This is a genomic window from Microbacterium binotii, assembly GCF_021398715.1.
GTDB lineage: Bacteria > Actinomycetota > Actinomycetes > Actinomycetales > Microbacteriaceae > Microbacterium > Microbacterium binotii_A.
Genome location: NZ_CP090347.1, coordinates 336520 through 447612 on the forward strand (window position 1 = coordinate 336520; position 111093 = coordinate 447612).

Annotated in this window: 107 protein-coding genes and 1 tRNA gene (2 of these 108 cut by a window edge); 58 read left to right on the forward strand and 50 right to left on the reverse strand. The window is 69.9% G+C overall.

The genetic code is table 11. The annotated features are described in order from the left end of the window. The 3 genes in view from LXM64_RS01745 to LXM64_RS01755 are tightly spaced (each overlapping or abutting the next) and all read left to right on the forward strand, a layout consistent with a single transcriptional unit that may run on beyond the window. Positions 1 to 307 carry the 3' end of an ABC transporter permease gene (locus LXM64_RS01745; protein WP_234074376.1) on the forward strand. 710 nt of this gene lie to the left of the window's left edge, so only the last 307 of its 1017 coding nucleotides appear in the window; the start codon falls outside the window, past its left edge; it ends in the stop codon at positions 305 to 307. Beyond that, the gene (locus LXM64_RS01750) at positions 304 to 1101 is read left to right on the forward strand and encodes an ABC transporter permease (protein ID WP_137418210.1); all 798 of its coding nucleotides are present in this window, start codon (positions 304 to 306) and stop codon (positions 1099 to 1101) included. The genes LXM64_RS01745 and LXM64_RS01750 overlap by 4 nt, the downstream gene beginning before the upstream one ends. Further along, positions 1098 to 2711, forward strand: a complete 1614-nt coding sequence (locus LXM64_RS01755) for a dipeptide ABC transporter ATP-binding protein (protein WP_234074377.1) — start codon at positions 1098 to 1100, stop codon at positions 2709 to 2711. The genes LXM64_RS01750 and LXM64_RS01755 overlap by 4 nt, the downstream gene beginning before the upstream one ends. Positions 2712 to 3044: 333 nt before the next feature. On the opposite strand, the gene LXM64_RS01760 is transcribed toward LXM64_RS01755, so the two are convergent. Beyond that, positions 3045 to 3788 (reverse strand): creatininase family protein, encoded by a 744-nt coding sequence (locus tag LXM64_RS01760; RefSeq protein WP_234074378.1) that lies wholly within the window; start codon positions 3786 to 3788, stop codon positions 3045 to 3047. A 4-nt stretch (positions 3789 to 3792) separates the two neighbouring features. Then, positions 3793 to 4743 (reverse strand): L-lactate dehydrogenase, encoded by a 951-nt coding sequence (locus tag LXM64_RS01765; protein ID WP_137418207.1) that lies wholly within the window; start codon positions 4741 to 4743, stop codon positions 3793 to 3795. 199 nt (positions 4744 to 4942) lie between these two features. Between LXM64_RS01765 and LXM64_RS01770 the strand changes: the two genes are divergently transcribed. From LXM64_RS01770 to LXM64_RS01780, 3 genes are all read left to right on the forward strand, one after another. Next, positions 4943 to 5797 carry an LLM class F420-dependent oxidoreductase gene (locus LXM64_RS01770; RefSeq protein ID WP_234074379.1) on the forward strand — a complete coding sequence of 285 codons (855 nt, stop codon included), beginning with the start codon at positions 4943 to 4945 and terminating at the stop codon, positions 5795 to 5797. A 300-nt stretch (positions 5798 to 6097) separates the two neighbouring features. Next, positions 6098 to 6188: transfer RNA gene (locus LXM64_RS01775), tRNA-Ser, on the forward strand. A 128-nt stretch (positions 6189 to 6316) separates the two neighbouring features. Then, entirely contained in the window at positions 6317 to 7048 is a 732-nt protein-coding gene (locus LXM64_RS01780) for a DUF1361 domain-containing protein (protein WP_234074380.1), read from the forward strand. Positions 7049 to 7092: 44 nt separating this feature from the next. On the opposite strand, the gene LXM64_RS01785 is transcribed toward LXM64_RS01780, so the two are convergent. Next, positions 7093 to 7707, reverse strand: a complete 615-nt coding sequence (locus LXM64_RS01785) for a hypothetical protein (RefSeq protein WP_234074381.1) — start codon at positions 7705 to 7707, stop codon at positions 7093 to 7095. Between the two features lie 150 nt (positions 7708 to 7857). On the opposite strand from LXM64_RS01785, the gene LXM64_RS01790 reads away from it, so the two are divergent. The 5 genes from LXM64_RS01790 to LXM64_RS01810 all read left to right on the forward strand — a co-directional run bounded on the left by LXM64_RS01790 (position 7858) and on the right by LXM64_RS01810 (position 11049). After that, positions 7858 to 8805: an aldo/keto reductase gene (locus LXM64_RS01790; RefSeq protein ID WP_234074382.1), complete on the forward strand. Its 948-nt coding sequence runs from the start codon at positions 7858 to 7860 to the stop codon at positions 8803 to 8805. Then, positions 8802 to 9191 (forward strand): MerR family transcriptional regulator, encoded by a 390-nt coding sequence (locus LXM64_RS01795; RefSeq protein ID WP_234074383.1) that lies wholly within the window; start codon positions 8802 to 8804, stop codon positions 9189 to 9191. The genes LXM64_RS01790 and LXM64_RS01795 overlap by 4 nt, the downstream gene beginning before the upstream one ends. A gap of 177 nt (positions 9192 to 9368) precedes the next feature. Then, positions 9369 to 9881 carry a hypothetical protein gene (locus tag LXM64_RS01800; protein ID WP_234074384.1) on the forward strand — a complete coding sequence of 171 codons (513 nt, stop codon included), beginning with the start codon at positions 9369 to 9371 and terminating at the stop codon, positions 9879 to 9881. A gap of 4 nt (positions 9882 to 9885) precedes the next feature. Further along, a complete protein-coding gene (locus tag LXM64_RS01805; RefSeq protein WP_234074385.1) occupies positions 9886 to 10617 on the forward strand; it encodes a hypothetical protein in 732 nt (243 codons plus the stop codon). Positions 10618 to 10650: 33 nt separating this feature from the next. Further along, a complete protein-coding gene (locus LXM64_RS01810; protein WP_234074386.1) occupies positions 10651 to 11049 on the forward strand; it encodes a VOC family protein in 399 nt (132 codons plus the stop codon). Positions 11050 to 11064: 15 nt separating this feature from the next. On the opposite strand, the gene LXM64_RS01815 is transcribed toward LXM64_RS01810, so the two are convergent. Together LXM64_RS01815 and nhaA are read right to left on the reverse strand one after the other, a co-directional pair. Further along, positions 11065 to 11580 (reverse strand): hypothetical protein, encoded by a 516-nt coding sequence (locus LXM64_RS01815; RefSeq protein ID WP_234074387.1) that lies wholly within the window; start codon positions 11578 to 11580, stop codon positions 11065 to 11067. Between the two features lie 78 nt (positions 11581 to 11658). Next, positions 11659 to 13002, reverse strand: a complete 1344-nt coding sequence (gene nhaA, locus LXM64_RS01820; RefSeq protein WP_234074388.1) for a Na+/H+ antiporter NhaA — start codon at positions 13000 to 13002, stop codon at positions 11659 to 11661. Positions 13003 to 13178: 176 nt separating this feature from the next. Here nhaA and LXM64_RS01825 point away from each other — a divergent pair, with 176 nt between their 5' ends. Continuing rightward, positions 13179 to 13337 (forward strand): hypothetical protein, encoded by a 159-nt coding sequence (locus tag LXM64_RS01825; protein WP_234074389.1) that lies wholly within the window; start codon positions 13179 to 13181, stop codon positions 13335 to 13337. A gap of 155 nt (positions 13338 to 13492) precedes the next feature. Next, on the forward strand, positions 13493 to 13855 hold the full coding sequence (locus tag LXM64_RS01830; protein ID WP_234074390.1) for an ATP-dependent DNA ligase: 363 nt from the start codon (positions 13493 to 13495) through the stop codon (positions 13853 to 13855). A 146-nt stretch (positions 13856 to 14001) separates the two neighbouring features. Here the strand turns inward: LXM64_RS01830 and LXM64_RS01835 are convergent, their stop codons facing one another. Both LXM64_RS01835 and LXM64_RS01840 read right to left on the reverse strand, forming a co-directional pair. Continuing rightward, positions 14002 to 15096 (reverse strand): sensor histidine kinase, encoded by a 1095-nt coding sequence (locus LXM64_RS01835; RefSeq protein WP_234074391.1) that lies wholly within the window; start codon positions 15094 to 15096, stop codon positions 14002 to 14004. Then, the gene (locus tag LXM64_RS01840; RefSeq protein ID WP_234075511.1) at positions 15093 to 15776 is read right to left on the reverse strand and encodes a response regulator transcription factor; all 684 of its coding nucleotides are present in this window, start codon (positions 15774 to 15776) and stop codon (positions 15093 to 15095) included. The genes LXM64_RS01835 and LXM64_RS01840 overlap by 4 nt, the downstream gene beginning before the upstream one ends. A gap of 100 nt (positions 15777 to 15876) precedes the next feature. On the opposite strand from LXM64_RS01840, the gene LXM64_RS01845 reads away from it, so the two are divergent. After that, entirely contained in the window at positions 15877 to 16611 is a 735-nt protein-coding gene (locus LXM64_RS01845; protein ID WP_234074392.1) for an acyltransferase family protein, read from the forward strand. Here the strand turns inward: LXM64_RS01845 and LXM64_RS01850 are convergent. Further along, a complete protein-coding gene (locus LXM64_RS01850) occupies positions 16606 to 17100 on the reverse strand; it encodes a MaoC family dehydratase (protein WP_234074393.1) in 495 nt (164 codons plus the stop codon). The two genes, LXM64_RS01845 and LXM64_RS01850, sit on opposite strands and share 6 nt — an antisense overlap. Before the next feature lie 394 nt (positions 17101 to 17494). Here LXM64_RS01850 and LXM64_RS01855 point away from each other — a divergent pair, with 394 nt between their 5' ends. Both LXM64_RS01855 and treS read left to right on the forward strand, forming a co-directional pair. Then, positions 17495 to 19144: a sensor histidine kinase gene (locus LXM64_RS01855; protein WP_234074394.1), complete on the forward strand. Its 1650-nt coding sequence runs from the start codon at positions 17495 to 17497 to the stop codon at positions 19142 to 19144. A 91-nt stretch (positions 19145 to 19235) separates the two neighbouring features. Then, the gene (treS, locus tag LXM64_RS01860; protein ID WP_234074395.1) at positions 19236 to 21536 is read left to right on the forward strand and encodes a maltose alpha-D-glucosyltransferase; all 2301 of its coding nucleotides are present in this window, start codon (positions 19236 to 19238) and stop codon (positions 21534 to 21536) included. A 4-nt stretch (positions 21537 to 21540) separates the two neighbouring features. Here the strand turns inward: treS and LXM64_RS01865 are convergent, their stop codons facing one another. After that, the gene (locus LXM64_RS01865) at positions 21541 to 22785 is read right to left on the reverse strand and encodes a maltokinase N-terminal cap-like domain-containing protein (protein WP_234074396.1); all 1245 of its coding nucleotides are present in this window, start codon (positions 22783 to 22785) and stop codon (positions 21541 to 21543) included. 193 nt (positions 22786 to 22978) lie between these two features. Between LXM64_RS01865 and LXM64_RS01870 the strand changes: the two genes are divergently transcribed. Continuing rightward, entirely contained in the window at positions 22979 to 24232 is a 1254-nt protein-coding gene (locus LXM64_RS01870) for an MFS transporter (RefSeq protein WP_234074397.1), read from the forward strand. 121 nt (positions 24233 to 24353) lie between these two features. On the opposite strand, the gene LXM64_RS01875 is transcribed toward LXM64_RS01870, so the two are convergent. Further along, positions 24354 to 25292: a LysR family transcriptional regulator gene (locus LXM64_RS01875; protein WP_234075512.1), complete on the reverse strand. Its 939-nt coding sequence runs from the start codon at positions 25290 to 25292 to the stop codon at positions 24354 to 24356. Between the two features lie 242 nt (positions 25293 to 25534). Here LXM64_RS01875 and LXM64_RS01880 point away from each other — a divergent pair, with 242 nt between their 5' ends. Genes LXM64_RS01880 through LXM64_RS01915 form a run of 8 tightly spaced genes read left to right on the forward strand, consistent with a single transcriptional unit; the run spans position 25535 to position 33095 of the window. Next, complete coding sequence (locus LXM64_RS01880; RefSeq protein ID WP_234074398.1) at positions 25535 to 26551, forward strand: VOC family protein; 1017 nt, start codon at positions 25535 to 25537, stop codon at positions 26549 to 26551. Positions 26552 to 26586: 35 nt separating this feature from the next. Further along, positions 26587 to 27531 carry a fumarylacetoacetate hydrolase family protein gene (locus LXM64_RS01885; RefSeq protein WP_234074399.1) on the forward strand — a complete coding sequence of 315 codons (945 nt, stop codon included), beginning with the start codon at positions 26587 to 26589 and terminating at the stop codon, positions 27529 to 27531. Continuing rightward, a complete protein-coding gene (locus LXM64_RS01890; RefSeq protein WP_234074400.1) occupies positions 27528 to 28520 on the forward strand; it encodes a cyclase family protein in 993 nt (330 codons plus the stop codon). Before LXM64_RS01885 ends, LXM64_RS01890 begins: the two co-directional genes overlap by 4 nt. Positions 28521 to 28551: 31 nt before the next feature. After that, the gene (locus LXM64_RS01895) at positions 28552 to 29685 is read left to right on the forward strand and encodes an FAD-dependent monooxygenase (RefSeq protein WP_234074401.1); all 1134 of its coding nucleotides are present in this window, start codon (positions 28552 to 28554) and stop codon (positions 29683 to 29685) included. Beyond that, positions 29682 to 30707, forward strand: coding sequence for an amidohydrolase family protein (locus tag LXM64_RS01900; RefSeq protein ID WP_234074402.1), 1026 nt, complete (start codon positions 29682 to 29684; stop codon positions 30705 to 30707). The genes LXM64_RS01895 and LXM64_RS01900 overlap by 4 nt, the downstream gene beginning before the upstream one ends. Continuing rightward, positions 30704 to 31687: a fumarylacetoacetate hydrolase family protein gene (locus LXM64_RS01905; protein WP_234074403.1), complete on the forward strand. Its 984-nt coding sequence runs from the start codon at positions 30704 to 30706 to the stop codon at positions 31685 to 31687. Before LXM64_RS01900 ends, LXM64_RS01905 begins: the two co-directional genes overlap by 4 nt. Then, positions 31684 to 32460 (forward strand): CoA transferase subunit A, encoded by a 777-nt coding sequence (locus LXM64_RS01910; protein ID WP_234074404.1) that lies wholly within the window; start codon positions 31684 to 31686, stop codon positions 32458 to 32460. The genes LXM64_RS01905 and LXM64_RS01910 overlap by 4 nt, the downstream gene beginning before the upstream one ends. Next, positions 32460 to 33095, forward strand: coding sequence for a CoA transferase subunit B (locus tag LXM64_RS01915; RefSeq protein WP_234074405.1), 636 nt, complete (start codon positions 32460 to 32462; stop codon positions 33093 to 33095). The genes LXM64_RS01910 and LXM64_RS01915 overlap by 1 nt, the downstream gene beginning before the upstream one ends. Positions 33096 to 33148: 53 nt before the next feature. Here the strand turns inward: LXM64_RS01915 and LXM64_RS01920 are convergent, their stop codons facing one another. Then, entirely contained in the window at positions 33149 to 34345 is a 1197-nt protein-coding gene (locus tag LXM64_RS01920; RefSeq protein ID WP_234074406.1) for an ROK family transcriptional regulator, read from the reverse strand. A gap of 106 nt (positions 34346 to 34451) precedes the next feature. Between LXM64_RS01920 and LXM64_RS01925 the strand changes: the two genes are divergently transcribed. The 5 genes from LXM64_RS01925 to LXM64_RS01945 all read left to right on the forward strand — a co-directional run bounded on the left by LXM64_RS01925 (position 34452) and on the right by LXM64_RS01945 (position 40968). Then, positions 34452 to 35459 (forward strand): sugar phosphate isomerase/epimerase family protein, encoded by a 1008-nt coding sequence (locus LXM64_RS01925; protein WP_234074407.1) that lies wholly within the window; start codon positions 34452 to 34454, stop codon positions 35457 to 35459. A 297-nt stretch (positions 35460 to 35756) separates the two neighbouring features. Further along, positions 35757 to 36872, forward strand: a complete 1116-nt coding sequence (gene chvE / locus LXM64_RS01930) for a multiple monosaccharide ABC transporter substrate-binding protein (protein WP_137418166.1) — start codon at positions 35757 to 35759, stop codon at positions 36870 to 36872. A 75-nt stretch (positions 36873 to 36947) separates the two neighbouring features. Then, positions 36948 to 38477, forward strand: coding sequence for a multiple monosaccharide ABC transporter ATP-binding protein (gene mmsA / locus LXM64_RS01935; RefSeq protein ID WP_137418165.1), 1530 nt, complete (start codon positions 36948 to 36950; stop codon positions 38475 to 38477). A gap of 1 nt (position 38478) precedes the next feature. Further along, the gene (mmsB, locus tag LXM64_RS01940) at positions 38479 to 39690 is read left to right on the forward strand and encodes a multiple monosaccharide ABC transporter permease (protein ID WP_137418164.1); all 1212 of its coding nucleotides are present in this window, start codon (positions 38479 to 38481) and stop codon (positions 39688 to 39690) included. A gap of 51 nt (positions 39691 to 39741) precedes the next feature. Next, complete coding sequence (locus LXM64_RS01945) at positions 39742 to 40968, forward strand: ROK family protein (protein ID WP_234074408.1); 1227 nt, start codon at positions 39742 to 39744, stop codon at positions 40966 to 40968. On the opposite strand, the gene LXM64_RS01950 is transcribed toward LXM64_RS01945, so the two are convergent. After that, positions 40901 to 43690: a hypothetical protein gene (locus tag LXM64_RS01950; protein ID WP_234074409.1), complete on the reverse strand. Its 2790-nt coding sequence runs from the start codon at positions 43688 to 43690 to the stop codon at positions 40901 to 40903. The genes LXM64_RS01945 and LXM64_RS01950 overlap by 68 nt on opposite strands. Beyond that, positions 43687 to 44343, reverse strand: a complete 657-nt coding sequence (locus tag LXM64_RS01955) for an ABC transporter ATP-binding protein (RefSeq protein WP_234074410.1) — start codon at positions 44341 to 44343, stop codon at positions 43687 to 43689. Before LXM64_RS01955 ends, LXM64_RS01950 begins: the two co-directional genes overlap by 4 nt. 477 nt (positions 44344 to 44820) lie before the next feature. On the opposite strand from LXM64_RS01955, the gene LXM64_RS01960 reads away from it, so the two are divergent. Both LXM64_RS01960 and LXM64_RS01965 read left to right on the forward strand, forming a co-directional pair. Beyond that, positions 44821 to 47985 carry a carbohydrate binding domain-containing protein gene (locus tag LXM64_RS01960; RefSeq protein ID WP_234074411.1) on the forward strand — a complete coding sequence of 1055 codons (3165 nt, stop codon included), beginning with the start codon at positions 44821 to 44823 and terminating at the stop codon, positions 47983 to 47985. Between the two features lie 79 nt (positions 47986 to 48064). Then, positions 48065 to 48580 carry an ASCH domain-containing protein gene (locus LXM64_RS01965; RefSeq protein WP_234074412.1) on the forward strand — a complete coding sequence of 172 codons (516 nt, stop codon included), beginning with the start codon at positions 48065 to 48067 and terminating at the stop codon, positions 48578 to 48580. Positions 48581 to 48639: 59 nt separating this feature from the next. Here LXM64_RS01965 and LXM64_RS01970 read toward each other — a convergent pair whose 3' ends face one another. The 11 genes from LXM64_RS01970 to LXM64_RS02020 form a co-directional block, all read right to left on the reverse strand. Then, positions 48640 to 48813 (reverse strand): hypothetical protein, encoded by a 174-nt coding sequence (locus tag LXM64_RS01970; protein ID WP_234074413.1) that lies wholly within the window; start codon positions 48811 to 48813, stop codon positions 48640 to 48642. 87 nt (positions 48814 to 48900) lie between these two features. Continuing rightward, a complete protein-coding gene (locus tag LXM64_RS01975; RefSeq protein ID WP_234074414.1) occupies positions 48901 to 50487 on the reverse strand; it encodes a chitinase in 1587 nt (528 codons plus the stop codon). Further along, positions 50484 to 52823, reverse strand: a complete 2340-nt coding sequence (locus LXM64_RS01980) for a glycosyltransferase family 2 protein (RefSeq protein WP_234074415.1) — start codon at positions 52821 to 52823, stop codon at positions 50484 to 50486. The genes LXM64_RS01975 and LXM64_RS01980 overlap by 4 nt, the downstream gene beginning before the upstream one ends. Positions 52824 to 53036: 213 nt before the next feature. Beyond that, the gene (locus LXM64_RS01985; protein WP_234074416.1) at positions 53037 to 53495 is read right to left on the reverse strand and encodes a hypothetical protein; all 459 of its coding nucleotides are present in this window, start codon (positions 53493 to 53495) and stop codon (positions 53037 to 53039) included. Between the two features lie 30 nt (positions 53496 to 53525). Then, entirely contained in the window at positions 53526 to 54662 is a 1137-nt protein-coding gene (locus LXM64_RS01990) for a glycerate kinase (protein ID WP_234074417.1), read from the reverse strand. A gap of 89 nt (positions 54663 to 54751) precedes the next feature. Further along, a complete protein-coding gene (locus LXM64_RS01995) occupies positions 54752 to 54922 on the reverse strand; it encodes a CsbD family protein (RefSeq protein WP_137418157.1) in 171 nt (56 codons plus the stop codon). Between the two features lie 44 nt (positions 54923 to 54966). Continuing rightward, positions 54967 to 55581 (reverse strand): alkaline shock response membrane anchor protein AmaP, encoded by a 615-nt coding sequence (locus LXM64_RS02000; RefSeq protein WP_234074418.1) that lies wholly within the window; start codon positions 55579 to 55581, stop codon positions 54967 to 54969. Further along, on the reverse strand, positions 55578 to 56162 hold the full coding sequence (locus LXM64_RS02005; RefSeq protein WP_234074419.1) for a DNA/RNA endonuclease G: 585 nt from the start codon (positions 56160 to 56162) through the stop codon (positions 55578 to 55580). The genes LXM64_RS02000 and LXM64_RS02005 overlap by 4 nt, the downstream gene beginning before the upstream one ends. After that, on the reverse strand, positions 56159 to 56548 hold the full coding sequence (locus LXM64_RS02010; RefSeq protein WP_234074420.1) for a hypothetical protein: 390 nt from the start codon (positions 56546 to 56548) through the stop codon (positions 56159 to 56161). The genes LXM64_RS02005 and LXM64_RS02010 overlap by 4 nt, the downstream gene beginning before the upstream one ends. Then, the gene (locus tag LXM64_RS02015; RefSeq protein ID WP_137418153.1) at positions 56545 to 56733 is read right to left on the reverse strand and encodes a DUF2273 domain-containing protein; all 189 of its coding nucleotides are present in this window, start codon (positions 56731 to 56733) and stop codon (positions 56545 to 56547) included. Before LXM64_RS02015 ends, LXM64_RS02010 begins: the two co-directional genes overlap by 4 nt. Next, on the reverse strand, positions 56730 to 57200 hold the full coding sequence (locus LXM64_RS02020; RefSeq protein ID WP_234074421.1) for an Asp23/Gls24 family envelope stress response protein: 471 nt from the start codon (positions 57198 to 57200) through the stop codon (positions 56730 to 56732). Before LXM64_RS02020 ends, LXM64_RS02015 begins: the two co-directional genes overlap by 4 nt. Positions 57201 to 57343: 143 nt before the next feature. Between LXM64_RS02020 and LXM64_RS02025 the strand changes: the two genes are divergently transcribed. Genes LXM64_RS02025 through LXM64_RS02040 form a run of 4 tightly spaced genes read left to right on the forward strand, consistent with a single transcriptional unit; the run spans position 57344 to position 58996 of the window. Further along, a complete protein-coding gene (locus tag LXM64_RS02025) occupies positions 57344 to 57913 on the forward strand; it encodes an RNA polymerase sigma factor (protein WP_234074422.1) in 570 nt (189 codons plus the stop codon). Then, the gene (locus tag LXM64_RS02030; protein ID WP_234074423.1) at positions 57910 to 58506 is read left to right on the forward strand and encodes an Asp23/Gls24 family envelope stress response protein; all 597 of its coding nucleotides are present in this window, start codon (positions 57910 to 57912) and stop codon (positions 58504 to 58506) included. Before LXM64_RS02025 ends, LXM64_RS02030 begins: the two co-directional genes overlap by 4 nt. Next, a complete protein-coding gene (locus LXM64_RS02035) occupies positions 58503 to 58787 on the forward strand; it encodes a hypothetical protein (protein WP_234074424.1) in 285 nt (94 codons plus the stop codon). The genes LXM64_RS02030 and LXM64_RS02035 overlap by 4 nt, the downstream gene beginning before the upstream one ends. Before the next feature lie 14 nt (positions 58788 to 58801). After that, positions 58802 to 58996 carry a hypothetical protein gene (locus tag LXM64_RS02040; RefSeq protein ID WP_234074425.1) on the forward strand — a complete coding sequence of 65 codons (195 nt, stop codon included), beginning with the start codon at positions 58802 to 58804 and terminating at the stop codon, positions 58994 to 58996. A 9-nt stretch (positions 58997 to 59005) separates the two neighbouring features. On the opposite strand, the gene LXM64_RS02045 is transcribed toward LXM64_RS02040, so the two are convergent. Genes LXM64_RS02045 through LXM64_RS02055 form a run of 3 tightly spaced genes read right to left on the reverse strand, consistent with a single transcriptional unit; the run spans position 59006 to position 60563 of the window. Continuing rightward, the gene (locus LXM64_RS02045) at positions 59006 to 59497 is read right to left on the reverse strand and encodes a metallophosphoesterase family protein (protein WP_234074426.1); all 492 of its coding nucleotides are present in this window, start codon (positions 59495 to 59497) and stop codon (positions 59006 to 59008) included. Then, positions 59494 to 60165 (reverse strand): NUDIX domain-containing protein, encoded by a 672-nt coding sequence (locus LXM64_RS02050; RefSeq protein WP_234074427.1) that lies wholly within the window; start codon positions 60163 to 60165, stop codon positions 59494 to 59496. The genes LXM64_RS02045 and LXM64_RS02050 overlap by 4 nt, the downstream gene beginning before the upstream one ends. Further along, a complete protein-coding gene (locus tag LXM64_RS02055) occupies positions 60162 to 60563 on the reverse strand; it encodes a nitroreductase family deazaflavin-dependent oxidoreductase (protein WP_234074428.1) in 402 nt (133 codons plus the stop codon). The genes LXM64_RS02050 and LXM64_RS02055 overlap by 4 nt, the downstream gene beginning before the upstream one ends. Before the next feature lie 104 nt (positions 60564 to 60667). Here LXM64_RS02055 and LXM64_RS02060 point away from each other — a divergent pair, with 104 nt between their 5' ends. The 3 genes from LXM64_RS02060 to LXM64_RS02070 are packed head-to-tail and all read left to right on the forward strand — an operon-like array spanning position 60668 to position 63858. Next, complete coding sequence (locus tag LXM64_RS02060) at positions 60668 to 61171, forward strand: MarR family winged helix-turn-helix transcriptional regulator (RefSeq protein WP_234074429.1); 504 nt, start codon at positions 60668 to 60670, stop codon at positions 61169 to 61171. Between the two features lie 49 nt (positions 61172 to 61220). Continuing rightward, positions 61221 to 62858 carry an FAD-dependent oxidoreductase gene (locus tag LXM64_RS02065; protein WP_234074430.1) on the forward strand — a complete coding sequence of 546 codons (1638 nt, stop codon included), beginning with the start codon at positions 61221 to 61223 and terminating at the stop codon, positions 62856 to 62858. A gap of 37 nt (positions 62859 to 62895) precedes the next feature. After that, positions 62896 to 63858 carry a Gfo/Idh/MocA family protein gene (locus tag LXM64_RS02070; protein WP_234074431.1) on the forward strand — a complete coding sequence of 321 codons (963 nt, stop codon included), beginning with the start codon at positions 62896 to 62898 and terminating at the stop codon, positions 63856 to 63858. A gap of 165 nt (positions 63859 to 64023) precedes the next feature. Here LXM64_RS02070 and LXM64_RS02075 read toward each other — a convergent pair whose 3' ends face one another. From LXM64_RS02075 to ald, 6 genes are all read right to left on the reverse strand, one after another. Next, entirely contained in the window at positions 64024 to 65175 is a 1152-nt protein-coding gene (locus LXM64_RS02075; RefSeq protein WP_234074432.1) for an MFS transporter, read from the reverse strand. Continuing rightward, positions 65172 to 66428 carry an aminotransferase class III-fold pyridoxal phosphate-dependent enzyme gene (locus LXM64_RS02080; RefSeq protein ID WP_137418141.1) on the reverse strand — a complete coding sequence of 419 codons (1257 nt, stop codon included), beginning with the start codon at positions 66426 to 66428 and terminating at the stop codon, positions 65172 to 65174. Before LXM64_RS02080 ends, LXM64_RS02075 begins: the two co-directional genes overlap by 4 nt. Positions 66429 to 66430: 2 nt before the next feature. Further along, on the reverse strand, positions 66431 to 67198 hold the full coding sequence (locus tag LXM64_RS02085; protein ID WP_137418140.1) for a hypothetical protein: 768 nt from the start codon (positions 67196 to 67198) through the stop codon (positions 66431 to 66433). Further along, positions 67188 to 67799, reverse strand: coding sequence for a TetR/AcrR family transcriptional regulator (locus LXM64_RS02090; RefSeq protein ID WP_234074433.1), 612 nt, complete (start codon positions 67797 to 67799; stop codon positions 67188 to 67190). Before LXM64_RS02090 ends, LXM64_RS02085 begins: the two co-directional genes overlap by 11 nt. Next, the gene (locus LXM64_RS02095) at positions 67799 to 68596 is read right to left on the reverse strand and encodes an SDR family NAD(P)-dependent oxidoreductase (protein WP_234074434.1); all 798 of its coding nucleotides are present in this window, start codon (positions 68594 to 68596) and stop codon (positions 67799 to 67801) included. Before LXM64_RS02095 ends, LXM64_RS02090 begins: the two co-directional genes overlap by 1 nt. A gap of 275 nt (positions 68597 to 68871) precedes the next feature. Next, positions 68872 to 69963: an alanine dehydrogenase gene (gene ald, locus LXM64_RS02100; RefSeq protein ID WP_234074435.1), complete on the reverse strand. Its 1092-nt coding sequence runs from the start codon at positions 69961 to 69963 to the stop codon at positions 68872 to 68874. A gap of 151 nt (positions 69964 to 70114) precedes the next feature. Between ald and LXM64_RS02105 the strand changes: the two genes are divergently transcribed. Next, positions 70115 to 70615 (forward strand): Lrp/AsnC family transcriptional regulator, encoded by a 501-nt coding sequence (locus tag LXM64_RS02105; RefSeq protein WP_234075513.1) that lies wholly within the window; start codon positions 70115 to 70117, stop codon positions 70613 to 70615. Positions 70616 to 70904: 289 nt separating this feature from the next. On the opposite strand, the gene LXM64_RS02110 is transcribed toward LXM64_RS02105, so the two are convergent. Further along, entirely contained in the window at positions 70905 to 71537 is a 633-nt protein-coding gene (locus LXM64_RS02110; protein WP_234074436.1) for a TetR/AcrR family transcriptional regulator, read from the reverse strand. A gap of 67 nt (positions 71538 to 71604) precedes the next feature. Here LXM64_RS02110 and LXM64_RS02115 point away from each other — a divergent pair, with 67 nt between their 5' ends. From LXM64_RS02115 to LXM64_RS02125, 3 genes are read left to right on the forward strand one after another with little or no spacing between them, the layout of a single operon-like run. Next, a complete protein-coding gene (locus tag LXM64_RS02115; RefSeq protein ID WP_234074437.1) occupies positions 71605 to 72279 on the forward strand; it encodes a class II aldolase/adducin family protein in 675 nt (224 codons plus the stop codon). Further along, the gene (locus LXM64_RS02120; RefSeq protein WP_234074438.1) at positions 72276 to 73094 is read left to right on the forward strand and encodes an aminoglycoside phosphotransferase family protein; all 819 of its coding nucleotides are present in this window, start codon (positions 72276 to 72278) and stop codon (positions 73092 to 73094) included. The genes LXM64_RS02115 and LXM64_RS02120 overlap by 4 nt, the downstream gene beginning before the upstream one ends. Further along, positions 73091 to 74698 (forward strand): glycerol-3-phosphate dehydrogenase/oxidase, encoded by a 1608-nt coding sequence (locus LXM64_RS02125; RefSeq protein WP_234074439.1) that lies wholly within the window; start codon positions 73091 to 73093, stop codon positions 74696 to 74698. Before LXM64_RS02120 ends, LXM64_RS02125 begins: the two co-directional genes overlap by 4 nt. 135 nt (positions 74699 to 74833) lie before the next feature. On the opposite strand, the gene LXM64_RS02130 is transcribed toward LXM64_RS02125, so the two are convergent. Next, complete coding sequence (locus LXM64_RS02130; protein ID WP_234074440.1) at positions 74834 to 75817, reverse strand: LLM class F420-dependent oxidoreductase; 984 nt, start codon at positions 75815 to 75817, stop codon at positions 74834 to 74836. Between the two features lie 139 nt (positions 75818 to 75956). Further along, entirely contained in the window at positions 75957 to 77153 is a 1197-nt protein-coding gene (gene coaBC, locus LXM64_RS02135) for a bifunctional phosphopantothenoylcysteine decarboxylase/phosphopantothenate--cysteine ligase CoaBC (RefSeq protein WP_234074441.1), read from the reverse strand. A gap of 50 nt (positions 77154 to 77203) precedes the next feature. Here coaBC and LXM64_RS02140 point away from each other — a divergent pair, with 50 nt between their 5' ends. Further along, positions 77204 to 77929 carry an NRDE family protein gene (locus LXM64_RS02140; RefSeq protein ID WP_234074442.1) on the forward strand — a complete coding sequence of 242 codons (726 nt, stop codon included), beginning with the start codon at positions 77204 to 77206 and terminating at the stop codon, positions 77927 to 77929. Position 77930: 1 nt separating this feature from the next. Here the strand turns inward: LXM64_RS02140 and LXM64_RS02145 are convergent, their stop codons facing one another. Then, the gene (locus tag LXM64_RS02145; RefSeq protein WP_137418130.1) at positions 77931 to 78257 is read right to left on the reverse strand and encodes a hypothetical protein; all 327 of its coding nucleotides are present in this window, start codon (positions 78255 to 78257) and stop codon (positions 77931 to 77933) included. Positions 78258 to 78330: 73 nt separating this feature from the next. Between LXM64_RS02145 and LXM64_RS02150 the strand changes: the two genes are divergently transcribed. Then, positions 78331 to 78645 (forward strand): ATP-dependent DNA ligase, encoded by a 315-nt coding sequence (locus LXM64_RS02150; RefSeq protein WP_137418129.1) that lies wholly within the window; start codon positions 78331 to 78333, stop codon positions 78643 to 78645. Between the two features lie 91 nt (positions 78646 to 78736). Further along, positions 78737 to 78874 (forward strand): hypothetical protein, encoded by a 138-nt coding sequence (locus LXM64_RS02155; protein ID WP_234074443.1) that lies wholly within the window; start codon positions 78737 to 78739, stop codon positions 78872 to 78874. Here LXM64_RS02155 and LXM64_RS02160 read toward each other — a convergent pair. From LXM64_RS02160 to LXM64_RS02185, 6 genes are all read right to left on the reverse strand, one after another. Next, a complete protein-coding gene (locus LXM64_RS02160) occupies positions 78852 to 80069 on the reverse strand; it encodes an alpha/beta hydrolase family protein (RefSeq protein WP_234074444.1) in 1218 nt (405 codons plus the stop codon). The genes LXM64_RS02155 and LXM64_RS02160 overlap by 23 nt on opposite strands. A gap of 35 nt (positions 80070 to 80104) precedes the next feature. Further along, positions 80105 to 81502, reverse strand: a complete 1398-nt coding sequence (locus LXM64_RS02165) for an aspartate aminotransferase family protein (protein WP_234074445.1) — start codon at positions 81500 to 81502, stop codon at positions 80105 to 80107. A 162-nt stretch (positions 81503 to 81664) separates the two neighbouring features. Continuing rightward, positions 81665 to 83965 (reverse strand): glycoside hydrolase family 3 N-terminal domain-containing protein, encoded by a 2301-nt coding sequence (locus LXM64_RS02170; protein ID WP_234074446.1) that lies wholly within the window; start codon positions 83963 to 83965, stop codon positions 81665 to 81667. Beyond that, positions 83965 to 84858 (reverse strand): carbohydrate ABC transporter permease, encoded by an 894-nt coding sequence (locus LXM64_RS02175; RefSeq protein ID WP_234074447.1) that lies wholly within the window; start codon positions 84856 to 84858, stop codon positions 83965 to 83967. Before LXM64_RS02175 ends, LXM64_RS02170 begins: the two co-directional genes overlap by 1 nt. Next, entirely contained in the window at positions 84855 to 85868 is a 1014-nt protein-coding gene (locus tag LXM64_RS02180) for a carbohydrate ABC transporter permease (protein WP_137418124.1), read from the reverse strand. Before LXM64_RS02180 ends, LXM64_RS02175 begins: the two co-directional genes overlap by 4 nt. A gap of 13 nt (positions 85869 to 85881) precedes the next feature. After that, positions 85882 to 87168 (reverse strand): extracellular solute-binding protein, encoded by a 1287-nt coding sequence (locus LXM64_RS02185; RefSeq protein ID WP_234074448.1) that lies wholly within the window; start codon positions 87166 to 87168, stop codon positions 85882 to 85884. A 192-nt stretch (positions 87169 to 87360) separates the two neighbouring features. Between LXM64_RS02185 and LXM64_RS02190 the strand changes: the two genes are divergently transcribed. Together LXM64_RS02190 and LXM64_RS02195 are read left to right on the forward strand one after the other, a co-directional pair. Next, on the forward strand, positions 87361 to 88365 hold the full coding sequence (locus LXM64_RS02190; RefSeq protein WP_234074449.1) for a LacI family DNA-binding transcriptional regulator: 1005 nt from the start codon (positions 87361 to 87363) through the stop codon (positions 88363 to 88365). Positions 88366 to 88415: 50 nt separating this feature from the next. Beyond that, positions 88416 to 89936 (forward strand): glycoside hydrolase family 43 protein, encoded by a 1521-nt coding sequence (locus LXM64_RS02195; protein WP_234074450.1) that lies wholly within the window; start codon positions 88416 to 88418, stop codon positions 89934 to 89936. Here the strand turns inward: LXM64_RS02195 and LXM64_RS02200 are convergent. Beyond that, positions 89923 to 91080, reverse strand: a complete 1158-nt coding sequence (locus tag LXM64_RS02200; RefSeq protein ID WP_234074451.1) for an ROK family transcriptional regulator — start codon at positions 91078 to 91080, stop codon at positions 89923 to 89925. The two genes, LXM64_RS02195 and LXM64_RS02200, sit on opposite strands and share 14 nt — an antisense overlap. Positions 91081 to 91140: 60 nt before the next feature. Here LXM64_RS02200 and xylA point away from each other — a divergent pair, with 60 nt between their 5' ends. The 7 genes from xylA to treZ all read left to right on the forward strand — a co-directional run bounded on the left by xylA (position 91141) and on the right by treZ (position 101587). Beyond that, positions 91141 to 92331 (forward strand): xylose isomerase, encoded by a 1191-nt coding sequence (gene xylA, locus LXM64_RS02205; protein ID WP_137418119.1) that lies wholly within the window; start codon positions 91141 to 91143, stop codon positions 92329 to 92331. 170 nt (positions 92332 to 92501) lie between these two features. Then, positions 92502 to 93803 carry a xylulokinase gene (xylB, locus tag LXM64_RS02210; RefSeq protein ID WP_234074452.1) on the forward strand — a complete coding sequence of 434 codons (1302 nt, stop codon included), beginning with the start codon at positions 92502 to 92504 and terminating at the stop codon, positions 93801 to 93803. 78 nt (positions 93804 to 93881) lie between these two features. Continuing rightward, the gene (locus LXM64_RS02215) at positions 93882 to 94577 is read left to right on the forward strand and encodes a GTP pyrophosphokinase (RefSeq protein WP_234074453.1); all 696 of its coding nucleotides are present in this window, start codon (positions 93882 to 93884) and stop codon (positions 94575 to 94577) included. Between the two features lie 26 nt (positions 94578 to 94603). Next, on the forward strand, positions 94604 to 95083 hold the full coding sequence (locus LXM64_RS02220; RefSeq protein ID WP_234074454.1) for a glutaminase: 480 nt from the start codon (positions 94604 to 94606) through the stop codon (positions 95081 to 95083). 157 nt (positions 95084 to 95240) lie between these two features. Then, the gene (glgX, locus tag LXM64_RS02225) at positions 95241 to 97454 is read left to right on the forward strand and encodes a glycogen debranching protein GlgX (protein ID WP_234074455.1); all 2214 of its coding nucleotides are present in this window, start codon (positions 95241 to 95243) and stop codon (positions 97452 to 97454) included. A gap of 12 nt (positions 97455 to 97466) precedes the next feature. After that, the gene (treY, locus tag LXM64_RS02230) at positions 97467 to 99815 is read left to right on the forward strand and encodes a malto-oligosyltrehalose synthase (RefSeq protein ID WP_234074456.1); all 2349 of its coding nucleotides are present in this window, start codon (positions 97467 to 97469) and stop codon (positions 99813 to 99815) included. 29 nt (positions 99816 to 99844) lie between these two features. After that, positions 99845 to 101587, forward strand: coding sequence for a malto-oligosyltrehalose trehalohydrolase (treZ, locus tag LXM64_RS02235; RefSeq protein WP_234074457.1), 1743 nt, complete (start codon positions 99845 to 99847; stop codon positions 101585 to 101587). A gap of 105 nt (positions 101588 to 101692) precedes the next feature. On the opposite strand, the gene LXM64_RS02240 is transcribed toward treZ, so the two are convergent. After that, on the reverse strand, positions 101693 to 102292 hold the full coding sequence (locus LXM64_RS02240) for a DUF1349 domain-containing protein (RefSeq protein WP_234074458.1): 600 nt from the start codon (positions 102290 to 102292) through the stop codon (positions 101693 to 101695). A 236-nt stretch (positions 102293 to 102528) separates the two neighbouring features. Between LXM64_RS02240 and LXM64_RS02245 the strand changes: the two genes are divergently transcribed. Continuing rightward, on the forward strand, positions 102529 to 103572 hold the full coding sequence (locus tag LXM64_RS02245) for an isopenicillin N synthase family dioxygenase (RefSeq protein WP_234074459.1): 1044 nt from the start codon (positions 102529 to 102531) through the stop codon (positions 103570 to 103572). A 162-nt stretch (positions 103573 to 103734) separates the two neighbouring features. Further along, positions 103735 to 104526 (forward strand): tryptophan-rich sensory protein, encoded by a 792-nt coding sequence (locus LXM64_RS02250; protein WP_234074460.1) that lies wholly within the window; start codon positions 103735 to 103737, stop codon positions 104524 to 104526. Positions 104527 to 104536: 10 nt separating this feature from the next. Here LXM64_RS02250 and LXM64_RS02255 read toward each other — a convergent pair whose 3' ends face one another. The 3 genes from LXM64_RS02255 to LXM64_RS02265 all read right to left on the reverse strand — a co-directional run bounded on the left by LXM64_RS02255 (position 104537) and on the right by LXM64_RS02265 (position 106659). Continuing rightward, entirely contained in the window at positions 104537 to 105259 is a 723-nt protein-coding gene (locus LXM64_RS02255) for a glutamine amidotransferase-related protein (RefSeq protein ID WP_234074461.1), read from the reverse strand. Positions 105260 to 105304: 45 nt separating this feature from the next. After that, complete coding sequence (locus LXM64_RS02260) at positions 105305 to 106045, reverse strand: LysR family substrate-binding domain-containing protein (protein WP_234074462.1); 741 nt, start codon at positions 106043 to 106045, stop codon at positions 105305 to 105307. Positions 106046 to 106251: 206 nt separating this feature from the next. Beyond that, positions 106252 to 106659: a transferase gene (locus LXM64_RS02265; protein ID WP_137418107.1), complete on the reverse strand. Its 408-nt coding sequence runs from the start codon at positions 106657 to 106659 to the stop codon at positions 106252 to 106254. Positions 106660 to 106899: 240 nt separating this feature from the next. Here LXM64_RS02265 and LXM64_RS02270 point away from each other — a divergent pair, with 240 nt between their 5' ends. Continuing rightward, positions 106900 to 107562: a YitT family protein gene (locus LXM64_RS02270; protein ID WP_137419207.1), complete on the forward strand. Its 663-nt coding sequence runs from the start codon at positions 106900 to 106902 to the stop codon at positions 107560 to 107562. Positions 107563 to 107585: 23 nt separating this feature from the next. Here LXM64_RS02270 and LXM64_RS02275 read toward each other — a convergent pair whose 3' ends face one another. After that, positions 107586 to 108368 (reverse strand): DNA-formamidopyrimidine glycosylase family protein, encoded by a 783-nt coding sequence (locus LXM64_RS02275; RefSeq protein ID WP_234074463.1) that lies wholly within the window; start codon positions 108366 to 108368, stop codon positions 107586 to 107588. Beyond that, a protein-coding gene (locus LXM64_RS02280; protein ID WP_234074464.1) for an ATP-dependent helicase crosses the window boundary here: on the reverse strand, positions 108361 to 111093 show its 3' portion. Its footprint extends 1887 nt past the window's final position; the window shows 2733 of its 4620 coding nt (coding positions 1888–4620); the start codon falls outside the window, past its right edge — the gene reads right to left on this strand; its stop codon occupies positions 108361 to 108363. Before LXM64_RS02280 ends, LXM64_RS02275 begins: the two co-directional genes overlap by 8 nt.

A 111093-nucleotide genomic window follows, 5' to 3' on the forward strand; every position in this document is an offset into this window, starting at 1 on the left:
GCAGCGGACGGTGGTGGTGCGGCACGTGCTGCGCAACGCCCTGCTGCCCTCGATCACGATCATCGGCCTGCAGATCGGCTACCTCGCCGGCGGCACCGCCGTGGTCGAGACCGTGTTCTCCCGAGACGGGATCGGCCGGCTCACCGTCGACGCCGTGCTGGCCCGCGATGTGAACGTGGTGCTCGGCGTGGTCGTCGTCGTCGCGACCGTCTACGCCATCGTGACCCTCATCGTCGACGGACTCTACGGCGTGATCGACCCGCGCACCCGAACGCGGCTCGTGGGACGAAAGGCGGGTGCGCGATGAGCATCCTTCGCAGACCCGGCCTCCTGCTCTCCCTCCTGCTCCTACTGCTGACGCTCGTCGCCGTCGTCGCCCCGCAGCTGCTCGCCCCGTACGATCCGTACGACTCGGTGGGCACCGCCCGGCTCGAGCCGCCGAGCGCGGAGCATCTGTTCGGCACCGACCACCTCGCGCGCGACGTGTTCTCGCGCGTGATCTACGGCGCCCAACTCTCTCTGTCCTCCGCCGTGCTCGCCGTCGTCGCGGGTGTGCTCATCGGTTCCATCGTCGGCCTCGTGTGCGGCTACGTGGGCGGACCGCTCGACTTCGTGGTCATGCGCTTCGTCGACGTGCTCATCGCGATCCCCGGCATCCTGCTCGCCCTCATCGTCGTCGCCTCGCTCGGGTTCGGTCCCCTCTCGATCGCCCTCGGCGTCGGACTCGGCACGGCCGGGTCGTTCGCCCGTGTCATGCGCTCACAGGTGCTGCGCGTGCGCAGCGAGGAGTACGTCGAAGCGGCCCGGACGCTCGGCGCCCGCGGCCCCGCGATCCTCGTGCGTCACGTGATGCCGAACGCGGCCCGCCCCATCATCGCGATGGCATCGCTCGAGCTCGCCCTCGCCATCCTGTCGGTGTCGGCGCTGAGCTTCCTCGGCTTCGGCGCTCAGCCGCCGGCGCCCGAGTGGGGCGCGCTCGTATCGGCAGGGCGCGACTTCGTCGCCATCGCGCCCTGGCTGAGTCTGCTGCCCGGCGCCGTCATCCTCGCGGTCGTCCTCTCCGTCAACCGCGTCGCACGCTTCATCGGAGGTGACCGATGACCGCCCCTCTGCTGCGCGTCACGGATCTGCGCGTCGACTACGGCACCGGACGCCGTTCCCACCGCGCACTGCGCGGCATCGACCTCGAGGTGAACCCCGGCGAGATCGTCGCCGTCGTCGGCGAGTCGGGATCCGGCAAGAGCACGATCGCCCACGCACTCGTGAAGCTCCTGCCCGCCGAGGCCCACGTGCGCGGCGGATCGATCGTCTTCGACGGCACCGAGATCACCACCGCTTCGGCGTCGGCGCTGCGCCGCATCCGGGGCGGACGGATCGGTTTCGTGCCGCAGGACCCCTCCCACAGCTTGAATCCGCTGATGCGCGTGGGTGAGCAGATCGCCGAGACTCTGCGCCGCCACCGCGGCCTCTCGCGGGCGGACGCGGCCCGTCGCGCCGTGGAGATCATCACCGAGGTCGGCGTGCCCGAGGCGCCGCTGCGCGCGGGCCAGTATCCGCACGAGCTCTCGGGCGGCCTCCGCCAGCGCATCCTCATCGGCATCGCGTGGGCGTGCGAGCCCGCACTCGTGATCGCGGACGAGCCGACCAGTGCGCTGGACGCGACCGTGCAGCGCCACGTGCTCGATCGGATGCAGGCACTCGCCGAGGCGCACGGCACCGCCGTGCTGCTGGTGACGCACGACCTGGCTGTCGCCGCCGACCGTGCCGATCGCATCATCGTGGTCGAGAAGGGCGAGATCGTCGAGAGCGGTCCGGCCGAGCTCGTGCTGGCAGACCCGACGCATCCGTACACGCAGCGCCTGGTCGCCGCGGCGCCGGGCCTCAATGCGCGACGGCTCACCCCGTCGGCCAGCGTCGTCGACCGTGTCGTCCCCGAGAGCGGAGCGCCGCTGCTGGAGGTCTCGGGCCTCGGCAAGACGTACGGCGGCAGCCGCGGCACCCGCGCCGTCGAGGCCGTGGACTTCTCGGTCGCGCGCGGGACGACCTTCTCGCTCGTCGGCGAGTCCGGATCGGGCAAGAGCACGACGGCGCGCATGGTCGCGAGGATCATTCCGAGCGACGAGGGCGAGATCCGGTTCGATGGTGAGGACATCACCGACCTGCGGGGCTCGGCGCTGCGCGAGCTGCGTCGCCGCATCCAGGTCGTCTATCAGAACCCCTTCGGCTCGCTCGATCCGCGGATGAGTGTGGCGAAGCTCATCGCGGAGCCGTTGCAGGCGTTCGGTGTGGCCCGCGCGGAGCGCACCTCGATCGTGCGCGACCTGCTGGGGCAGGTGCGCCTGTCGACCGACCTCCTCACCCGGCGTCCCGCCCAGCTCTCGGGCGGACAGCGTCAGCGTGTCGCGATCGCGCGCGCGATCGCGCTGCGTCCGGAGCTCATCGTGCTCGACGAGCCGGTGTCCGCGCTCGACGTGTCGGTGCAGGAGCAGGTGCTGCAGCTGCTCGTGGATCTGCAGGCCGAGCACGGGCTGACCTACCTGTTCATCTCCCACGACCTCGGGGTGATCCGCCAGATCTCCGACCGCGTCGCCGTGATGCGCGGCGGCCGCATCCTGGAGCAGGCGACGGCCGAGCGGATCTTCGACGCCCCGGCCGACCCGTATACGCGGGAGCTCATCGGCGCGATCCCCGGCGCGGCTGCCGCCGACTGACCGCCCCGCGCGGGTGCGCGTGGGGGTGCGCGCCCGGTGCGGGTGCGTGCGTGCGGGTGGACTACGGGTGCGTGCGCGGGCCCGCGGGTGCGCGTGGGTGCGTGCCCGGTGCGGGTGCGTGCGCGGGTGCGTGGTGGTCCGTGTGTCACTTGTGCACGCTGAGGTGACCCGCAGCGTGAACACGTGAGACACCTATATGGGTCTCCGTGTGCGAAGGCCGTGCGTGTCTCGAACGTTCACGCCCAGGGGTCGCGGGGCGTGCATGAGTGAGACACGGAGGCCGCGGCCCCCCGCGTGAGACGTTGCGTGTCTCGAACGTTCACGCGCCGCGGCTCAGGCGCCGTCGAGGCCGGCGAGCACCCGGCGCACGATGCGCTCGCTCTCCGCGGCGACGTGCACGAGGATCCGCTCCCCCTTCTCGGCGGTCGCGGGTCGCGGGTCGCCGAACACTCCGGACGCCGACAGCGGCGCGAGCGGCATCTGCCGCAGGCCGAAGTCCGTGGGCAGCTCGGGGTAGGAGGCCTCGTACCGATCCGGATGGACGAGAGCGGGCGCCACGGCCAGCACCATCGACGTCTCGAGCTCGTCGGCATGGCAGAGGCCCGGCGCCGCCCACGGCGACTCCTTCACCGCATCCCCGATCTCGGTCAGTCCGGGATAGTCGAGCACGACCACCGGCATCCGCTGACCGATTGCGGCGGCGTGCTCGGCCGCCCGATGCAGGGGAAGCCGGTTGCCGTAGTCGCCGTTGACGACCACGAGCAGCGCGTAGCCGGCGCGATCGAGGGATGCGGCGATGTCGGTGCACAAGGCGGTGACCGTATCGGCGCCGATCGAGACGGTACCCGGCAGCGCATCGTTGCTCCACGTGTTGCCGTAGGCCAAGGGTGGCAGGAGCGCCGCATCCAGGCTCTCGGCGAGGCGGCGGGCGACCGCATCCGCCTGCAGCGTGTCGGTCGACAGGGGCAGATGCGGACCGTGCTGCTCCAGCGCCCCGAAGGGGAGTACCGCCACGCGCTGGCGGGACTCGAGGTACGCTGCGACCTCGGTCCAGGTGGCGTGCGCCAGCTCGATCATGCGATCAGCGCAGGGATGCGGCGACGTCGCGCAGCGCGTCGGCCGAACGTCGGAGAAGGCCGAGCTCGTTCGGGCTGAACGCCGTCTCGGGGATCGGAACCGCGCCCGACGCGCTCACGATCGAGGGCACCGAGAGGGCGACGCCGTCGATGCCGTGGTAACCGTGCAGCACGGTCGACACCGGCATGACCGCGTGCTCGTCCTGCAGGATCGCCTCCACGATGCGGGCGCTCGACAGGCCGATCGCGTAATTGGTGGCGCCCTTGCCCTGGATCACCTTGTAGGCGGCGTCGCGCACGTCGACGGCGATCTCGTCGAGCTCGTCGACCGTCACGCGGTCATGCGTCGGCGTCTGCCAGTCGAGGATCGGCACCGTGCCGATGGAGGCGCTGGACCACAGCGGGAACTCGGTGTCGCCGTGCTCGCCGATGATGTAGGCGTGCACGCTCGAGGGCGAGACGCCGGCGCGCTGCGCGAGCTTCCAGCGCAGACGCGAGGTGTCGAGCACGGTGCCGGAGGCGAAGATGCGCTCGACGGGCAGACCGGTCGCCTCCTGCGCGAGCACGGTGAGCACGTCGCAGGGGTTCGTCACGATGACGTAGATGGCGTTGGGGGCGACCTCGAGCAGCTGCGGCATCATCGACTTGATGATGTTGGCGTTCGTGCCCGCGAGCTCGATCCGCGTCTGACCGGGGCGCTGTTTCGCTCCCGCGGTGATGACGACGACGTGCGAGCCCTCGACGACCGACAGGTCGCTGCCGCCGATGATGTCGCTCGTGCCGGTGAACTGCGTGCCGTGTGCGAGATCGAGAACCTCGGCCTCGGCCTTCTCCGTCGCGATGTCGTAGAGGGCGACGTGGCGTGCGGAGCCGCGGATGAGGGCCGCATACGCGACGCTGGAGCCGACGCTGCCAGCGCCGACGACGGTGAGCTTCGAGTTCTCGATCGCAGACATGACCCCAGTCTGGCAGGCCCGGCGGTCGGCGCGCGCGGGCGTGTTCGCCGGGAGAAAACCCGGCGCGTCGAGGTGGCGGCCGCATCCGGTTCTGATCCCGTTCCGATGAGTTCACCCGCATCCGCCCTCGGGGCGCTGCGGTGGTCGTACCCTGATCGGCGGAGGGCGGATGCGGCATCCGTCCGGACGGGACGGGCCCATGGAATTCGGTATCCACATCGCGGACTTCACCTGGAAGAGCGGGCCCGCTCAGTTGGGCCCCGCGCTCGCCGCGCACGTGCGCAACGCGGAGGCCGCCGGCATCCAGCGCATCACTGTCATGGACCACTTCTGGCAGCTGCCGGGTATCGGTCCGGTGGAGCACGAGATGCTCGAGGCGTACGCCACCCTCGGCTTCATCGCCGCGCACACCGAGAAGGCGCTGCTGCACACGCTCGTCACGGGCGTCATCTACCGGCATCCGTCGCTGCTGGCCAAACAGATCAGCACGCTGAACGTCCTCTCCGGCGGCCGGGTCGGGCTCGGCATCGGCGCCGCGTGGAACGAGGAGGAGTGCAAGGGGCTCGGATTCCCCTTCCCGCCCGTGGCGCAGCGCTTCCGCGAGCTCGAGGAGACACTCCAGATCTGCCTGCAGATGTGGTCCGACTCCGAGGAGCCGTACGAGGGTGCGATCTGGCAGCTCGAGCGCACGCTCAACTCGCCGCAGAACGTGACCAAGCCGTACCTCATGATCGGCGGCGGGGGAGAGAAGAAGACCCTCAAGCTCGTCGCGCAGTACGCCGACGCGTGCAACCTGTCGGCGATGGCGGAGGTGCCCACGCACAAGCTCGACGTGCTGCGTGCGCACTGCGACGACGTCGGTCGCGACTACGACGAGATCGAGAAGACCGCCATGATCGCGATCAACCCGACCTCGACGCCGGAGGAGGTCGCGACGCGCGTCGATGCGCTCTCGGATGCGGGCTTCGCCGCGACCTACGTGTTCGCCGCAGGCATCGACGAGCCGGCCCGTGCGGTCGAGCTCATCGCCGGGGTTGCCGCCCTCGCCCGCTGAGCCGTGAGGGCCCTGGCCCAGGGCCGTGGCCCAAGGTCGCGTGGCCCCCGCATCCGTGTCTCGCTTACGCACGCAATCGGCCGGCTGAACGTGCATAAGTGAGACACGCAGGGGTGGGGCGCTTGTCCCGGGGAGGTCCGGACGGCTCGCTCGGTAAGGCGCGGCGGTTCCCCGCATCCGTGTCTCACTTATGCAGGCAAACGGCTCCGTGAGCGTGAGTAAGTGAGACGCAGAAGGGCGTGTGGGATGCGGAATCGTGCTGATTGGCGGCTCGGCCCGGCGTGACGTAAGCTGGTCGGCGGTGACGTGTCCGAGCGGCCGAAGGTGCAACTCTCGAAAAGTTGTGTAGGGTAACCCCCTACCGTGGGTTCAAATCCCACCGTCACCGCCATGAAAACCCCCGAGGAATCGGGGGTTTTCGCATTTCCGGGTGCCGCGATCCGGAGGGCAGAGACCAGTCGGCCCATAGGATCGCGCCATGCCCCAGAACGCCCCGGACTTCGTGAAGGAGCAGGAGCGATGAACGCGATCCTCACCGCACTGGTGTGCGTGGTCCTGCTCAACGCCTACGCCGCACTGCTGATCGTGCTCCGCGCGAAGGTGTACACGGTACCGCTGTACCGGCCGATGCTGGTCAACATCGGTCTGTCGCTGGCGCCCGTGGCTCTCGCGTTCGTCGGGCTCGTCGGGTTCATCCTCGTGGCGCCCGCCGCGCTCAGCCTCGGAGCCCTCTCGGCAGCGGCGCCGGTCGTCGCCGTCTGGGTCTACCTCGGCATCGCCACCTTGGCGTGGTTGGTGTTCTTCCCGAACTCCATCTACCTCATCACCGAGCTCAACTTCAGCCACCGCCGTGAGCACACGCCCGTCCCGCTTTGGTACGACATCGTGCACACCCTCACGTTGACCGGTTCGGGGCTCGCCAATGCGGTGCTCAGCCTCGCTCTGATCCACTTCGGCCTCATCGTCGTCATCGCGGATCCCGCGGCCGGTTCCGGGCCGCCGGCATGGAGCTGGACGTTCGCCGCGGTCGCGATACTGCTCGGCTCACTCGGCGTCTACCTCGGGCGCTACCTGCGCCTGAACAGCTGGGACGTTCGCCATCCCGCCACCCTCATCCGCAAGCTCCGTGACCACTTCGCCGCCCGCGGCCGTGCCCTGGAGGGGGTGGCGTTCGTCACCACCCACACGGTGCTCGTCGCGCTTCTCTACGTGCCGATCTTCGGCCTCGCCTACGACGCCCTCCTGAATTAGTCGGGGGTTTCACCCCACCGTCACCGACCTCCGTCGAGGGCGTGTCAGCCGCCCGAACCGGAAGGCTGGATGGGGGCGCCGTCGCCGTTCTCGGGCAGATCGCCGCGCTCCACGGGGGTCGGCGGCGTTCTCGGAGTGTCGGAGAACATATGGTCGAGCTCCGTCGACGAGGGCACGTGAACCGCCTTCGCGGCCGCGTCGATCTCGTCCGCTGTGGCCCCGGTCGACCCGATGATGCGCACCGTCGCGCCGGCGCGCACGACGATGTCCTCGTGAGCGCCATTGCGCTCTCGGTGCCAGATCCCGTCCTCCTCGGTGCAGGTGACGGGAGCCTCGGGATCGTCCCACATCGGCAGCGCCGCGCACGTCTCGGCGGTCATACCGCCTCGCTGCGTGCGCAGCGAGATCATCGCTCCCGACCCGTCACGGATCCAGGTCGCCGACATACCTTCTTCGTTCGACACGCCGACCGACTGGGGAGCCAGGGTGTAGCCCGGCACCGCGGTCGTGAAGACGAGATCGGCCGAGATGCCGACCCCGCCGACCCGCTCGGAGATCGCATCGACGCTCGCCGGATTGCCGGCCGAAGTGGCGCACCCGGCCGCGACCACCGTCACGAGGGCGACCCATACGCCGAGGAGGGGGCGGGAGGCGCGCATGACGGCATCATGACAGATCGCGCGATGCGGCAAAGCCCGTCACGCGGAAGACGATCGTCCCGGATCCGGCGTGAGGTCGGGAGTCGCCGGCTTCGCGTCGCCGAACCCGATTTGACCTGGAGCGCGCTCCAGGTGGTTCGCTGCGTGTACATGGACACTTTCAGCAACGGAATCGCCCTCGGCGCGATGTGGTTCGGTACTCGGCTCTCGGAGGAGACATCGTTCGCGCTCCTCGACCGCTTCGTCTCGCGCGGCGGACGCTGGCTCGACACGTCCGATAACTACGCGTTCTGGGCATCGCCGTCCGGCCGGGGAGGGGCGAGCGAGACGGTGCTCGGGGAATGGCTCCGTCGTCATCCGGGTATGCGAGACGATGTGTCGATCTCGACCAAGGTCGGCGCGAACCCGACCCAGGCCGGTGTCGGTGCCGCATCCCTGGAGGGGCTGGCCCCCAGCGCCATCGCCCAGGCGGTCGCGGGATCGCTGGAGCGGCTCGGCGTCGAGACGATCGACCTGCTGTGGGCGCACGTCGAAGACCGCGCGGTGCCGCTCGAGGATCAGGTCGAGGCCTTCGGAGCCCTCGTCGCAGCCGGGAGGGTCCGGCGGCTGGGCGCCTCCAACCATGCGATGTGGCGCGTCGAGAGAGCCCGCGCCGCGGCGCGGGCGCGGGACGTCGAGCCCTTCCGGTTCGTGCAGCTGCGGCACAGCTACCTCCAGCCGATCCCGTTCGCGCCGCTTCCGGAGTGGGGACACGTCATCGCATCGCCCGAGGTCATCGACTACGTCGCATCCGAGGGGCTCGGGATGTGGGCGTACACGACGTTGCTCGGTGGGGCATTCGCCCGACCGGAGCGGTTGCAGGAGGTGTACCGGCATCCCGATACGGAGCGTCGTCTGGCAGCACTGGACCGGGTCGCTCGGCGGTGGGATGCGACGCGGAACCAGGTCGTGCTGTCATGGTTACTCGAGGGATCACCCGTGGTGACCCCGATCGTCGGGGTGTCGGATCTCGCTCAACTGGATGAGGCGATGGACGCCCTGCAGCTGCACTTGCAGGCCGACGATCGTGATGAACTCGACGGAAGGCAGCACGAATGATCCCGACGTTCACGATGGGCGAGGCCACCGCAGCGACGGGCCTCACCGCGGACACGCTCCGCTATTACGAGGACGAGAGCATCATCGGGCCGTTCGCCCGAGACCACCGGAACCACCGGGTGTTCAGCGAGAAGGACATTGCCTGGATCCACGTCGTGACCTGCATGAAGGATGCGGGACTCGGCATCGACGAGCTGCGCACCTTCGCCGATCTGCTGCACGGCCCGCACGCCTCGCCCGACCCCGTCGGCTTCCTGCGCGAGCGTCGGGCGGCCCTGGAGGAGCGCCGGCAGGTGCTCGCCCGCGCGATCGCGGTGATGGACGAGAAGATCGCACACTTCGCGAAGGCCGGCACTGGGAAGGAGGAGCAGCGAACGACGCGCTGACCCTGCCCGCATCCGTCGCCCTCCGCGAAGCCGGCTTCACGCTCGCCGTTGCTCTGCCGGGTCCGCCCTGACGACGGGTGACGTATCCGGCCTGTGGATGACGTCCGGGGAGCAACCATTGTTCTCCCTATGCTGTGCCCCACAGCGAACAGTCCGCGCCCGAACGGAGAGACACCCATGCCCGATCACGCTGCCCTCGCCGCATCCCTGACGACGCCCGAGGCGTTTCTCGCGCTCACCGATGAGGGTGGTGTCTTCGGCGTCAAGAAGGCGGCGAAGGCCGCGCTCGACATCTGGAACCAGGCCGACGCGCGTTACATCGGCGTCTACCGCGGCTTCCACGCGCCCGGCGGCAAGGGGACCGGCTTCGTCATCCGCACCTACTGGGATCCCGCGCGCGTGAGCCCCGACCTCGACGCCATCGAGGTGGCGATCCAGACGGCGCTCCCCGTCGAACTCACGCGGGCCGACGAGAAGGTCACCTGGAAGGCGCGCAACAACAAGCAGGCGAGCTTCTTCGCCTGGCGCATCTCGCAGCAGCAGGCGCTGTCTCTCTGGTTCCAGGAGCGTTTCGGGGTGAGCGCGTGTGTCACGCAGCTGTTCGACCGTGCCGATGTCCATCAGGATGTCGCTGTGGTGGCGACCTCGGGTGGCATCGACAACCTCTGGTCGTTCACCTCGGAGGGCTGATCGCGTGCCGGAGGCGCCGCGCGGGCGGCCGGTGCGCCGCGCCTCGAGGTCCGTCCTGGGGGCCGCGGCGACCGTCCTCGGCATCGTCGCGATCGCGTTCCTCTCCGCTGACGAGTCGGTCGGCGGTGCCGTGCGCGTCGTGGTCATCGCCTTCGCGATCGGGTGCGTCTTCGTTCCGGCGGCCATCGCCGTCGCGTCCGTATGGATGCGCTCGCGCAATCGTCGGCAGGAGCCGGATGCGGGCGCGGCTCGCCTTTCTGATCGAGCCGTGCGCGTGCAGCAGCTGCTCGGCAGAGCGGCCGTCCGCATGGCCCCCGACGGCCGCGCGGATGTCCATGCCCGCGCCGCGCTCGGCGACGAGCTCCGGATCGCGGAGTCCACCGTTCGCAGGCTTCCGCCCGACGAGCTGCTCGGCTTCCTCTGGATGGCGCGGCCGTCGCAGCCCGACCGCTTCCAGAGCTCGGCCGAGTTCGCGGGGCTCCCCGAGCGCGTCCAGGACATGATCGTGCTGCTCGATCTGCGGCGCGAGGTACAACTGCGCGGGGCCGACGCGGCGTTGCGCGCGACATCCGGCGTCTATCACCACGACCGCCCTCGCACCCTGGCCGCGGTGAGGCGTACCGGCAACGCATCGCTGCTCGCGCAGGTCGAGACGCCCCACCCCCGCACCGACGAGCTGCTGACCGCCGTCGATGACCCCGCGACCTGGGAGCGGTTGCTGCGGGCCCACTCTTGACGTGATCGTCAGCCCTTTGCGAGGGTGTGCGCCATGAGCCTCTTCCTCACTTGCCCCGTCGAAGACGTCGAGCGTGCGACCGCGTTCTACGCAGCTCTCGGGTGGGGCCTGAACGCCGAGATGTCGAACGACGATGTGTCGTGTTTCGTGATCGCTCCCGACCAGTACGTCATGCTCGGCAGCCGAGAGATGTACGCGCGTATCGGCGGAACCGAGGATCTCATCGGAGGACCTGACACGCCCTCGAAGATCACGGTGTCGTTCGATCTCGACAGTCGCGAGGCCGTCGATGAACTCGTCGAGCGTGCTCGCACTGCGGGAGGTCGGATCGGCGACACCGACGACTACCCGTTCATGTACCAGCGCCAGTTCGACGACCCCGACGGCTACCACTACTCGCCGTTCTGGATGAAGCCGGAGGCGGCGACCTGAGCGGACGCGCGGCGATCAGAGGTACTGCTCGCGCGCGGCCTGGGCGATGTCCTGGGTGCTGATGTCCTCCCAGCGCAGGACGACGACGCCGTGGGTTCCGGCCGGGTCGGCGGAGCGGAGTCGGATGCGGTTGATGAGCAGATTCGCCCGCGGACACTCCGAGGCGTCCAGCACGGTCAACTCGATGTCTCGACCGCTGACGCGCTCGAGCTCCGCGTGAGCGCGGGTGGCGACCGCCGAGGCGATCCGGTCGAAGTACGGGGGCAGCTCCGCATCCGCCACGACGATGACGACGATATGGCGCACGCGGGGATGCTGGCGCGCGGCGCGCACCGCGTCGAACACGTGGTCCTGCAGTGCCCGCTTGACCATCGCCCGCGTCGGTCGTGACGGCAAGGCGGCGAACTGCGCGATCGTGCGCGGATCGGCGCGCGCTGATCCGACCAGGTCCTCGACGGTGACGAAGTCCGGTTCGGCATCGAGCAGGGGCGTGGTCGGGGCGTCTCCGAGGACCAGGATGCGATCGGTCATGGCGTGCTCTCTGTCGCAGGGAACGGTCGACGACCGTTGCCGACCAGACTTCCCGGCTCACCGATTGCGAGGGCGACTCTACTCGTCCTCACCGCGCTTCGTGTGCACCGGCTGCTCGTAGACATCCGGCACGTCGTTCGCGTCCGTATCGACCTGCTCCTGCCGTGCGAGCTGCGCGTAGCGGCGGTTCTGGGCGATCAGAACGGATGCGGCGAGCACAGACGCGAGCACCGAGGCCACCATGATGGCGATCTTCGCGTCCGCGTTGTGGGGGGAGCCGTCGGCGAAGCTGAGCTCCGCGATGAGCAGCGAGACGGTGAATCCGATGCCGGCCAGGAGCCCGACACCCATCAGATCGATCCAGCGGAGCGCGGGGTTCAGTCGCACGCGGGTGATGAGGGTCAACAGGCGCACGCCCAGGAGGATGCCCAACGGCTTGCCGAGGACCAGTCCCGCGGCGACTCCGATGGTCACCGGGTCGGTGGCGGCGCGCACGAGGCCGTCCCAGCCGCCCACCGCGACGCCGGCGGCGAAGAAAGCGAAGACCGGAACCGCGAAGCCGGCCGACAATGGGCGGAAGCGGTGCTCGAAGCTCTCGGCGAGATCGCTCGCGTCGCCCCCATCCCGTCGAGATGCGCGAACCGGAACCGTGAACGCCAGCGCGACGCCCGCGATCGTGGCGTGCACCCCCGACGCGTGAAGGAACGCCCAGGCGGTGAATCCGATGGGCAGCAGGATGAGCCACGCCGCGGACGGATGCCGAGTGAAGAACGCGCGGCCGCGCTGCGCGATGATGCCGTAGACCATCACCAGTACTGCGAAGACGGCCAACGGGACCACCTGGATGTCGCTCGTGTAGAACACGGCGATGATCCCGATCGCGATGAGGTCGTCTACGACGGCGAGTGTCAGGAGGAAGATTCGCAGGGGGCCGGGGAGATGTGAGCCCACGAGCGCGAGGATGGCCACCGCGAAGGCGATGTCGGTGGCGGTCGGAATCGCCCAGCCCTCCAGGAGCGACGGCTGCGTCCAGACGATGCCCACGTAGATGAGCGCCGGCACGACGACGCCGCCGACGGCAGCGGTGATCGGCACGATCGCCGTGCTGAATCGCCGCAGGTCGCCGACGACGATCTCCCGCTTCAGCTCCAGTCCCACCATGAAGAAGAAGATCGCCAACAGGCCGTCGGCGGCCCAGGCGCCGACGCTGAGCTCCAGATGCCACGGCTCGTAGCCGAACCGGAAGTCGCGAAGGGTGAAGTAGGCCTCGGATGCAGGCGAGTTCGCCCAGATGATCGCGGCGGCTGCGGCGATCACCAGCAGTGCGCCCCCCACCGCCTCTTTCCGCAGGAGGCGGGTGACACGCTGAACCTCGGCTGATCCCGGCCAGCGGGGCGCGCGAATCGACGGCTCTGTGGACATGAGGCTCCTCGGGGTCGTTCGACAGAAGTGTCGACCAGACTTCCCGACGCGCCGTCCACCATTCTACGGAATCGGCGGGCCTGCGGAGCGCCCACACGATGAACAGGGCTTAGGTGATCGATCCCCCCGCGTCAAGGCGCTGTGCGGGTCACAGTTGGTCCGCATAGAAACGTGGGATGCGTTTCGTTGTGCCCGTGCAGCTGACCGTGCCGATCGCCGGCGAGCGGTACGGCCACGGCGTGGAGGTCGAAGCGGAGAACTGGGCGGATGCGATGGCCGATGTCCTGATCGCCGTGGGTCCGGATTGGGAGGTGGCGGAGCCGTTTCGCTCCTGACGTAACCCGATATCGGCGCGAGGGGTTGTGCTCCGGAGCCATGCGGAGGATCGTGGATGGTCAACCGCCCTCTCGGAGCGTGTCGATTTCTCAGGTCTGAATCATCCCCAACGGCTGATCGTCGCTCACTTCGCGTCGGCAGGCCGGAGCCCATCATGGGAAAGCTGATCTACGACCAGTACACCAAGGCGGAGTTCGAAGACCGCACCCTGGCTCACCTCCAGCAGGTGATCTTCACCAAGTTGCGTCGCAACGAATCGTTCGCGCTCACGTGGAAGGACGACGTGAGCCTCGGCAGCGGGCGGACCTCCGTCTGGCTGCATCCGAACGCCAATCTGCAGTTCAAGTTCTTCGGCACGCGCGAGCCCGCACTGAATCGAGCATGGCTCGAGGCCTTGGCGTACACGGCGAACGGGCCGACGGGGCTCTACGTCGTCCCGGAACCCGCGCCGAACGAATCACCGGTGCCCACGCTCCACGGAACGTCGCAGCGTTTCGATCTCGTGCCGGCGGACTGAGCACCTATCGCGTGCAGGCTCTGCTCCGATCGGAGAGGGCCTGCACGCGGGTCAACACAGGGAAGCCGTGCCGCCCACGAGATCCGCGAGGGCCGCGGCAGCGCAGATGATCGCTGTCCACAGGGCCGCGCGACCGCTTCGTCGCATCACCGCGCGTCCGGCGTGGAGCCGCCCAGGAACCGCAGCGTCAGCAGAAGGCCGCCCGACGGTCGAGAACTCAGCGACAGGTCGATCGTGTGCAGCTCGGCGATCCGCTGCGCGATCGACAGGCCCAGTCCGTGCCCCTTCGCGGCGGTCCGCGCGTGCAGCCGGGTGAACGGTTCGGCGAGCGTCTGCAGCTGTTCCGGCGGGATGTGCTCGCCGTCGTTCTCGATGGCCAGCACGGGGTTTCCCGCCGCCGTGAGCGAGACGGCCACGGTCCCGCCGTCGCGGTTGTGCAGAACCGCGTTGCGGAGAAGGTTCGACAACAGCTGCCCGAGCAGCTGCGGGTTCCCGGTGACCTGGACCGGGTCGAGGCGGAGCCGCACCTTCAGCCGACGCTCGCGGATATCAGGTTCGAGCTCGCTGATCTGTGCGGCGACGAGCTCGCGCAGGTCGACCTCCGTCATGCTCAGGTGGGCCTCTGCGGACGCGAGTTCCAGCAGGGCGCTCGTGATGGCGATCATGCGGTCGTTCACCGACAGCAGTCGTCGGAACGTGACCGCTGCCTCATCCGAGGGTTGATCGCGCAAGGCGACCTGGAGCAGGGTGCGCGAGGTGGCGAGCGGCGTGCGCAGTTCGTGCGAGGCATTGGCGGCGAATCGGTTGCCGCTCTCCGCGCCGGCCTGCACCTGATCCAGGAGCGTGTTGACGGCGGTGAACAGCTCGCGGGTCTCGGCCGGACCGTTCGGTGGAACGAGCCGCACATCCAGCACCTGTTCCGCCTCCGCCTCGCTGAGCGTCACGACGGCATCCGCGTACGGACGGGTCAGGCGCCCGAGAAGGAACCACGTCACCACGCTGACGACGCCGATGAGCAGAATGCCGACGGGGAGAACCACTCCGAACAGCAGCGACGTCATCCGACCGACGGTCACGGCATTGTCGTAGGTGACCATGCCCTCGGATTCCTGGACCGTGCTCGGGACGGCATGCGTGGTGAGCACCAGGAGGGTCGTCAACCCGATCAGCGCGGCGGTGGCTGTGGCGGTGGCGGCGGCTACCAGGGCCAGGACGGTGCGAAGACGAAGCGACGCGATCATGTCGGGGTGACCTCCCTCGACGTGCGGAGGATGCGGTAGCCCGCGCCGGGAACGGTCTCGACGAGAGAGGGGGGACCGATCTTCTTGCGGAGTGTGGAGACGGTGACGCGGATCGTGTTCGTGAACGGGTCCGCGTTCTCGTCCCAGGCCTGCTCCAGCAACTCCTCGGCGCTCACGACACCGCCGTCCGCGCGGACGAGCACCTCCAGCACGGCGAACTCCTTGCGGGTCAGGTGAAGGAACCGCCCGTCTCGGTACGCCTCCCTGCGGAAGGTGTCGACACGAAGGCCGCCCGCTTCCAGTACCGGCGGAAGCGCTGCTCCGGAGCGGCGGTAGAGGGCCGCGATGCGGGCGACGAGCTCGTCGAAGTCGAAGGGCTTGGTGAGGTAGTCGTCGGCGCCGATGGCCAGCCCGGCGACCCGCTCGCTGACGGCCGCCGATGCGGTCAGCATGAGCACCTTCGGAGCGTCACTCATCGTCGTGATCCGACGGCACACGTCATCGCCGTGGATGACAGGGATGTCGCGGTCGAGCACGACGACGTCGTACCTCGTCTCGACGACCGCATCCACGGCGCGGGCGCCGTCCCTGGCGACGTCGGCGGCGATCGCCTCGATACGCAGCCCACGTTGAATCGCATCCGCGAGAAGCGGCTCGTCTTCCACGATCAGTACGCGCACCAACGGTCACCTCCTCGGCAAGTCGAACACAGCCCACCTAAACGCAGCGTAAAGCGGGCGCCGAACGTTCTCGCAACAGCCGGACGAGTGGGCTCGTGCCATGACCACGCTGCTCGCATCCCTCGCGCACACCGGCGCACGGAGTCGTCCCGCGGCGACCGTGTCGCTCGGATCGCTCACCGGCTTGCGCTGGCTGGCCGCGACGGCGGTCCTCGTCTATCACCTGCGGAACATGCAGTACTTCGCCGAGCCTGTGCAGACGCTGCTGTCGGTCCTCTTCGGTGCGGGATCGACAGCCGTGTCGCTGTTCTTCGTCCTCTCGGGGTTCGTGCTCGCCTACTTGTATCGCCCGACCGGCATCGCTCGCTACTCTCTGCGACGTATCGCGCGGGTCTACCCGCTCCACCTGGTCGGCGTGGCGCTGGCGATCTACGTCGGTGCGACGCTGTTCCCGGCCATCCGCACGACCGATCCGCGCTCACTCGTCGCCAACCTGCTGCTCGCCAACTCGTGGTGGGCGCCCTGGTGGCAAGCGGGGAACCCGGTCTCGTGGTCGTTGTCGTGCGAAGCGTTCTTCTACCTCTGTGCGCCCTTCCTGATCCGCGTCATCGCCGCCCGCGGTGCCACAGCGACGCTCGTGATCCTCGCGTTCAGCCTCGCCGCCGCCTGGCTCGTGCCGGTGATCGCTCTCGCGGCGCCCGGTATCTCTCCGTGCGGCTTCCCGCCGGGCAGGCCTCGGCCCCAACTCGTCGACGCGCTGCCCGTCTTCGTAGACCGAGACGACGCTGACGAGCGACCACGCGCCGATGGATCTCCGCGCAGCGCAGGCTCATGAAGCGGCCGTCGGGGTGAGGGTGAGCAGGTAGGTGTGCGCTCCGTCGAGCACGAGCTCGCCGCGCTGGTTGTGGATGGTGGCTCGCGTCGTGACCTGACCCGCGCCGTCGAGCTCGGACAGGTCCGTGATCTCCAGCTGCGGATAGAGCGTGTCGCCCGAATGGACCTCGCCCAGGAAGCGCGCGCTGACGCTCGTGAACGCGATGAAGATGTCGCCGATGTAGTGCGGGAAGAGCGTCGCACCGGGCGCTGTGAAGGCCAGCACCTGCAGGCCGTGCACCACCGGTGCGCTGTGGCCGTGCGCTCTGGCGTACTCCTCGTCGTAGTGGATCGGGTGGTTGTCGGCCGAGACCGCCTGAAATGCCGAGGCGTGGGCGTCGGTGAGGGTGCGGCTGGGGGCGCGGAAGACGTCCCCGACCTGGAGCTGTTCGAACGTCTTGGCCGGAACGATCAGGAAATCGGACGGGTCGAAGGCGGGTGTGCTGCTCATGGCTGTCTCCGTTTCACGCGGTGTCCGCTGGCGGTGAAGGCGGCTTCGCGGCGAGTCAAGCCGAGTTCACGCATCCGGTCGCCGGACACCTGACGAGACTGCGCTCGACACGTCTCCGGTCTCGGGCGATCCCGTCCGGCTTCGTCGGCGCCGGGCGCGCCGCCCACATCGATGTGTCGGTCGCCCCGCATCCGCCACACCTTTGCGCACGTGCGCCAGTGAATGACTGTGGCGGCTGCGGAGAAGTGCCGCGGTTGCGTAGAGGCGACGCAACTCGGGCATTGGGGTGGGGGCATACACCCTTGCCTGCTGCGCGAGAAGAGAGCCGCGCTGATCGGGACCGACGCGCTACTCTCAGGCGTTCCGTCGTGGGGGCGGGAGGATCGGAGGAGGGGTGGCTTCCGACAGCACTTCGGCCTGGCGCGCGAGACTGTATCTCTTCGTGCAGACGCAGTCCGCGATCGTCGCGACCTTCGTGCTGCTCGCGGTCGTCGCCGCGATCCTGGGGGTCATGCCCGAGCAGCCGCTGCTGGCGGTGCTCGGTTACCTGCTGGTCGCAGCCGCGACCGTCATGTCTCTCGTGCTGCCGTTCGAGCGGTGGCCCTTCGCCCGGCAGTCGGCGATCGCCGGGGCCGACTTGGTGGCGAGCATCTGCCTCGCCCTATCCATGTACAACGACGTCCGTGCGATCGCCGCCCTCGCCGCCTTTCCCGCCGTATGGCTGGCGACCATCGGCGGCAGGTGGGGAGCCGCCGCCGGGCTCGTCGGCGTCTACACGGCCATCCTCGCGCCGCCGCTGCTCACGCAGGTCGCCCTCACCTCGGCGAACTGGGCAAGCGTGCTGCTGTTCGCGATCGTCATCCCCGTCTTCGTGGTCGTCGCCCGGATTCTCGTGGAGACGAATCGACACTTCCAGTCGCTCCTGAGCGACGCCCGAGAGCGCGAGAGCGCGAGCGGCAAGCAGATCGAGCGTCTCGGTGCTGTGCTGCGCAGCTACGCAGAGACGGCCGACATCGGCGTCGTGGTGCTCGACGAGAACAGGCGCGCACTGATCACGAACCGCCGCTCTCGCGCCTTCGCGGAGCTCGCGGGGCTGGACCCGTCGACGGGCATCTGCACGCACATGTATGCGGCCGACCGTGTGACGCCCGTCGTCGCCGCCGATCAGGCGATCCAGCGAGCGATCCGCGGCGAGGCCGTCGAGGGGGAGCTGCTCTGGATCGGCCCGCCGGGTGAACAGCTCGCTCTGATCTCCACAGCTCTGCGCCTGAAAGCCTCCGACGGGTCGAGTCTCGGGACGATGATCGTCGCCCAGGACATCACGGACCAGCTGCGTCGCGGGCGGGAGAGGGAAGACGCGCTGGCCACGCTGTCGCACGAGCTGCGCGCTCCCCTCAACGCGATCATCGGATACGCCGATCTCCTCCTGTTCGAACCCCTGCCGACACACTCGCGCGCGCACGTCGACGTCATCGCCCGCAACGCCGACCGGCTGCTCGCGCTGTCCAATCGGTTCCTCGACGGTCTTCAATCGCCCCCGCGTCTGGAGATGACAGACATCCCGCTCCGCTCGCTCGTGACAGAGGTCGTCGACCCCCGCGTGCTGTCCGAGCTCGCGCTGCGCGCGGTCACGGTCGACATCGAGCCGGATGCGGTGGTGCGCTCCGATCGGGCCGCCCTGGTCTCGATCCTGGGAAATCTCGTCTCGAACGCCGTGAAGTACTCGCGCGAGGGCGACGAGGTGCGCGTCGTCGCGGGCGAAGGTGCGGAGACTGTCTGGGTCACCGTCGCCAACACCGGTTCACACATCGACCGCAGCGATCTGGAGCGCGTCTTCGATCGTTTCTACCGCGCCGCCGCGGCGCGTGAGAGCGCTGTATCGGGAACGGGGATCGGACTCGCGGTGAGTCGGAGCATCGCCGCGGCGCTCGGCGGTTCGCTGACGGCCGACGACGTGGCGGAGGGGGCATCCTTCACCCTTCGCCTGCCCTCCGGGATCGCCCGGACCGGGCGATCTGCGCAGACGATGGAGGAGTCGGCGTAGCGTCGGCGCCATACGGGCGCGCTTCCATAGTTGTTCCGCGGGATGCGCGCCAGTGCTCGTGGCGAACGAGCGGAATCTCTACCGTGGAGGAATGGCGCGCGACGACCACCGACCCGAAGACCTCTACACCGGCCCCATCGACCTGCCCAGGATGGCCGCGGAGGTCGGCGAGGGCGAGCTCGAGGCAGCCGAGATCAGCTACGACGAACAGCGGTATCCGGCGCGTCCGCGCCGGCTCCGCCCGCGCGACCAGTTCCGGGGTGGCAGCGTCCGCCGCATCCGCACCGATCCGCGCACCGCCAACGGCACGAATCCGTCCTACGTCGAGTGGCTCGTGCGGCAATCGATGCTCAAGGACGCGGACGTCCTCGCGCGACAGCTCTCCGGCCAGCCCGCGATGTGGCGCAACCCGTACGCCCGTCCGGATGCGCGCCGGGCGATCGCCACGAGCGACGTGTGGTTCACGGCGTATCCGATCTCGCTCATCACCCGCCCGGGACAGTCCTTCCTCGCTGCTCTCGGAGACGAGGAGCTGTGGGCGGTCTTCGAGCGCATCGGGATCACGGCGATCCACACCGGCCCGGTCAAGCGTGCCGGAGGGATCGCGGGATGGGGGGAGACGCCCAGCGTCGACGGCCACTTCGACCGCATCAGCACCGCGATCGACGCCGCCTTCGGGACCGAGGACGAGTTCCGCGCGCTCTGCGACGTCGCCGATGCGTACGGCGGCAGTGTCATCGACGACATCGTGCCCGGTCACACCGGCAAGGGCGCCGACTTCCGCCTGGCGGAGATGGGCTTCAAGGACTACCCGGGCATATATCACATGGTCGAGATCCCGCGGGAGGACTGGTCGCTGCTGCCGGATGTACCCGACGGCGTCGACAGCGTGAACCTCGACCCGACCACCGAGCACGAGCTCGCGGAGCGCGGCTACATCATCGGGGCTCTGCAGCGCGTGATCTTCTACACGCCGGGGGTGAAGGAGACCAACTGGAGCGCCACCGCGCCCGTCATCGGCCCCGACGGCGCGACCCGGCGCTGGGTGTATCTGCACTACTTCAAGCAGGGGCAGCCCTCGATCAACTGGTTGGATCCGACGTTCGCGGGGATGCGGCTCGTGATCGGCGATGCCCTGCACTCGCTCGGGGAACTCGGTACGAGTGCGCTGCGTCTCGACGCCAATGGGTTCCTCGGCGTGGAGAAGAGCGCGGAGGGGCTGCCGGCATGGTCCGAGGGGCACCCGCTCTCGCACGCGGCGAACCACATCATCGCGGGCATGGTGCGAAAGGTCGGCGGCTTCACGTTCCAGGAGCTCAACCTGACGATCGAGGACATCCGCGACACGGGGGCCGTCGGTGCGGACCTCTCGTACGACTTCATCGGGCGTCCCGGCTACCACCACGCGCTCGCCACGGGGCAGACCGAGTTCCTGCGGCTCGCACTGACCTCGTCTCTGGAGCTGGGCGTCGCGCCGGTGCAGCTCGTCCACGGACTCCAGAACCACGACGAGCTCACCTACGAGCTGGTCCACTGGGCGACCCGTCACGCGGACGATCTCTACCGATTCCGCGGACATGAGGTCTCAGGCGGCGACCTGGCCGAGCTCGTTCGAGCCGAGCTCACCGAGCACCTCACGGGCACTGCGGACTACAACCGCGTCTTCACGCAGAACGGAATCGCCTGCACCACGGCGTCGCTGATCGCGGCGACGCAGGGCATCGAGCGTCTCGACGATGTCCGCGACGAGCACGTGCCGGTCATCCGCGACGCCCACCTGCTCCTCTGCGCGTACAACGCCTGGCAGCCCGGTGTCTTCGCGCTCTCCGGCTGGGATCTGGTCGGGATGCTGACCGTCCCCGCCGACGAGGTCGCGGATCTCATCTCGGCGGGTGATACGCGCTGGATCGAGCGGGGTGCGCATGATCTGCTCGATGCCGATCCGGCCGCCACGCGGTCGGCGGCGGGAATGCCGCGCGGTCGCGCTCTTTACGGAGCTCTGCCCGCGCAGCTCGACGACGGCGACTCGTTCGCGAGCCGCCTCGCCGGCATCCTCGATCTGCGGCGGGAGTCGGGCATCGCGACGGCGACCCAGGTGGACGTGCCGGAGGTGGCGCACGCGGCGATGCTCGTTCTCGTGCATCGCCTCGACAACGGGGATGCGGCCGCCGATGCGCCGATGCAGGTGACCGTGCTGAACTTCTCGGCCGAGCCGATCGTCGGAACGGTGCGCTCGGAGCACCTCCTGCCGCAGAGCGACGTGACGGACGCCGCGACGGGCGAGGAAGCAGGGCGTGTCGACGACCTGCAGAGCTTCGCGGTGTCGCTGCCCGCCTATGGCGCGCGGTTCCTGATGCTGCGGGCGCCTGAGCCTGAGCCGGAGGTCGACTGAGGGGTCAGCCGGCCAGCGCCGCGTCGATCCCGGACAGGGGCACCGCAAGCCAATCGGGCCGGTTGCGCGCCTCGTAGATCGACTCGTAGACGGCCTTGTCGAGCACGAGGGCGCGCAGCAGGACGGGATCGAGCGCAACCGCGCCCGGCGCGTTCGCATACGCATCGAGGAATGCCCCGCGGCAGGCGGCGGACCACGCCGCGGCGTCGGGAGCTTCTCCGACGGCTCCCGCGTAGTCGAAGGAGCGCAGCATGCCCGCCACGTCGCGCGGGGGGAGATCGGGGATCGCCCGCTCGGTCATCGGACGCAGCGGTTCCCCCTCGAAGTCGACGAGGCGCCAGCCGCCGTGCGGGACGGCGAGCACCTGGCCGAGATGCAGGTCCCCATGGATGCGCTGCAGCAGGGGCCATGTCCGTTCGAGAGCGGAGCGGTAGACCGCCTCGATCGCGGGGAGACGGTCGGCGACCGCCGGAACCTCCGCAGCGGCGATCTGAAGCCGCCGCTGCCAGGCGACCCCCACGGCCGCGACCGCATCCGGGTCGGGAGCGGATGCGCCCAGGGCCTGGCCGAGAGCGCCGTGCACCCCGGCCACCGCCGTCCCGAGGTCGCGGGCGGCCTCGGTGAAGTCGCGTCCCTCGCGCGCCGCCTCGAGCGCCACGGACCAACCATCACGGACGCCCCGGAGGAACTCCTGCGCGAAAGCGAGCGTGCCCCGAGCCACACCGGATCCGCGCCCGACATCCGGCCACTCGGCATCCAGGCTCCCGTAGAACCGAGGGACGTACGGTGACCCGGCGGCGCTCAGCACCCGCTGCACGGTGACGTCGGGGTTCTCCCCGTGGTGAAGTGTGCGGAAGAGCTTCATGATGATGGACGGCTCGCCGTCCTCCTCGAAGACGATCGACGTGTTCGACTGCTCGACGGCCAGCACGCGCGACCCCGTCACGCGGCTCACATCGACGCCCATGGCTTCGAGAGTGCCGATCGCGAAGGCGCTCTGCCGCGCCGCATCTACGAGGAGCCCGTCGACCGCCCGGCCGATCACGTCGTCACCCTCGTCCGCGTGCGAGACGACTCCGACGGGCACGTGGTACAGCGCGGGGAGCGTGCCGGCGTCGTCCATCAGCAGATAGCGGGTGGCGGCCGGGGCGGGTTGGGCGTCGAGCACGCGGAAGCGCGGTTCATGGCTCTTCCCGGCGTACCACCGCTGCTGCGCGACCCAGGTGCCGACTTCATCCGTGATGTCCACGGTCTCCACCTTGGTGGCTGGTCGCCCGCCGAAGGAAGGGCTGGACGTGCCCGGCCCTCAGGGCTTACACGCGGATCGCGCATCTCCTGCGTCGATGCGCTGGATCACTGATGTCGGCTTCCCCCGATCCCTCGCCGGCGCTCCAATGGAGGGATCCTCGCGCCGTTGCGGGGAGTCCGAAGGAGACACGACGATGACGTCTGCATCTACCACCACACACCGAACCCACCGGGCGGGAACCTTCCAGGGCATTCTTCTTCTGGCGGGAAGCTGCATGCCGGTGCTCGGCTCCGTGCTCATCACTCCCGTTCTGCCTCAGCTGTCCGAACACTTCGCCGCCGAGCCGGGGGCCGAAGTCCTCGTGCCCATGATCGTGGCGCTGCCGGCGCTGTTCATCGCGCTCATGGCGCCGTTCGCCGGTCAGATCGTCGATCGCATCGGGCGCAAAACGCTGCTGATCGTCGCCATGATCGCGTACGCCCTCGTGGGCACGGCCCCCGCCTGGATGGACGGGCTCACCGAGATCCTCATCAGTCGTGTACTGGTGGGCGTCTGCGAGGCCGCCATCATGACGGTCTGCACGGCGCTGATCGTGGACTACTTCCACGATCAGCGCCGAAACCGTTACCTCGCCGCGCAGACCGTTGCCACGACGCTCGCCGCCACGCTGTTCATCGTCGTGGGAGGGGCGCTCGGCGCGGGCGGATGGCACACGCCGTTCTGGGTTTACGGGATCAGTCTTCTCATCGCCGTTCCTATGGTCTTCGCCCTCTGGGAGCCGCGGTCGGCGGCCGGCGCGCGAGCCGCTGAGTCCCGCGTCCGCGTGCCGATCCCGTGGCGCCGCATCGGGGCGCGCCTGTTCGTCAGTGCCTTCGCAGGCTTCACGTTCTACATCATCGTGATCGAGATCAGCTACCTCGTCGTCGGAACGGGTATTGCGGCGTCCGACACGGCGGTGATCGGCGCGGTCGCGGCGGGGGCGTCCCTGGCCACCGCGATCGGCGGGATCCTGTTCGCGCGCCTGGTGCGCCGTGTGGACCTGCGCCTCATCCCCATCGCCTTCGCGCTCCAGGCCGTGGGCATGATCGTCATCTGGATCGTGCCCGCGCTCCCCGGTCTCGTCGCGGGTGCTGTCGTGGCATCGTTCGGTTCGGGACTCCTTCTGCCCTCGCTGCTGCGTTGGGTCGTCGCCACGACGACTTTCGCGGAGCGCGGCCGGGTGACGGGGCTGTGGACGGCCGCGTTCTTCCTCGGCCAGTTCTTGACGCCGATCCTCGTCGGCATCCTGGCTGCCGTGGTCGGCGCCCTTCCGGCGGCGGTGGGCATCGTGGGCGTCGCAGCCGCCGTGGCGGCGCTCGTCACGAGCTATGCCCTGCGCGGCAACCGGGCCCAGGTGGTCGAGGAGACGGCGGCGACGCACGCAGTCGCTCAGGGGGCGGCACGCTAGAAGCCGTCTCGCGCCAGAGCGCAGCGCACACGATCGGCGGGACCGGACGGGTGCGCTGCGCGGCGTTGCGGCGGATGCTGTGAACGGGCGTTTCGGGGTCGTGCACGCGGGAGACGGGTCGTCATGTCGAAAGCTGGCCGGCCGCGATCCGTGCGCCGGCTTCCGCGAAGAGCCCCCGCATCCACTCGTGCTCAGGATCGCGCATATGCGCCGGGTGCCACCAGAGCGCGCTCACGAGGGGAGTCGCGGTGAACGGGAGGGGCACGACCCTGATGCCGCCGATGCGCAGCAGGTGCGGGGCCAGAGCCGACTGCACGAGCCCCACCCGCCGCGTCCCGCTGACGAAGTGTCCGACGGAGAGGAAGCTCTCCAGAACGACCTCGATACGCGGCTCGACCCCGAGCTGCTGGATCTCGCGGGCCGCGGAGGTGAAAGCCGAGCGCGACTGGAACGTGAGCGCCCATGGCAGTTCCGCAAGGTTCTGCATCGTCAACTCGTCGCCCACCTCGTCGTTCTCGTTCGCGACGACGGCGAGCCAATCGTCCTGCCAGAGGTCCAGATGCGGCAGATCGGACACAGGGCCGTGCGGGATGACCATGCCGTCGGCCGAGCGCAGTCGCGTGGCCGCGTCCTCGACGATGCCAGGGTTGTGCAGCATGAAGCGGAAGCGCACGCCGGGGGCCCGCTCTGCCGCGAGTTGCGAGACGACGGTGCCGATAGTCACGAAACCGTAGTCGGACCCGTAGATCGAGAACTCGCGTGTCGACTCGGCCGGCGACCACGATGCTTGACTCTCGAATACGCGACGGGCGGCCTCGAGCGCAGTTGCGGTGTGCTCCGCGAGGTGCACCGCGAACGGAGTGAGCTCGTAGGTGTTTCCTCGGCGAGCGAGGATCTGGTCGTCGAAGTGGACTCTCAACCGCGACAAGGAGGCGCTGAGCGCAGGCTGACTCAGGCGCAGCCGCTCGGCCGCCCGCGTGACGCTGCGCTCCGTCAGGAGGGCGTCGAGTGCCACCAGCAGGTTGAGGTCGAGTCGCGAAAAGCGCGCATGATCGGTCACCACGTCGTGATCCTTCGCTCGGGAAAGCTCCTGCGTCATCGTATCGACGAGGTCGATCGCCCGGCCAGCCTCTATCTTCGCCGTCGATGGATGGCGCCTTTCTCCCACCTGAGGCGCTGCGCATCTCGGGCGCATAACTCAAACGGATAGGCCCCATCGACAGAATCGGATTCCCTGATGCCGCTGAGTGCCCGATTCTCGAAGGAGAGTCGGAATGACCCGACTCGCCGAAAGGATCAAAGATGATCAAGCTTCTCGCCCACCTGTCGTTCGTCGCGATCACGACCCCCGACGTCGAGGCGTCGGTGGACTTCTACGTGAACCAGGTCGGTCTGACCGAGGTCGCTCGCGACGACGGCCGTGTCTACCTCCGCTGCTGGGGTGACTACTACGCATACTCCGTCGTCGTCGCGAAGGGCGACGAACCGGCTATGGAGACGATGGCCTGGCGCACGTCGTCGGCCGAAGCTCTCACGGAAGCAGCGAAGCGTGTGCAGGCTGCGGGTATCGAAGGCGAATGGTTCGACGGCTTCGGTATCGGACGTGCATTCCGCTTCACCGGGCCACAGGGGCACAACATGACCCTGCACTGGGACGTCGAGCGCCACCACGCCGAACCGCAGACCGCCTCGATCTTCCCGGACCGTCCCGAGAAGCGCAGCGGTGTCGCCGGCGCGCCGCGCCAGCTTGACCACGTCACGGTCGCGGCGCGGGATGTCGATGCATTCGTGCAGTGGTACGTGGACACGCTCGGCTTCCGCTTCATGGCTCGCACCGTGCTCGATGAAGCGCCCATCTCGGTGTTCTCGGTGCTCACCACCAACGAGAAGTCCCACGACCTCGGCGTCGTCCTCGACGGCTCCCGGCGAGCCGGCCGCATCAACCACTACGCGTTCTGGGTCGATACGCGTGAAGAGCTGCTGATCGCGGCCGACACCCTCATGGAGAACGGCGTGCCGATCGAGTACGGCCCGAACATCCACGGCATCGGCGAGCAGACCTTCCTCTACTACCGGGAACCCTCGACCCTGCGGATCGAGCTGAACACGGGCGGCTACCGCAACTACGTGCCCGACTGGGAGGCGAACACCTGGAAGCCTTCGCTCGGCTCGAACAACATGTACCGCAACGGCATCATGCCGATGTCGATGACCGAGTCGTTCCCCGCGGCCGACGGCCCCAGCGCCACGGAAGAGGGTGTGCCCGACGAGATCAGGGACGCACTGCTCAACCCGTACGCCGTCCAGGGTCGCGGCTGAACGACCATCCCGGGTCGGGCAGAGAGAGGAACACCATGACGATCGCTCCGTTCGCGCTCGCACGCTTCCGTGACGGGGATGCCGTGCGCGTCGGTCTTGTCGCCGCCGACCGCATCCGTCCGCTCGACGATGACGAACTGGGTGGTGGCCTGAACGCCTTCCTGGCCGATCCCGACTGGGATCAACTCGCCGCCTTCGCTGATGCTCCGGGTGCATGGCGCCCGGTCGCGGAGGTGACACTCACGGCGCCCGTCGCGCCGCGACAGGTGCTGCAGACCGGCGCGAACTACCGCCAGCACGTGATCGAGTTGGTGGCGGCGGGTCTGAGCCAGAACAGCGAGCGAACGCCCGAGGAGGCGCGTGCGTTCGCCGCGGACATGATGGACGAGCGCGCCCGAAGCGGCGAGCCCTACTTCTTCATCGGGCTGCCCGCGTGCGTCGTCGGAGACGACGTACCGCTCGTCTTGCCGTCTTACAGCAGCGTGCACGACTGGGAGCTGGAGCTCGCTGTCGTGATCGGACGCGAGGCGTTCCGCGTCTCACGCGAGCAGGCGCTCGATCACGTCGCCGGCTACACGATCGTCAACGACATCACGACGCGGGATCTCGTCTTCCTCAAGGACATGAAGGAGATCGGCACCGACTGGTATCGCGGGAAGAACGCGCCCGGCTTCCTGCCCACCGGCCCGTTGCTGGTCCCCGCGCGCTTCGTCGACCCGGCCGACACCGCGGTGCGACTGGAACTCAACGGGCAGGTGATGCAGGATGCCAACACCTCGGATCTGCTGTTCGACGTGCCGGCCCTCGTCTCGGCTGCATCCCAGACCCACCCGCTCCTGCCGGGCGATCTGCTTCTGACCGGCAGCCCGGCGGGCAACGGGCAGCATTGGAAGAGATTCCTGCAGGATGGGGATGTCATGACCGGCACGATCGGTGCGCTCGGAACGCAGGTCGTGCGCTGCGTGGGGGAGCAGTCGTGACCGGGCCCTCGGAGGACCCGGCCGACCTCGACCGGCAGAATCCCGAGGGCGAGATCGCCCTGCGCGCCGAAGCGTTCCGCAACTGGGGCCGTTGGGGTCAGGACGATGTTCTCGGCACGCTCAATTTCATCGACGAGGGGGTGCGTCGCGTCGCCGCCGCGCTCGTGCGCGACGGGCGGTCGATCTCGCTCTCGCAGCCGTTCGACACCGACGGCCCGCAGAAGGGATGGCGCCGGCGCACCAACCCCGTGCACACGATGACCGACACGGGGACGGACGCCGAACGCGGGAATCAGGGTTTCCCCCACGGCATCGGAGGGGCCGACGACGTCATCTCGATGCCGCTGCAGTGCTCGACCCAGTGGGACGGTCTCGGGCACATCTTCGATCACGGCAACGCCTGGAACGGCCGCCGGGCGGGCGATGTGGTCACGAGCGACGGAGACCTCGTCACGGGTATCGAGCACGCGGCGAGCGTGATCGTCTCGCGCGGTGTGCTCCTCGACGTCGGTCGCCATCTGTCGCCCGGCGACGGCGAACTCGCGGACGGCTATGCCATCACGGCTGCCGATCTCGAAGCATGCGCGCTGGCGCAGGGCGTCGAGGTGCGCCGAGGGGACATCGTGCTTGTGCGCACCGGCGCCTACACCCGCGCTCGGCGCGAGGGGTGGGGCGACTACGCCGGCGGGCCGGCACCCGGACTCTCGCTCACCACGGCCGGGTGGCTGCACCGGTCCGAGATCGCGGCCATCGCGACCGACACCTGGGGCTTCGAAGTGCGCCCCAACGAGTTCGATGCGGCGGCATTCCAGCCGCTGCACCAAGTGGTCATCCCGAACATGGGGCTGACCATCGGCGAGATGTGGAACCTCGACGAGCTCGCCGAGGTCTGTCTCGGTGCCGCGCGCTGGGAGTTCCTGCTCTCGGCGCCTCCTCTACCGATCACCGGAGCTGTCGGTTCGCCGGTGAACCCGGTCGCCCTGCTGTGATCCGTCCCCCACAGAACAGAGAGGTTCTGTCATGACCGCCGTCCACAAAGTAGCGATCGCCGGAGCCGGCGTCGCGGGCCTCGCCGCCGCCATCTTCCTGGCCAGAGAAGGCGTCGAGGTCGACGTCTACGATGCCCAGCCCGCCTTGCCCACGCGAGGTTCGGGCATCACCCTGCAGGGCAACGCCCTGCGTGTTCTGGACGAGTTGGGCGTCTGGGGCGCGGTCGCTTCGGTGAGCAAGTCCTTCGAAGGGTTGACCCTTCGCGCACCCGGGCCCGGCGCTCTGGTCGTCGCGGCCCTGCCCGACATCAAGACCGGCGGACCCGACTATCCCTCCGCGATAGGGATGTCCCGGCCCGACCTCGCCCGCATCCTGCTCGGGGCCGCCGAGAGCCACGGCGCACGCGCGCACTTCGGCCATCGGATCACGGGTCTGACTCAGAACGAGGAGGGTGTGGAGCTCGTCGTCGACGGCAAGAGCGTCGGCGCCTTCGATCTGCTCGTCGGGGCCGATGGCCTGCACTCGGCGGTGCGCGAGATGATCGGCATCCGCGTGTCTCCGGAGCAGACGGGTATGGGCATCTGGCGTGCCTTCGTGTCGTTGCCGCCCGAGGTTGAGCGCACAGAGCTGTACTACGGCGGCCCGATGTACATCGCCGGCTACACGCCCACGGGGGACGACGCGATGTATGCCTTCCTCGTAGAGGCGGCCCAGGACCGATCGCAGGTCTCGCCGGAGGAGGCGCGGCGCATCATGGTCGAGCAATCGCGTGCCTACGACGGCCCGTGGAACCACATCCGCGCCGATATCGAGGCCGGCGCCGCCGCGAACTACACGTGGTTCACGCGGCACCTCGTCGAGGCTCCGTGGAATCGAGGCCGTGTCGTCGTGATCGGCGACGCCGCGCACAGCTGCCCGCCCACGATCGCGCAAGGGGCGGCCCAAGGACTCGAGGACGCGGCCGTGCTCAGTGAACTCCTCGTGGGTCGCGATGAGGTCGATCAGCAGCTCTGGGACGCTTTCCATGCGCGCCGGGTCGAACGTGCGAAAGCCATCGTGGATGCGTCGGTGCAGCTCGGGCAGTGGCAGCTCGACGGCGTCCGCGACGCGGACATGAATGGCTTGATCTTCGGCGTCGCGCAGCTCACGGCGGTGCGCGCATGAGCCGGATCGGGCGCGACGAGGTGACCGACGTCCACGCTCACCTTCTGATGCCGGCGTTGCATGCGGAAGTCGAGCGTCGAGTTCCGGGCGAGGTGCAGGCTGCGGCCGCCCTCGACCTGCGCCGCAACGGTCTCGCGAGCATTCAAGCCTCGGGGCACATGATCCGGGATCGGTTCGCACGCCTGACCTCTGTCGAGGCGCGCCTGGCCGCGATGAACGGTCAGGGCGTTGACCGGCAATGGGTGAGTCCCTCGCCGAACCACTTCTACCCGTGGGCGAACGAGGGTCTGGCCAGCTGGGCGACGGGTGAGGTGAATCGCCTCATTGCCGAGCACGTCGCCTCCGCCGCGGACCGACTCGTCGGTCTCGGCACAGTCCCGCTGCAGCATCCGCACCTCGTGGTCGATGCCCTCGACGACGCGGTGCTGGGGCGGGGGCTTGCGGGTGTGGAGATCTCGTCGTTCGCCGGCGACGTCGAACTCAGTGATGAGCGGCTCGAGCCCTTCTGGGCGCGCGCGGCAGAGCTGCGTGCCGTGATCTTCTTGCATCCCTTCGGCTGCTCGCTCGACGAGCGCCTCGACCGCTTCTACCTGTCGAACACGGTCGGCCAGCCGACGGAGAACGCCGTCGCGATCTCGCACCTGATCTTTGCCGGTGTGCTCGACCGGCACCCGGGACTCCGCCTGGTCGCTGCCCACGGCGGCGGGTATCTGCCCACAGCGATCGGTCGCTCGGACCGCGCCTGGCGGGTGCGTCCTGAGGCGCGCGGGTGCGCGCATGCGCCGTCGACGTACCTCTCGAAGATCTGGTTCGACACGGTCGTGCACGACGAGCGGGCGATGCGCCACCTCGTCGAGGTGGCAGGAGCCGACCGGGTGCTGCTGGGCAGCGACTTCCCGTTCGACATGGGGCTCGACGACCCGGTCGCCTTCGTGCGCGGCGCGGGACTGCAGGAGACGGACGTGACCCGGATACTGGGCGAGAACGCCGCCGAGCTTCTGCGTACGCGGGTGCGCGCATGAGGATCGCGCGATGGATGGACGGAGCCGGTGTCGGCGAGGGATTCATGGACGGAGACGGCGTGGTGCCGTTCCCGGACGGTCTGCGGGTCTCTGATGTGCTGGTGCAAGGACTCGATGCTGCGGTGCGGCTGTTCGAGCGGCGCGATCGTGCCGCCCGGCGGCTGCTTGCCGACGTGCGCCTGCTCGCTCCCCTCGTGCCGGCTTCGATCCGCGACTTCGTGGCCTTCGAGGAGCACGTCGAGGGGATGAGCGCGTCGGTCGACGGCACGAGCGACGTCGTCGCCGAGTGGTACGAGGCTCCGACCTTCTACTTCACGAATCCGCACACCGTGCGCGCGACGGCGGATGTGGTGCGCGTCCCAGACACGGAGCGGCTCGATGTGGAACTCGAGCTCGCGGCCGTCATCGGCGGCGTGCCCGGATCCGATGGCGAGAACCTGGATGCGGCGACGGCGGCATCCCACATCTTCGGATACACCGTGATGAACGACTGGTCGGCACGCGATCTGCAGTCGCGAGAGATGAAGGTGCGACTCGGACCCGCCAAGGGCAAGGACTTCGCCATCACGCTCGGACCGTGGATCGTCACGGCTGACGAGATCGAACCGTATCTCGATGCCGACGGGTTCCTCGCGATGCGCGCCGAGCTGTTCATCAACGGTCGCCTGATCGGCGAGGACCTCACCTCGAACATGGGCTGGCCGTTCCCCGAACTCGTCGCATACGCGTCGCGCAACTCGGTCGTCGTCCCCGGCGACGTGCTCGGCTCGGGAACCGTCGGGAACGGCGGATGCCTCGGCGAGCTCTGGGGGCGCCGCGGTCGCCTCGATCCGCGGCCGCTCGAGCCCGGCGATGAGGTACGGCTGGTGATCGAGGGAATCGGAGAGATCGTCAACGTGGTCGGGGACCGCGTCGCGGCGCCGCCCGTCCTGCGGGCGCGCCAACGTCCGCGGGCACGCACGAGGCAGGTCGGTTCGTGATCGACAAACAGGTGGCATCCGCTGCGGCTGCTGTCGCCGATATCCCCGACGGGGCGAGCATCGCCGTGGGCGGCTTCGGCCTCTCCGGCAATCCGATGGCCCTGATCGACGCGATCCTCGCTCAGGGCACCCAGGGTCTGAGCATCGTGTCCAACAACTGCGGCATCGACGACGGCGGCCTCGGAGTGCTCCTCCGGGCGCATCGCATCAGCAAGATGACGTCGTCCTATGTCGGCGAGAACAAAGAGTTCGAGCGTCAGTTCCTCAGCGGCGAACTGGAGCTCGAGCTGACGCCCCAGGGAACACTTGCCGAGAAGCTCCGCGCAGGAGGGGCCGGGATTGCGGCCTTCTTCACGCGGACCGGAGTGGGCACGCAGGTCTCCGAGGGGGGCCTGCCGCGCCGGTACGCCCCCGACGGGGGCGTCGCGGTGGCCTCCGAGCCGAAGACCGTACGCCGGTTCGCGGTGGACGGCGTCGAGCGGGACTACGTCCTCGAGGAAGCCATCGTGACCGACTTCGCCCTGGTGCACGCCGCGCGCGGCGATCGGCACGGCAACCTCGTCTTCCACGCTTCCGCTCGCAACTTCAATCCGCTCGCGGCGATGGCCGGACGAGTGTGCATCGCGCAGGTGGAGGAACTCGTCGAGCCGGGTGAGATCGAGCCGGATGCGGTGCATCTGCCGGGTGCGTTCGTGCACCGCATCCTCGAGGTGGGCATATTCGTCGACAAACCGATCGAGAAGCGCACCGTGCAGGCCAGGAGCGCACGCTGATGGTGTGGTCGCGTGAAGAGATGGCGGCGCGTGCGGCGCGCGAGCTGACGGACGGGGCGTACGTGAACCTCGGGATCGGGCTGCCGACGCTCGTGTCGAATCACGTGCCGGACGGCATCACGGTCGTCCTGCAGTCCGAGAACGGCATCCTCGGCGTCGGCCCGTATCCCGAGGAGGATGCCGTGGACCCGGACCTCATCAACGCGGGGAAGGAGACGGTGACGGTCCTGCCCGGCGCGGCATACTTCGACTCGGCTCTGAGCTTCGGCATGATCCGTGCCGGCAAGATCGACGCGGCGATCCTCGGGGCGATGCAGGTGTCGGCGCGAGGAGATCTCGCGAACTGGATGATCCCGGGAAAGATGGTCAAGGGACCCGGCGGAGCGATGGATCTCGTTCACGGTGCGGGAAGGGTGATCGTGCTGATGGAGCATGTCGCACGGGACGGCTCGCCGAAGATCGTCAGGGCGTGTTCCTTGCCCCTGACGGGCCGGCGTGTGGTGGATCGCATCATCACGGATCTCGCCGTCATCGACGTGACGGATGACGGGCTCGAACTGGTCGAGCTCGCGCCCGGCACCCGCGTCGAGGACGTGCTTGCGACCACAGAGCCTGTCCTCACCCTCCGGCTCTGACGGGGCAGCGTCGGCATCACTCGTGCCCGGTCCTCAGGGCTTACACGGCGGCGTCAGTCCGCGGCCTGCGATACCCGGATGTTGACGTTCTCGGCAGAGAGCACCTCGCGCGCGACGAGCATGGCCGCGCCGAGCACCGCAGCACGCTCGGCGGTGGGAGATTGCACGATCGCGAGATGCTGGGTGGCGAGCGGGATGGAGCGTCGGTAGACCACCTCGCGCACGCCGGCGAGCAGATGCTCCCCGGCGCGGGCGATGCTCCCGCCGAGCACGATGACGGAGGGGTTGAGCAGGTTCACGACCGTCGACAGCACCTCGCCGACGTCACGTCCGGCCTGGCGCAGCGCATCGATGGCGGCCGCGTTGCCGGCGCGGACGAGCTCGATCACGTCCTGACTCGTCTCGGCATCGACTCCCTGGGCGCGCAACGTCGCCGCGATCGCGCTTCCGCTGGCGAGGTCTTCGAGGTCGAGCTCCTCGGAACGGCGGCCGCGTGCCGCGCTCGCGTGAGGCACGCGCACGTGACCCATGTCACCCGCGGACCCCTGGGCGCCGCGCTGCAGACGTCCGCCCGCGATGATCCCGGCGCCGATGCCGGTGGCGACCTTCACGAAGATGAGATCGGTCGTCTCCGGGAAACTCGCCGCCTGCTCGCCGAGCGCGAGCAGGTTGACGTCGTTGTCGACGAAGACGGGGACGTCGAACGTGCGTCGGATGTAAGAGGGGATGTCGAAACGGTCCCAGCCGGGCATGATCGGCGGGTTGTACGGGCGACCGCTCGAGTGTTCCACCGGACCCGGGACGCCGATCCCCACGCCCGCCAGGGGAACGGCGGCCAGAGTCGCATCCTGCAACAGTGCCGCTCCTTGCTCGGCGACGTGGTCGAGGACCGCGACGGGTCCGCTGGCGATGTCCATCGGATGTGTGACCGACGCGAGGATCCGCCCGCTCAGATCGGAGACGGCGATGGTCGCGTGGGAAGCGCCGAGATCGACCGCGAGGACGAGTCCCGCGCGTGGATTGAATGCCACTCGCGAAGGTGGTCGCCCGCCGGTCGAGGCGGCTTCTCCGGCGGGGGAGACCAGTCCAGAAGCGAGCAGGGCGTCAACGCGTGACGACACGGTCGATCGCGCGAGGCCCGTGAGGTGGACCAGGTCTGCTTTGGTGCGCGCCCGACCGTCCAGAAGGAGCTGGAAGATGTCGCCGGCGCCGGCGGGAGCGCTCCCCAGGGCTCTGCCCGCGTCCGTCATAGGGGTAGTAAACCACACGTGTTTTGCGGTTCCTTCGTCGTGATCAGCCGGACAGTGAGCGACTTGTGACAGGATTCCGCCAGAAGACGGACCCGGAGGAGAGTCGATGAGCACGCATCCCGTCACGTTGTTCACGGGGCAGTGGGCGGATCTTGCGTTCGAGGAGGTTGCTCGTCTGGCGGCGTCGTGGGGGTATGACGGGTTGGAGATCGCGGCGTCGGGGGATCATCTGGATCTGCGTCGTGCGGATGAGGATGGTGCGTATCTCGCGTCGCGCCGGGAGGTGCTTGATCGTTACGGGTTGCGGGTGTTCGCGATCTCGAACCACTTGGCGGGGCAGGCGGTGTGTGATGCGCCGATCGATTTCCGGCATGAGGCGATCGTGCGTGAGTACGTGTGGGGCGACGGGGATGCGGAGGGGGTGCGTCGGCGGGCGGCGGAGGACATGAAGCGGGCGGCGCGGGTGGCGCGAAAGCTCGGTGTGGACACGGTGGTGGGGTTCACGGGGTCGTCGATCTGGCCGTATGTGGCGATGTTCCCGCCGGTGCCGGCGTCTGTCATCGAGGCGGGGTTCGAGGATTTCGCGGCGCGGTGGAATCCGATCCTCGACGTGTTCGACGGGGAGGGGGTGCGGTTCGCGCATGAGGTGCATCCGGGGGAGATCGCGTACGACTACTGGAGTTCGGTGCGGGCGTTGGAGGCGATCGATCACCGCGGCGCGTTCGGTTTCAACTGGGACCCGTCGCACATGATGTGGCAGAACATCGACCCGGTCGGTTTCATCTGGGACTTCCAGGACCGGATCTATCACGTGGACTGCAAGGACACCAGGATGCGGCCTCGCAACGGCCGGGCCGGGGTCCTGGGTTCGCACCTGCCGTGGGGGGATCCTCGCCGGGGGTGGGACTTCGTCTCCACCGGTCACGGCGACGTGCCCTGGGAGGACTCGTTCCGCGCCCTGGAGGCGATCGGCTACACGGGCCCGATCTCGATCGAATGGGAAGACGCGGGCATGGACCGCCTCCACGGCGCAGCCCAAGCCGTCGAGTTCGTCCGCAGCCTGCTCTGGCCCACCCCCACCGCCTCCTTCGACGACGCCTTCCGCCACCAATAACCGGTAACTGCGACGCGCTCCTTGCCGAGCGAGCACCCGTTCGTCGAACGAGCACCCCATTGAGTGCTCGTTCGCTGAATGGATGCTCGCTCGCACTCCTTCGCTCGCCTCTGCGAGGGATCGCTCCCACGCAATTATGTTGGGCCTCTAGACAAAATTCGCTGAGGTGGTTAATTTTACGGAGCCGTCATAATTCCGACGGTCATCAGCCGGGACGACGAAGCCCCGAGCCCGCCGCAGCGACAGTGCGGGCGCGCCGCTATCGGCCTTGCGATTCAGAGAGGAAACGCACATCACATGAAGAAGAAGCTCCTTGCGGCCGTGGCGGTCGGCGCCCTCGCCATCAGCCTCGCCGCGTGTTCGTCGACGCGAGGTGGCGACGACCCGTCCGGTGCCGCCGCCTCGACCGACTGCAATGTCGGCATCGCGATGCCCACCCGCAGCCTCGAGCGCTGGATCAACGACGGTGAGCAGCTGCAGGCCAAGCTGAAGGACGCCGGCTGCACCGTCGACCTGCAGTACGCCGACAACAAGACCGATCAGCAGATCAGCCAGATCCAGAACCAGCTCGCGGGCGGTGCGAAGATCCTCGTGATCGCCGCCATCGACGGCTCCACTCTCGGCCCCGTGCTGGAGGAGGCGAAGGCACAGGACGCCACCGTCATCGCCTACGACCGCCTCATCAACGGCAGCGAGAACGTCGACTACTACGCCACGTTCGACAATTACAAGGTCGGCACCCTCCAGGGCCAGTACATCGAGACGCAGCTGGGCCTCAAGGACGGCAAGGGACCGTTCAACCTCGAGCCCTTCGCCGGCAGCCCCGACGACAACAACGCGAAGTTCTTCTTCGCCGGTGCGTGGGATGTCCTGAAGCCGTACGTCGACAAGGGCCAGCTGGTCGTTCCCAGCGGCAAGGCTCCCGCGAACGACGACGCGTGGGCGTCGATCGGTATCCAGGGCTGGGCGTCCGACAAGGCTCAGGCCGAGATGGACAACCGCCTCTCGTCGTTCTACGGCGACGGCAAGAAGGTCAACGTGGTGCTCTCGCCCAACGACAGCCTCGCGATCGGCATCGAGGCATCGCTGAAGTCCGCGGGATACACCGCCGGTGCGGACTACCCGATCATCACCGGTCAGGATGCGGACAAGGCGAACGTCAAGGCCATCCTCGACGGCCTCCAGTCCATGACGGTCTGGAAGGACACGCGTGCGCTGGGTGACCGCGTGTTCACGATGATCCAGGAGATCACGCAGGGCAAGGAGGTCGAGGTCAACGACACCAAGACCTACGACAACGGCAAGAAGGTCGTGCCGTCGTTCCTGCTGACGCCCGAGGTGGTCACGAAGGACGACGTGCAGTCGAAGCTCATCGACTCCGGCTTCCTCAAGGCCTCCGACGTCGGTCTCTGATCCATCCACGCGGCGGGGCGGGTGTCACCCGCCCCGCCGCTCGAGCGTCGCCAGCGGGCGGCGAAGGGACACACCATGACCGAACCGATCCTGCGCATGGCGGGGATCTCCAAGTCCTTCAACGGCGTGCCGGCGCTCTCGGACGTCTCCATCGACGTCTACCCCGGCGAGGTGCACGCGATCTGCGGCGAGAACGGCGCGGGCAAGTCCACGCTCATGAAGGTGCTCAGCGGCGTCTACCCGGCGGGCAGCTTCCAGGGCACGATCACCCTCTCCGGACAGCAGGTCGCGTTCCGCTCGATCAACGACAGCGAAGCGGCCGGCATCGTGATCATCCACCAGGAGCTCGCGCTGAGTCCGTACCTCTCGATCGCCGAGAACATCTTCCTCGGCAACGAGAAGTCGCGTCGGGGCGTCATCGACTGGAACGCCACGAACCGGGAAGCGGCGGCCCTGCTCGCGCGCGTGGGTCTCAAGGAGAACCCCGCGACGAAGATCTTCGAGCTCGGCGTCGGCAAGCAGCAGCTGGTCGAGATCGCGAAGGCGCTGGCCAAGGAGGTGAAGCTGCTCATCCTCGACGAGCCCACCGCGGCGCTCAACGACGACGACTCCGCCCACCTGCTCGATCTCATCGACCAGCTGCGCGCTCAGGGCATCACCTGCATCATCATCAGCCACAAGCTGAAGGAGGTGCTGCGCATCGCCGATCGCATCACCATCATCCGCGACGGCCGCACGATCGAGACGATGCGCAGAGACGATCCGGAGACGGACGAGGGGCGCATCATCCGCGCCATGGTCGGCCGCGATCTCAACAGCCTGTTCCCGCCACGCGAGCCCGACATCGGCGAGGAGCTGTTCCGGGTCGAGCACTGGACCGTGCACCACCCGGTCGATACCGAGCGCGTCGTGATCGATGACGCATCCTTCATGGTTCGCGCGGGTGAGATCGTCGGCTTCGCCGGTCTCATGGGTGCGGGGCGCACCGAGCTCGCGATGAGCGTCTTCGGGAGGATGTACGGCACCGGCATCTCGGGCGAGGTCTACAAGAACGGCGAGCGGATCGACGTGCGCACGGTCGATGCGGCGATCCGCCACGGCATCGCCTACGCCACCGAGGATCGCAAGAAGTACGGTCTCAACCTCATCGGCGACATCCAGGTCAACGTGTCCGCCTCCGCGCTCGCCCGGTTGGCGCGGCTCGGGGTCGTGGACCGCTACCGCGAGTACAAGGTCGCCGACTCGTACCGCTACAAGATGAACATCAAGGCGCCCAGCGTCGCTGCGATCACGGGGCGGTTGTCCGGTGGCAACCAGCAGAAGGTCGTGCTCTCGAAATGGATGTTCACGGGACCCGACGTGCTCATCCTCGACGAACCCACCCGCGGCATCGACGTGGGCGCCAAGTACGAGATCTACGGCATCATCAACGAACTCGCGGCGCAGGGGAAGGCGGTCATCGTCATCTCCTCGGAGCTGCCCGAGGTCATCGGGCTCTCCGACCGCATCTACACCATCTCCGAAGGGCGCATCACGGCAGAGGTCGACCGTGCCGATGCGACCCAGGAAACGCTCATGCGGCACATGACCGCCGGAAGGAACTGACATGGCTACTGCGTCGACGCAGACGGTGGACACCCCGCCGAAGAAGAGGCGGGGTCTGCTCGCCCGGATCAACTTCCGGCAGTACGGCATCCTGGCCGCCCTGGTCATCATCATCGTTCTGTTCCAGGTGATGACCGGCGGCCGCCTCCTGATGCCCGGCAACGTCAACAACCTCATCCAGCAGAACGCGTACGTGCTGATCCTCGCGATCGGCATGGTGATGGTCATCATCGCCGGTCACATCGATCTGTCGGTGGGCTCGGTCGTGGCCATGGTGGGCGCGATCGCGGCGATCTCCATGAACAACTGGGGATTGCCGTGGTGGGCGGCGGTCATCCTCTCCCTCGTCGTCGGCGCTGTCGTCGGCGCCTGGCAGGGATTCTGGGTGGCGTTCGTAGGGATACCGGCCTTCATCGTGACCCTGGCCGGCATGCTCCTGTTCCGCGGTCTCACCCTTGTGCTGCTCACCGGCGGCACGATCAGCGGACTCCCGGACGGCTTCACGGCGATCGGCGCTGGGTGGCTTCCGCCCGTCTTCGGTTACGTCGCGGACCGCGACGCACTCACCCTCGTCCTGGGTCTGCTGGCCTCGGTCGCACTCGTGGCTCAGCAGCTGCGCACGCGCGCCACGCTGCGTCGCATGGAGCTGCCTCGGGAGGTCGCATGGTCGTTCTGGCTGAAGAACGCGGTCGCGGTCGTGGCGATCATGGCGACGGCGTGGACGCTCGCCACCTACAACGGAACGCCGATCGTGCTCATCATCCTCGCGGTGCTCGTGCTCGCCTACACGTTCGTGCTCAATCGCACGGTGTTCGGCCGGCACATCTACGCGATGGGCGGCAACTTGTTCGCCGCCGTCATGAGCGGTGTGAAGACGAGATGGGTCAACTTCTTCATCTTCGTCAACATGGGTGTGCTCGCGGGCCTCGCGGCCGTGGTGAGCACGGCCCGTGCCGGCAGCGCGGTCGCCTCGGCGGGTCAGAACTACGAGCTGGATGCGATCGCCGCCGTCTTCATCGGCGGGGCCGCGGTCCAGGGCGGTATCGGCACGGTCGTCGGCGCCGTGATCGGTGGTCTCGTGATGGGCGTGCTCAACATGGGTCTGTCGATCCTCAGCGTGGATGCGGCATGGCAGATGGCGATCAAGGGCATCGTGCTGCTGCTGGCGGTCGCCTTCGACATCTTCAACAAGCGGCGCAGCGGCGGCGCGTGAGCGCCCCGCCCCGCGCCGGGCGACCGCCGGACGCCGTGTCAGAATTGCCGGGTGACTGCGGTGACCGTGGCGACGGGGCCTGATCTTCCACCCCCCGCGGGCTCCGCGGGGGGTGGAACCACGAATGACGCGGTCCGCCGGCAGAACCTCGTGGCGGTGCTGTCGGAGCTCCGGCTGAACGGCACCCTCTCTCGCGCGCAGCTCAGTGCCCAGACGGGACTCAACCGCTCCACGATCACCGGCCTCGTGGCGGAGCTGATGGACGCGGCTCTGGTGCGGGAGCTCCCGGCGGTGCCTTCGACGGGCAAGGCGGGCCGGCCCATCTCGGAGCTGCAGGTCGACGACGCGGTCTCGGCGATCAGTGTGGGCGTGGATGCGGACGGCGTCACGGTCGCGCTCATCGGGCTCGGCGGCACGGTTCACGCTCGCCTCCATCACGACACAGCCCGGCCCGTCAGCCCGCGCCGCTTCGTGCAGCTCGCCGTCGATCTCATCAACGTGATGCGGGCCGACATCGATCGGCACTATCGCGTGGTCGGTGTGGGGCTCGCCGTGCCGGGCTTGGTCGATGCCCGCGGATCGGTGCTGGTGGCGCCGACGCTGCAGTGGCGGCACGAACCCATCGCGGCGCGGATGTCCGACAAGCTCGGCATGCACGTCACGGCCGGCAACGACGCGAGCATCGGCGCCCTCGTGGAGACCCGCTTCGGCGTCGCCCGCGGGGCGCGCAACCTGCTCTACCTCGGCGGCTCGCTGCGTGGCATCGGTGGCGGCGTCATCATGGACGGCACCCTGCTGCGCGGTACGTCGGGCTACGCGGGCGAGCTGGGTCACACGGTCGTCAACCCCGGCGGCATCAGGTGCGTCTGCGGCCGGCGGGGATGCCTGGAGGCGGAGGTGGATCTCAGCCTGATCGAGCCGTTGCTGGGGCGCCGCCGGCTCGACGAGGACGAACTCGATGTCGAGCTGGGAGTCGCACGCGACCCGAAGGTCATGGCGGAGGTCGCGCGGCAGGTCGATGTGCTCTCCATCGCGCTGACCAACTTCGTCAACGCCTTCAGCCCTGAGCTCGTGGTGCTCTCGGGTTACCTGGGCTCGCTTCTCTCCGTCAGCAGGGAGCGACTCTCGGCGGCCGTGCGCCTGCACCCCCTGGGAGCGGAGGGACGCGTCGTGCGCCTCGAACGTTCCCGGCTGCGCTCCCGACTCATGCTCATCGGGCCCGCCGAACTCGCCTTCGCGCCGATCCTCGCCGACCCGACGACCGCGCTCCGTCGCTGACGAGGATCAGCCCGGCGGCGGTGGCGGCGATCGTCCCGATGACCACGGCCGCGACGGTGGCAGAGGGGGTGAAGGCGAGTGCGCCCGCCGTCGCCAGCGCTGCTCCGGTCACCACCCCCGGAACCGCCGCGGTGAAGATCTCGGCCGTGGCCGCGCGTCGCAGATGTGTGCGTTGCCATCCCATCGCACGCAGCGCCTGCTCCGCGCTCGTGCGTCGCTCGAGTCCGAGACGCCGGATGACGACCAGGAGGATGCAGGCGGCCCCGAGGGTCACGGCGATCAGGGTGCCCTGCGGTACGAGTGCCTGAGACGAGGCGAACGATCCGAGGCGCGAGTCCCCCGCGGCGGCGCGGCCCGCAATGAGCACCGCGACCGCGGTCGAGGCGGCCACGGCGACGAGCGCCAGAGCCGCGGCGAGTGACAGCGTCGTGGCCCCGTTCGTGCGGGCGTTGCGCAGACCCAACAGGGTCGGTGTCGTGACCGCGCCGGTTCCGGTGCGTGGCCGGCGGGCGGCGGCGGTGCGCACGAGGGCGCCGCGCGCCACCAGCACGGCGGATCCCACGATGCTCGCGGCCACCGCGATCCCGACGAGATACGAGGTCGTCTCGATCACGGCCGAGGTCAGCAGCGTGAGTGCGCCGATCCCGCCGAGCAGGAGTGTCGCGACGGCCTCCTCGGAGAGGAACCAGGCGCGGATGCGGCGCCGGGTCCACCCCACCTGGCGCAACACCGCCGCATCCGCCCGCCGGGAGGCGATCGAGCTCAACTGCGTGAACAGCAGCAGCGCGGTCGCCGCGAGCATGGACATCACCAGCAGCGCCACGTTGGTGCCCGAGACGCCCTCGGACGCCATCGCGGCCGCGCCGAGTCTCGAGTAGTCCTGCTCCACGATCAGGGGTTCCGCGTCGCCGGGCGTGCCCGTCGGCGGCTCGAGCGCCACCGGGACGGTCTCGAACGACGAACCGGCCACGATGGTCGCGGTCAGGCCCAGGTCACTGATGCGCGAAGCGACGTCGAGGATCTTGGCCTGGGCGCCGGCGGTGTACCCGTCGATGCCCGCGACACGGACCCGGACCGAGGAGACCGGATCGGTGATGTGCAGGTACTGCGCGTTCTGCAGATCCGCGATCGCGAAGGCTCCGGAGGTGTTCAGCCCGAGCCCCGAGAAGGATGCGGGAAGCGCGGTGCCCTCGGCGACGGCGTCAGAGCCGTCGACGATGATCGGTGCGGACTCGTCGTACCCCAGCCCCACCTGCCCGAGCGCCGTGTCCTCCTCGTGCAGCTGGGCAGGGGTGAAGGAGCCGACCGGCCAGGTGTTCGTCTCATACGGGCCGGCCGCGCCCGCATCCGTCCCGGGGAAGGGTGCCGTGGAGGCGAAGAGCAGCTCGCCGTCGGACTCCCCGGTCGCGCGTAGCCGGAGCAGGGGCGCGGATGCGTCGCTCCGGTCGGCGGACACGGCGTGAGCGATCGTGGTCGCCTGCGGGTCCACGGCCGACAGGATGGGGGAGCCTGCGAGCCGGAACATCGGATACTGCGCGTAGGGGGCGGAGGGCGGCGGGGTCCATCCGGGCCACGGGACATCGATGCTGTCGAAGCTCAGAGGAGAGAGGGCGTCGCCGGGCTCGCCCGAGTACAGCGTGGTGGTCGGGCCCGTGCGCGCGGCGTCGAGATCGGGGAAGGCATCGTCGCCCGCGGTGGCCCGGGCCAGCGTCGCCGCAAGCTCGTCGTCCGGCGCGTCCAGCGGGGTCAGGGTCACGTCCAGATGCGCGGCCGGTGTGTCGACGGCCCGTGTCAGGATCGGTGTGGGCTGCGTCGCCACGCCCTTCGCGAACAGCGTGTTCAGATCGTCGCCCGGCGACGGGGGATCGGCGGGGTCGAAGAAGTTGTCGCCCAGGCGGCCGATGAGTGCGCTCGTGTCGATGAGCGGATCCATCACCGCGCCGGCATCGCCGAGCAGCTCCTTCTCGGCGACCGGATCGACCATCACCACATGGGCGGTGCGCACGGCCTCGACCGGCAGCGTGAGGGCGACGACCCCCTCGCCCGGTGGCGGCTGCTCTGCCGATGCCCATCCGCCGAACGTCCACGCCACGTTGCGGTCGACATCCGTCTCCGCGCCGTAGGCGACCTCGCCGGTCGAGGTGACGGCGCGCACCGGCCTGTTGTCCTCGTCCTGCAGCTGGCGGTAGCCCTCCCACGCCGTCTGGTCGACGACGATGTCGACGCTCGCATCGATGGTGCGCGCCGGCGTCACGCCGTCGTCGATGACCAACGTCGTGGATGCCCGGTAGGCACGCGGTCCCGCGGCGGAACCGTCCAGTGGTACGAGCAGCGTCGCCTTCGCGACATCGGTCGTGGGCGTCGTGAATGCGCCGATCGGGGCGGCCACCTCCACACCCTCGAGCCCCTGGAGCCGTGCCACATCCGCGCTCGCGATGTGGCCGAGGCTCGCATCGGTCAGGGCGCCGGGGCCGAGCAGGCCCCCGGTCGCCCCGCTGAGGGGCGAAGACCCGCCCGCCGTCACGAGGATGTCGTAGTCCCCGCGCCAGTTGGCATCGAGCGTCTCGCGCAGCGCGTCCGCGGACGCGCTCTGCAACCCGGATGCGGCCACCAACACGATCCCGATGAGCGCGAGCGAGGTCAGGCGCAGGCGTCGGCGGAGGAACCGCGTGAGAGCGCGGGGCACACGCGCCCGATCGCTGTGGGGCACACGCGCCCTCATGTCATCACGGTTCTGGTGTCGGCGGCGTCGATGAGCCGGGGGTCGTGCGCCGACACGAGGACGGCAGTGCCCTCGTCCGCGATCGAGCGCAGCAGTGCGATCACGCCGTCGGCGTTCCGGCGATCAAGGCTCGCGGTCGGTTCGTCCACCACCAGCAGACGAGGCTCGAGCAGCAGCGCCCGCGCGAGCGCCACGCGCTGGCGCTCACCGCCGGAGAGTTCCGCCGGGTGGGACCGGGATCGTGCGCCGACGCCGAGGCGGCAGAGGAGATCTCGTGCCTTACGGCCGAGGTCGCGGCTGCGTCGGTCGGGGACGGCGGGCAGCAGCACGTTCTCGAGAGACGTCAGGCCGTCGATCAGCACGCCGCCCTGGTCGAGGTAGCCGACGTGGGTGCGCCGCAGTGCCGTCGTCGCATCGTCGCTCTGCGCCGAGACCACGACCCCCGACCATGCCACGCTGCCGGAGGTCGGTCGAACGAGACCCGCGGCCGTCTTGAGAACGCTGGTCTTGCCGGAGCCACTGCGGCCGGCGAGGCAGTGCATGCGTCCGGCGGGGACATCGAGGGAGAGGTTCTCGATGATGATCAGATCGGGCTGTCCGGCGCGCGGATAGCGGATCGACACGTCTCGCAACGCCAGCGGGGCAGAGATCACGAGGCGACGATAGCGCCGACCTGGGCTGCACGGCAGTTCGCGGCGCACATCGGGTCGGTCGCGCCGAGATGTTCCGTCGCGGGTCCGGTCCGCTTCCTCGATCCGTCGCACGCCGACCCGCTCAGGCCGCGAGAAGGCATCGTCGAAAATCGCTCGAAACTGAGAGTTTGTTATGCGAAGCCATTGTGTTAGCGCTAATGGTACCGGTAACATCACCAACGGTTCCCCATCCTTGCGTTTTCGCCGACGACCAGACGCCGACGACGCAGGATGAGTCGGCCCCTCGCAGCGGCGACAAGCCTGCGTGCGAAGGTGACGGCGTCCCGCGGCCTCCCGTGCGCGGACAGGGTGCGGTGAGCAAGGTGGCTCATCGCGTCGGAACCGGGTTCGTGGCCGGTGAGGCCGGCGACCGATCGACGGGAGCGGCGCTTTCGCAGATGAGGCGCTGGTGGCACTCGAACTCAAAGGAGACAAGACGTGAGACCACCCCTACGCACCCCGCGCCGTGCACGCGCACGCGGGCCACGGACAGTCGGCGCGCTGCTGGGAATCGGCGCGCTCGCGCTGTCCTCGGCGGTCGCGATCCCCGCGGCCCATGCCGCATCCACCCCACTGATCGCGAACGGCACGTTCGAGACCGGGATCAGCGGCTGGACCGCGCCCCTGGGTGGAACGCTCGCCGAGAGCAACGATGCCAAGTCGGGGAGCAAGTCGCTCGCCATCAGCGGGCGCACCACGTTCCAGTCGGGACCGACGGCCACCGTCACGGGTCTCCTGGATCCGGCGAAGAGCTACGACCTGTCGCTCGCGGTGAAGTTCGACACGGGCGCGGCCACGCAGAACTTCAACGTCGTGCTGTGCACGAGCTCGCGCAGCCAGTGCGATGTCGTGACCAGCGCCACGGTCACGGCGGGCCAGTGGAAGGTCCTCGAGAAGACCTTCACCCCGGCGATCGCGAACTACGACATCATGTTCGTCGAGACGCCGTGGAACACGAACGTGCAGAGCTTCGTCATCGACGATGTCTCCCTGACCACGGCAGGCGGCACCGACCCCGGCACTCCCGTCGTGACCGAGCCGCCGGCCGTCGCCGGCAACCTGCTTCCCGATGGCCGGTTCGTGGACGGGTTCACGGGATGGACCGCGGTCCGCTCCGGCACGCTCGCCCTGAGCGATGACGCGGCCAGCGGGGCGCACTCCCTCAAGGTCACCGGTCGAACCAACACCCAGTCGGGGCCCTTCGCCTCGGTGACGGGCAAGCTCGAGGCCGGCGCCACCTACCGTCTCGGGGGCAAGCTGAAGTACACCGAGGGTGAGCCGACCCAGCAGTTCAACTTCACGTTCTGCCCGAGCAACTTCAACGGCTGCGTCGACAATGGTCAGACCTACACGCGCGGCGAGTGGGGCACCTTCTCCAAGGAGTTCACGGCCGGGGCCAACCACGCGTCCGCGGACTGGCTCTTCGTCGAGACACCGTGGGGATCGAGTGCACTGCAGGACTTCCAGGTCGACGACATGTCGCTGATCAAGGTCGCGGACGCCCCGGCGACCCCGACCTACGGCAGCCTGGAAGAGGTGCAGACCAAGCCCATCGGCGACCACAACCCGCTCGTCGGCCACAAGTTCGGCGCCGACCCGCACCACCTGATCTACAACGGCCGCCTCTACATCTACTCGACGGATGACACGCAGCAGTACGAGGCGAACACCAAGGACGCCAACGGCCTGCCGACGCAGTCGAACGGCTACGGTGCCATCACGCGTCTGAACGTCATGTCGACCTCCGACATGGTCAACTGGGTCGACCACGGCGCGGTTCCGATCGCGCGTGAGGGCGGCGCAGCTCCGTGGGCGCGCAACTCCTGGGCTCCGGCGGCGATCGAGAAGGACGGCAAGGTGTACCTGTACTTCTGCGACAGCGGTACCGGCACGGCCGTCGTCGTGGGTGGATCGCCCCTCGGGCCCTGGACCGACCCGGTCGGCAAGAAGATCATCCCCGACACCGTCTCGCCCGAGTACATCGCCGGCGGTGGATTCCCCGCGGGGATGTGGCTGTTCGACCCCGAGGTCTTCATCGACGACGACGGACAGGCGTACCTGTACTTCGGCGGCAACTCGCAGATCGGCTCGGGCAGCAACGTCCAGGGTCCGCAGAACCCGAAGTCGACGCGCGTCGTGAAGCTGAAGGACGACATGGTGACGCTCGACGGCGACCCCGTGGAGATCGACGGCCCCGGCATGTTCGAGGCCTCGAGCATGTTCAAGCGCGGCGACACGTACTACTACTCGTACTCGTCGAACTTCCAGGTGCGTCCGCAGGAGGGGGTCTACCCGCCCACCGGAGCGATTGCCTACATGATGACCGACGACCCGATGAACCTGCCGGCGTCCAAGTACGCGGGTGTCGCCTTCCAGAACCAGTCGAACTTCTTCGGCGCGGGTAACGGCGGCAACAACCACTCCGACATGTTCACGTTCAAGGGCGAGACGTACTTCACGTACCACGCTCAGACGCGTGGCGCGGCGTGGGCTGCGGCGCTCGGAACCCCGGGATCGACCCAGGGCTACCGCTCGGTGCACATCGACAAGCTCGAATTCAACGCGGACGGCACCATCAAGCCCGTCCAGGGAACCCGCGCAGGCGTCGAGCAGGTCGAGGCGTTCGACCCGTACCGCACCTTCGAGGCCGAGACGCTGGCATGGCAGCTCGGGCTGAAGACGGTCGCGACGGATGCGGCGTCGGTCGAGTTCCCCGAGCACAACGGCAGCGGCAACATGGCGCTGAGCTCCATCGACGACGGCGACTTCGCGGGAATCTCGGGGGTCGACTTCGGTGACGGGGCCGCCTCGGTCTCGGCCCGGGTCAAGCCGCTCGTGGAGGGCGCGTCGATCCAGGTCCGGCTCGACGAGGTCGACGGCCCCGTCGTCGGCGAGATCGCCGTCGAGGGAACCGTGGGCGAGTGGACCACCGTGAAGGCTGACGTCACCGGCGCGACCGGGGAGCACGATGTGTTCTTCGTCTTCGCGGAGCCCGAGGGCGGCACGGACTCGAAGCTCATGGAGGTCGACAACTGGACCTTCACGGCTGAAGAGGGAACCGAGCCCGGCGAGCCCGGCGAGCCCGGTGAGCCTGGTGAGCCTGGTGAGCCTGGTGAGCCTGGTGAGCCTGGTGAGCCTGGTGAGCCTGGTGAGCCTGGTGAGCCCGGTGAGCCCGGTGAGCCCGGTGAGCCCGGTGAGCCCGGCGAATCCGATGTGACCGCGGTCCTGTCGCGTACGGATGTGCGTGCGGGTGAATCGGTGACGGTGACGGCGCAGGGACTCGATGTCGCGAAGGTGGAGATCGGCATCGCGAGCACGTATCGCGCGCTCGCCACGGTCGATGTGACCGACGGCGCGCTCCGTGCGACCGTGACGATCCCCGCGGACATCACGCCGGGGGAGCACCACATCCAACTGCGCGATGGCGACCGGATCCTCGCTGAGCTGCCCGTCACCGTACGTGCGGCCGCGGGTGCGCTGGCCGCGACGGGGCAGGACACGACGCCGATGATGTCCGCGTCGCTGTTCGGCGCCGCGATGCTCGGCCTCGGCATCCTGGCGATGCTCCGGCTGCGGGCGCGGGCGCGTCGCTCCGAGCTGTAACGGATGAGCAGCAGGTGCCCGGAACGGCGTTCGTCGTCCCGGGCACCTGCCTTTGTGTGGCGGGTGGGAGAATGAGCGGATGTCCGAGTCATCCGCTTCCTCCGTGGCCCTCACGCGCGACATCGCCGCTGCCGAACGGATGTGGGAGGAGTACCGCACCGCCCACCCCGAGGCGGTGAGTGCTTCGCCCGAGTACACCGTCGAGCACTTCGGCGACTCGGCGCGCCTGGCCGATGAGCTCCTCGACATCGTCCTGTCCGGACGTAAGCGCGCGACCGCAGAACTCGTCGCTGACTTCGTGGCGCGTGGCGATGCCGTACCGCGTATCGGTTCCCACTGGATCGCCTGCGACAGCACGGGCGCACCGCGCATCGTCATCCGCAGCACCGAGCTTCGCCTCGGCCCCTTCGGGAGCGCCGATGCATCCTTCGCCCGAGACGAGGGGGAGGACGACGGCTCGCTCGAGAGCTGGCGGCGCGAGCACCGGCGGTACTGGGATCGGGTCAGCGCCGCGCGCGGCGCCGTCTGGTCGGAGGACGAGGAGATCGTCTTCGAGCGGTTCTCCGTGGTGTGGCCGCCGGAACACGCGGACTGATGGCGGCGGCGGAGCCCAGGCTCCCCGCGCCGTCCGCGGCGGGGACCCCGGGCTCCGGCTCAGCTCGCGTCGCCCTCCTGGGAGGCAATGCGGTCGGCGTCGGCGCTGTCGACCTTGTCGTCGTCGAGATCCTGGTCCAGCACCTCCTTGCCGTCCACCTCTCGCGTCGGCGCCTCATCCGGCTCGCCGTCCCCGGGAAGCGGCACCGGGGGTGGGAAGGTGTTGTTCGACATCGTGGTCTCCTCTCGATCGGATCCAGCGGATGCCGGTACGCTACGCCGCGGTGCTCCCACCTTCGCGGGGGTTGACGCGGTTCCGTCTCAGGGGCCGCTCTGGATGATCTGCTCGAGCTGCGCGATCGTCAGCGGTTGCCACGGCGAGCCGTCCGCGTCCGTGGCCTGGGCAGCGGGGCTGTCGCCGCGCGTCCAGTACTTGGCTTCGTAAGGGACCTGCTGGAACATCACCCGTTGACCCTCGGTGTATGTCGCGGCCGGATCCCAGTCCGGGTAGGTGCCCGCCGGCAGTGTGGGCTGCGGGTAGGGCGTCTCGCCCGGCAGCACGGGGCCGATGAGCCGCCACGGCCACGAGTCCGCGTCCGCCAACGGGTTGTCCGGATCGTCGCCGCGCGTCCACCACTTCGCCTCGTAGACGTTCTGCCGCCAGACGACCTTCGCGCCAGAGAGGTACGTGTTGGTCTCGGTCCAGATCGGGTACGGGCTGGCGGCGGGGTCGTCGGTCACCGTGGGAACGGGCTCCGGCGTGGTGCGGCGCCCCGCTGACGCGTCGGGTGTCGCCTCGAATCCGGGCTGCAGTGTCTCGGCGAATGTCGTGTCCTGCTGGTCGACGCCGCTGCAATCGTTGGAGACGACCGAGGTGTCGGCGTAGTTGGTGCCGCACGTCCGGTCACGGTTCAGCGACCACATCGACAGTCGCGACATCCGCTGCTGCTGCGCGAAGGCGTTCAGCGCGGTCGCATCGTCGAGGGTGAAGACCTCGCCGGCGACGTCGTTCTGACCGATCATGGGCGTGGCGGCCAGCTTGCCCCAGAGGGTGGGTGCGGTCAGCGTCGTCCCGGCATCCTCGTAGAGCGCGCCGAGCTGCGCATGCGTCGCGCGGAGCGCGTCGATGGCGGTCTCGGCCATGGTCTGCGTGCCGCGGTCGACGCCGTAGTCCATCGTCATGACGTTGACCCCGGTCAGATCCACGCCGGACTCCAGCATCTGAGCGACGGCGGTGCGCGCGGCCGCGGTCAGCCCGTCGGGCGCGACCGGCAGGGTGAGCCAGACGGCGAGGTCGTCGCCCGCCGCCCGCCGCTCGCCCTGGAGATCGGCGATCGCGACCGCCCGGCGAAGACCCGACACCGGGTCTTCGAGGTTCGCACCCTCGATGTCGAGGTCGATCGTCGTCACGTCGTAGCGGTCGATGACGCTCCGATATGCCTGCCCGAGTCCCTCTTCGTCGGAGCAGGCGTTGGCGAGCTCGGTGCCCGCTGCCCCGCCGAAGGACAGGACGACATCGCCGCCGCTCTCGCGCAGCCGCGTGATGCGCCGATCGAGATCCACATCGCGCGCCGCCTCGTCCAAGTTGTAGTACCCGCCCCAGGACGGCGTGCACGAATCCGCCGCGGCGGCCACCACGAACGAGAGCACGACGTTGCGGTCGGCATCGTTCTCGGGCTTCTCGAAAGCGAAGAACGGTGTCGTCGTGACGTCGACGTACGGCGCGAACCATGCAGCGCCCGTGACCGCGCGCACCTGGTCCACCACGAGGAGGCGGTAGCCGAAGAGCGAACCGGCGACGATGGCGACGAGGATGATGACCCCGAGCGCGACCCGCCACGGTGACAGGCGTTTGCCGTCGTACGGGCCGGGAGCGGGCGGTGCGGTGTAGGCGACGCGTGGGTTCATGCGCGCCGGCCCGCCGCGCTTCTCGCCTCGAGAGCGCGCGAGGGTGCCGTCTTGACCGCGGCGGACGGGGTGGGGCGGGCCGCGCGGCGCACGGGATCGCCGGCGGCGGGGTAGCCGTGGAACAGCGCGTCCTGCCAATCGAAGCCGGGTTCGCCGGGGGCGGCGCGCCCCACGGTCTCGGTGGGCACGGTGACCCACATCCAGTTGGTCAGCCCCATCCACACATCGACGATCGAGTTGCGGATGCCGATGTTCTCGACACACGCCCACAGGGCGCAGACCGTGTTGAGCGCGCCGAAGAAGAACGTTCCCCAGTTCTGGGCGTTGAAGCTCCACCACGCGGTGAAGATCGAGAACGCGACGATCGCCCAGGGGGCGACGACATAGAGGAGCGTCGTCGCCGTGCGCTCACGCACCTTCGGGGTGCGGGCGAAGGGGATCTTGCGGCCGGTCAGGCCCTGCTCGACGGATTTCAGCACGCCGGCGAGATTCACCGGCAGCAGGATGAGGTTGAAGCCGTAGATGCGCAGGATGTCGAGGTAGCGATAGCCCGAGTACTTGAGGTCGCTCGCCTGGCACAGGAAGTACGGCGCGGCCGCCACCAGGACGAGCGGGCTCAGCAGGTCGCTGTCGAAGGGGAACGTGAGCAGGAAGAGCAAGGCGAAGCTGGCCCATGCGAGCGAGGCCATGTAGTTCACGCGGATCATCCACTCGCCCAGGCGCACGGGGCGCGAAGTGCGTCTGCGGGCGCGCACCTGGCGCAGGAACTTCGGCAGGATGAGCAGGCCGCCGTTCGCCCAGCGTCGCCGTTGCACCACGAGGGAGCCGAAATCCGGCGGCGTGGCCGAGTAGCTGAGGCGCTCGGGGTAGTTCACGAGCGTCCAGTTGTGATCGGCGAGGTCCACCGAGGACTCGGTGTCCTCGATCACGGTGCGGTCCTGCACGTAGCGGCGCACCTCGAAGCCGTCGACGTCGTCGATCTGCATGATGTCGTCCATCGCCTCCATACGGATCACGGCGTTGGCCCCGACCCAGAAGGTCGCGTCGTAGCCCGACATGCCCTGATGGAGGATGTGCTGGATGTCCGTCGTCGCGCCCGCCAGACGTTCGATGCGCGTCGGGGCGCCGCGGAACGAGGAGTACGGCGTCTGGGTGACTGCGACGCGTTCGTTGCCGGGCTGCTCGAGGAAGTAGACCAGGCGCAGGCAGTAATCGCGCAGCAGGAGCGAGTCGGCGTCGAGGGTGAGCAGGTAGTCCGAGTTGGGGATGACGAGATCCGCCTCCTGCCCGGCGCCCGCGACCAGGCGCAGCACGGTCTTGCGGCCGGGGCCCTCCACGAAGCGGTAACGACCGCCCATCAGACCGATATACGCGTTGAGGTTCATCGCCTTGTTCGCTTCGCTGGACAGCGACGCGTAGCGTTTGCGCTCGAACGTGCCCACATCCACGGAGAAGATCCACACCAGGCGCCGGTGCAGTTCGTGCAGCCGCTGGTGTGAGAGCTCTGTTCCCGATTCTGCTGCGGACTCCAACGCGGACGCGGTGAGGTCCAGGTCGTCGGCCAGCCCGCGCACGACCTGGTCGATGAAGAAGGTGTCGACGTGGTCCTCGTGCGGTTCGGAGTCCGCCATGTCGTTCAACCAGGCGACCGCGTAGCGGTACTCGTCGCGGAGGGACCGGATCTCCGCCTCGCCGACGCCGCCTGTCGCGGCACGCTGCTCGAAGTCGAACAAAGCCTCTGTGAAGCGATAGGCGGGCTCGGCCAGATCCTCGGCGATTCCGAGGGCGATCTGGCGGGTCGCCTCCAGGCGCGCGAGGGTGTGCGGATCCGTGGGGAATGGAGGGTCATCCAGCAGCAGCACGACCCGCAGGGACGGATACTCCTGCAGCGCCGCAGACCACATGGTCTTGCGGATGACCGCGGGCTCCTCGGCGTAGGAGGGGATGAGGACCGTCATCCCCTCGCCGTGCTCGTCGTCGAAGTGGCGGTCGAGCTCCGCGCGGGGCACCCGCTCGTGATCGCGGAATCGTCTGAGCGCAGCCTCGCGCTGCACGAGGAACATCAGCGCGGAGAAACTCAATGCGGTGATCACGAGCGCGTAGATGCAGGCCTCGATCGTGGGCCAGATGTGCTCGCCGTCGTAGGCGAAGATCTGGCGGAGTGCGGTGGTGAGCATGTAGGCGGCCCAGCCGGCGACCGTGATCGCGATGGCGACGCGTGCCCAGACGATCTTCGCGGCCGAGGGCCGCGGGTGAAGCGTGGGCAGCGGTTCGCGGCTCCGTTCGGATCCCCACTGCCGCTTTCGTGCGCTCGGAAGCGCAGGAGTCTTCGCCATGCCGTCCCCTGCCGAAGGAGCGGTGAGCGCCCACGTCTTCGGGTGACGGGGCGCTCACCGAGAGCAGCGGAATGCTGCTGGAGCTACGGTACGAGAGCGGTTCCAGATGCGGACGGTGCGCGGGGGAATTCGGACGGAACGGCCCGAATCTTGCGGCAGGATTGCGGATCTTGCGCATTTCTTGCGCATTCCTTGCGTTTCGGGCGGCGCCGTTCAGACGCGACCGAGTCGCAGGATGTCGATTCCGAGCCATCCCAGCGCGCGCAGGCGGCGGCGGTCGGCGCGGTCTCGCGTGGTGGCCAGTGAGGGCGCGGTGCTCACCACGATCTGGTGGACGACTTCGGCGCTCAGCAGACGCGCGAGCGTGCGCGGCGCCACCGAGGTCGCGCCGCCCACGATGAGACAGATCCGCGGCGCGTCGTCGACGAGCTGCGCGTCGATCCGCGAGAAGAACTCCTGCGCACGGTGCAGGGTGGAGCCGTGCGCCTTGCGGTCGATGATCACGACGCCGAGATCGGCCGGCCGATCGCCGACGCCGGGCAGGACGAGCTGGTCGGGGTCGATGACGCGCCGGATGCCGGTGATGAGAGCCTCGGCGTCGCCGTCGATGAGCACCCGTGCGCTGCGCAAATCCTGTTCGACCCGCCGACGCAGTCGCGCGCGAAGACTCATCGTGCGCTCCTCGCCTCGTCGGTACCGTCTCTACACGCTATCGCGCCCGGTATGCGAGCGCGCGAGGCGGGCGCCCGCTTCGCGCAGCCATCGTCGCGGATCCGCCAGGGCCGCCGAGGCGGATCCCGCCAGCTCGACCAGTGACACGTCATCCGCTCCTGCGGCCACACCGAAGCGGCCGGCGACAACGCTCACGGGCACGCCCCGAGCCTCTGCATACGCGCGGACGACGCCGGGCGCCTTGCCCAGCAGCGACTGGGAGTCGTACGAGCCTTCGCCCGTGATCACGCGGTGCGCACCTGCGAGGGCGACGTCGAGCCCGATGGTCTCGGCGACCGCATCCGCGCCGGACGCGAGCTGGGCGCCCCAGACCAGGAGGCCGTAGCCGCATCCGCCGGCGGCTCCCGCTCCCGCCACGTCCGCCGCGGCGCCGACGACGCGGGCCCACCGCGTCAGCGCGGTCTCGATCCGGTCCACCTGGTCGGGGTCGGCTCCCTTCTGCGGCCCGAACACCCGTGCGGCGCCGTGGGGGCCCAGGAGCGGGGCGCGGACGTCGGAGAGGACGAGGATCCCGTCGACCGGCGGAGCGATGAGGTCGTCGGCATCGAAGGATGCGGCGCGCGCGAGTCCGGCGGCTCCGGAGGGGACCGGGCGGCCGTCCGCGTCCCTGACGATCGCCCCCAGCGCCGTCAGCGCTCCCGCACCGCCGTCGCTGGACACGCTGCCACCGATTCCGAGCAGCAGGCGAGTGGCACCGGCCGCGAGGGCGGCGCGGATGGCTTCGCCGAATCCGAGCGTGTGCGTCGCCAGCGGGTCGACCGCCTCCGCGGCACCCACGAGCTCCATCCCGGAGGTGCACGCGAGTTCGACCACCGCGGTGCGGGGGTGGTCGCCCGGCAGCATCAGCCAGTGGGAGTCGATCCGTCGTCCCGTCGGACCGGTCACGGTGATGGGAACGCGTCGAGAGCCCGGGATCGCGGCGGCGAACGCATCCAGCGTGCCTTCGCCGCCATCGGCCATCGGCCGCAGCAGCAGCTCGTCGTCGGGGCGGACGCTCCGCCATCCCTCGGCCAGGACGCGTGCCGCGCTCGTCGCGTCGATCGATCCCTTGAAGCTGTCGGGAGCGATGACGATCCGCGAGCGGGTGGGGGAAGCGGCAGCGGGCACCCGTCGATCGTCGCAGCCGGAGCCCGCGAGCGATATCCCCGCAGCGACGTGCCCCGCGACCGAGGGCCGCGGGGCACGTCCGTTCCGGCTTACTTGAGGGCGTCCTTGACGTTCTCTCCGGCCTGCTTGAGGTCGGACTTGGCCTGCTCGGCCTTGCCCTCGGCCTCGAGCTTCTCGTTGCCCGTGACCTTTCCGGCGGCTTCCTTGGCCTTTCCGACGAGGTCCTCAGCAGCGTTCTTGATCTTGTCGTCGAGTCCCATGGGGGTCTCCTTTCTCTTTCGGATGACCCGCGCGCGGTGCGCGGTCACGTGAGGGTGCGCCGGTCCGAGGCGAGACGCGCCCGGAGTCCTGCGTGAAGCGAGATGTATGTCCGCGTGGGGCGGTCCAGCAGAGCGTCGAGACGGGCACCGACGGCGGCGACGTGGTCGGCGATGTCGCGAGGCGACGCCTGGGGGCGGGGGGTCACGGACACATGGAGCACGGGCGCGTTGCGAACGTCGTCGGCCACGACGCGCGTCGAGAGGATGTCGGCCCGTCGCGCCAGCGATGCGGTGACCGCGTCGGAGGCGAATCCCTCCCGGACGACGACACGGCCGGACGTCGCATCCGTCTCGGTGCTGCGCAGCACGGTGCGCGAACGCCGGTGCGCCAACAGCACGACGGGGATGAGCAGGAGCGCGATGAGGATCACTGTGCCGGCGACCGCGCCGACGCCGGCCCATGACACCGGTCCCCCGCCGACGAGGGTCGAGGTGTGCGCGGAGTCCACGGCGTCGGCGGCGGTGGTGAGGGCTCGCGTCCACAGTCCGTGGGCGTCGGCTGAGACGGACGCCCACACGACGGCGCCTCCCGAGGCGACGGCGATGAGACCGATGACGAGGACGAGGGTGCGGTTGAGACCGCGACGGGTGGTGTTCATCGCTCCTCCTTCTTGTCGAGGCGGCGGTGCACGCTCAGCGTGACCGACGGGCTCAGCCGGTACGTGTCCAGCTCCGCTTCGGATACGGCGCGCACCTCGTCGAGATCGATGCCGAGACCCGTCTCGGGGCGCACGGTGACATCGACGCGGCGGTGGCCCACTCCGACGGTGAGCCGGCGCCGGTCGATGCCGAGGGCGTCGCTCAGATGCTGGGCCAGGGCGGCGGCGATCACGCCGTTGTCCACCACGACGATCGTGCCGTCGACGGCGGCCATGGTGTGCTTCGCCAGTCGGCCCGGGGTGACGGCGATGACCACGAAGACCGCACCCACCAGGGCGACGGCGGCGCCGATCGCGGTCATCGCCGCGCCGGACGCCGCGGAGAGACCGCGCAGCAGGTCGGTCGGGGCGGCGACGAGCGCGGGCGCGCCCGACATGACCAGCACGGTCTCAACCCCGAGATAGGCGATCAGCGCGATCACCAGCACCACGGCGACGACCATGGCCGTCGACCGCGGCGAGTGGGTCTCACGCCGTTGCACGCGCGCGAGCGCGCGGTCCGGCGAAGGGGTGGCACTCATCTGACCCTCCTCCTCTTCTCGATGCGGGCGCCGGTGATCGTGAGGTCGATGCGGCGCACCTCGCGGCCGGTGAGGGCCGCGATGTCGGTGCGGATCTGTTCGCGGATGCGGTGTCCGCGCGCGGTGACGGTGTCGGACTCGGCGGACACCGCCTCATCCGACAGGTCGGGGACAGGAAGCGGAGCCTCCACCCGGACCGCCAGCGCTCCGGCGGTCGCGCCGAGCCTGACCGTGACCTCGCGCCGGGTGATGCCCACGGCCCGTGCAGCCACCTGTTCGCACACGGCGACCAGAGCACGCTCGGCCACGAGCGTCCGGCCCGGCAGGACCGTCTCGGCGGCGGGTGTCATCCCGCCGCCGAGCGCGGGCCAGGTCGCGGTGCTCATGATGTCCGGCGGCCGGAGAACACGTTGGCGAGCGCGCGGAGATCGAGCGAACCCGACACGACGCGACCGACCAGCGCACCGATGCCCATGAACAGGGCCACCAGGAGGAATCCCCAGAAGCCGAACAGGAGGGCGGACACGGCGAGCACCGCACCCACGAGCGCTCCGCTCACCGTGGCGCTCATGCGACGCGCGCCTCGGTGTCGTCGTCCGTGTCGTCGCCGGGAAGGTGCACGTCGTTGACCTCGACGTTGACCTCGACGACCTCGAGGCCGACCAAGCGCGAGATCGCGCCGGCCACCGCGGCACGTACGCCGGCGGCGACCTCCTGGATGGGGGCCGGGTACTCCACGACGATCGTCAGATCGGCCGCGGCCTGCGTCTCGCCGACCTCGACCTTCACACCCTGCGTGAGGTCCGTCGCGTTGATGGCGTCGCGGATCATCCCGAGAGCGCGGGCGCCGCCGCCGCCGAGCGCGTAGACGCCGGGAACCTCTCGCGCTGCGATGCCGGCGACCTTCGCGACCACGCCATCGGCGATGACGGTCCGACCTGCGGCCGCGACCGTCGGGGCGGCTCCGGTCGTGCCGGTGGTGCCGCGGTCGACGCGGGCGGGGGCGACGGTAGGGGTGGTCTTCTGCTCAGTGGCCATGATGTGCTCCTTTATCTCGTTGCCAGGGCGGTGACAAGAGCGCGAGACGGTTCTCGTCGTCGGCGCTAACTTCGCCCTACTGACATGAGGCACCTACCCGCCGGATCGTCACAGAAAAGTTCCGGCGGATTTCGGAGGAGCCGATGGCGGAGCCCGAGACGGGGGCGAGGGGCCTCGCAGCGCTGTCCGACCGCATCCTGGTGGAGCGGGCGGTCGATGACGACGTCGCAGCCTTCGCGGAGATCGTCCGTCGGCACAGCCCGCTCATGCGCGCGTACATCGCGCGCATGCTCCGCTCGCAAGCCGACGCCGACGACGTGGTGCAGGATGCCTTCGTCGTCGCGTGGCGGCAGCTGCCGACCCTCCGCGACGGTTCGTCGGTCAAGGCCTGGCTGCTGCGCATCGCGTCGCGCGAAGCACTGCGGGTCCTGCGCCGTTCGGCGAAGGAGGAGGGGTTCGATGAGTGGGAACCTTCCACACCCGAGAGCACCAGGCCCGAGCACGTCGCCGAACGCAACGCTAGACTCGCGGCACTCTCGGCGGAGTTGGAGAGACTGCCGGAGGCGCAGCGACGGACCTGGCTGCTCCGGGAAGCCGCGGGTCTCGGCTACTCCGAGATCGCGGAGGAACTGGACGTGCCGGTGAGCACGGTCCGCGGGAACCTCGCCCGTGCCAGAGCGAGCATCATGATCGGGATGGAGGGATGGCGATGACCGCATCGAACGCCTCATCCGACGTCCTCGACTGCGGACGCACGATCCAGGAGCTGAGCGAGTATCTGGAGGCGGGGCGCTCGCCGCGCGACGCCGAGATCGAACAGTGCCCGGAGTGCCTGAACGCCCTCGAGTCCCTCTCCCGCGTCGGAGACCTCTCCCGCGATCTGTTCGCCGCCGACGCGGCCTCGCTTCCCGAGCCGTCGGCGGGATGGTTCGGCGGCATCCTCGATCAGGTCGCGGCCGAGCTGCGGTCCGGACGTGATCTGCCGGTGCGCCACCCCGACCCGAGAGTGCGGATCACCGTCGCCGAGGGGGCGGTGCGCACCCTCCTGCGCTCGGCCGCCGACGAGCTCGACGGTGTGTTCATCGGGCGCACGCGCATCATCGGCGACGTCGAGGAGCTCGGCGCCCCGGTGACGATCGACATCACCGCATCCATCGCCTGGGATCTCGACGCCCACGCCGTGGCCGACGACGTGCGGCGCCGGGTCGCGGAGGTCGTCGAGCGCCACACCGATCTCGACGTCGCCGCGATCGACGTCACGATCGAGGACATCCACGCCCCCCAGTCACCGAAGGACGTGTCATGAACCTGCCCTCTGCGCCGCGGGATGCGGTGACCGAGCTCGTCCTCACCTCCTCCGGCGTCGCCGCGGTCTTCCCGCCGCGCGTCGCGGATGCGGTGGCCGGCGCACTCGGCTCCATCACCCCGCTCGTGACCGGAGAAGCCGCCTCGGAGCTCGTTCAGGTGCGCATCGCCGCGGACGCGTCGGCGAGTGCGGCCGACACCGGCCGCGAGGTCGCCGATCTGCTGCTTGCCCGCTTCCCGGAGGCGGACCTCATTCGAGTGCAGATCGACCGGATCCAGTGACCGGGTCGGATGGCATGAAGGAGTACCGCGTCCAGTTCAAGAACGCCTGGTCGGAGCGCAACGGCGATGAGGTGACGGCGCGAGTGATGTCGCTCGAGGCCGCGCGGCGCTTCATCGCCGACCATCCCGAGACCGAGTACGTCATCCTGCAGCGGAGCGCAGGCGACCCTTCCTCTATCTGGTCGCTGGCACCGGAGAACGAGGGCTGACCGCGCGGGTCAGAGGCTGACGAGCGTCGCCTCGACGCGAGCGTCGTCGATCGTGACCGTCATGCAGGTGTGGTCGCTCTGACGGCGCCGGTCCGTCGGGGAGCCCGGATTCAGCAGACGCAGCCCCGCCGGCGTGACGGTGTCCCACGGGATGTGGCTGTGCCCGAACACGAGGAGGTCGGTCTCGGGGTACGCCGCATCCATCCGCCGCTCCCGCGAGCGTGCGTCGCCCGTCTCGTGCACCACGCTCATCCGGACGCCCTCGATCCGACGGTGTGCGATCACCGGAAGCCGGGCGCGTAGGTCCGCCCCGTCGTTGTTGCCGTAGACGCCCACGACCTCGCCGTGCCGCGCGAGATCGTCCAGGACATCCGCGACGACCCAGTCTCCGGCGTGCACGATCAGATCGGCGTCGTCCGCGAGGCGGCGCACCGCATCCGGGAGCGTTCGCGCTCGCGGCGGGATGTGGGTGTCCGAGATCAGCAGCAGCCGCGTCGTCACGAACGGGCCGCCGAGAACGGTCCGCGCAGCGCCGCCCACTGCAGGAGCATGATCGTCTTCGCGTCGATGATGTCGACACCGATGCGCGCGAGCGCGTCGTCGACATCGAGCTCGAGCACCTCGATGTCCTCGCCCTCGTCGGCCAATCCCGCCCGCGCGCCCGACACGACGTCGCCGCGACGGTACGGCGCGGCGAAGAAGTGCAGCCGCTCGGTCACCGAGCCGGGGCTCATGTAGACGTCGAAGACGTGCTCCACCTCGCCGACCGGGCGCCCGGTCTCCTCCTCGGCCTCACGCCGGATGGCCGCCTCGGGAGCGTCGTCGTCGAGCAGGCCCGCCGCGGCCTCGATCAGCATGCCGTCGGGATGCCGGTTGACGTAGACCGGGTAGCGGAACTGACGCGTCAGCAGCACGGTGCGTGCCTCGGCGTCGTAGAGCAGGATGCACGCTCCGTCGCCGCGGTCGTACGTCTCGCGGTGCTCGGTGGTCCAGGTGCCGTCCGAATGCTGGAAGTCGAAGGTCGTCGTGCGCGTCACGAACCAGTTCGAGGTGAGCACGCGGACCTCGCGCACCCGCACCCTGGGGTTGCCGTCCAGGTCGCGCCCTGCGAGGTCGAGGCCCGTGCGTCCACGCGCATCGGGGACGTCGACTCCGGGCTGACCCGTCATCGGCGTTCCAGACGGACGACCGGGATGGTGCGCGTCGTGCGTCGCTCGTAGTCGCCGAAACCGGGGCTCGCCTCGAGGAAGCGTCGCCATGCCGCATCCCGTTCGGAGGGATCGAGCACGCGGGCCGTCACATGCACGTCGCCCGACGGCGTCTCGATCGTCACGTCGGGGTGTGCGCGGAGATTGTGGAACCAGGCCGGGTTGTCCTTGGCCCCCGCCTTGGATGCGGCGATCAGCCACGCGTCGGCGCCGTCCGGCAGCGCCATGAGCGGGGCGATGCGCTCAAGGCCGCTGCGGGCGCCGATGTGGTGCAGCAGGATGAGGGCGTCGCCGAAGTTCTCCACCCGGCCGCCGTTTCGTCGGAACTCAGCGATCACGTGGTCGTTGTACGAGGTCATTCGTGTGCTCCGTCCGCCGGTGGGTTCGCCCCCTCGATCCTCGCACTCCCCGCGGGAGATGGGGATGCCGCCTGCGAGCCGCCTGCGCACGCTACCGTCGTCGTGTGAGCGATGACCGTCGAGACGACGAGGTCGATCTGCTGATCGACGCGTGGGGCAGGCGCCTGCCCGATATCGACCTCACTCCTCTCGACGTCATGTCGAGGCTGCGTCGTGCGGCGATCCGGCTCGACCGACTGCGTGCCGCGGCGTTCGCGACAGCGGGCCTGGCGTCCTGGGAGTTCGACGTGCTCGCGGCGCTGCGCCGCGCCGATCCTCCGCACCGGCTGAGCCCCGCGCAGCTGATCGAACGGACGATGATCACGAGCGCGACGATGTCGCATCGGCTGGCGAACCTCTCGACGCGAGGACTCGTGGTGCGAAAGCGCAATCCCTCGGACGGACGCAGCGTCTACATCCTGCTGACCGATGAGGGCATCAGAGTGGTGGATGCGGCCATGACGGAGCTCGTGCGGCGGGAGGCGGAGGTTCTGGCGGGGTCGGATCGCGCCGACATCGCCGCCCTCACGCGGGCCCTGCGCCCGCTCATGGGCCCCGAACGCGGGTGACGCGCCCGTCGAGTTGTGGCGGAGCCGACCGACGAGGACAATCCCGCGTATGAGCCACGAGACCGTCGCCGTGCCGACTCGTCCCTCCGACCTGACCGACGCGCAGTGGGAGCGGCTGTGCGCGTACGGCACCGCAGAGGAGGTGGTCGCCGGGGACTACGTGTTCCGCTCCGGCGACCACGACTACGACATGATCCTCGTCGACACCGCCGAGATCGAGATCGTGCGCGACGGTCTGGGCTGGGTCGACGAGGTCGTGCTCACACGCATGGGTGCGCGCACGTTCGCGGGTGAGCTGAGCCTGCTGAACGGGCAGGGCGCCTTCCTCTCCGCCCGTGTCGCCGAGCCCGGCCGCATCCTGCGGGTGCCGCGTGCGCAGCTGCGTCGGTTGATGGCGGAGGACGACGAGCTCTGCGACCTGATCCTGCACGCCCTGTGGGACCGCCGGGAGTCGTTGCGAACCGGCCCCGCCGCCCTCACGCTCAAGTTCGTCGGGCTCCGGGGATCGCGCGAGTTCCTCGCCCTCGACCGCTTCGCCGAGCGGCTCGACCTCGTGCACACCGCCGTCGAGGTGGATCCCGACGACATGGGCGTGCACGCCGATCACGGCGTGCGGATCGAGGACCTGCCGATCGCCTACCTGCAGGGGGAGCCGGTCCCGCGTGCGACGCCCGGCATCGTCGCCGACCGGCTGGGACTGAGCTATCAGGCCGAGACGGATGCGGCCGTCGACCTCGTCGTGATCGGCGGCGGGCCCGCGGGGCTCGCCGCGGCGATCTACGGCGCATCGGAGGGGCTGAACACGGTGCTCCTCGATGCCGTGGCGCCCGGCGGCCAGGCCGCCGCGACCTCTCGTATCGAGAACTTCCTCGGCTTCCCGTTCGGCGTCAGCGGAGGCCAGCTCATCGGCCAGGCGACGCTGCAGGCGCTCAAGTTCGGGGTGCGGGTCTACGCCCCCTGCGAGGCCGTCGCGATCGCCGAGGTCCCCGAAGGACTCGAGGTCACCCTCGCCGACGGCCGCCTCATCCGCACCCGCACCGCCATCGTCACCTCGGGTGCCGCCTACCGCCGCCTCAACATCGAGGGGTGGTCGCGGTTCGAAGGCTCGAGCATCTACTACGCGGCGACGCCTCTCGAACTGCATCAGGTCGCGGGTGCGCCCTCCGTCGTCGTCGGCGGCGCGAACTCTGCGGGACAAGCCGCCCTCTATCTCTCCGGCAACGGCTGTCCCGTGCACCTCGTGGTGCGCGGGACGGACCTGCGCCAGCGCATGTCGAGCTACCTCGTGGACCGGCTGCTGGAGAGCCCCGGGGTCCGCATCCACACGGCCGCCAACGTGACGGCGTTGGACGGCGACGGCGTCCTCGAGAGCGTACGCATCGACACCGTCGGCGATGTCGACGCCCGTGGGCTGTTCTGCTTCATCGGGGCCGAGCCCGCCACATCCTGGCTCGGAACGCTCGACCGAGACGACCACGGGTTCTTGCGCACCGGCACCGACGTCACCGTGCAGTCGATCTCCCGCTGGCAGCAGCTGGGACGCGAGCCGCTGCCGTTCGAGACCTCGCTGCCCCGGCTCTTCGCCGCCGGCGACGTGCGGCGCGGATCCATGAAGCGGGTGGCAGCGGCTGTCGGCGAGGGATCGAGCGCTGTCGCGTCCGTTCACCGGGCGCTCGCGCTCGCGTGAGCGCCGTCGCCCACGCGGCCCCGCCTACGCTGGTGCGATGATCAACGTCGCCACGATCGGCTCCAGCATCATCACCGAGGCTTTCGCCCGCGCCGTCACCCAGGTCGACGGCATCGCGCTGCACACGGCGACCTCTCGCGACGCGGACCGCGCCGTCGAGATCGCCCGGCGCATCGGTGCGCCGCACGCCGCATCCGATCTGGATGCGGTGCTGGCCGACCCGGAGATCGACGCGGTGTACGTCGGCTCGCCCAACTCGGTTCATGCCGAGCAGATCCGCGCGGCGCTCGCCGCCGGCAGGCACGTCTTCGTCGAGAAGCCGGCCGTCGACTCCGAGCAGGAGTGGATCGCGCTCACCCGGGAGGCGACGCAGCGCGGGCTCGTCCTCATGGAGGGCATGCGGATGGCCTACGACCCCGGCATCGGTGTCGTGCGCGACCTGCTCCCGACGCTGGGCGTCCTGCGGCGTGCGTCGCTGCACTACGGCAAGCGGTCCTCGCGCTACGACGACGTGCTGGCGGGGCGGCGGGTCAACATCTTCGACCCCGCGATGGGTGGCGGTGCCCTCGCGGATCTCGGCGTCTACAGCGTGCACGCGGCCATGCTGCTGTTCGGCCGCCCCGACACGGTGCAGGCGCTGGATGTGCCGATCGCGAGCGGCGCAGACGGAGCCGGCGTTGCGCTGCTCGGCTACCCGGGTCTCGTGGTGGACGTCTCATACTCGAAGATCACGAACGCCGGGCGTCCGAGCGAGATCGAGGGGGAGCAGGCCACCCTCTCGATCGACGATCTCGTCAGCCCGCGCCGCGTGGTGCGTCACGCCGTCGACGGCGATCGCGAGGCCGTGGAGATCCCCGAGGAGCGTCACTCGCTGCGCGGCGAGGTGGAGCGTTTCGTGGCCCTCGTCGAGGCGGAAGGGACCGCCGCGGCCGAGGATCAGGAGCGCACGCGCCTCACACTGGAGACGATGGCGCGCATCCGCGCCGCCCTCGCCCGCTGAGCCTTCCGCTCGCGCGCCGCCTCCCTGTTCCCCTGTCACAGATCGCGCCGCCGGCGTCGATCTGTGACAGGGGAACAAGGAACCTCCACGCTCGCCTGGCTGAGAACGGGTGCGGCGCGTCGATGTGGGACAGGCGAGTGGGGGTGGGAGACGGGGTCGGCGAGGTCAGTGGCGGCGGAGAGTGCGCAGCAGCGGCGACAGTGCGGCCAGGATGACGGCGGGCACGAGGAATGCGGGGCCGAGCGACGGCCCTGCGGCGATGAGTCCGAGCGCGACCGCTCCGGCGACGGCGCCCGCGTAGTTGAAGAGGTTCACGCGCGCGATCACCTCGTCGCTGCGTTCCGGAAGCAGCTCGCCGGCACGGCTGAACGCGATCGGCACGAGCGCCCCCGATGCCACGCCCATCGCCGCGAAGCCGAGGATCGCCGTCGGCACGAACGGCGCCGCCGCCACCAGCACGGCGCCGGCCACGGCCACGACGACCGCCGCGACACCCAGCCGCATCCGTCCGATCCGTCGCACGAGCGGGTCCGTGCCCAGTCGCGCCGCCAGCATCGCGACGAGGTACGCCCCGTAGCCGAGGGGAGTGACGCCCGGGTCGGCCCGGAGCCCGTCGGTGAGGTAGATCGTGCTCCAGCTCGCGACCGCGGAGTCCACCACGAACGCCGCGAACACGATCGCACCCACGGCCCAGATCGCTCGGCGCGGCAAGGCCGGGCGGGATGCGGCCGTGTCGTCGACCTCGTGCGCCGCGCGCGTGGGATCGAAGGCCCCGAGGCCCCATCCGGCGATCGCGATCTGCGCCGCCGCTGCGATGACCAGGGTCAGACCCGCGGGAGCGCCGGTGGCCAGCACCGCCGCCGTGACCCCGGTGGCGACGATCGCCGCGCCCGTGTACCCGGCGTACAGCCGGCCGAACACCGGGCGCTCGTGGTGGCGCTGCAGCAGCGAGCCCTGCATGTTCGACGACGCGTCGACCGCGCCCAGGCCCACGCCGTAGAGCACGATCGCGACGATCAGCACGGGAAGGGATGCGGTGAAGCTGACGAAGAGGAGTCCCACCGCCTGCGCGGCGAGCCCGGAGGCGAGGGCGAGCCTACTGCCCGCCCGCACGGCGATCACGTCGGCGAGCACGGATCCGAGAGCGGCGGCGAGGCAGGTCGCGAGCAGGAGCAGCGACACCGCGTCGTCGCCGATGTCGACACGATCCTTGATCGTCGGCAGAGCAGTGACGATCGTCGCGTAGCCGAGGCCCTGCGCAGCGTAGGCGGCGCCGACGGCCGCACCACGCGTGCGCAGTGCCGGCAGCGCCGTCATGCCTCGATCGCGCGGAACGCCTCGTCGGCGATCTCGAGCGTCCGGGTGATGTCGGCGCTCGTGAGGGCCGCGTTGATGAAGTGGTTGTGGTGGGAGCTGAAGAACGCTCCGCGCTGCACGCATTCGGCGATCCACCGCTGGTGGAGCATGAGCGACTCGTCGTCGGCGAGGCGCAGATAGAACAGGGCCGGCTCGCCGGAGGCGACGAGCGTTCGGCCGTGCGACGCGGCGACCTCGGTGAGCCCGGTCGTCAGCGTGGTGCCGAGCTCGCGGAAGAGGGCGGGGCCGTCGATCGCCTTGAGCTTCTCGATCGTCGCGATGCCGGCGGCGAAAGGCACGGCGCTCATCCAGTAGCTGCCGGTGTAGGTGATGCTCGACACCGCCTCGCGCAGGCTGTCCTTCCCGCACAGCGCCGACATGTTGTAACCGTTCGCGATGGCCTTGCAGAAGCAGATGAGGTCGGCCTCGAAGCCGTAGAAGTGGTCGCTGCCGGCGAGGTCCAGACGCCAGCCGGCACGCACGTCGTCGACGATCAGCACGACGCCGTGCTCGTCGCAGAGCCGCCGCACCGCCTGCCAGTACCCCTGGGCGGGGAGTGCGTTGTCGAAGAAGTTGCCGTGCTTGTACGGCTGGGCGATGAGTGCGGCGATCTCACCGCGATGCTCGGTGAACACCCGCCGCATGGCCTCGATGTCGTTCCAGGGCACCTCGATGTTGCCCTGCACGTCGGTGTCGAGCACGCCGGGGTAGTCGAGCTTCTGGGTCCACGGAGCGACGCCGTGGTAGTACCCCTCGATGAAGACGATGCGCCGGCGGCCCGTCGCGGCGCGGGCGGTCATGATGGCCAGCGTCGTCGTGTCGCCGCCGTTCTTCGCGAAGAACGCCCAATCGGCGCTCGCGACGGTGTCCACCAGCAGCTCCGCCAGGTCGATCATCGTGGTCGAGGGAAGGGAGACCACGTCCTCCTTGCGCGCCTGAGCCTGGGCGGCGGCGGCCACATCCGCGTCGCCGTAGCCGAGCACGTTCGGCCCGTAGCCGCACATGTAGTCGATGTACTCGTTGCCGTCGACGTCCCAGAACCGGGTGCCCTCGGCACGTTCGGAGAACAGCGGGTATGCCGATCGGGGAATGAAGCAGCCTTCGGAGGGGCCGAGGTGCCCGGGGACGCCGCCGGGGATGACCTTCACGGCGCGGGCGAACGCCTCGTTGCTCTTCGTGTAGCTGTAGACGGGGGTCAGGGTGGGGGTGCTCATGATCACGCTCCGAGGTAGGCGCCGACGCGGTCGAGGATGCGGCTGGTGTTGTCGACGAGGGGGATGAAGCCGCGCATGGCGAGCCTGCCGTCGCAGACGCAGGCCAGCGCGCTGTCGCGGCCGCTGATCACGCCCCCGGCGACGTCGAGGTCCGCGAAGCGGAGGGCGGCGCGCGGCGGGTCCGAGAGTTCGTCATCGAGGCGGATGCGGTGGTTCTTGACCTCGAGCCGGTAGCGCAGCTCGTCGCCGATCTCGAGGTCGAGATCGCCGTCGGGCATGTGCGCCGCGGAGAAGCGCCCGCTCGTGTCCTCGTTGCCGACGACCGCGATCGCGCGCGCCGCGACCTCGAGGGTCAGCAGCGTGCTGCGGCGGCGGAACTCCGCATCCGCGAGGCGCTCGTCATCGGGCTTCAGGTAGACCCCGAGCAGGTCGGTGAGCGGGGTGAACACGCGCGTCAGGAAGCGGATGCCGGCGGGGCCGGCGATCGGGATGGGCTGCGCGGTGCCGGCGATGACGGCGTTGAGGTGGTCGACGGAACGGAACATCAGCGTCGGTCCTCGGCCCTCGGAGACCGGGGCGATGCCGTCAGGGGCGAAGCGGTATCGCGTCACGGGGATCCCCGGCGCGACGAGCGACAGCGTCGTCGGCGCGGGCAGGGTCCCGAGGATCCGTCCGGCCTCGGGCACGAGCTCGACCAGGCGGGGGAGTGCCCCCAGCACGGCTCGCGCGTTGGTGAGCGCGAGCACACGGGCATCGGTCTCAGTCAGCATCGGTGGTCTCCTTCACGGGGGTGGCGTAGGCGGCGAAGGCATCGGCGAGCAGACGGATGTGGCGGCGTGCCGCATCCGAGTCGCGCGTGCTGAGCCACGAGAGGGTGAGTCCGTCCAGGCAGCTCGCCAGCGACCACGCGAGCTCGTCGAGCGGGCGTGTCCAGGCGATGTCGGCGAGTTCGGCGGCGTAGGAGAGGCTGGCGCGCGCCGCGGCGCGATAGGTGGCCCACTGGCGCTTCACCGCATCAGGGTCGTGCCGCATCGCGTGCGTGGCGACGTCGAGCAGGGTCATCTCGCGCTGCGGTTCCGATTCGAGCAGCCGCAGGTAGGCGTCCAGCCCTCGCGCCAGCACCTCGGCGCACGTCGCGTCGGTGTCGGCATCCATCCAGGCCGCGAGGCGCTCCTGCTCGGTGATGTGCTCGACGATCGCGGCGATCAGGTCGTCGCGCGAGGCGAACACGTAGTGGAACGCCCCCAGCGGCATGTCGGCCTCGGCGACGATCGCGCGCGTGGTGGCCGCGGCCAGTCCCTCGCGACCGATGACCCGCACGGCCGCGTCGAGCAGTTCGCTGCGACGCTCCTCGAAGGAGAGCCGGCGCATCAGGCGCCCCGTCCCGCGCGCTCGGTCGCGGTGCGTCCGACCCTGAGCGTCAGCCGGCGCGGAGCGAGCTTCGCGCCGATGGACTGGATGCGGTTGCCCCAGCCGACCGTGACGACGGGTCCGCGGCGGGCGTCGAGGGCAGCGAACGTCGCGTCGAGCACCTCGTCGATCGTGCCGACGCGTCCCACCTTGAACTGCTCGGAACCCGACGCCTCGAAGAACTCCGTCGCCGTCGGGCCCGGGCACACGGCGAGCACCCGCATCCGGGACCCGCGGTTCTCCTCCCAGATCGACGCGGTGAGCGAGGTGAGAAACGCCTTGCATGCGCCGTACACGGCGAGATTCGGGGTGGGCTGGTGCCCCGCCGTGCTGGAGATCATGAGGAGGATGCCGCCGTCGGCGGCGAGGAGGTCGGGCAGCAGTAGCCGGGTGAGCACCGTGGGGGCGGTCACGTCGACCGCGATCTCCTGTGCGATCCGCGCCGGGTCCTCACCGGCGAAGGCTCCGGCGGTACCGAATCCGGCGCAGTTCACCAGCACCTCGGCCGTGAGCGAGCGCTTCGCGAGCTCGGCCGCGATCCGGCCGGGAGCGGCGGGATCGGTGAGGTCCGCGGGAATGACGTCGACCTGCCGGCCGTGCTGCGCGCGTACTGCGGCGGCGAGCTCCTCGAGTCGGTCCGCCCGGCGGGCGATGAGCACGAGGTCGTGGCCGCGGGCGGCGAAACGCTCCGCGTATCCACGTCCGAGCCCCGAACTCGCACCGGTCACGACCGCCACGGGTCGCCGCGTTTCCTGCATGAGCGCCTCCTTCGTCCCTGCTCCGTCGCAGTTGGACGTTTGACCAAGTTGGTTCATGAAACCGTACGCACCCCGCGCGGAGCAAGCATTCGCCGCGATTCGCAGGTGCGGGAAACGCCGCCGTAATCTGCGCCACGCTCACTCGACCGGCGTCAGGCGCGCGCGATGTGCGTTGCGCAGGAAGGTGTGCGTTCATCAGGACGGATCCGCCGGAATCGTCCTGATGAGTGGTGATCTCCTGTGTTGCGGATGCGGGCCACCCCGCATCCGGTGGGTCAGGTGCGCGGCTTGTCGGGGAAGGCGGCGGCGACGCCCGCGTTCGCGATCGCACCGCGGAGCGTGTTCAGTCCGAGCGCGAGGGCCGGGTCATCGGCGAGCGCCCGTTCCCAGCCCTTGTCGGCGAGGGCGAGCGCGTAGGGCAGCGTCGCGTTGGTCAGGGCCGGGGTCGAAGTGCCCGCCGCGGCGCCCGGCATGTTCGCCACGCACGAGAAGATCGTGGGGCCGACACGGAACGTCGGATCGTCATGGGTCGTCGGGTGGGAGTCTTCGAAGCACCCGCCCTGGTCGATGGCGATGTCCACGAGGACGCTTCCGGTCTTCATCCGCTCGACGATCTCGTGCGAGACGAGGTGCGGCGCCTTCGCGCCGGGGATGAGGACGGCACCGATGACGAGGTCCGCATCCAGCACCGTGCGCTCGATCTCGTACGCGCTGGATGCCACCGTGCGCACGGCGCCGCGGTACAGATCGTCGAGCTGGCGCAGCCGCGGGATCGAGATGTCGAGCACGGTGACGTCGGCGCCGAGCCCGACGGCTTGCGCGACCGCATTGCTGCCCGCGATGCCGCCGCCGATGACCGCGACCTTCGCGGGGCGCACGCCGGGGACCCCGGCCAGCAGCACACCGCGGCCGCCCTGCGAACCGAGGAGGTGGTAGCCGCCGGTCAGCACGGACAGGCGCCCGGCCACCTCGCTCATGGGGGCGAGCAGCGGGAGGGAGCGATCGGGCAGCTGAACGGTCTCGTAGGCGATCGCCGTGGTGCCGGCGCCGAGCAGCGCGTCGACGAGACGCTCGTCGGCGGCCAGGTGCAGGTAGGTGAAGAGGGTGAGGTCGTCGCGCAGGTAGCCGTACTCGGAGGCCACCGGCTCCTTGACCTTGAGCACGAGCTCCGCCGACCAGGCCTCGGCGACGTCGACGAGGCGAGCGCCCGCGGCGGCGAACTCCTCGTCGGTGATCGAGCTGCCCGTCCCGGCGCCGCTCTGTACCGCGACATCGTGGCCGTGCCGCACCAGCTCGCGCACGCCGGCCGGCGTGGCGGCGACGCGGTACTCGTGGTTCTTGACCTCGGCGGGGATTCCGATGCGCATGGCGCCGTCCTTCGTTTCGATGTATCAGGATGTTCGTCTGGAGCGGGCCGAATCTAGAAGAAAACCGTGTCAGAATCACTACCTGCCGAAGAGAATTCTCAGTAGCGAGAGAATTCCGGACAATCTCCGGCCGGATGCGGGGGTGGGTGTGATGCAGGCGCAGAACCGACGGGCCGATCCGGTGGACGAGCGCATCCTCTGGGAGCTGCGTCGCGACGCGTCGCAGACCAACGCGGCGCTCGCCGCGCGGGTCGGGCTCTCGCCCTCGGCGACGCACGCGCGCGTGCGGGCTCTGCGGGAGTCCGGCGCCCTCGGCTCGGCCCACGCCGACGTCGACTTCGCCGCTCTGGGGCTTCCCCTGCAGGCCATCGTCGCGGTGAAGCTCCGCGCGCAGGCGCGCCCGGCGATCAAGACCTACGCCGAGAAGGTCTCGCGCCTGCCGAACGTCCTGAACCTCTTCTTCCTCGGCGGCCAGACCGACTTCCTCATCCACGTCGTCACGACGTCGCCCGAGCAGCTGCGCGACTTCGTCGCCACGCGCCTGAGCATGGATCCCGCGGTCGCGTCGACGGAGACCCAGATCGTGTTCGACTGGGTGCGCACCTCGGCCCGTGCGGCCGGCTTCGACGACATGCGCGGACCCATCGGCTGACCCCGCCGCTTCCTTCGCTCGACCGCGTCCCGTCCCCGCACGTGTCGTTCTGCGACAGGTGAGCTGGGGCCGTCCCTGTTCCCCTGCCCCAGATCGACACGTGCGGCTCGATCTGTGACAGGCGAGCCGGGGTCGTCCGTGTTCCCCTGTCGCAGATCGACGCGCGTGGCTCGATCTGTGACAGGCGAGCCGGGCAGGCGGAGGCGCGCCGGGCGGGGGGAGCCGAGCCGGGCGGGAGGAGCCGAGCCGGGCGGGGGAGGCGGGTCGGGCGAGAGGATGCGGGGCGGAGTCAGGGCTGGAGGTAGCGGCGCAGGAGCAGGCGCAACTCCTGCAGGGTCTGCTCCTGCGCGGCGGGCGGGGCGGCGAAGGCGTCGTGCAGCACGGCGTCGGCTGCGAGGAACGCGACGCGGGCGCGGGCCGTCGCATCCGTCTCGTCGTGGGTCAGTCCGCTGGCGTGGAGGAGGCGCGCGGCGGCCTCGGCCATCCGCTGCTTGTGCGCCGCGCGGTCGGCGTCGATGAGTCCCCCGGCCGAAGCGGTGCCGAGGGTGCGGACCGCGTCACGGTCGCGGTAGATCTCGGCCACCGCGTCGATCACATGTCCGACGGGATCGGAGGGCGGCGTGCTCGCGCGCGTCAGGACGACCGCGTCCTCGAGGAGGGCCTCGAGCCGTGCGTGGTACTCGGCGACGAGGGCGCGCACGATCGCGTCGCGATCGGGAAGGTACTGGTAGAGCGCGCCCACGCTGACTCCCGCGGCCTCGGCGACGCGCGGGAGCGTCAGGGCGGCGACGCCCTCGCGTGCCACGAGCTCGGATGCGGCCGCGAGTGCTCGCGCCACCTTCTCGCGTGAGCGCTGCTGACGCGGAGCGCGCTGCAGCGGGACGCGGTCCCAGTCCGGTTCCGTCGCAGCGAGAGATGTCACGAGTTCCGCATCCTTCCGCCAGAAACCAAACTTGACTTTGGTTTGTCCTCGCGGTCATGCTAGCGCCATGACAACGACGTCAGATATCTCAGCCGCGCGCGTCGCCGTGGCCGACGCCTCTCGATCCCTCGCCGAAGCGGGCCTCCTCGTCGGCACGGCCGGCAACGTCAGCATGCGCGTGGGAGAGCACGCCGCCGTCACGGCCACCGGCGCCGTGCTCGGCGAACTCACCCCGGAACAGGTCACGATCGTCGCCCTCGACGGCGAGGTCGTCGAGGGCGACTGGGCGCCCACGTCCGAGACGGCTCTGCATCTGGGCGTGCTGCGGCACGCGCCCGCGGATCAGGTCGGCGCGGTGGTCCACACCCACGCGCCGATGGCGACGAGCCTCTCGCTCGTGCTCGACGAGGTACCGGTGGTGCACTACCAGCAGCTGCTTCTGGGCGGACCGCTCCGGGTCGCCCCCTTCCACCCGTTCGGCAGCGTCGAGCTCGCGCAGGCCGTGGGAGCAGCCCTCGACGGGCGACTCGCCGCGCTCATGGCCAACCACGGCGCCGTCGCACTCGGGCGCGACCTCGTCCATGCGGTGGAGAACGCGCTGCTGACGGAGTGGATCTGCGACCTGTACTGGCACGCGCGCGCCATCGGGGAACCGCGGGCGCTCGACGCGGCGGCGCAGCACGCGGTGGTAGAAGCAGCCACGCGCCGTGGATACGGCCAGCCCCAGCGGGCCGAGCGATGAGCGTCGTCGGGTCGCGTCCGATCGCGCGCGGTCGGTCGGCCGAGGTGTTCGCGGACGGCGACGACCGCGTGGTCAAGCTGGCCTTCCCCGGTTTCGACGCGGCCGAGGTCGCGCAGGAGGTCGCCGCTTCGCGGCTCGCATACGAGCTCGGCATCACCCCGGTGCGCTGCCACGGCGGCGTCGAGGTGGATGGACGTCACGGCATCGTGTTCGACCGCATCGAGGGCGTCCCGCTCACGGCCGTGGCCGAGCGCAACATCCTGCGCCTGCCTCAGGTGGGCAGCACACTCGCGACCGAGCACCTGTTCGTCCACCGCGCGCGCACCGACCGGTTGCCGGATGTGCGCGAGCTCGCCGTCGCGCAGCTCGACACCCCGGCGCTCTCGGCCCTCACGCCGGCCGAACGGGATGCGGTCGCCCGCCGCATCCGTGCGCTCCCCGCCGGCGACGCGGTGCTGCACCTCGATTTCCATCCGCAGAACGTGTTCGTGCTGGCCGAACGGAACGTGGTCATCGACTGGCAGACGGCGGTCGCCGGCCAGCCCGCCGCCGACGTCGCCCTCACCCGTCTGCTATTCCGCGAGGCGGAGCTCTTCCCTGGCACATCCGCGCCGATGCGTGTCGTCTACGGAGCCGTGCGCCGCATCCTCCTGCGTTTCTACCTGCGGTCCTACCTGCGCGCGGGAACCGTCAGCGTCGCGGACCTCGACCGGTGGGACATCGCCGCGCGCGTGCTGCGGCTGGGGCTTCTGAACATCCCCTCCGAGCGCGAGCGCATGATCGCCGGCATCCGCGCCGACCTGGCGGCGGAATGAGCCTGCGGCGAGCACTGCCCGGCGGTGCGGTCGATGTGCTGGTCGTCGGCGGCGGGATCACCGGCGTCGCGACGGCCTACGAGGCCGCCAGCCGAGGACTGTCGGTCGCGCTCGTCGAGGCGGGCGATCTCGGTGGCGCCACGAGTGCAGCCACCGGCAAGCTCATCCACGGCGGGCTGCGGTACCTCAAGAACCTGGAGGTGCGTCTGGTTCGCGAGTCTCTCGCCGAGCGGCGCACTCTGCTCTCCATCGCACCGCACCTCGTGCGCCCGATCGGCATGGTGCTGCCCGAGCCGGGACTCATCGAGCACCTGGGCCTGACCGCGTACGACGTGCTGTCGTTCGACCGCAATCGGATCGCGGATGCGGCCGCGCACATCCCCCGGCACCGGTCGCTGTCAGCAGCCGAGCTCGTCGACCGGGGCCTCGGATGGATGCGGCACGGCATCCTCTACTACGACGCGATGATGCTCTCGCCCGAGCGTCTCACCCTCGCGTTCGCCGAGGCGGCCGCCTCCCATCGCGCGACCATCTCGACCTACACGCGTGCGACGCGCCTGCTGGTGCGCGCGGGACGCGTGGTCGGCGCCGAGGTGCACGATGCCGTCTCGGACGAGACCACGGAGATCGCCGCCACGGTGACGATCGATGCGACCGGCTCGTTCTCCCACGACTTCCTCGCCCAGACCCCGCTGCTGCGCGAAGCCATCGGCCCGGCGCCCGCGGTGCGCTCCGAGGGCATCTATCTCGTCACCCGCCGCCTCGGCGAGACGATGGTGCTCACGGTGTCGTCCGGCGGGCACTTCAGCGTCGCGCCCTGGCGGGATCGGAGCCTGATCGGACCCACCGAGACCCCGTACACCGGCCCGGTCGACGAGTGGCGGATCACGCGGGGCGCGATCGAGCGGTTCATCGCCGAGATCAACGCGGGCGCGAAGCTCCCGGAGCCCCTGGCGCTCGACGACGTCACCGCCGCGTACGGCGGCCTGCGTCCGCTCGCGGAGTCGGCAGGCACCGACACGTACCGGGCCTCCCGCGCATCCGATCTCGTCGATCACGCGCGTCACGGGGTGTCCGGCCTGCTGTCGGCGCTCGGCGGGAAGTACACGACCTCCCGCGCGTTCGCCCAGCAGATCGTCGACAGGCTGGCGGGTCACGGCCTGCGTCCCGCGCCCTCGGCCACGGCGACGACGCCGCTTCCGGGTGGGGATGTCGACGACGTGACGGCCGCGCAGGCCGTGCTGCGCCGGGATGCGGCGGGGTTCGGACTCGCGGCGGATACGGCAGACGTGCTCTTCGCTCACTACGGCAGCCGTGCGCGTTCCGTGCTGGCGCTGGCCGCATCCGATCCGCGTCTCGCCGAGCGCGCCACCTCCGACGGCGAACCGCTCGCCGCCGTCGCGTGGGCCGTGCGCCATGAGGCGCCCGAGCACCTGACCGATGTTCTGCTGCGGCGCACCGGCATCGGACGCCTCCAGGATCCGGGCGAGCGCATCCTCGGCCTGTCCGCGGACATCATGGCCGAGGCCCGCGGCTGGAGCCCCGAGCGCACCGCGGCGGAGCGGGACGCGGCTCGCACCGCCGTCCGCCTGCCCGTCGACTGACCGCCCAGGCTCGCGAGTACCGCGACATCTGCACGACCCGTGGTGCAGAAGGGGACTGGAGGGAAGGATGCGGCGCCGGCCGGCCGGTCGGCCGTGCACATGTCTCCGCACGGCCGGCCCGCACCCCGGCCCGGATCAGAGTGCCCGGAGCTTCTCCAGCAGGGGAGCGGCGACCTCGGCGACGAAACGCTCCTGCTGCGCGTCGCCGATCTGGACGACGGCGACGTCGGTGAAGCCGGCATCCAGGAACGGCCGCACGCTCTCGGCGAGCTCGTCGAGGTCCGGTCCGCAGGCGATCGAGTCCGCGACGTCCTCCGGCCGGACGAACTGGGACGCGGCCGCGAACCCGGCGGGCGTCGGCAGGTCGGCGTTGACGCCCCAGCCGCCGCCGAACCAGCGGAACTCGTCGTGTGCGCGGGCGATGGCCGTCTCGCGGTCCGGGTCCCAGCTGATCGGGATCTGACCGATCTTGCGGCTCTCGCCGGACTCCGACCCGCCCGCCGGGTGCTTGTCGTCCCACGCCTTCACGAGGTCCGCGTCCGGCTCGACGGCGATGAGGTGGTCGGAGAGGTCGACGAACTTCTCGATGGAGCTGTCGCCCGACACCGCGACCCCGATGGGCACGCCGCCGTCGGGGTTGTCCCAGATGCGGGCGGAGTCGACCCGGAAGTACTGGCCGTCGTAGGTGACGAGCTCGCCGGTGTGCAGAGCCCGGATGATCTCGATCGCCTCGACGAGCATGTCCTGGCGCATCTGCACGGCAGGCCACCCCTCGCCCACGACGTGCTCGTTGAGGTTCTCGCCCGAGCCGAGGCCGAGCGTGAAGCGTCCCTCGGAGAGCAGCTGCAGCGTGGCGGCCTTCTGAGCGACGATCGTCGGGTGGTAGCGCATCGTCGGGCAGGTGACGTAGGTCATCAGCTCGACGCGGCTCGTCGCCTGCGCGACGGCTCCCAGCACGGTCCACGCGTGGGGCGCGTGTCCCTGGCTCGTCAGCCAGGGCGAGAAGTGGTCGCTGGAGACGAGGAAGTCGAATCCCGCCTCCTCCGCGCCGGAGGCGTAGCGCACGAGCTCGCGCGGTCCGCTCTGCTCGGTCATGAGGGTGTAACCGAAACGTGTCATCGCATCGTCCTTCCGTGAGGGGTGTCAGCGACGTTAGGCCCCGCAGTGCCTCTCACTCCGGGCCTTGCGCCGAGGCCCCGGATGCGGCAGGCGCCGATGGCCTCGACGGATCGCTCGGTGCCCGAGGGCTGTGCTCTGATCAGCGCAGGCTGAGCACCGCATCCCAGACGGCGTCGGCGACTGCGCGCTTCGAGCCGGAGGTCTCGGTCTCGGAGCCCTCCGTCAGCAGCAGCGCGGCGTTCTCCTCGGACTCGAATCCCTCGCTCCAGCCGACGCGGTTGACGACGAGCAGATCGGCGTCCTTGCGCTCTCGCTTGCGGCGCCCGCGCTCACGTAGCTCGTCGCCGGATGCGGTCTCCGCGGCGAATCCGACGATGGTCTGGCCGGGTCGGCGTGCACGGGCGAGTCCCGCCAGGACGTCGGGATTCTCTACGAGCCGCAGTGTCAGGGTGCCGTCGCCGCCCTCCTTCGTGAGCTTCGTGTCGGCGACCTCGCTCACGCGGTAGTCCGACACCGCGGCGGCCATCACGACGACATCCGCGACGGACGCGGCCGCCACGACCGCATCCTGCAGCTCTGCGGTCGTGCCCACGTGCGAGATGTGGATGCGGGGGTGGGAGGCGGCCGAAGCGAGCACAGCCGCCTCCACGTGCGCGGCGACGAGATCGACCTCGGCTCCGCGGTCGGCGGCGGCCAGGGCAAGGGCGATGCCTTGCCTCCCGCTCGAGCGGTTGCCGATGAAGCGCACCGGGTCGAGCGGTTCGCGCGTGCCGCCCGCGCTCACGAGCACCCGTAGTCCTTCGAGGTCGGGTGCGGTCACGGCGCCGAGGGCCGTGCGCAGGATGTCCGCCGGCTCGCTCATCCGGCCGGGTCCGCTGTCGCCGCCGGTGAGGAGCCCGTCATCGGGGCCGACGACGATCACGCCGCGGCTGCGCAGGGTCGCCATGTTGGCGGTCGTCGCGGGGTGGCGCCACATCTCGGTGTGCATCGCCGGGGCGATGACCACCGGGGCGGTTGTCGCGAGCAGCGTCGTGCCGAGAAGGTCGTCGGCGATGCCGGCGGCCATCTTGGCGATGGTGTTCGCGGTGGCGGGTGCGACGATCACGAGATCCGCCTGCTGTCCGAGGGAGACGTGGCGTACACGTGCGACATCGTCGTGCACCGAGGTGGTGACCGGGTTGCGGCTGAGGGCCTCCCAGGTCGGTAGGCCCACGAACCGGAGGGCATCGGCCGTGGGGACGACGTGGACCTCGTGGCCCGCGCGAACGAGGTCGCGCACCAGATGTACCGTCTTGTATGCGGCGATGCCGCCCGTGACTGCGACGACGACGAACATGTGTCGATTGTCGCATCCGGTCCCGCCGCCCGAAGGAGACCGTTCCGCCGATGTGCACCGTGATCGTCCGCGTGCCCGAGGACGCGAGTGAGCCCACGCGCGTCGTGGCCATCCGCGACGAGGACCCGAATCGTCCCTGGAACCGGCTGGGACCCTGGTGGCCCGACACCTACCCGGGCGTCATCGGGGTGCACGACGTGCGAGCCGGCGGCGCGTGGCTCGCGGCCGATCCCGCCGCATCCCGGCTGGCGGTCCTGCTGAACCGCGCCGACACCTCACCTCTCGCGGACGACGCGGTCACCTCTCGTGGCGTGCTGCCGCTGGAGGCGGTGGCGGGCCGTGTGCCTGAGGATGCGCCGCCGACGCGAGGCTTCAACCTGCTGGATGTCTCGCGGGCCGGCGCTCGAGTCATCTCGTGGGACGGCGAAGCGCTGCGCGAGAGCATGCTGAGCCCCGGCACCCACATGATCGCTCACGACGACCTCGACGATCCGCGCACCGCGCGCATCACCCACTGGCTGCCGCAGTTCGCCGCGGTGGCCGACGAGGAATCCGGCGACGGCTGGTGGCGCACCTGGCTCGAGGTCATCGAGCGCAGCGCGGAGCTGGAGGCGACGGACGACCGCGCGCTCATCCGCGATCATCGCCATCTGGGTATCCCGACGCTGTCGCTGCTCGTGTGCGTGGCGAGTGTCGGGGGAGAGGATGGAGTGGACGTCCGCTACGCGGACCTTCCCTCGCCGGGACACTGGGGGCCGCTCACCCCGACCGTCTGAGTCAGGATGCCGTGGGGGCGGGGTGGGTGTCGAAGTGCTCGGCAACGAGCATGATGCCGCCCGACGAGTTGGCGGAGTTGGCCAGCTCCTCGACCCATTCGCGGCTGAGCATGGCCGGCTCCGGGTCGTCGAAGACGAAGCGCAGCGGAATCGACGGATGCAGCCACAGCGTGCTGCGGCCCCGCGGCTGGTCGTCGGGATGCCGCCACGACAGCGTGAAGCTCTCACCGCGGCGGAGCTTGGTCGCGATGACGACCTTGAGATGCGCGAGAGCACGATCCTCGATGTGGATCGGCGTGCTGCCGCCGCCGTAGTAGATGGTTCCCATGCGCACACCCTAATCCCGACCCATCGGTAACGGGAGGTCATGGCATCCGGGCCGCGCTGGTTATGCTCGTACCGTGGGCCGATTCATTTACGACACCGCCTCGAACGCCGTCGAGATCGAGGACAGGACTCTCGCGCATCTGCGCATCGTCGTGATGAACAAGCTGCGCCGCGGCGAGCCCTTCATGTTCGACGTGGAGGTGGGCGACGGCAGCGGTCGCCGCAGCTTCTGGGTGCACCCCTCGGTGCCGATGCAGTTCCACTTCTATGGTTCGCGTCAGCCGAAGATCAACCGCGCCTGGGTCGAAGACCTCATGCTCGCCGCATCCGGCCCGCACGGGCTCTCGATCGTGCCGGAGCCGGCCGACGAGCCCGTCGACCACGGCTGAGAAGTCCTACGGCGCCCTGCGCGGGCTGTCAAGGGTGCCCTGGGTCGTCTCGCGGATGCGGCAGGCTTGTCTTCCGCAGGAGGTGAGGCCGATGCGCCCCCGCGACGAGAACCCTCAGCCCGATTCACCCGAGGGCCCGCTGTTCGACAGCGTGCCGGGCATCGACGTCGTGGACGGCGAGCTCCTGCCGCGAACCGATGGGCCGGTCACTCCCGGATCGTCGCGCTGATCCAATCCAGCACGCGCTCGTGCACGAGCGTCCTCGCCAGAGGCTCGCAATGTCCGTCCGCGCCCTCGGCCGCGGTGAAGCGCGCCAGACGCGAGACGTCCGGCGTCATGGCGGCGAGTCTCTCCGACTGACCCGGCCAGAACTGCTCACCCTCGGGCGAGGTGATCAGCAGCGGCGTGTCGATGCGCGCAGCCTCGGCCTCCGACAGGGCGAACTCCCGGATGCGGCGGATCACCGCGGCGTACCCGCCGCGTCCGACCGGGCGTGCTCGGAACGCCCACGTCGACGCGAGATCGACGGAGAATCGCATTCCGAGAGCCATATCGCGGTCGAACTGCGCATCCTTTCCCTCGTCGAGGAGTCTGCGGAGCGTCGCCGGTAAGTGGTCCGTCCACGACGTCGACACGTCGACGACGCCGGGATCGACGACGGCGGCCGCGAAACGGTGCTCGCCGGAGAGCGCCCGCGGCACCCAGTAGCCCCCTTGGCTGATGCCCCATGCGACGATGCGCTGCTCGTCGACGTAGCGGTGGCCCGCGAGCTCGTCGACGACGGGTGCCAGCACATTCTCCCAGTCCGGACGGAACGGGACGCCGTGCAGGAACAGCAAGGACTGCTGGCCGGGACCGTCGAAGACGTAGGCGTGAAATCCCCGCGCGAGGGCGGCGGCGACCCCCGTGCCCCACAGTGAGCTGATCGACCCGTCACTGCCGTTGACGAAGACGAGCGTCGGGCGGGGACCCGCCGCATCCGCGTGGAACAGGTAGCCGGGCATCGCGGTGCCGTCGAGCGGAACGTCGATCCGGCTCATGCGCACGCCCGCATCCGCGGCGAACGCGTCCCATGCGGAGCGGTGGGCGGAGAACAGGGACGCGGCTCGGTCCTCGTCGTCGGCGGCGGATGCGGCGTCCACCGCGACCGCGAGGTAGTTCGCCGCGCGCAGCGATGCCCCGCGCGCCGTGTCGGCGCGACCGTCGGCGGCCGCATCCTGCGCGTCCCGCGCGACGCGTTCCCCGAGCGCCTGCCAGGCCGACAGCCACGCCCCTGCATCCTTCGCCTTCACATCGCCGACGGCCGCGAGGACCTCGCCGATGTCCGCGCCGCCGGAGGGTGCGAGGCCGAGTACGCAGCGCACCGTGAAGTCACGGTCGGCGGACCGCGCGAACGGAGCGGCGAAGACACTGGTGTGCGACATGATCCCCCCGGATCGTCTTTGTGTCCGACAGTGTGTCAGAGGTGCTGCCAGGCCTCGGTGAGCACACCGCGCAGGATCTGCTCGATCTCGTCGAACTCCGCCGGTCCGATCGTGAGCGGCGGCGCGAGCTGGATCACGGGATCCCCGCGGTCGTCCGCGCGGCAGTAGAGTCCTGCGTCGTACAGCGCCTTGGAGAGGAACCCCCGGAGCAGCCGTTCCGACTCGGCTTCGTCGAACGTCTGCTTGGTCGTCTTGTCCTTCACGAGTTCGATGCCGAAGAAGTACCCGGCACCGCGGACGTCTCCCACGATCGGCAGATCCGTCAGCTGCTCGAGGGCGGCGCGGAAGAGGGGGGAGTTCTCGCGGACGTGCGCGTTGAGCTGCTCCTCCTCGAAGATGTCGAGGTTCTCGAGCGCGACCGCGGCCGACACAGGATGCCCCGCGAAGGTGTATCCGTGCGCGAAGCTGGTCGTTCCCGTGGCGAACGGCTCGTAGATGCGGTCGCTGACGATCGTGCCGCCGAGCGGGGAGTAGCCGCTGGTGACCGCTTTGGCGAAGGTGATCATGTCGGGCTGGTAGCCGAAGGCGTCGGCGGCGAAGTACTCGCCGACGCGGCCGAACGCGCAGATGACCTCGTCGCTGACGAGCAGCACGTCGTACGCGTCGCAGATCTCACGCACGCGCGCGAAGTAGCCGGGCGGGGGCGGGAAGCACCCACCCGAGTTCTGTACCGGCTCGAGGAAGACGGCGGCGACCGTGTCGGGGCCCTCGAACAGGATCATCTCCTCGATCCGGTCCGCCGCCCATCGGCCGAACTCCTCTTCCGAGGTGCCGGGGAAGCCCATCTCGGCAGCACGGTAGAAGTTCGTGTTGGGAACGCGGAAGCCGCCCGGTGTGACCGGCTCGAACATCTGCTTCATGCCGGGAAGGCCCGTGACGGCGAGTGCCCCCTGCGGAGTCCCGTGGTAGGCGATGGCGCGGGAGATCACCTTGTGTTTGCCGGGCTTGCCGACGAGTTTCCAGTAGTTCTTGGCGAGCTTGAACGCCGTCTCGACCGCCTCGCCGCCCCCCGTGGAGAAGAAGACGTGGTTCAGATCGCCCGGGGCGAGATCCGCGAGCCGGTCCGCGAGCTCGATCGCCGCCGGATGCGCGTACGACCAGATCGGGAAGAAGGCGAGCTGTTCGGCCTGACGTGCGCCCGCCTGTGCGAGGCGGCGCCGGCCGTGACCGGCGTTGACGACGAACAGGCCGGCGAGGCCGTCGATGTAGCGGCGCCCCGCCGCATCCCAGATGTGATGCCCCTCGCCGCGGACGATGATCGGGACGCCGTCGGGCGAGTCCATCGTGGACTGCCGGGCGAAGTGCATCCAGAGGTGGTCGCGCGCCTTGCTCTGCAGGTCGGCGATATCGAAGGGTGCGTGCTCAGGAGTCATGTCGGCGCCTCTCGTTGCGCCCGACGATACTCCCGACGCCGGCCAAACTGTACCCGCCGGACGGTCCCCCTCTCTCGCCCGAGTCGCGTCGCGCGGACGGGCGCGAAGAGGCCGGCGCGCGATCTGTCCCCCCAGCGCGCGCCGGCCCGTCTCGTTCGGCGCCTACGACGTGATGCTCACCACCGTGAGCCGCTCGTCGCGCGCCGTGATCTCGTGCACCCCTCCCGCGAGGGTGGTGTCGGCGGCCGTCTCGCGCTCGTCGCAGGACGGTCCGACCCAGACCTCGAGGGCGCCGGGTTCGACCACCCGGCGATAGCCGCGGTCGGAGAAGGCGAGCCGCGCGGCGGGGACGGCGAACTCGACCGTCGCGCGCTCGCCGGCGGCCAGCGCGACGCGGGCGTAGCCGACGAGCTGCGCGACCGGGCGCGTCACGGAGGCGACCGGGTCGTGCGTGTACAACTGCACCACGTCGACGCCGGAGCGGTCGCCCACGTTCTCGACCACGACGCGCGCCGTGAACCCGCCCGCGGTGCTCGCGTCCGCATCCACCTCGAGGTCGCGGTGCGCGAAGCGCGTATAGGAGAGGCCGAAGCCGAACGGACGCACCGGGGTGCTGTCCGCGCTCGTGATCTCGTTCGCCGCGCCCAGCAGCGGATGCAGGTAGCTGTAGGGCTGTGCGCCCGCCGACCGGGGCAGCGAGACGGGCAGCCGACCCGACGGCGCCGAATCCCCGGCGAGAAGGGACGCCAAGGCAGTGGCACCCTCCTCACCGGGGAAGAATGACTGCAGCACGGCGGCCGGCGCGGTCTCGCCCTCGAGTGCCCAATCGATCGCGTAGGGGCGGCCCGACAGCACCACGAGGACGACGGGTGTTCCGGTGGCGACGATGCGCTCGACCAGCTCCCGCTGTACGCCGGGCAGCTCGAGCGACTCGACGTCGTTGCCCTCGCCGACCGTCCCCCGGCCGAAGAGCCCGGCGCGGTCGCCCACCGCGACGATCGCCACCTCCGCGTCGCGCGCGGCGTCGATCGCCGCGGTGAAGCCGGCGCGGTCCTCGCCTTCGACGCCGCACCCCTCGGCGACATCGAAGGACGCCCCGGGGTAGCGCGCGACCAGCGCCTCGCGCACCGACGGGATCTCGAATCCCATCGGCACACCAGGATGGTGCGCCAGCACGTGGTTGGCGAAGGAGTAGCAGCCCATCAGTGCCGAGGCCGCATCCGCGTTCGGCCCGATCAGTGCGATCCGCGACGGCTCGGCGAGCGGCAGGATGCCGTCGTTGGAGAGCAGCACGATCGACTCGTCGGCCAGGCGGCGCGCGAGCGCCCGGTGGCGGGGGGTGTCGAGATCGACGGATGCGGGTGCCGGCTCCTCGAAGGTGGCATCGAGCAGGCCGAGCTCCTCCTTCTGGGTGAGAACCCGCAGCACCGCGCGATCGACGTCTTCGATGGGGACCCGGCCGTCGCGGACGCGCTGTGCGAGCGGCTCCGTGTATGCGTCACCGGTGGGCAGCTCCACGTCGATGCCCGCGGCGAGCGCGAGCGCCGCCGCCTCACCGCGATCGGCGGCGATCTTGTGCATCGTCTCGAGGAACGCGACGGAGAAGTAGTCCGAGACCACGACGCCGTCGAAGCCCCACTCCTCGCGCAGCAGCCCCGTCAGCAGCTCGGCGGATGCGGCCACCGGCACACCGTCGATGTCGGCGTACGAGTTCATGACGCTGCGCGCCCCGCCGTCGCGGACGGCCATCTCGAACGGCGGCAGGAAGACGTCCTGCAGTTCGCGGCGCCCGGCGTGCACGGGGGCGTGGTTACGGCCCGCCTGCGAGGCCGAGTAGGCCGCGAAGTGCTTGAGGGTCGCGTGCACGCCCGCATCCTGCAGCCCCCGGACGTACGCGGTGCCGACGGTGCCGACGAGGTAGGGATCCTCGCCGATGCACTCGTCGACGCGCCCCCAGCGCGGGTCGCGGACGACGTCGAGCACGGGCGCGAGGCCCTGATGGATGCCGAGTTCGCGCATCGACTCGCCGATCGCTTCGCCGACCTCGGCCACGAGCTGCGGATCGAACGCCGCGCCCCACGCGAGCGGGGTGGGGAACGTCGCCGCCTTCCACGCGGCCAGCCCCGTGAGGCATTCCTCGTGCACGATCGCGGGGATGCCCAGACGCGTCTGCTCCCGCAGCCGGCGCTGCTCGGACCACAGCCATTCGGCGCGCTCGACCGGGTCGACCGGACGTGTGCCGTAGACGCGGGTGAGGTGCCCGATGCCGTGCACCGACGCATCCGCGTACCGCGTGGAGCCGGCCATCTCGCCCGCCATCGGTGCCACGACCTCGTCGCCCTGGTCGATCCAGAATCCGACGAGCTGCGCGAGCTTCTCGTCGAGGGTCATGCGCCCGAGCAGATCGACGACGCGCGAGCTGGGGGCGGCGGCGGACACGGCCGCATCCTGTTCGAGCGACATCAGCCCTTCACCGCCCCGGTCAGACCGCCGACGATACGACGCTCGAAGAGGCTGAAGAACACGAGGGCGGGGATCATCGACAGCGAGGTGAACGCGAGCACCTTGGCCGTGTCGACCGAGTACTGCGACGCGAACGCCTGCGTACCCAGCGGCAGCGTGAAGGACGCCTCGTTGTTGAGGATGAACAGCGGGAGCATGTAGGAGTTCCAACTCTGGACGAAGACGAGGATGCCGACGGTGATGATGCCGGGCACCGCGAGCGGGACGACCATGCGCCAGAAGAAGCCGAGGCGCGAGCATCCGTCGATGGATGCGGCTTCCTGGAGCTCATGGGGGATCGCCGCGAGGAAGGGCACGAGGATGATGATCGTCATCGGGAGGCCGAAGGCGATCTGCGGCACGATGACGCCGGCGAGCGAGTTCATGAGTCCGAGGTCGCGCACCAGGATGTACAGGGGAGTGATCGCGACCGTCATCGGGAACATGAGTCCGGCGGTGAACAGCGCGTAGAACGCACCGCGTCCGCGGAAGTTGTACCGCGCCAGCGCGAAGGCCGCCATGAGCCCCAGGACGACCACGAACAGTGTCGTGGCGACGGCGGCGATGAGCGAGTTGCCCACCTGGCGCCAGAAGACGCCGCTGGCCAGCACGTTGACGTAGTTCTCCCAGTTCCACGTCGTCGGAAGGCCGGACGGGTCGAGGGTGATCTCGGAGTTCGTGCGGAACCCGCCGAAGATGATGTACGCGACGGGCGCCAGCATCAGGGCGACGAGCACCAGGGCGACGAAGTAGACGGCGAGGTTGGACGACTTCCGCTGGCCGGGAAGGCCGCTCGAGTGTCGGCGGGTCGGAGTGCGCCGGCCCGGGGTGACGACGGCAGCGGTGGCGGTCATCGGGCACCTCCCGTGATGGCGCCGGCGGTGTCGCGGCGCAGGACGAAGCGCTGGTAGAGCAGTGCGACCGCCAGCGAGATGAGGAACATGACCACCGCGACCGCGCTGCCGTAGCCGTAGCTGCCGGCGTTGCGCCCGTTGGCGACCATGTAGGTGGCCATGGTGGAGGTGCCCGCCGTCGAGGCGACGTACTGACCCCACACGATCCACACGAGGTCGAACAGCTGGAGCGATCCGATCACCGAGAGGAAGGCCCAGATCCGGATCGTCGGTCCCATGAGCGGCAGGACGATGTGGCGCTGGATCTGCCAGTACGACGCGCCGTCGATCGCGGCCGCCTCGGAGAGCTCCTCCGGGATGCCCTGGAGACCCGCGAGGAAGAGGATGACGGCGAAGCCGACGTACTTCCAGGTGATGATCACCATGAGGGTCCAGATCGCGAGCGAGGGGTTCGAGATCCAGTCGTTCGCGAGAGCGCCGAGACCGATCTTCTCGAGCAGCCCGTTCAGTGCACCGTTCGACTGCAGGAGCAGACCCCAGCCGAGGCCGACGACGACCTCGGAGATGACGTACGGCACGAAGATGAGCACGCGGATGAGGGACTGGAACCGCATCTTGCGGTTCAGCAGCAGTGCGAGTCCCAGAGCGAGCGGTCCCTGCATCACGAGCGACATGACGACGATGAAGCCGTTGTGGCCGAGGGCCTCGTGGAAGGCGGGGTCGGTGAGGATCGTGACGTAGTTGCGGATGCCGACGAAGTCGGTGGGGGCGCCATACCCCGACCAGCTGAAGAAGCCGTAGAACGCCGCCATCGCGACCGGGAAGATCACGAACGAGACGAAGACGATCAGGGCGGGGCCGAGGAGCAGGAGCAGCTCGGCGCGCAGGCGCCACCTGCCCCCGCGCCGGCGGGGCCGGGTGGGCGATGCCGCGGATGCGGCACCGCCCACCGGCGGAAGGCTGTCCGCCGCGTCAGCGACGGTACTCGCGTGTTCGCGAACGGAAGCCATCGTCATCGACCTCTCAGGACTTCGAGGCCGCGGCGTTGACGGCGTCGACGATGCCCTGCGGCGTGCCCTTGCCCGCGAACAGGTCGACGACGGCGACGTTGAGCGCGTTGCCCACGTTCTGGCCGTACAGGGTGTCGAGCCACACGACCACGTACGGGGCGTTGTTGTAGCTCTTGAGGATGTCGACCAGAGCGGGGTCGGTCACGACGCTCTGTGCCTCGGTGGATGCCGGAAGGGTCTGGAACGCCTTCGCGTAGCCCTCCTGGTTGTCCTTCTCCGCGATGAAGTTCAGGAAGTCGACGCACTGCTTGGGAGCGTTGACCCAGCAGCTGAAGCCGTCGACGCCGCCCATCATCGCGCCCGCCTCGCCCTTACCGCCCGAGACCTCGGGGAAGGGGAACCACTTGAGGTCGGCGAGGGGCTCCTCGTTCGGGGTCAGGGAGGCGATCACGCCCGGGTCCCAGGCGCCCATGAGCTCCATCGCGGCCTGGTGGTTGGCCAGCAGGCCGGCCGAGGAACCGGCTCCCTGCTGCGCCGTCGTGGTGAGGAAGCCGTCGTTGAAGGGGTTGGTCTTGATGAAGGCCTCGAGGTTCTCGCCCGCCTCCAGCCAGCACGGGTCGTCGAAGGACCGGTCGGAGGCCGCCTTGTCGAGGGCATCCTTCGAGCAGGCGCGCAGGGCGAAGTTGTAGTACCAGTGCGCGGCGGGCCATGCGTCCTTCGCGCCGACGGCGATCGGGTCGATCCCGGCCGCGCGCAGCTTCTCGTTGGCCGCCTCGAGCTCGTCGATCGTGGTGGGGGTCTCGGTCACGCCGGCCTGCGTGAAGAGGTCGGACGCGTAGTAGATGCCGGAGGGCAGGACGGCGGTCGGAACGCCGTAGTTCTTGCCGTCGATCGCGAAGGCGGAGAGCGAGCCGCCCATGGCGTCCTTCGTCGCCTGCGAGAGGCCGTCGGTCAGGTCCATGGCCTGCCCTGCCTTCACGACGTCGGCGAGCTTGCCGCCGCCGCGGGCCATGAAGATGTCGGGGGCGTCGCCGGAGTTGAGGGCGGTCTGGAGCTTCCCGTCCATCTCCTCGTTCTGGATCGACTGGATCTCGATCTTGACGCCGGGGTTGGCCTTCTCGAAGGCTGCGGCCGTGTCGACCCAGTACTGCTTGCCGTCACCCGTGGTCGAGTTGTGCCAGAAGGTCAGCGTGACATCGCCGCCGCTGTCGCCGCCGTCTCCGCCGCCGCTACATCCGGCGAGCGCGAGCGCGCTCATGGCCAGCGCAGCAGCACCGACCAGCAACTTCTTGGTTCTCATGTGATCCACCTTTTCTCTTCATCGAGTCGCACCTCGAGGTGCTGCTGTGGGCACGAGCATCCGTGGCGTCGCTGCCTCGACGTGGCGTCGTGCGGGGGCTCGAAGGGTTCCGAGCGGTGTCAGTGTGGCAAGCACCCGAAAGGGTGTCAAACGTTTTCGAAAACCTTTTCCGGTGGTCTACGCTGAGGCGTCATGGTCCGAAGGGTCACGATCCACGACGTCGCCGCAGCCGCCGGCGTGTCCGTCGCGACCGTCTCCAAAGCCGTCAACGGCCGGTATGGCGTGGCGGAGGAGACGGTGGCGCGCGTGCTGTCGGCGGTCGACGAACTGGGGTACGAGTCGAGCCTCGTCGCCTCGAGCATGCGCTCGCGGCGCACGGGGGTGATCGGCGTCCTCGTCGCCGATTTCGAGCCCTTCTCCGCGGAGGTGCTCAAGGGCGTGGGCAGTGCGTTGGCCGATTCCGGTCACGATGTGCTCGCCTACAGCGGGTCGCATCAGGAGGGGACGGGGTGGGAGCGGCGGTCGTTGAGCCGGCTCAGCGGGACGCTCATCGACGGGGCGATCATGGTGACGCCCACGATCGTGAACGTCACCTCGGACGTGCCCATCGTCGCGGTCGATCCGCACACCGGGCGTGCCGACCTCCCGACCGTCGAATCCGACAGCTTCACCGGCGCGCAACAGGCGGTTCGCCATCTCGTCGAGCTCGGGCACCGTCGCATCGGCTTCATCGCGGGGCGTCCGGATCTGCGCTCCTCCGCCGCGCGAGACGCGGGCTACCGCGTGGCGCTGTCCGAGGCCGGCATCCCGTTCGATCCGAGCCTCGTCGGCGTCGGCCGCTATCATGGCGACATCGCTCGCGAGGCCGCCGTGCAGATGCTCTCGTCGTCCCACCGTCCCACGGCGATCTTCGCCGCCAATGATCTCTCGGCGCTTTCGATCATCGACGTGGCGCACGAGCTGGGACTCTCGGTGCCGGAGGATCTGTCGGTCATCGGGTTCGACGACGTCCCCGAGGCCGCGCGTGCGGCCCTGCCGCTGTCGACCGTGCGCCAGCCGATGCAGCGCCTCGGCGCCGCAGCCGCGACCATGGTCCTCGCCCTCATGAACGGCGAGGAACTGGATGCGACGCACGTCCGCCTCGCCACGCGGCTCGTCCCTCGTGCCACCACCGCCCCGCCGCGCGCGGGGCACTGAGACCACCGCCCCCCGCGGGCGGCACCCGACCATCACGCGAAGGAGCATCCATGGGTCGTTACCGCAATCCCATCCTGCCGGGCTGTCACCCGGATCCCAGCATCTGCCGCTTCGGCGATCGCTACGTGCTGGTCACCTCGAGCTTCGAGTACCTGCCGGGGCTCCCCGTGCACGTCTCGGACGACCTCGTGAACTGGACGCTCGCGGGGCACGTGCTGCATCGGCCCGGGCAGATCGACCTGTCCGGGCTCACCTCGTCCTCCGGCACGTACGCGCCGACGGTGCGCGAGGTGAACGGGCGGCTCGTCGTGGTGTGCACGGTCGTCGGGCCCGAGGACGGCGACTGGGCAGGGCGGACCGGCCACTTCCTGGTCACGGCCGACGCCCCGGAGGGCCCATGGTCAGACCCGGTGTGGATCGACGGTGTCGGCGGATTCGACCCCTCGATCACGGTCGACGGCGATCGCGTCTGGCTCTGCGGCACGAGGGAGGCCGTCGAGGGCTACTGGCCCGGGCGCACCGAGGTGTGGGTGGCCGAGCTCGACCTCGCCTCGGGGGCGCTGCTCAGCGCGCCCGTCGTGATCTGGACGGGAGCCGCCGTCGGGGCGGTCTGGGCCGAGGGGCCGCACCTGCTGCCGCATCCGGATGGCGGCTGGATGCTGCTGGTCGCCGAGGGCGGCACCGACCTCGAGCACGCGGTGTGCGTCGCATACGCCGATCGCATCGAAGGTCCGTACGCGGGGGATGTGGGAAATCCCCGCCTCTCGCACCGCGATCTCGGGCCCGTGGCGCCGATCGTCGCCGTGGGGCACGCCGACCTGGTGGACGACATCGAGGGCCGCAGTTGGGCGACGGTGCTGGCGCTGCACCCGGTCGATGGGCGCCGGGGGATCCTCGGCCGGCGAACCTCGCTCGTGCCGGTCGGGTGGGCCGACGGCCGTCCACTCTTCGCACCGGGCATCGGGCGGGTCGAGGAAGTGGTGACGGCGGAAGGCGTGCCGGATCAGCGGCCGTGGCCGACCCGTGTCGAGGAGCGCTTCACGACCGAGCGCCTCGACCTCGAGTGGAACGGCGCCGGCCGCCTCCCGGAGGAGATCGCGACCTGGGGCACCGACGGTCTGCTGCTCCCCGGGGGCGCCGAGCCGTCGAAGACGGCGGGGGTCTCGTTCCTCGGCCGACGGCTGCCCGACGAGAACAGCGAGGCGTCGCTGCGCCTGCGGATCGCTCCCGCGGACGACGGGTTCCGTGCGGGCGTGCTGCTGCGGGTCTCCGACGCTCAGCAGCTGGAGTTGTCGGTGACCGGCGCGGGAGAGGCGATCGCCGTGCTCGCCGGAGCCGAGATCGGACGCTTGCCGCTCGGACGCGACGCCGTCGGCGACGAACTCGAGCTCACCGTCCGCATCCGGAACCTCACGGCGCGGCTCTTCGTGGGCGAGGAGGAGGTGGCCTTCTGCGAGCTCGACGTGCTGGCTCCCCAGCCGCCGCGGGGGTTCATCGGCGCCTGGGTGGGGCCGGTGGCGGTCGGCTCGGGTGAGGCCCGCATCACGCGCTTCGCGCTCAGCGCGGGCTGAACTCCGAGGGGTCGGCGAGGAGGTCGGCGAAGGCGAGTTCGCCGGCCCCGATCAGCAGTCGGTCCTCGGCGAGCGAGGCGAGGCGCAGCTCGAGGGTTTCCGCGCACGCGGGCATCGCCTGGGCGCGCACCGCGTCGCCGAGTGCGCCCAGATCGCTCGCGCACAACGCCGCGAGGAACCCGCCGAGCACGACGACGCTCGGGTTGAGGACGTTCACCGCGTTCGCCAGTGCCGTCGCGAGGATCCGCTGCTGCCGTTCGATCTCGGCACGGGCGTCCCCGGATGCGGCGGCGACCGCATCCGTGAGCTGCGCGTCGTCGGCATCGCTCAGGCCGAGGGCGGCGAGCAGGAGCGAGCGGTTGACCTCGTCCTCCAGGACGCCGCCGGGCACCTGTCGGTCCGCCGCATCCTCGATCCCGGGGCGGTTCTGCCCGAACTCGCCCGCGTATCCGCCCGTGCCGGCGAGCGGGTTGCCGGCGACGATCACGCCGCCGCCGATGCCGCTCGCGCCGCCGTTGAGGTAGACGACGTCCGCCGTGCCGCGGGCGGCGCCGAACAGGTGCTCGGCGAGCACGCCGAGACTCGCGTCGTTGCCGATGGCGGTGGGAAGCCCCGTGGCCTCGCGGATGAGATCGGCCAGGGGGACGTCGCGCCATCCGAGGTGAGGGGCGTCGCGCACGAGACCGTCGCCGGTGCGGACGAGTCCGGGGACGGCCAGACCGACGCCCACGATGCGGTGGCCGGCGAGCTCCGTTCGCTGCCAGCGGTCGATGTGCTCGGTCACGAGCGCCGCGGTCTCGGCGGGCGAGGGGGCCTCGGCCATCGTGACGCGCGCGCGGACGGGGATGGAGAGATCGAGCCCGACCGCGGCGAGGGTGACGGCGTCGACCTCCGGGTTGACCGCGATCGCCACCGTGCGCGACTGCGCGGCGACGATGGGGGAGGGACGTCCGGCGCGCCTCGCCGGGTCCGGCGCCTTCTCGGCGACGAGCTGCTGCGCCGTGAGCTCGGCGACGAGGGCTGCGACCGTCGAGCGGTTCAGCCCCGTCGCCTCGGTGAGGGCGGCACGCGAGAGGGCGCCCTCGCGGTGTACGAGTCGAAGGATGCGGGAGAGGTTGCGCTGCCGCATGCCGATGGCGTCCATGGCTCCAGTGTAGTAAGTTGCGAATAACAACATATCCGCCTCGCATCGCGAAGGAGCGTCATGCCCGCCCCCACTCCCGCCGACAAGTTCTCGTTCGGTCTCTGGACCATCGGATACAACGGCACCGACCCGTTCGGCGGACCGACCCGTCCGGCCCTCGACGTCGTCCACGCCGTCGAGAAGCTCGCAGAGCTCGGCGCCTACGGACTCACTTTCCACGACGACGACCTGTTCGCCTTCGGCTCCACCGACGCCGAGCGTCAGAAGCAGATCGATCGCCTCAAGGGCGCCCTGGCCGACACCGGCCTGATCATCCCGATGGTCACCACGAACCTCTTCTCGGCCCCCGTCTTCAAGGACGGCGGCTTCACCGCCAACGACCGCGACGTGCGCCGCTACGCGCTGCGCAAGGTGTTCCGCCAGCTCGACCTGGGTGCGGAGCTCGGCGCCAAGACCTTCGTCATGTGGGGCGGCCGTGAGGGCGCCGAGTACGACAGCGCGAAGGACATCCGCGCGGCCCTCGAGCGTTACCGCGAGGCCGTCAACCTCCTCGGCGACTACGTCACCGACAAGGGCTACGACATCAAGTTCGCCATCGAGCCGAAGCCGAACGAGCCCCGCGGCGACATCCTGCTGCCGACGCTCGGCCACGCGATCGCCTTCATCGACTCGCTCGAGCGCCCCGAGCTCGTGGGTTTGAACCCCGAGGTCGGGCACGAGCAGATGGCAGGACTCAACTTCGCCGCAGGCATCGCCCAGGCCCTGTACCACGGCAAGCTCTTCCACATCGATCTCAACGGCCAGCGCGGCATCAAGTACGACCAGGACCTCGTGTTCGGACACGGCGACCTGCACAACGCGTTCGCGCTCGTCGATCTGCTCGAGAACGGCGGCCCGGGCGGCGTTCCGGCGTACGACGGTCCCCGTCACTTCGACTACAAGCCGAGCCGCACCGAGGACGAGAAGGGCGTGTGGGAATCGGCTGCGGCCAACATGCGCACGTACCTCCTCCTGAAGGAGCGCGCCGCCGCCTTCCGTGCCGACCCCGAGGTGCAGGAGGCGCTCGCCGCCGCCAAGGTCCCCGAGCTGTCGGTGCCGACCCTGGGCGAGGGCGAGACCTACGAGCAGTTCCTCGCCGACCGCTCGGCCTACGAGGACTTCGACACCGACGCCTACATGGGCGGCAAGGGCGGCGGCTTCGTGCGCCTGCAGCAGCTCGCGACCGAGCACCTGCTGGGCGCCCGCGGCTGACGCACCCGCATCCCGCGCGGCCGCCGGGACCCATGTCCCGCTCGCCGCACTCCGTGTCCCACTTTCCGCAGGATTCGACTCCGAAGACCGCGGGAAGTGGGACACGGTGCCCAGCGGATGCGGGAGGCGCCCTCTGAAGAAGCAGATGTCCTGAGCAAGAAGGAGCAGCGATGACGCTGGTGTTGGGGGTCGATTCGTCGACCCAGTCGTGCAAGGTCGTCGTGATCGACGCGGAATCGGGCGCGATCGTGCGCACGGGCCGCGCGAGTCATCCCGACGGCACCGAGGTCGATCCCGCCGCGTGGTGGGAGGCCCTGCAGGCAGCCATCGCGGATGCGGGCGGCCTCGACGACATCGCCGCGTGGTCCATCGGCGGGCAGCAGCACGGGATGGTCGCGCTGGATGCCGACGGCCGCGTCATCCGTCCGGCCCTGCTGTGGAACGACACCCGCTCCGGCGGCGCGGCAGCCCAGCTGACCGCCGAGTTCGGTGCCCCGGCGCTCGCCGAGCGCACGGGTCTCGTACCGGTCGCCTCCTTCACCATCACGAAGCTGCGGTGGCTGCGCGACAACGAACCCGAGAACGCGGCGCGCGTGGCCGCCGTCGCGCTGCCGCACGACTGGCTCACCTGGCGTCTGCGCGGCTATGGCCCCGCGGGCGAGAGTGCGCTCGGTCCGGTGCTCGACGAGCTCGTGACCGACCGCTCCGACGCCTCCGGAACCGGCTACTGGTCGCCCGAGACGGGCGGCTACGACAGGGAGCTGCTCGTCGCCGCTCTCGGTCACGACGCACTCCTGCCGCGCGTGCTCGGCCCCGACGAGTGGGTGACGGATGCGGCGGGCCGCCGCGTCGGTCCCGGCGCCGGCGACAACGCGGGCGCCGCCCTCGGCGTCGGCGCGGTCCCGGGCGATGCGATCGTCTCCATCGGCACCTCGGGCACGGTGTTCGCCGTCAGCGCCGAGCGCACGATCGACGCGACCGGCACGGTGGCCGGATTCGCCGACGCATCGGGCAACTTCCTTCCCATCGTCGTGACCCTCAACGCCGCGCGGGTGCTCGACGCCATCGCCCGGCTGCTCGGGGTCGACCACGCCGAGCTCAGCGCGCTCGCGCTGACGGCGGAGCCCGGGTCCGGCGGGCTGCGACTCATCCCCTACTTCGAGGGCGAGCGCACCCCCAACCTTCCGGACGCGACCGCGTCCCTGGAGGGAATGACGCTCGCCTCGACGACGCGGGCGAACCTCGCCCGCGCGGCGGTGGAGGGCATGCTGTCCGGTCTCGGCGCGGGCCTCGACGCCCTCCGCGGGCTCGGCGTGCCGCTCGAACGCGTGCTTCTGATCGGAGGTGCTGCCCAGTCCGAGGCGGTGCGCCGCGTCGCTCCCGCGGTCTTCGGGCTGCCGGTCGAGGTTCCCGAGCCGGGGGAGTACGTCGCGCTGGGTGCCGCACGCCAGGCCGCCGGCACGCTCGGGTGAGAGTCGGACGGACCGGATGCGGCCCGTCCGGTCCGTCCTCACAGCGCCCACCGAGCGGGCACCCGTACGGTCGGAGGCATGAAGGTGCCGCTCGAGCAGCAACAGGTCATGATGTCCCCCGCGCAGTTGCGCGAGGTGCGCGACGAACTGCAGCGATTCCTCCTCGAGTACCGCTTCGGCATGCAGGAGATCGAGACCAAGATCTCGATCCTGCGGGACGAGTTCCTCCACATGCACGAGTACAACCCGATCGAGCACGTCACCAGCCGCTTGAAGTCGCCCGACAGTCTCGTCGACAAGGTGACGCGCAAGGGCATCCCGTCGGACTTCGCCTCGATCCGTGAGCACATCACCGACATCGCCGGCGTGCGCGTCACGTGCAGCTTCACGACCGATGCGTACCGGCTCTTCGATCTGCTGACCCAGCAGGACGACATCACGGTGCGCACCGTGAAGGACTACATCGCCACGCCCAAGGAGAACGGCTACAAGAGCCTTCACGCGATCGTCGAGGTGCCCGTCTTCCTCTCCACCGGCCCGGTACGGGTTCCGGTCGAAGTGCAGTTCCGCACGATCGCGATGGATTTCTGGGCGAGTCTCGAGCACAAGATCTACTACAAGTACGACCGCCAGGTGCCGATGGGGCTCACCGAGAGCCTGCGCGACGCGGCCGAGACCGCGGCGGCGCTGGACGAGCGGATGGAACGACTGCACCGCGAGGTGCACGGCGAGCAGGGACACACGGCCAGCCCGCCGAACGTCATCCGCGTCTGAGGCTCGGGCGCGATTAGGCTCGGCGCGTGGACGCCGTGGCCGAACTCCTGGATGCGACCCGTCGCGAGCTGGGCGACGTGCCGCGCGAGGCGCTGGGCGTGTGGCGCAGCCGCCGCATCCTCGGTATCCCGGCGGCGCCGCGCATCGTGTCCGCGGGCTCGGCCTGGCACCTGGGCGTGCTGCTGCTGACGGAGGACGCCGTGCTCGCGACGGGCGAGATCGTCCGCGCGCGCGAAGAGGTGCGCCGCGGCTTCGCGGCCGAGTCGCAGCGGGAGCGGGCAGCGATCGCCGCGGCCGCCTTCCGGGGCGGATTCGCCGAAGGGCAGAGCGTGCACGTCGGCTGGGAGCCGATCGATCCGGCAGCGGTGGACGCCGCATCCTCACCGCTGCGCCTCGGCGCCGACGGGCCCCTCGTGCGCTGGAGCGCGGCCGGCGAATTCATGCCGCTTCGCGCGTACCTCGCCGAGCGCGTAGCCCTCGCCCGCACACCGCCCGCGGGAGCGTGATCTCGCCGTCGGATCCGGAGTCCTCGCAGCGGTCCGCGTCAAGCCCTGCGCCGGCCTCACCTTGATGAGCCATGCTCCGATGGTGACCGATGATTCCGCGCCCTCCGCGTCCACTAGGGTGAAATCCCCCTCATCCGAAGCCTCAGGAGGCGACGACGTGCACACCTGGCCCGGATCGGCTTATCCCTTGGGGGCGACGTACGACGGGAACGGTACGAACTTCGCGCTCTTCAGCGAAGGGGCAGAACGCGTCGAGCTGTGCCTGTTCGACGACGATGATGTCGAGACGCGTCTCGACATCATCGAGGTCGACGCGTTCGTCTGGCACGCCTACCTGCCCAACGTCGGCCCGGGGCAGCGCTACGGCTACCGCGTGCACGGTCCGTACGATCCCGCGTCGGGCCAGCGGTTCAACCCCAACAAGCTGCTGCTCGACCCGTACGCGAAGGCCGTCGACGGCCAGATCGACTGGGACCAGTCGCTCTTCGGCTACAACTTCGGCGACCCGGATTCGCGCAACGACGACGACTCCGCCGCGCACATGATGAAGGCCGTCGTCATCAATCCCTTCTTCGACTGGGGCGGCGACCGCCAGCCGAAGACGCCCTACTCGGAGACCTTCATCTACGAGGCTCACGTGAAGGGCCTCACCAAGCTCCATCCCGGGATCCCCGAGGAGATCCGCGGCACGTACAGCGCGATCGCGCATCCGGTCATCATCGAGCACCTCAAGAAGCTCGGCGTGACCGCCATCGAGCTCATGCCCGTGCACCAGTTCGTCGACGACGACACCCTGCAGCAGAAGGGGCTGTCGAACTACTGGGGCTACAACACCATCGCGTTCCTCGCGCCGCAGAACACGTACTCCTCCACGGGCGGCAGCGGGCAGCAGGTGCAGGAGTTCAAGGGCATGGTGCGGGCGCTGCACGCGGCCGGCATCGAAGTCATCCTCGACGTGGTCTACAACCACACGGCCGAGGGCAACCACCTCGGGCCGACCCTGTCGATGAAGGGCATCGACAACGAGGCGTACTACCGCCTCGAAGCCGACGACAAGCGGTACTACACGGACTACACCGGCACGGGCAACAGCCTCAACGTCGGCAATCCCCACGCGCTGCAGCTGATCATGGATTCGCTGCGCTACTGGGTGCTCGAGATGCACGTCGACGGCTTCCGGTTCGATCTTGCCGCCACCCTCGCACGCGAGTTCTACGAGGTCGACCGCCTCGCCGCCTTCTTCGAGCTCGTGCAGCAGGATCCGATCGTCAGCCAGGTCAAGCTCATCGCCGAGCCGTGGGATGTGGGACCCGGCGGATACCAGGTGGGCAACTTCCCGCCGCAGTGGACCGAGTGGAACGGCAAGTACCGCGACACGGTGCGCGACTTCTGGCGCGGCGAGCCGGCCACGCTCGGCGAGTTCGCCTCCCGGCTCACCGGTTCCGCAGACCTCTACGAGAACTCCGGGCGGCGGCCCGTCGCATCCGTGAACTTCGTGACCGCACACGACGGGTTCACCCTGCGCGACCTCGTCTCGTACAACGAGAAGCACAACGACGCGAACGGCGAGGACGGCAACGACGGCGAATCGCACAATCGCTCGTACAACTTCGGCGTCGAGGGTCCGACCGACGACGTCGAGGTGCTGACGCTGCGTGCCCGCGCCCAGCGCAACTTCATCGCGACGCTGCTGCTCAGCCAGGGCATCCCGATGCTCCTGCACGGCGATGAGCTCGGCCGCACGCAGGGCGGCAACAACAACGGCTACGCGCAGGACAACGAGATCACGTGGGTCGACTGGGAGAACGTCGACCTTCCCCTCATCGAGTTCACCGCGGCGCTGTCGCGTCTCCGCCGCGATCACCCCACGTTCCGTCGCAGCCGCTTCTTCGACGGCCGTCCGGTGCTGCAGGAAGAGGACGCGCCCGTCCCCGACATCGTGTGGCTGCGTCCCGACGGCACGCCCATGCGTCCCGAGGACTGGGACTCCGGCTTCGGCCGTGCCGTCGGCGTCTTCCTCAACGGCAACGGCATCCGCGAACGCGATCGCCGGGGCGAGCAGATCATCGACAGTCACTTCATCGTGCTCTTCAACGCCGGCGATGAGCCGGTGGAGTTCACGCTGCCGAACGTCGACTTCTCGCCCGAGTGGGACGTGCTCGTCGACACCGCCGGCAACCGTGCCGACTCGGAGCCCGTCCGCCCGGGGGATGTGCTGCCGGTCGAGACGAAGTCGCTCATCGTGCTGCGCGAGCACCACGAGAGTGAGGCAGAGCCCGATCACTCGGTCGCCGCATCCCTGACGCAGAACCTCACGGTCCCTGTCGACGAGGTGCCCGGCGCTGCTCCCAAGTCCGAGCTCCCGCACTGACCCGGAGGACGCATGCTGCCCGCCTCGACCTACCGCCTGCAGATCCGTCCGAGCTTCGATCTGGATGCGGCCGCCGCCGTCGTCCCCTACCTCGCCGACCTCGGCGTGGGTTGGGTGTACCTGTCGCCGCTGCTGAAGGCGACGACCGGCTCCGATCACGGCTACGACGTCGTCGACCCCTCCCTCGTCGACCCCGCCCGCGGCGGGGGTGAGGCGCTCGACCGGTTCGTGGCGGCCGCCCACGACGCGGGGCTCGGCGTGCTCGTGGACATCGTTCCCAACCACATGGGTGTGTCGATCCCGCGCGAGAACCCGTGGTGGTGGGACTACCTGCGCCTGGGCGAGGCGTCCGTGCGAGCGGCCGCGTTCGACGTCGATCGCGCGCTCGACGACGGACGGGTGCGCCTGCCCGTCCTCGGTGCTCCGCTCGCGGAGGTGATCGGCGAGATCACCGTCGACCCGACACCCGCTCCGGACGCGCCCGACGGGTTCGTGCGCTACTACGACCACGAGCTGCCGCTCGCGCCGGGCTCGCTCGAGGGCCTCGAGCCCGACGACGTCGCCGCGGTGCTCGACCGACAGCACTACGAGCTGCGCTTCTGGCGCGACGAGGCCGCGCTGCTGAACTACCGGCGCTTCTTCGCCGTGACGACGCTCGCCGCCGTCCGCGTCGAGGACCCGCGCGTCTTCGACGACGCGCACGTCGAGATCCTGCGGTGGGTGCGCGAGGGGCTCGTCGACGGCCTGCGCGTCGACCACCCGGACGGGTTGCGGGACCCGGGCGGGTACCTCGCGCGCCTCGCCGAGGTGACGAACGGCCTGCCCGTGTGGGTCGAGAAGATCCTCGAGCGCGGCGAGGAGCTGCCCTCGTGGTGGCACACCGTCGGCACGACCGGCTACGACGCGCTCGGCGAGATCGAGCGCGTGCTCGTCGACCCCGCCGGGCGAGCGGGACTCGACGCCCTCGACGCACAGCTGCGCATCGAGACCGGACTGCCCTCGGCGCCGTCCTGGGGCGAGCTCATCCACGGGACGAAGCGCGAGATCGCCGACACGATCCAGGCCTCAGAGGTCGCGCGGCTGGTGCGCCTGCTGCCGACCCCCATCCCCGGGGCGCGAGACGCCCTGGCCGAGCTCCTCGCCCTGTTCCCCACCTACCGCAGCTACCTGCCGGCGGGGCGCGCGTGGTTCGACGAGGCGGCGGAGGCCGCATCCGCTGCCCGACCGGATCTCGCCGAGGCGATCGCCGCTCTCGTGCCGCTGCTCGCCGACGGCTCGAGCGAGCTCGCGCAGCGCTTTCAGCAGACGACCGGGCCGGTCATGGCGAAGGGGGTCGAAGACACCGCGTTCTACCGCTTCACCCGTCTCGGTTCGCTGACCGAGGTCGGGGGAGACCCCTCCGAGTTCGCGCTCGACGTCGCCGGATTCCACGCCGCCTTCGCCCGCAGGCACGCCTCGTGGCCGCACTCGCTCACCGCGCTGTCCACGCACGACACGAAACGCGGCGAGGACGTCCGGGCGCGGCTCGACGTGCTCTCAGAGCTCCCCGAGCGGTGGGCAGAGACGCTCGACGCGCTGCGCGAGATCGCGACGACCGGCCACGGACCGTTCGACGCGCTGCTCTGGCAGGCCGTCATCGGTGCCTGGCCCGCGAGCGCCGAGCGCCTCCACGCCTACGCGGAGAAGGCCGCACGCGAGGCCGGCGACGCGACCAGTTGGCTCGAGGTGAACGAGGACTTCGAGCGGCGGATGCACGCCGTCGTCGACGCGGCCTTCGGCCCGGCGCGCCCGCTCGTCGAGTCGTTCGTCGCCGAGATCGCTGCGGCCGGATACTCGAACGGCCTGTCCGCCAAGGTCCTCCAGCTCGCCGGCCCCGGCATCCCCGACGTGTACCAGGGGTCCGAGCTGTGGGAGCAGTCGCTCGTCGACCCGGACAACCGCCGCCATGTCGACTTCGCCGCCCGCGCCGCCACGCTCGCCCGGTTGGATGAGGGGTTCGTGCCGCCCGTGGACCAGGGCGCCGCAGCCAAGCTCCTGGTGGTCTCCCGCGCGTTGCGCCTGCGTCGCGACCGCCCGCACCTGTTCACCCGCTACACACCGGTGACCGTGACCGGCGCCGCCGCCGAGCACGCGGTGGCCTTCGATCGCGGCGGAGCGATCGCGGTCGCGACCCGGCTGCCGGTGGGCCTCGCGGCCCGCGGCGGATGGGGCGACGCCACGCTGCTGCACCCCGCCGGCGCTGTGCAGGACGAGCTGACCGGCCGGGTCTTCGACACCGAGCTGATCCCGCTCGCCGAGCTGCTGGCGACCTACCCGGTCGCCCTCCTCGCACCGGTCGCGCTCGCGGCGCCGCGCGGATGACGACCCAGCCACGAGACGAGGACGAGACGATGATCGAGCTCTGGGCGCCGACGGCGCGGCGGGTGAGGATGCGGTCGGGTGCCGGGCTCGGCCGCGAGAGCGAGCTGACCGCGGCGGCGGACGGATGGTGGCAGGCACCGGTCGATCTCGCCGACGGCGAGCGATACGGGTTCGTGCTCGACGACGGCGAGCTGCGCCCCGACCCGCGCTCGCGCCGGCAGCCTGAAGGTGTGCACGCGGCATCCGCGTGGGTCGACACCGCCGCGTTCGCGTGGACCGACGCGGCGTGGACCGGCCGGCAGCTGGCGGGCGGTCTGATCTACGAGCTGCACCTCGGCACGTTCACGCCGGAGGGGACGCTGGACGCGGCGATCGAGCGGCTGCCGCACCTGGTCGAACTGGGTGTGAGTCACATCGAGCTGCTGCCCGTGAACGGGTTCAACGGCGTCTGGAACTGGGGCTACGACGGCGTCGCCTGGTACACCGTGCACGAGGCCTACGGTGGCCCGGCGGGCTACGCGCGCTTCGTCGACGCGGCCCACGCCGCCGGCCTCGCCGTCGTGCAGGACGTCGTGTACAACCACCTCGGTCCGTCCGGGAACTACCTCCCGGAGTTCGGCCCGTACCTGCGCGAGGGCACCCGTAACACCTGGGGCGACTCCGTCAACCTCGACGAGCCGGCCGTCCGCGCATACATCGTCGAGAACGCCCTGATGTGGCTCCGGGACTACCACGTGGACGCGCTGCGACTGGATGCGGTGCACGCGCTGCACGATGAGCGCCCCGTCCACATCCTGCGCGAGATGGCGGAGGCCGTCGACGCCCTGTCGGCGCACGTGGGTCGGCCGCTGACCCTCATCGCGGAGAGCGACATGAACGACCCGACGCTGATCCTGCCGCGCGAGGCCGGCGGCTACGGTCTGGCCGCGCAGTGGAGCGACGACTGGCATCATGCCGTCCATGTCGCGCTCACCGGTGAGATCAGCGGCTATTACGCGGACTTCGCCGCATCCGACGCGCTCGAGAAGGTGTGGACGCGCGGGTTCTTCCACGACGGCACGTACTCGTCGTTCCGGGAGCGCCACCACGGGCATCCGATCCCCGCGGAGGTGCCGACCTGGCGTCTCGTGACCTTCGCCCAGGACCACGACCAGATCGGCAACCGCGCCGCGGGCGATCGGCTGAGTGCGACGCTCTCGCCCGACCGGCTGGCGGTCGCGGCCGTGCTGACGCTGACCGCGCCCGGAACGCCCATGCTCTTCATGGGCGAGGAGTGGGGCGCGTCGACCCCGTGGCCGTTCTTCACCTCGCATCCGGAGGAGTGGCTCGGCGAGGCGGTGCGGAAGGGGCGCGCGGAGGAGTTCGCGAAGACGGACTGGGACGAAGCCTCAGTGCCTGACCCGCAGGATCCGGCGACGTTCCAGAGCGCCAAGCTCGTGTGGGAGGAGGCCGAGGCGGGCGACCATGCCCGCATCCTCGCGCTCCACCGGAACCTCGCGCGGCTGCGGCGCGAGCGGCCCGAGCTCACCGATCCCGCGTCGGCGCACCTGTCCGCCGCGATCGAGCGAACGGATGCGGCGCCGTCCGCGCGGCGGTTCGTGCTGGGGCGCGGGTCGTTGCGGGTCATCGTGAACCTCGCGGCCGAGCCGTGGCACGTGCCGCTCGAGGCGGCGGAGGACGTGCTGCTCGCCACCGTCCCCGTCTCGCCCGCTGCCGGCGCGGTGACCGTCCCGGCGGATGCCGCCGTGGTGCTCGGCCCGCCCCTGGGCTGAGGTCGCCGCATCCCGCCGAATGAGCATTCGTTCGTCGAACGAGCATGCAATGCGGTGCTCACTCGGCGAACGAATGCTCGCTCGGCGAACGGCTCGGGCCGGCTCTCAGCTCCCGTCGCGCACGTCCGCGAGCTGCTCGCGGACCAGGGAGATGTCCCGGAAGCGGGCGGTCGCGGCAGGGCCCATGGGCGCCTGTGACATGAAGCCGATCCGCGGGCGCGTCGACGCGTTCAGCCGGAACTGACGCACGAAGCGCCAGACGACGCCATCCGTCGAGTAGTGGAAGGCGTACGCGCCGGCCGGAAGGCTCGACACGCGGAGCCAGACCGAGCCTTCCCGGATGACGGGGCCGTTGGCGTCGTCGGAGTAGCGATCCGTCACGACACTGACGACCATCTCCTCGCCCTGCGGCGAGTTCTCGAAGCACAGCTTCGCCCAGCTGTCCTCGTCGACCCACAGGGTGAGCACCGCGGCATCGAATGTGGTGCGAGGGGCGTCCACCGACACGCACGCGGAGAGTTGGAAGGGTTCGTCGATGTCGAAGGAGAGACTGGTCGAGGTGTGCGCCGGCGGCGCGCCGGTCGCGTCGTTCGTCCAGTCGACCTCCGCGTCCGAGGTGAGCGCCAGCACGTCGCCCTCCCGGTCGTACCGACCCTCGCTGTGGGTCCAGGTCAGAGGCGGCAGCCCCGGCAACTCAACCGTCATGGTGGTGATCCCCCTTCGTCGCGAATCCCTCCGAATCTACAAGCGCACCGTCTCGCGCCCCACCGGGCGGGCCGTGCGAGATGTAACGCGGGGGAAACGCGAGCCGTCTAGCCTGGCGGCAGCGTTCATGTAAACACGCGCCGCGGCCGTCGAAAGCCGCGGTGGGAAACCGTGAAGTGGCTACCTCGATACCCATCGGTCGCCCTTCCGAGGGCGATCCCCACCCAGGAGTCGCCATGACCTTCCACGTCCCCCTCGTCGACATCACCGCGTACGTCTCCGACGGCAGCCCCGAGGCGAAAGCCGAGGTCGCGCGCGCGATCGACGACGCCTGCCGCACGGTCGGCTTCATCCAGATCACCGGACACGGCATTCCGGATGCGGTCACCGCCGGCCTGACCGACGCGATGGACCGCTTCTTCGCTCTCGATCTGGAGCAGAAGAAGACCTATCGCACACCCCCGCAGATCAACCGCGGCTACAGCCCGCCCAAATCCGAGTCCCTCAGCCTCTCGCTCGGCGTCGAGTCGGCGAATCGGATGAACGACTTCTTCGAGGCATTCAACGTCGGTGCCGCGCAGGCCGACTATCCCGCATCCCCGGATCTTCCGCAGCCGGAGTACGCCGACAACCTGTGGCCCGACGTCGACGGTTTCGAGGCGCAGGTGCAGGCGTACTTCGCCGAGGCGGCGCGCGTGGCACGCACGATGACCCGCATCTTCGCCGACGCGCTCGGGCTGGAGCCGGACTTCTTCGACCGACGCACCGGCCACTCCCTCGACGTCATGCGGATGAACAACTACGCGCTGCCGCCCGGGACCGACGTGACGTTGGACGGCGACCTCGTCGGGATGGGTGAGCACACCGACTACGGCATCGTGACGATCCTCTGGGCCGACCAGGTGAAGGGTCTGCAGGTGCTCGGCGCCGACGGGTCGTGGAACGACGTCGCTCCCGCCGACGACGCGCTTCTCATCAACCTCGGCGATGTGACGGCGCGCTGGACGAACGAGCGGTGGATGTCCACCCTGCACCGGGTGAAGCCGCCCGTGATCGACGGCACGATCGAGCGCCGTCGATCGGCCGCCTTCTTCCACGACGGCGACGTCGATGCGCTCATCGAGACGCTGCCGTCCTGCGTCGACGCGGAGCACCCGGATCTGTACGAGCCCATCACCGTCGGCGACCACATCCGTGCGAAGCTCGCGGGCTCGCGCGAAGGGAAGGCGAACGAGAAGGCGGAGCGGGAGTCTCAGCGGGTGCTCTCGAGCTACCGCTGACCTACCCCGACCCTCCCGCCGAAGGAGCATCCGTTCGTCGAGCGAGCACGCAATGGAGTGCTCGCTCGACGAATGGGTGCTCGCTCGAAGAGGGGAACACCGAGCCGCCGATGGGGCTGTCAACCCCTGGTGTGCGATAGCTAGATTATCTAGCGTTATGGCATGAACGTCGCCACCTCGCGCTCATCCGACCTCACGCGTCAGATCGTCGTCCTGGCCGCGACCGGCTTCATGCTGGTCGCGGCCATGGTCGGCACCGGACTGTTCGGCGGCACCGCCGTGCAGGACCTGCAGGACGGTGCCCTCGACGCCGATGCGAGCTATCTCGCCCCCGCCAGGCAGGCCTTCTCCATCTGGTCGGCGGTCTACCTGGGGCTCATCGCCTACGCGATCTGGCAGGCACTGCCGGGTCAGCGATCGAGTGCGCGCCAGCGACGTCTCGGGTGGTTGATCGCCGCGACCGAGGTGCTCAACGGCCTCTGGCTCGTCTCGGCGCAGTTCACCACGCTGCCGCTGACCGTGCTCGTCATCGTGCTGCTTCTCGTCGCCCTCGCGATCACCTGGCGCCGGGCCATCATGCAGCCGCGCGAGGGCGCCGTGTCCGCCGTGCTGATCGACGGCGTGACGGGACTTCACCTCGGTTGGGTGACGCTCGCGACGGTCGCGAACACCGCGGCGTGGCTGACCCGCATCCTGCCCGCCGGCGCCGAGGACGCGGCGGACGTCTGGGGCGTCGTCGTCCTGGTCGCCGTGGCGGCGATCGGATGCGGCATTGCCTGGTTCGGCCGCGTCGCGCCCTCCCTCGCCCTGTGCTGGGGGCTTTCGTGGCTCGCCGTGGGTCGACTGACCGATCAGCCGCACAGCGCGGCGATCGGCACGGCCGCCGTCTGCGCCGCCGTGGTCATCGCCCTCGTCACCGTCGTGCGCGTCGTGCAGCGGGTGCGCCGGAGCTGAACGGGCCGGCTCAGAGGCGCGCGAAGGCGTGCAGGATGCGGGCGGGCTCGGTCACCGGGGAGGCCAGCACACGAGCAGCGACCGCGTCGAACTCACTCGGATCGAAGTATCCGCCGTCGCGATAGATCCGCATCCGCGCCGTGAAGTCCCGCGGCGTGAGCTCGGGGTGGAACTGGGTCGTGTACAGGCTCTCGCCGACGCGGTACGCCTGCACGGGGCAGTCCTCGTTGGTGGCCAGCAGCACGGCGTCGGACGGCAGGATGTCGGTGCCCTCCTTGTGTGCCGTGAAGGCGTCGAACCGCTCGGGTAGCCCACCGAACACCGGGTCGTGGCGCCCCGCATCCGTGAGGGCGACGGTCGTCGCGCCCGTCCCCTCGGGATACGTGTCGGCAACGGTGCCCCCGAAGACGCGGGTGACGACGCCGATGCCGTAACAGGTGAACATCGCCCGCGTCGCGCCGGCCGCGGCGGCCTCGGCCACGCGGGCGAGGTCGTCCTCGAGCCTGCTCTGCACCGCACCCTTGTCGGAGGTCGTGACGTTGAAGGGGCTGCCGCCGACGACGAAGCCGGCGTAGCGTTCGATCGCGTCGGCCGGCAAGGGGGCTTCGACAAGATCCCATGCGTGGAGTCCGTCGGCGTCGCGTCCCATCGCGATGCGGAACGATGCCCACTCCGCCTCGGCCGCATCCCGCTGCGGGCGCGCGCAGAGGTACAGCAGAGGGCGGGAATCCATCCTGCGATTCTATGGCGCGGCTGTGGTGGCCGCCGCTGAGGTCGCTCAGTCGCGCGACGACTGCGCGGTGCGGCCCCTGACGATGCCGATGAAGGTGTCGACGAGCGGCGAGGCGTCCTCGCGCGGCCACGCGAATCCGACGGGTGAGGTCGCCGCGCCCGTGAGGGCCCGGTACTCGACGTCCTTGCGGTGGTGGAGCCGGGCGAGCGACATCGGGACGATCACGATGCCCACACCCGACGCGACGATCTCGATGGCGTCCGCCGTCGTCGCAGGTGCCGCGAAGGCCGGGGCGACGGTGCCGGGGACGTGCGGGTCCAGTACATCGTCCGCCGGGACGATGAGCACCTCGCCCGCGAGGTCTTCGGGCGCGAGCACCTCTCCCGCGGCGAGGTGCGAGTCGGCGGAGAAGGCGACCACGGTCGTCTCCTCGTAGAGGCGGATGAGATGCCAGCGGTCGGCGTCGACGGGCGGGCGGACCAGCGCCGCATCCACCTGCCCGCTCTGCAACGCCTCCTCCTGCGCGCTGACCTCGAGCGGTACGAGTTCGAGAGGGGTGCGCGGCATCCGTTCGTGCCAGATGTCGATCCACTTGCCGGGCGTGGCCCCCGGAATCGCGCCGAGGCGGAACGGGCCCTCGGGGATCTGCGGCGCCGGAGTCGGGGCCGGCTTCTTGGGGGACGTGCGGGGCGAGCCCTTCGGGGTCGGCCGGTGCGCGGCGGTGCTGCGGGTCGCTGCGGAGCGTGCGGGCTTCCTCCCGCCCTTCGGTGACCCTCGACCAGCCATGCCCCCAGGCTAGCCGCCGCCAGCTCGTGGCTCGCGAGGGGTGTGCGGGTGCCGAGGGGCGTGCGGGGCCCGAGGCATCTGCGCAGATGCGACGCAACTCGGGTATGAGGGAGGGTGGCCCCGCAACGACAGTTCGCCTGTCTCATCTCGCGCCGATGGGCGCGATCTGGGACAGGCGAACGATGCGGGTGACGGATGCGGTGCGCTCAGGCGGCGGAGCGAAGCCCCCGACGGTCGGTGGCCACACGCTCGCCCTGGGCGATGGTCTGGTCGTCGCCGATCAGCGAACCACCGGCGACACTCGCTCCGGGGCCGATCTGCGTGCGCACGCCGATCTGCGCGCCGGCGCCCACATGTGCGCGGGAACCGATGTGCGCGTGCGGCGCGATCTTGACCTTCGGGCCGATCACGACGTCGCTCTCGATCCACGCTCCGCGGCCGACGTAGACGTCAGCAGCGATCTGCGCGCCGGGCTCCACATAGGCGCCCGCTTCGACGACGGCCGTCGGGTGGACCTTCGCGCCGTTCGCGATGAGCCCGCGTCCATTCACGTGCTTGCGGTAGCGCAGCATCTCACCGCGCTCGTTCTCGATATCGATGTAGTTCTTGCCCACGATCGCCTCCTCCGGACCTCGAGGTGCCAGCACTGGTCGAAACGATCCGGTACGGGGTTTCATTCCCGACCCGGCACTCTCCCGGCCTTGAACCCTATTCGGAGCCGATGCGGGATCGGATGCGGGTTGCGCCGTACGCTTCGACGATCTAGCAGCGGCGCGGGGCCGCCTCATCCAAGTGGCACGATGGACGACGTGAACGAGCCGCATCCGGAGCCCGCCTCATCCGCCGCCGACGCGATGGAACCGGAGCTCGGAGCGCGCCCGAGCGCCCCTGAGACCGCCTCGACGCTGGTCTTCGACGTCAAGCAGACGGCGCACAGTGTGCCGGAGGACATCCTCGGCATTCTGACCGGCACGTTCGCGGCTTCGCTCGGTCTCTACCTGCTGCAGTCGGCGGGCTCGGTCACCGGCGGCACCGCGGGCGTCGCGCTGCTGTTCGACTACGCGACCTCCTGGCCGTTCTGGTTGATCTTCGCCGTCGTGAACCTTCCCTTCGCCGTGCTCGCGATTTGGAAGAAGGGGTGGGATTTCACCCTGCGTACGGCGGTCTCGATCGCGCTCGTGTCGGGATGGTCGGTCGTGCACCACGCACTCCTGCACATCGAGAGCCTGGACCCGATCTACGGCACACTCGGCGGCAACCTGCTGGCGGGCGTCGGTCTGCTGATCCTGTTCCGCCACAAGGCGAGCCTGGGCGGGATCAACATCGTCGCCCTGCTGATCCAGGAGCGCACCGGTTTCCGTGCGGGCTGGACCCAGCTGATCCTCGACCTCGTGATCATCCTGATCTCGCTGCTGGTGATCCCGGCACCCGCCGTGCTGCTGAGCGCGATCGGCGCCGTGCTGCTGAACCTCGTCCTTGCCATGAACCACAGGCCCGGCCGCTACATCGGCCACTGATCCCGGCGCCGTCAGCCCCGCGATCAGGCGGGCGCGGGCTGGCAGCGCGGGCACCAGAACACATTCCGCTCTGCCGTCGGCGAGGCACCCAGCGCCGTCTCGCGGATGAGGGTGCCGCAACGACGGCACGGTCTGCCGGCGCGCCCGTACACCCAGGTGCGTTGTCCGGCGCGGTCCTGGCCGGTGAACGTCCGCGCGGGACGGTCCCGGTTGGCGCGGATCATGCGCGCACCGGTCTCGATGAGCCCGACGGCATCGATCTCGGTCGCGGGTGTCTCGGGATGGATGCCGCGCACGAACAGCAGCTCGTTCGCATAGACATTGCCGAAACCCGCGACGTTTCGCTGATCGAGCACCGCGACGTGGGCGGCACGCGTGTCGGCGCCGAGTCTGCGAACGGCCTCGGCAGCATCCCAATCGGCACCGAGCAGATCGGGGCCGAGGTGACCGACGAGCTCGTCCTCCCGCGCGGTCGGGACCACCTCGATCATGGCCAGATCGAAACCGACCGCATCCGCCGTCGCGACCCCGACGATCGCCCGGGCCTTGAAAGCGGGTTTGCGCCATCGGGCGCCGGGGGCGTAGACGTGCCACTCGCCCTCCATCTTCAGATGCGAGTGCAGCGTCTGATCGCCGATGCGCGCCAGCAGATGCTTGCCGCGCGGCACGACCGCGTGCACGGTCTGGCCCCGCAGGTCGAGTGTCGCGAGCTGCGGAACACGCAGATCGAACCGCTCGACGACGCGCCCGGCCAGGGCGGCGTGCAGGCGGGCCGCCGCGCGGTAGACGGTGTCGCCCTCAGGCACGCGTCGACCGCTCCGCTCGCGCCGCGTCCCCGGCGGTGAGCCGACGCAGCGTCAGGCCCCGTGTGGACTCGACGAAACCGGCATCGCGCAGCAACCGGCCCAGCACCGTGCCGAAGACGAACGCACCGTCGACCTGTTCGATCGTGAGGGTCTCGAGCCTCCCGGCGCGCGCGGTCTGCGCGAGCGACGCCGCGGCGGCCGCCAGGGCATCCTCATCGTCGGTGAAGCTCAACGCCGTCTTGCCCCCACGCTCCAGATACAGCACGAGATCGCCGTCGACGAGCACGACCAGCGCTCCTGCCTTGCGCCCCGGACGGTGCTTCACGCCCTCGCGCGCGGGCCAGCCCAGCGCCGCCCCGTACGGGTTGGCGGGATCGGTCGCTGCGAGGGTGACGCCGGTGCGAGGCGGCGGGTCGCCCACCGCGGCGAACTCGCGGAGGCGATCGATCGTCGCCGACGCGGCGAACTGCGCCGCGCCCAGCTTCTCGATGAGATACCCGCGTCGACAGTGCCCCGCCTGCTCGAACTGGGCGAGCACGCGGTACGCCTGGGCGAATCCGCCGGGAAGGCCCTCGTTCTGCACGGAGCCGCGGGTCACGACGCCGTAGCGGTCCAGCAGCAGCGATGCCGCGGCGGTGTGGCGCAGTGTCGGATCGCTCTCCGGCGTCGGAAGCAGCGACCACCGCCCGCCGATGGATGCGGGCCGCGCCGGAGCCGTCGGACGGGGCATGCTCGTGCCACGGAACATCCGCGCGCGCGGCGCCCGCCGGGCCACCCGATGCGCCTGCGAGCCGCCCGACAGCAGCCCGCGCACGGGGGCGAAGGTGTCGTTGGTCACCCGGCCCGCCCACGCCAGTCGCCAGAGCGCGTCGACGACGGACTGCTCGTTCTCCGCCTGCGCGAGCTCTCGCACCTGCGCGGCGAAGTACGCGCCGCCGGCGGCGAGAACCTCGAGGATGCGGGCGTCGAGCGAATCGGCGGCGACCTCGTCCTCGGGGACGGCCAGAGTCAGGGAAGCGGCGTCGGCGGGATGCAGTGACACCCACCCGTCGCGGCCGGGGAGCGCGCCGTGTCCGGCCCAGACGACCTCTCCCGTGGCCGTCAGCTCGTCGAGCATCGAAGGCGTGTAGTCCCTGACCCGTGAAGGCAGGACGAGAGACTCCCAGGCGCTCGCGGGGATCGGGACACCGGCGAGCTGCTCGATGACGGCGAGGGCGCCGTCGATCCCCTCCAGGGGTCGGGTCACGTGCTGCCAGACCGGGAGGAAACGGGCGAAGGCGTCGGGGGAGACGGGCTCGACGCTGCCCCGGATGGCGGCGAGCGACCGCATCCGCAACCGCCGGAGCACCTCACTGTCGCACCATTCGGTGTCGTCGCTGCGGCGCGCGGCGGACTCGGGCAGGAAGAAGCCGCTCGTGACCCGCCCCGATGACTCCAGGCGCTGAAGCGTGTGCCGTGCGACAGCCACCCCGACACCGAACCGCTCGGCGACCTGGTCGGCGGTGAACGGGCCGTGTGTGCGGGCGTGCCTCGCGACGAGGTCGCCGAGCGGATCCGCCACCGGCTCGAGGAACGCCACGGGCAGTCCCACCGGAAGCGCGGCGCCGAGGGCGTCCCGCAGCCGCCCCGCATCCTCGATCGCGGCGATCCGCTCCGCCCCGGCGATACCGACCCGGATCGCGCGGCGGCCCTCGACCAGTTCCGTCGCGTATCGCGCCGCCTCCTCACCGTCGGTCAGGCGCAGCGCCAGCTCGTCGACGCCGAGAGGTCCGAGCAGACGCAGCAGATCGGCGACGCCCTCGAGCCCGTGGGCTCTGCGCTCGTCGTCGAGTCGCTGCGCCTCCCGTTCGAACTGCGCGATGACGTCGGGATCGAGCAGCTCGCGCATCTCGATCTTGCCGAGCAGCTCGCCCAGCAGCGCCGGGTCGACCGAGAGCGCGGCGGCGCGGCGCTCGGCCAACGGCGAATCGCCCTCGTACATGAACGCGCCGACGTAGCCGAACAGCAGATCGCGCGCGAACGGGGAGGGCTGCGAGGTCGTCGTCTCGACCAGACGGATGCGGCGATCCGCGATCTTGCGTGCGATTCCGGTCAGCGCCGGAAGGTCGTAGACGTCCTGCAGCACCTCGCGCAGGGTCTCGAGGATGATCGGGAAGGTGGGGTGACGGCGTGCGACTTCCAGCAGCTGCGCCGAACGCTGTCGCTGCTGCCAGAGGGGGCTGCGACGGTTGGGATTCGTCCGCGGCATCAGCAGGGCACGGGCGGCGCACTCGCGGAATCGTGACGCGAAGAGCGCGGAGCCCCCGACCTCGTCCGTGACGATCTGCTCGAGCTCGTCGGGGTCGAACACGAAGAGTTCGGCGCCCGGTGGTTCCGCCTCGGCATCCGGGACGCGGGCGATGATCCCGTCATCGCTGGCCACGGCGGACCCCTCGACGCCCAGGCGCTCCCGGATGCGGGCGTTCACCGCCAGCGCCCACGGTGCGTGGACCTGCATGCCGTACGGGGAATGGAGGATGACGCGCCAGTCGCCGACCTCGTCGCGCCCGCGCTCCACCGTGAGCGAGCGATCGGTGGGGACCGAACCGGTCGCCTCGCGCTGCTCTGCGAGGTAGGCGAGCAGGTTGTCCTGCGCGAAGGCGTCCAGCCCGGCCTCGGTCAGGCGTTCCCGGGCGCGGGCGGGCTCGGCGGCCGAGACCTCACGCGAGAAGGCGCCGAGTGCCTC

Excerpts from the sequence above, each read along its gene's own strand:
- LXM64_RS01750 (WP_137418210.1), top strand. The coding sequence starts at position 304 with ATGAGCATCCTTCGCAGACCCGGCCTCCTGCTCTCCCTCCTGCTCCTA.
- LXM64_RS01755 (WP_234074377.1), top strand. The coding sequence starts at position 1,098 with ATGACCGCCCCTCTGCTGCGCGTCACGGATCTGCGCGTCGACTACGGC.
- LXM64_RS01760 (WP_234074378.1), bottom strand. The coding sequence starts at position 3,788 with ATGATCGAGCTGGCGCACGCCACCTGGACCGAGGTCGCAGCGTACCTC.
- LXM64_RS01765 (WP_137418207.1), bottom strand. The coding sequence starts at position 4,743 with ATGTCTGCGATCGAGAACTCGAAGCTCACCGTCGTCGGCGCTGGCAGC.
- LXM64_RS01770 (WP_234074379.1), top strand. The coding sequence starts at position 4,943 with ATGGAATTCGGTATCCACATCGCGGACTTCACCTGGAAGAGCGGGCCC.
- LXM64_RS01780 (WP_234074380.1), top strand. The coding sequence starts at position 6,317 with ATGAACGCGATCCTCACCGCACTGGTGTGCGTGGTCCTGCTCAACGCC.
- LXM64_RS01785 (WP_234074381.1), bottom strand. The coding sequence starts at position 7,707 with ATGCGCGCCTCCCGCCCCCTCCTCGGCGTATGGGTCGCCCTCGTGACG.
- LXM64_RS01790 (WP_234074382.1), top strand. The coding sequence starts at position 7,858 with ATGGACACTTTCAGCAACGGAATCGCCCTCGGCGCGATGTGGTTCGGT.
- LXM64_RS01795 (WP_234074383.1), top strand. The coding sequence starts at position 8,802 with ATGATCCCGACGTTCACGATGGGCGAGGCCACCGCAGCGACGGGCCTC.
- LXM64_RS01800 (WP_234074384.1), top strand. The coding sequence starts at position 9,369 with ATGCCCGATCACGCTGCCCTCGCCGCATCCCTGACGACGCCCGAGGCG.
- LXM64_RS01810 (WP_234074386.1), top strand. The coding sequence starts at position 10,651 with ATGAGCCTCTTCCTCACTTGCCCCGTCGAAGACGTCGAGCGTGCGACC.
- LXM64_RS01815 (WP_234074387.1), bottom strand. The coding sequence starts at position 11,580 with ATGACCGATCGCATCCTGGTCCTCGGAGACGCCCCGACCACGCCCCTG.
- nhaA (WP_234074388.1), bottom strand. The coding sequence starts at position 13,002 with ATGTCCACAGAGCCGTCGATTCGCGCGCCCCGCTGGCCGGGATCAGCC.
- LXM64_RS01825 (WP_234074389.1), top strand. The coding sequence starts at position 13,179 with ATGCGTTTCGTTGTGCCCGTGCAGCTGACCGTGCCGATCGCCGGCGAG.
- LXM64_RS01830 (WP_234074390.1), top strand. The coding sequence starts at position 13,493 with ATGGGAAAGCTGATCTACGACCAGTACACCAAGGCGGAGTTCGAAGAC.
- LXM64_RS01835 (WP_234074391.1), bottom strand. The coding sequence starts at position 15,096 with ATGATCGCGTCGCTTCGTCTTCGCACCGTCCTGGCCCTGGTAGCCGCC.
- LXM64_RS01845 (WP_234074392.1), top strand. The coding sequence starts at position 15,877 with ATGACCACGCTGCTCGCATCCCTCGCGCACACCGGCGCACGGAGTCGT.
- LXM64_RS01850 (WP_234074393.1), bottom strand. The coding sequence starts at position 17,100 with ATGAGCAGCACACCCGCCTTCGACCCGTCCGATTTCCTGATCGTTCCG.
- treS (WP_234074395.1), top strand. The coding sequence starts at position 19,236 with ATGGCGCGCGACGACCACCGACCCGAAGACCTCTACACCGGCCCCATC.
- LXM64_RS01870 (WP_234074397.1), top strand. The coding sequence starts at position 22,979 with ATGACGTCTGCATCTACCACCACACACCGAACCCACCGGGCGGGAACC.
- LXM64_RS01880 (WP_234074398.1), top strand. The coding sequence starts at position 25,535 with ATGATCAAGCTTCTCGCCCACCTGTCGTTCGTCGCGATCACGACCCCC.
- LXM64_RS01885 (WP_234074399.1), top strand. The coding sequence starts at position 26,587 with ATGACGATCGCTCCGTTCGCGCTCGCACGCTTCCGTGACGGGGATGCC.
- LXM64_RS01895 (WP_234074401.1), top strand. The coding sequence starts at position 28,552 with ATGACCGCCGTCCACAAAGTAGCGATCGCCGGAGCCGGCGTCGCGGGC.
- LXM64_RS01900 (WP_234074402.1), top strand. The coding sequence starts at position 29,682 with ATGAGCCGGATCGGGCGCGACGAGGTGACCGACGTCCACGCTCACCTT.
- LXM64_RS01905 (WP_234074403.1), top strand. The coding sequence starts at position 30,704 with ATGAGGATCGCGCGATGGATGGACGGAGCCGGTGTCGGCGAGGGATTC.
- LXM64_RS01915 (WP_234074405.1), top strand. The coding sequence starts at position 32,460 with ATGGTGTGGTCGCGTGAAGAGATGGCGGCGCGTGCGGCGCGCGAGCTG.
- LXM64_RS01920 (WP_234074406.1), bottom strand. The coding sequence starts at position 34,345 with ATGACGGACGCGGGCAGAGCCCTGGGGAGCGCTCCCGCCGGCGCCGGC.
- LXM64_RS01925 (WP_234074407.1), top strand. The coding sequence starts at position 34,452 with ATGAGCACGCATCCCGTCACGTTGTTCACGGGGCAGTGGGCGGATCTT.
- chvE (WP_137418166.1), top strand. The coding sequence starts at position 35,757 with ATGAAGAAGAAGCTCCTTGCGGCCGTGGCGGTCGGCGCCCTCGCCATC.
- mmsA (WP_137418165.1), top strand. The coding sequence starts at position 36,948 with ATGACCGAACCGATCCTGCGCATGGCGGGGATCTCCAAGTCCTTCAAC.
- mmsB (WP_137418164.1), top strand. The coding sequence starts at position 38,479 with ATGGCTACTGCGTCGACGCAGACGGTGGACACCCCGCCGAAGAAGAGG.
- LXM64_RS01950 (WP_234074409.1), bottom strand. The coding sequence starts at position 43,690 with ATGAGGGCGCGTGTGCCCCACAGCGATCGGGCGCGTGTGCCCCGCGCT.
- LXM64_RS01965 (WP_234074412.1), top strand. The coding sequence starts at position 48,065 with ATGTCCGAGTCATCCGCTTCCTCCGTGGCCCTCACGCGCGACATCGCC.
- LXM64_RS01970 (WP_234074413.1), bottom strand. The coding sequence starts at position 48,813 with ATGTCGAACAACACCTTCCCACCCCCGGTGCCGCTTCCCGGGGACGGC.
- LXM64_RS01975 (WP_234074414.1), bottom strand. The coding sequence starts at position 50,487 with ATGAACCCACGCGTCGCCTACACCGCACCGCCCGCTCCCGGCCCGTAC.
- LXM64_RS01980 (WP_234074415.1), bottom strand. The coding sequence starts at position 52,823 with ATGGCGAAGACTCCTGCGCTTCCGAGCGCACGAAAGCGGCAGTGGGGA.
- LXM64_RS01985 (WP_234074416.1), bottom strand. The coding sequence starts at position 53,495 with ATGAGTCTTCGCGCGCGACTGCGTCGGCGGGTCGAACAGGATTTGCGC.
- LXM64_RS01995 (WP_137418157.1), bottom strand. The coding sequence starts at position 54,922 with ATGGGACTCGACGACAAGATCAAGAACGCTGCTGAGGACCTCGTCGGA.
- LXM64_RS02000 (WP_234074418.1), bottom strand. The coding sequence starts at position 55,581 with ATGAACACCACCCGTCGCGGTCTCAACCGCACCCTCGTCCTCGTCATC.
- LXM64_RS02005 (WP_234074419.1), bottom strand. The coding sequence starts at position 56,162 with ATGAGTGCCACCCCTTCGCCGGACCGCGCGCTCGCGCGCGTGCAACGG.
- LXM64_RS02010 (WP_234074420.1), bottom strand. The coding sequence starts at position 56,548 with ATGAGCACCGCGACCTGGCCCGCGCTCGGCGGCGGGATGACACCCGCC.
- LXM64_RS02015 (WP_137418153.1), bottom strand. The coding sequence starts at position 56,733 with ATGAGCGCCACGGTGAGCGGAGCGCTCGTGGGTGCGGTGCTCGCCGTG.
- LXM64_RS02020 (WP_234074421.1), bottom strand. The coding sequence starts at position 57,200 with ATGGCCACTGAGCAGAAGACCACCCCTACCGTCGCCCCCGCCCGCGTC.
- LXM64_RS02025 (WP_234074422.1), top strand. The coding sequence starts at position 57,344 with ATGGCGGAGCCCGAGACGGGGGCGAGGGGCCTCGCAGCGCTGTCCGAC.
- LXM64_RS02030 (WP_234074423.1), top strand. The coding sequence starts at position 57,910 with ATGACCGCATCGAACGCCTCATCCGACGTCCTCGACTGCGGACGCACG.
- LXM64_RS02035 (WP_234074424.1), top strand. The coding sequence starts at position 58,503 with ATGAACCTGCCCTCTGCGCCGCGGGATGCGGTGACCGAGCTCGTCCTC.
- LXM64_RS02040 (WP_234074425.1), top strand. The coding sequence starts at position 58,802 with ATGAAGGAGTACCGCGTCCAGTTCAAGAACGCCTGGTCGGAGCGCAAC.
- LXM64_RS02050 (WP_234074427.1), bottom strand. The coding sequence starts at position 60,165 with ATGACGGGTCAGCCCGGAGTCGACGTCCCCGATGCGCGTGGACGCACG.
- LXM64_RS02055 (WP_234074428.1), bottom strand. The coding sequence starts at position 60,563 with ATGACCTCGTACAACGACCACGTGATCGCTGAGTTCCGACGAAACGGC.
- LXM64_RS02065 (WP_234074430.1), top strand. The coding sequence starts at position 61,221 with ATGAGCCACGAGACCGTCGCCGTGCCGACTCGTCCCTCCGACCTGACC.
- LXM64_RS02070 (WP_234074431.1), top strand. The coding sequence starts at position 62,896 with ATGATCAACGTCGCCACGATCGGCTCCAGCATCATCACCGAGGCTTTC.
- LXM64_RS02075 (WP_234074432.1), bottom strand. The coding sequence starts at position 65,175 with ATGACGGCGCTGCCGGCACTGCGCACGCGTGGTGCGGCCGTCGGCGCC.
- LXM64_RS02080 (WP_137418141.1), bottom strand. The coding sequence starts at position 66,428 with ATGAGCACCCCCACCCTGACCCCCGTCTACAGCTACACGAAGAGCAAC.
- LXM64_RS02085 (WP_137418140.1), bottom strand. The coding sequence starts at position 67,198 with ATGCTGACTGAGACCGATGCCCGTGTGCTCGCGCTCACCAACGCGCGA.
- LXM64_RS02090 (WP_234074433.1), bottom strand. The coding sequence starts at position 67,799 with ATGCGCCGGCTCTCCTTCGAGGAGCGTCGCAGCGAACTGCTCGACGCG.
- LXM64_RS02095 (WP_234074434.1), bottom strand. The coding sequence starts at position 68,596 with ATGCAGGAAACGCGGCGACCCGTGGCGGTCGTGACCGGTGCGAGTTCG.
- ald (WP_234074435.1), bottom strand. The coding sequence starts at position 69,963 with ATGCGCATCGGAATCCCCGCCGAGGTCAAGAACCACGAGTACCGCGTC.
- LXM64_RS02105 (WP_234075513.1), top strand. The coding sequence starts at position 70,115 with ATGCAGGCGCAGAACCGACGGGCCGATCCGGTGGACGAGCGCATCCTC.
- LXM64_RS02115 (WP_234074437.1), top strand. The coding sequence starts at position 71,605 with ATGACAACGACGTCAGATATCTCAGCCGCGCGCGTCGCCGTGGCCGAC.
- LXM64_RS02120 (WP_234074438.1), top strand. The coding sequence starts at position 72,276 with ATGAGCGTCGTCGGGTCGCGTCCGATCGCGCGCGGTCGGTCGGCCGAG.
- LXM64_RS02125 (WP_234074439.1), top strand. The coding sequence starts at position 73,091 with ATGAGCCTGCGGCGAGCACTGCCCGGCGGTGCGGTCGATGTGCTGGTC.
- LXM64_RS02130 (WP_234074440.1), bottom strand. The coding sequence starts at position 75,817 with ATGACACGTTTCGGTTACACCCTCATGACCGAGCAGAGCGGACCGCGC.
- coaBC (WP_234074441.1), bottom strand. The coding sequence starts at position 77,153 with ATGTTCGTCGTCGTCGCAGTCACGGGCGGCATCGCCGCATACAAGACG.
- LXM64_RS02140 (WP_234074442.1), top strand. The coding sequence starts at position 77,204 with ATGTGCACCGTGATCGTCCGCGTGCCCGAGGACGCGAGTGAGCCCACG.
- LXM64_RS02145 (WP_137418130.1), bottom strand. The coding sequence starts at position 78,257 with ATGGGAACCATCTACTACGGCGGCGGCAGCACGCCGATCCACATCGAG.
- LXM64_RS02155 (WP_234074443.1), top strand. The coding sequence starts at position 78,737 with ATGCGCCCCCGCGACGAGAACCCTCAGCCCGATTCACCCGAGGGCCCG.
- LXM64_RS02160 (WP_234074444.1), bottom strand. The coding sequence starts at position 80,069 with ATGTCGCACACCAGTGTCTTCGCCGCTCCGTTCGCGCGGTCCGCCGAC.
- LXM64_RS02165 (WP_234074445.1), bottom strand. The coding sequence starts at position 81,502 with ATGACTCCTGAGCACGCACCCTTCGATATCGCCGACCTGCAGAGCAAG.
- LXM64_RS02170 (WP_234074446.1), bottom strand. The coding sequence starts at position 83,965 with ATGTCGCTCGAACAGGATGCGGCCGTGTCCGCCGCCGCCCCCAGCTCG.
- LXM64_RS02175 (WP_234074447.1), bottom strand. The coding sequence starts at position 84,858 with ATGACCGCCACCGCTGCCGTCGTCACCCCGGGCCGGCGCACTCCGACC.
- LXM64_RS02180 (WP_137418124.1), bottom strand. The coding sequence starts at position 85,868 with ATGGCTTCCGTTCGCGAACACGCGAGTACCGTCGCTGACGCGGCGGAC.
- LXM64_RS02185 (WP_234074448.1), bottom strand. The coding sequence starts at position 87,168 with ATGAGAACCAAGAAGTTGCTGGTCGGTGCTGCTGCGCTGGCCATGAGC.
- LXM64_RS02190 (WP_234074449.1), top strand. The coding sequence starts at position 87,361 with ATGGTCCGAAGGGTCACGATCCACGACGTCGCCGCAGCCGCCGGCGTG.
- LXM64_RS02195 (WP_234074450.1), top strand. The coding sequence starts at position 88,416 with ATGGGTCGTTACCGCAATCCCATCCTGCCGGGCTGTCACCCGGATCCC.
- LXM64_RS02200 (WP_234074451.1), bottom strand. The coding sequence starts at position 91,080 with ATGGACGCCATCGGCATGCGGCAGCGCAACCTCTCCCGCATCCTTCGA.
- xylA (WP_137418119.1), top strand. The coding sequence starts at position 91,141 with ATGCCCGCCCCCACTCCCGCCGACAAGTTCTCGTTCGGTCTCTGGACC.
- xylB (WP_234074452.1), top strand. The coding sequence starts at position 92,502 with ATGACGCTGGTGTTGGGGGTCGATTCGTCGACCCAGTCGTGCAAGGTC.
- LXM64_RS02215 (WP_234074453.1), top strand. The coding sequence starts at position 93,882 with ATGAAGGTGCCGCTCGAGCAGCAACAGGTCATGATGTCCCCCGCGCAG.
- treY (WP_234074456.1), top strand. The coding sequence starts at position 97,467 with ATGCTGCCCGCCTCGACCTACCGCCTGCAGATCCGTCCGAGCTTCGAT.
- treZ (WP_234074457.1), top strand. The coding sequence starts at position 99,845 with ATGATCGAGCTCTGGGCGCCGACGGCGCGGCGGGTGAGGATGCGGTCG.
- LXM64_RS02240 (WP_234074458.1), bottom strand. The coding sequence starts at position 102,292 with ATGACGGTTGAGTTGCCGGGGCTGCCGCCTCTGACCTGGACCCACAGC.
- LXM64_RS02245 (WP_234074459.1), top strand. The coding sequence starts at position 102,529 with ATGACCTTCCACGTCCCCCTCGTCGACATCACCGCGTACGTCTCCGAC.
- LXM64_RS02250 (WP_234074460.1), top strand. The coding sequence starts at position 103,735 with ATGAACGTCGCCACCTCGCGCTCATCCGACCTCACGCGTCAGATCGTC.
- LXM64_RS02255 (WP_234074461.1), bottom strand. The coding sequence starts at position 105,259 with ATGGATTCCCGCCCTCTGCTGTACCTCTGCGCGCGCCCGCAGCGGGAT.
- LXM64_RS02260 (WP_234074462.1), bottom strand. The coding sequence starts at position 106,045 with ATGGCTGGTCGAGGGTCACCGAAGGGCGGGAGGAAGCCCGCACGCTCC.
- LXM64_RS02270 (WP_137419207.1), top strand. The coding sequence starts at position 106,900 with ATGGAACCGGAGCTCGGAGCGCGCCCGAGCGCCCCTGAGACCGCCTCG.